At 71.0% G+C, this 113,330-nt stretch carries 105 protein-coding genes and 1 tRNA gene (2 of these 106 only partly in view); 37 read left to right on the top strand and 69 right to left on the bottom strand.

What is annotated here, in order from left to right; translation table 11 throughout:
- The 4 genes from ACZ607_RS24825 to ACZ607_RS24840 form a co-directional block, all read right to left on the bottom strand.
- Window positions 1-203 carry the 5' portion of a small secreted protein gene (locus ACZ607_RS24825; RefSeq protein WP_469737927.1) on the bottom strand. Its footprint begins 442 nt before the window's first position, so only the first 203 of its 645 coding nucleotides appear in the window; the start codon lies at window positions 201-203; the stop codon falls past the left edge of the window.
- Between the two features lie 282 nt (window positions 204-485).
- Window positions 486-2,930 carry a sodium-translocating pyrophosphatase gene (locus tag ACZ607_RS24830; protein ID WP_469737929.1) on the bottom strand — a complete coding sequence of 815 codons (2,445 nt, stop codon included), beginning with the start codon at window positions 2,928-2,930 and terminating at the stop codon, window positions 486-488.
- 537 nt (window positions 2,931-3,467) lie between these two features.
- On the bottom strand, window positions 3,468-3,917 hold the full coding sequence (locus ACZ607_RS24835; protein ID WP_469737931.1) for an ATP-binding protein: 450 nt from the start codon (window positions 3,915-3,917) through the stop codon (window positions 3,468-3,470).
- 207 nt (window positions 3,918-4,124) lie between these two features.
- Complete coding sequence (locus ACZ607_RS24840; protein ID WP_003967428.1) at window positions 4,125-4,478, bottom strand: STAS domain-containing protein; 354 nt, start codon at window positions 4,476-4,478, stop codon at window positions 4,125-4,127.
- Between the two features lie 79 nt (window positions 4,479-4,557).
- On the opposite strand from ACZ607_RS24840, the gene ACZ607_RS24845 reads away from it, so the two are divergent.
- On the top strand, window positions 4,558-7,038 hold the full coding sequence (locus ACZ607_RS24845) for a DEAD/DEAH box helicase (RefSeq protein WP_469737933.1): 2,481 nt from the start codon (window positions 4,558-4,560) through the stop codon (window positions 7,036-7,038).
- A gap of 41 nt (window positions 7,039-7,079) precedes the next feature.
- Here the strand turns inward: ACZ607_RS24845 and ACZ607_RS24850 are convergent, their stop codons facing one another.
- The 7 genes from ACZ607_RS24850 to ssd form a co-directional block, all read right to left on the bottom strand.
- On the bottom strand, window positions 7,080-7,535 hold the full coding sequence (locus tag ACZ607_RS24850) for an Rv3654c family TadE-like protein (RefSeq protein ID WP_469737935.1): 456 nt from the start codon (window positions 7,533-7,535) through the stop codon (window positions 7,080-7,082).
- 38 nt (window positions 7,536-7,573) lie between these two features.
- Entirely contained in the window at window positions 7,574-7,954 is a 381-nt protein-coding gene (locus ACZ607_RS24855) for a TadE family type IV pilus minor pilin (protein WP_469737937.1), read from the bottom strand.
- Window positions 7,941-8,177 carry a DUF4244 domain-containing protein gene (locus ACZ607_RS24860; protein WP_469737939.1) on the bottom strand — a complete coding sequence of 79 codons (237 nt, stop codon included), beginning with the start codon at window positions 8,175-8,177 and terminating at the stop codon, window positions 7,941-7,943. The genes ACZ607_RS24855 and ACZ607_RS24860 overlap by 14 nt, the downstream gene beginning before the upstream one ends.
- 218 nt (window positions 8,178-8,395) lie before the next feature.
- Window positions 8,396-9,208 (bottom strand): type II secretion system F family protein, encoded by an 813-nt coding sequence (locus ACZ607_RS24865; protein ID WP_469737941.1) that lies wholly within the window; start codon window positions 9,206-9,208, stop codon window positions 8,396-8,398.
- The gene (locus ACZ607_RS24870; RefSeq protein ID WP_469738538.1) at window positions 9,205-10,074 is read right to left on the bottom strand and encodes a type II secretion system F family protein; all 870 of its coding nucleotides are present in this window, start codon (window positions 10,072-10,074) and stop codon (window positions 9,205-9,207) included. Before ACZ607_RS24870 ends, ACZ607_RS24865 begins: the two co-directional genes overlap by 4 nt.
- A 23-nt stretch (window positions 10,075-10,097) precedes the next feature.
- Window positions 10,098-11,246 carry a TadA family conjugal transfer-associated ATPase gene (locus ACZ607_RS24875; protein WP_469737943.1) on the bottom strand — a complete coding sequence of 383 codons (1,149 nt, stop codon included), beginning with the start codon at window positions 11,244-11,246 and terminating at the stop codon, window positions 10,098-10,100.
- A complete protein-coding gene (gene ssd / locus ACZ607_RS24880) occupies window positions 11,243-12,379 on the bottom strand; it encodes a septum site-determining protein Ssd (RefSeq protein ID WP_469737945.1) in 1,137 nt (378 codons plus the stop codon). The genes ACZ607_RS24875 and ssd overlap by 4 nt, the downstream gene beginning before the upstream one ends.
- A 501-nt stretch (window positions 12,380-12,880) precedes the next feature.
- Here ssd and ACZ607_RS24885 point away from each other — a divergent pair.
- Window positions 12,881-13,720, top strand: coding sequence for an HAD family hydrolase (locus ACZ607_RS24885; protein WP_469737947.1), 840 nt, complete (start codon window positions 12,881-12,883; stop codon window positions 13,718-13,720).
- A 448-nt stretch (window positions 13,721-14,168) separates the two neighbouring features.
- Here the strand turns inward: ACZ607_RS24885 and ACZ607_RS24890 are convergent, their stop codons facing one another.
- The gene (locus tag ACZ607_RS24890) at window positions 14,169-14,993 is read right to left on the bottom strand and encodes a Fic family protein (protein ID WP_469737949.1); all 825 of its coding nucleotides are present in this window, start codon (window positions 14,991-14,993) and stop codon (window positions 14,169-14,171) included.
- Between the two features lie 102 nt (window positions 14,994-15,095).
- On the opposite strand from ACZ607_RS24890, the gene ACZ607_RS24895 reads away from it, so the two are divergent.
- Complete coding sequence (locus ACZ607_RS24895) at window positions 15,096-16,091, top strand: ATP-binding protein (RefSeq protein WP_469737951.1); 996 nt, start codon at window positions 15,096-15,098, stop codon at window positions 16,089-16,091.
- A gap of 29 nt (window positions 16,092-16,120) precedes the next feature.
- On the opposite strand, the gene ACZ607_RS24900 is transcribed toward ACZ607_RS24895, so the two are convergent.
- Window positions 16,121-17,455 carry a polysaccharide deacetylase family protein gene (locus ACZ607_RS24900; RefSeq protein WP_469737953.1) on the bottom strand — a complete coding sequence of 445 codons (1,335 nt, stop codon included), beginning with the start codon at window positions 17,453-17,455 and terminating at the stop codon, window positions 16,121-16,123.
- A gap of 299 nt (window positions 17,456-17,754) precedes the next feature.
- Between ACZ607_RS24900 and ACZ607_RS24905 the strand changes: the two genes are divergently transcribed.
- The 6 genes from ACZ607_RS24905 to ACZ607_RS24930 all read left to right on the top strand — a co-directional run bounded on the left by ACZ607_RS24905 (window position 17,755) and on the right by ACZ607_RS24930 (window position 26,059).
- Window positions 17,755-20,313 (top strand): SulP family inorganic anion transporter, encoded by a 2,559-nt coding sequence (locus ACZ607_RS24905; RefSeq protein WP_469737955.1) that lies wholly within the window; start codon window positions 17,755-17,757, stop codon window positions 20,311-20,313.
- A gap of 185 nt (window positions 20,314-20,498) precedes the next feature.
- The gene (gene acs, locus ACZ607_RS24910) at window positions 20,499-22,466 is read left to right on the top strand and encodes an acetate--CoA ligase (protein WP_469737957.1); all 1,968 of its coding nucleotides are present in this window, start codon (window positions 20,499-20,501) and stop codon (window positions 22,464-22,466) included.
- 342 nt (window positions 22,467-22,808) lie between these two features.
- Window positions 22,809-24,209: a Na+/H+ antiporter NhaA gene (nhaA, locus tag ACZ607_RS24915; protein ID WP_469737959.1), complete on the top strand. Its 1,401-nt coding sequence runs from the start codon at window positions 22,809-22,811 to the stop codon at window positions 24,207-24,209.
- Window positions 24,210-24,248: 39 nt separating this feature from the next.
- Window positions 24,249-24,776: a phage holin family protein gene (locus ACZ607_RS24920; RefSeq protein WP_469737961.1), complete on the top strand. Its 528-nt coding sequence runs from the start codon at window positions 24,249-24,251 to the stop codon at window positions 24,774-24,776.
- A complete protein-coding gene (locus ACZ607_RS24925) occupies window positions 24,773-25,750 on the top strand; it encodes an alpha/beta fold hydrolase (RefSeq protein ID WP_469737963.1) in 978 nt (325 codons plus the stop codon). Before ACZ607_RS24920 ends, ACZ607_RS24925 begins: the two co-directional genes overlap by 4 nt.
- 105 nt (window positions 25,751-25,855) lie before the next feature.
- Window positions 25,856-26,059: a hypothetical protein gene (locus ACZ607_RS24930; protein WP_469737964.1), complete on the top strand. Its 204-nt coding sequence runs from the start codon at window positions 25,856-25,858 to the stop codon at window positions 26,057-26,059.
- A 226-nt stretch (window positions 26,060-26,285) separates the two neighbouring features.
- On the opposite strand, the gene ACZ607_RS24935 is transcribed toward ACZ607_RS24930, so the two are convergent.
- The 3 genes from ACZ607_RS24935 to nth form a co-directional block, all read right to left on the bottom strand.
- Window positions 26,286-27,491 carry a MarP family serine protease gene (locus ACZ607_RS24935; RefSeq protein WP_469737966.1) on the bottom strand — a complete coding sequence of 402 codons (1,206 nt, stop codon included), beginning with the start codon at window positions 27,489-27,491 and terminating at the stop codon, window positions 26,286-26,288.
- 91 nt (window positions 27,492-27,582) lie between these two features.
- On the bottom strand, window positions 27,583-28,320 hold the full coding sequence (locus ACZ607_RS24940) for an NUDIX hydrolase (RefSeq protein WP_469737968.1): 738 nt from the start codon (window positions 28,318-28,320) through the stop codon (window positions 27,583-27,585).
- A 68-nt stretch (window positions 28,321-28,388) separates the two neighbouring features.
- Entirely contained in the window at window positions 28,389-29,183 is a 795-nt protein-coding gene (nth, locus tag ACZ607_RS24945; RefSeq protein WP_469738540.1) for an endonuclease III, read from the bottom strand.
- A gap of 298 nt (window positions 29,184-29,481) precedes the next feature.
- Here nth and ACZ607_RS24950 point away from each other — a divergent pair, with 298 nt between their 5' ends.
- Window positions 29,482-30,156 carry a Crp/Fnr family transcriptional regulator gene (locus tag ACZ607_RS24950; protein ID WP_031090867.1) on the top strand — a complete coding sequence of 225 codons (675 nt, stop codon included), beginning with the start codon at window positions 29,482-29,484 and terminating at the stop codon, window positions 30,154-30,156.
- 96 nt (window positions 30,157-30,252) lie between these two features.
- On the opposite strand, the gene ACZ607_RS24955 is transcribed toward ACZ607_RS24950, so the two are convergent.
- The 4 genes from ACZ607_RS24955 to ACZ607_RS24970 form a co-directional block, all read right to left on the bottom strand.
- Entirely contained in the window at window positions 30,253-31,083 is an 831-nt protein-coding gene (locus tag ACZ607_RS24955; RefSeq protein WP_469737970.1) for an MBL fold metallo-hydrolase, read from the bottom strand.
- Entirely contained in the window at window positions 31,080-32,006 is a 927-nt protein-coding gene (locus ACZ607_RS24960; RefSeq protein WP_469737972.1) for an NUDIX hydrolase, read from the bottom strand. The genes ACZ607_RS24955 and ACZ607_RS24960 overlap by 4 nt, the downstream gene beginning before the upstream one ends.
- 167 nt (window positions 32,007-32,173) lie before the next feature.
- Entirely contained in the window at window positions 32,174-32,644 is a 471-nt protein-coding gene (locus ACZ607_RS24965; protein WP_469737974.1) for a RidA family protein, read from the bottom strand.
- Window positions 32,644-32,802: a DUF4177 domain-containing protein gene (locus ACZ607_RS24970; protein ID WP_019992579.1), complete on the bottom strand. Its 159-nt coding sequence runs from the start codon at window positions 32,800-32,802 to the stop codon at window positions 32,644-32,646. The genes ACZ607_RS24965 and ACZ607_RS24970 overlap by 1 nt, the downstream gene beginning before the upstream one ends.
- A 71-nt stretch (window positions 32,803-32,873) precedes the next feature.
- On the opposite strand from ACZ607_RS24970, the gene bagA reads away from it, so the two are divergent.
- The gene (gene bagA / locus ACZ607_RS24975) at window positions 32,874-33,908 is read left to right on the top strand and encodes an ATPase BagA (protein WP_469737976.1); all 1,035 of its coding nucleotides are present in this window, start codon (window positions 32,874-32,876) and stop codon (window positions 33,906-33,908) included.
- Window positions 33,905-35,404 (top strand): ATPase BagB, encoded by a 1,500-nt coding sequence (gene bagB, locus ACZ607_RS24980; protein ID WP_469737977.1) that lies wholly within the window; start codon window positions 33,905-33,907, stop codon window positions 35,402-35,404. Before bagA ends, bagB begins: the two co-directional genes overlap by 4 nt.
- A gap of 48 nt (window positions 35,405-35,452) precedes the next feature.
- Here the strand turns inward: bagB and ACZ607_RS24985 are convergent, their stop codons facing one another.
- Window positions 35,453-35,830, bottom strand: coding sequence for a WhiB family transcriptional regulator (locus ACZ607_RS24985; protein WP_202076055.1), 378 nt, complete (start codon window positions 35,828-35,830; stop codon window positions 35,453-35,455).
- Between the two features lie 398 nt (window positions 35,831-36,228).
- Between ACZ607_RS24985 and ACZ607_RS24990 the strand changes: the two genes are divergently transcribed.
- On the top strand, window positions 36,229-38,469 hold the full coding sequence (locus tag ACZ607_RS24990) for a transglycosylase domain-containing protein (RefSeq protein ID WP_469737978.1): 2,241 nt from the start codon (window positions 36,229-36,231) through the stop codon (window positions 38,467-38,469).
- A gap of 243 nt (window positions 38,470-38,712) precedes the next feature.
- Here ACZ607_RS24990 and ACZ607_RS24995 read toward each other — a convergent pair whose 3' ends face one another.
- Window positions 38,713-39,177: a GatB/YqeY domain-containing protein gene (locus ACZ607_RS24995; RefSeq protein ID WP_469737979.1), complete on the bottom strand. Its 465-nt coding sequence runs from the start codon at window positions 39,175-39,177 to the stop codon at window positions 38,713-38,715.
- Window positions 39,178-39,256: 79 nt separating this feature from the next.
- On the opposite strand from ACZ607_RS24995, the gene ACZ607_RS25000 reads away from it, so the two are divergent.
- Together ACZ607_RS25000 and ACZ607_RS25005 are read left to right on the top strand one after the other, a co-directional pair.
- Window positions 39,257-40,195, top strand: coding sequence for a metallophosphoesterase (locus tag ACZ607_RS25000; protein ID WP_469737980.1), 939 nt, complete (start codon window positions 39,257-39,259; stop codon window positions 40,193-40,195).
- A 95-nt stretch (window positions 40,196-40,290) separates the two neighbouring features.
- Window positions 40,291-40,364: transfer RNA gene (locus tag ACZ607_RS25005), tRNA-Pro, on the top strand.
- A 151-nt stretch (window positions 40,365-40,515) separates the two neighbouring features.
- Here the strand turns inward: ACZ607_RS25005 and ACZ607_RS25010 are convergent.
- From ACZ607_RS25010 to ACZ607_RS25040, 7 genes are all read right to left on the bottom strand, one after another.
- A complete protein-coding gene (locus ACZ607_RS25010; protein ID WP_469737982.1) occupies window positions 40,516-41,430 on the bottom strand; it encodes a hypothetical protein in 915 nt (304 codons plus the stop codon).
- Window positions 41,431-41,556: 126 nt separating this feature from the next.
- Window positions 41,557-42,888 carry an MFS transporter gene (locus tag ACZ607_RS25015; RefSeq protein WP_469737984.1) on the bottom strand — a complete coding sequence of 444 codons (1,332 nt, stop codon included), beginning with the start codon at window positions 42,886-42,888 and terminating at the stop codon, window positions 41,557-41,559.
- Window positions 42,889-43,095: 207 nt separating this feature from the next.
- Window positions 43,096-44,046 (bottom strand): VOC family protein, encoded by a 951-nt coding sequence (locus ACZ607_RS25020; protein WP_469737986.1) that lies wholly within the window; start codon window positions 44,044-44,046, stop codon window positions 43,096-43,098.
- Complete coding sequence (locus ACZ607_RS25025) at window positions 44,027-45,157, bottom strand: 4-oxalomesaconate tautomerase (RefSeq protein WP_469737989.1); 1,131 nt, start codon at window positions 45,155-45,157, stop codon at window positions 44,027-44,029. The genes ACZ607_RS25020 and ACZ607_RS25025 overlap by 20 nt, the downstream gene beginning before the upstream one ends.
- On the bottom strand, window positions 45,154-45,861 hold the full coding sequence (locus ACZ607_RS25030) for a 4-carboxy-4-hydroxy-2-oxoadipate aldolase/oxaloacetate decarboxylase (protein WP_469737991.1): 708 nt from the start codon (window positions 45,859-45,861) through the stop codon (window positions 45,154-45,156). Before ACZ607_RS25030 ends, ACZ607_RS25025 begins: the two co-directional genes overlap by 4 nt.
- Before the next feature lie 121 nt (window positions 45,862-45,982).
- Window positions 45,983-46,633 (bottom strand): GntR family transcriptional regulator, encoded by a 651-nt coding sequence (locus ACZ607_RS25035; RefSeq protein ID WP_469737993.1) that lies wholly within the window; start codon window positions 46,631-46,633, stop codon window positions 45,983-45,985.
- Between the two features lie 181 nt (window positions 46,634-46,814).
- Window positions 46,815-47,375 carry an NAD(P)H-dependent oxidoreductase gene (locus tag ACZ607_RS25040; RefSeq protein WP_469737995.1) on the bottom strand — a complete coding sequence of 187 codons (561 nt, stop codon included), beginning with the start codon at window positions 47,373-47,375 and terminating at the stop codon, window positions 46,815-46,817.
- Window positions 47,376-47,492: 117 nt separating this feature from the next.
- Between ACZ607_RS25040 and ACZ607_RS25045 the strand changes: the two genes are divergently transcribed.
- Window positions 47,493-48,143, top strand: a complete 651-nt coding sequence (locus tag ACZ607_RS25045) for a TetR/AcrR family transcriptional regulator (protein ID WP_469737997.1) — start codon at window positions 47,493-47,495, stop codon at window positions 48,141-48,143.
- Between the two features lie 46 nt (window positions 48,144-48,189).
- Here the strand turns inward: ACZ607_RS25045 and ACZ607_RS25050 are convergent, their stop codons facing one another.
- Entirely contained in the window at window positions 48,190-49,392 is a 1,203-nt protein-coding gene (locus tag ACZ607_RS25050; protein WP_469737999.1) for a damage-control phosphatase ARMT1 family protein, read from the bottom strand.
- A gap of 176 nt (window positions 49,393-49,568) precedes the next feature.
- Here ACZ607_RS25050 and htpG point away from each other — a divergent pair, with 176 nt between their 5' ends.
- Both htpG and ACZ607_RS25060 read left to right on the top strand, forming a co-directional pair.
- Window positions 49,569-51,482, top strand: a complete 1,914-nt coding sequence (gene htpG / locus ACZ607_RS25055; protein ID WP_469738001.1) for a molecular chaperone HtpG — start codon at window positions 49,569-49,571, stop codon at window positions 51,480-51,482.
- A gap of 432 nt (window positions 51,483-51,914) precedes the next feature.
- Window positions 51,915-52,709 carry an SGNH/GDSL hydrolase family protein gene (locus ACZ607_RS25060; RefSeq protein WP_469738003.1) on the top strand — a complete coding sequence of 265 codons (795 nt, stop codon included), beginning with the start codon at window positions 51,915-51,917 and terminating at the stop codon, window positions 52,707-52,709.
- An 83-nt stretch (window positions 52,710-52,792) separates the two neighbouring features.
- On the opposite strand, the gene ACZ607_RS25065 is transcribed toward ACZ607_RS25060, so the two are convergent.
- A complete protein-coding gene (locus ACZ607_RS25065; protein ID WP_469738004.1) occupies window positions 52,793-53,629 on the bottom strand; it encodes a class I SAM-dependent methyltransferase in 837 nt (278 codons plus the stop codon).
- Between the two features lie 91 nt (window positions 53,630-53,720).
- Between ACZ607_RS25065 and ACZ607_RS25070 the strand changes: the two genes are divergently transcribed.
- The gene (locus ACZ607_RS25070) at window positions 53,721-55,580 is read left to right on the top strand and encodes a S9 family peptidase (protein WP_469738006.1); all 1,860 of its coding nucleotides are present in this window, start codon (window positions 53,721-53,723) and stop codon (window positions 55,578-55,580) included.
- Window positions 55,581-55,692: 112 nt separating this feature from the next.
- A complete protein-coding gene (locus ACZ607_RS25075; RefSeq protein ID WP_469738008.1) occupies window positions 55,693-56,475 on the top strand; it encodes an SURF1 family protein in 783 nt (260 codons plus the stop codon).
- 136 nt (window positions 56,476-56,611) lie between these two features.
- On the opposite strand, the gene ACZ607_RS25080 is transcribed toward ACZ607_RS25075, so the two are convergent.
- The 7 genes from ACZ607_RS25080 to ACZ607_RS25110 all read right to left on the bottom strand — a co-directional run bounded on the left by ACZ607_RS25080 (window position 56,612) and on the right by ACZ607_RS25110 (window position 63,196).
- Entirely contained in the window at window positions 56,612-57,967 is a 1,356-nt protein-coding gene (locus ACZ607_RS25080) for a hypothetical protein (RefSeq protein WP_469738010.1), read from the bottom strand.
- On the bottom strand, window positions 57,964-58,539 hold the full coding sequence (locus ACZ607_RS25085) for a SigE family RNA polymerase sigma factor (RefSeq protein ID WP_099173480.1): 576 nt from the start codon (window positions 58,537-58,539) through the stop codon (window positions 57,964-57,966). The genes ACZ607_RS25080 and ACZ607_RS25085 overlap by 4 nt, the downstream gene beginning before the upstream one ends.
- Before the next feature lie 359 nt (window positions 58,540-58,898).
- Window positions 58,899-59,963, bottom strand: a complete 1,065-nt coding sequence (locus ACZ607_RS25090) for an aspartate-semialdehyde dehydrogenase (protein WP_469738012.1) — start codon at window positions 59,961-59,963, stop codon at window positions 58,899-58,901.
- Window positions 59,960-61,231 carry an aspartate kinase gene (locus ACZ607_RS25095; RefSeq protein ID WP_469738013.1) on the bottom strand — a complete coding sequence of 424 codons (1,272 nt, stop codon included), beginning with the start codon at window positions 61,229-61,231 and terminating at the stop codon, window positions 59,960-59,962. The genes ACZ607_RS25090 and ACZ607_RS25095 overlap by 4 nt, the downstream gene beginning before the upstream one ends.
- A 217-nt stretch (window positions 61,232-61,448) precedes the next feature.
- Entirely contained in the window at window positions 61,449-62,108 is a 660-nt protein-coding gene (locus ACZ607_RS25100) for a DUF5063 domain-containing protein (protein WP_124277692.1), read from the bottom strand.
- 83 nt (window positions 62,109-62,191) lie between these two features.
- Window positions 62,192-62,791 (bottom strand): recombination mediator RecR, encoded by a 600-nt coding sequence (gene recR / locus ACZ607_RS25105; RefSeq protein WP_099173476.1) that lies wholly within the window; start codon window positions 62,789-62,791, stop codon window positions 62,192-62,194.
- A gap of 69 nt (window positions 62,792-62,860) precedes the next feature.
- On the bottom strand, window positions 62,861-63,196 hold the full coding sequence (locus ACZ607_RS25110) for a YbaB/EbfC family nucleoid-associated protein (protein ID WP_147984368.1): 336 nt from the start codon (window positions 63,194-63,196) through the stop codon (window positions 62,861-62,863).
- 359 nt (window positions 63,197-63,555) lie between these two features.
- Between ACZ607_RS25110 and ACZ607_RS25115 the strand changes: the two genes are divergently transcribed.
- On the top strand, window positions 63,556-64,341 hold the full coding sequence (locus ACZ607_RS25115; RefSeq protein WP_469738015.1) for an SLATT domain-containing protein: 786 nt from the start codon (window positions 63,556-63,558) through the stop codon (window positions 64,339-64,341).
- A 54-nt stretch (window positions 64,342-64,395) separates the two neighbouring features.
- Here the strand turns inward: ACZ607_RS25115 and ACZ607_RS25120 are convergent, their stop codons facing one another.
- From ACZ607_RS25120 to ACZ607_RS25130, 3 genes are all read right to left on the bottom strand, one after another.
- Window positions 64,396-65,046 (bottom strand): hypothetical protein, encoded by a 651-nt coding sequence (locus ACZ607_RS25120; RefSeq protein ID WP_469738017.1) that lies wholly within the window; start codon window positions 65,044-65,046, stop codon window positions 64,396-64,398.
- A gap of 101 nt (window positions 65,047-65,147) precedes the next feature.
- Window positions 65,148-65,861: a GntR family transcriptional regulator gene (locus tag ACZ607_RS25125; RefSeq protein WP_469738019.1), complete on the bottom strand. Its 714-nt coding sequence runs from the start codon at window positions 65,859-65,861 to the stop codon at window positions 65,148-65,150.
- A gap of 70 nt (window positions 65,862-65,931) precedes the next feature.
- On the bottom strand, window positions 65,932-67,305 hold the full coding sequence (locus ACZ607_RS25130) for an aminotransferase class III-fold pyridoxal phosphate-dependent enzyme (RefSeq protein WP_469738021.1): 1,374 nt from the start codon (window positions 67,303-67,305) through the stop codon (window positions 65,932-65,934).
- Window positions 67,306-67,487: 182 nt separating this feature from the next.
- Here ACZ607_RS25130 and ACZ607_RS25135 point away from each other — a divergent pair, with 182 nt between their 5' ends.
- The 3 genes from ACZ607_RS25135 to ACZ607_RS25145 all read left to right on the top strand — a co-directional run bounded on the left by ACZ607_RS25135 (window position 67,488) and on the right by ACZ607_RS25145 (window position 70,540).
- Window positions 67,488-68,099, top strand: coding sequence for a DJ-1/PfpI family protein (locus ACZ607_RS25135; RefSeq protein ID WP_469738023.1), 612 nt, complete (start codon window positions 67,488-67,490; stop codon window positions 68,097-68,099).
- On the top strand, window positions 68,096-68,662 hold the full coding sequence (locus tag ACZ607_RS25140; RefSeq protein ID WP_469738025.1) for a MarR family winged helix-turn-helix transcriptional regulator: 567 nt from the start codon (window positions 68,096-68,098) through the stop codon (window positions 68,660-68,662). The genes ACZ607_RS25135 and ACZ607_RS25140 overlap by 4 nt, the downstream gene beginning before the upstream one ends.
- A gap of 75 nt (window positions 68,663-68,737) precedes the next feature.
- On the top strand, window positions 68,738-70,540 hold the full coding sequence (locus ACZ607_RS25145; RefSeq protein ID WP_469738027.1) for a serine/threonine-protein kinase: 1,803 nt from the start codon (window positions 68,738-68,740) through the stop codon (window positions 70,538-70,540).
- Window positions 70,541-70,578: 38 nt separating this feature from the next.
- Here ACZ607_RS25145 and ACZ607_RS25150 read toward each other — a convergent pair whose 3' ends face one another.
- Window positions 70,579-72,114, bottom strand: a complete 1,536-nt coding sequence (locus tag ACZ607_RS25150; protein ID WP_469738543.1) for a helix-turn-helix domain-containing protein — start codon at window positions 72,112-72,114, stop codon at window positions 70,579-70,581.
- Between the two features lie 367 nt (window positions 72,115-72,481).
- Between ACZ607_RS25150 and dnaN the strand changes: the two genes are divergently transcribed.
- A complete protein-coding gene (gene dnaN / locus ACZ607_RS25155) occupies window positions 72,482-73,600 on the top strand; it encodes a DNA polymerase III subunit beta (protein ID WP_469738029.1) in 1,119 nt (372 codons plus the stop codon).
- 39 nt (window positions 73,601-73,639) lie between these two features.
- Here dnaN and ACZ607_RS25160 read toward each other — a convergent pair whose 3' ends face one another.
- Window positions 73,640-74,140: a hypothetical protein gene (locus tag ACZ607_RS25160; RefSeq protein WP_469738031.1), complete on the bottom strand. Its 501-nt coding sequence runs from the start codon at window positions 74,138-74,140 to the stop codon at window positions 73,640-73,642.
- Window positions 74,141-74,239: 99 nt separating this feature from the next.
- Window positions 74,240-75,127 carry a glycoside hydrolase family 19 protein gene (locus ACZ607_RS25165; RefSeq protein WP_469738033.1) on the bottom strand — a complete coding sequence of 296 codons (888 nt, stop codon included), beginning with the start codon at window positions 75,125-75,127 and terminating at the stop codon, window positions 74,240-74,242.
- Window positions 75,128-75,395: 268 nt separating this feature from the next.
- Here ACZ607_RS25165 and ACZ607_RS25170 point away from each other — a divergent pair, with 268 nt between their 5' ends.
- On the top strand, window positions 75,396-76,943 hold the full coding sequence (locus ACZ607_RS25170; protein ID WP_469738035.1) for a substrate-binding domain-containing protein: 1,548 nt from the start codon (window positions 75,396-75,398) through the stop codon (window positions 76,941-76,943).
- Between the two features lie 63 nt (window positions 76,944-77,006).
- The gene (locus tag ACZ607_RS25175; protein ID WP_469738037.1) at window positions 77,007-77,555 is read left to right on the top strand and encodes a hypothetical protein; all 549 of its coding nucleotides are present in this window, start codon (window positions 77,007-77,009) and stop codon (window positions 77,553-77,555) included.
- A 77-nt stretch (window positions 77,556-77,632) separates the two neighbouring features.
- On the opposite strand, the gene ACZ607_RS25180 is transcribed toward ACZ607_RS25175, so the two are convergent.
- Complete coding sequence (locus tag ACZ607_RS25180; RefSeq protein WP_107489917.1) at window positions 77,633-78,916, bottom strand: adenylosuccinate synthase; 1,284 nt, start codon at window positions 78,914-78,916, stop codon at window positions 77,633-77,635.
- A gap of 186 nt (window positions 78,917-79,102) precedes the next feature.
- Between ACZ607_RS25180 and ACZ607_RS25185 the strand changes: the two genes are divergently transcribed.
- Complete coding sequence (locus ACZ607_RS25185; RefSeq protein WP_469738039.1) at window positions 79,103-79,939, top strand: diacylglycerol kinase family protein; 837 nt, start codon at window positions 79,103-79,105, stop codon at window positions 79,937-79,939.
- An 18-nt stretch (window positions 79,940-79,957) separates the two neighbouring features.
- Here ACZ607_RS25185 and ACZ607_RS25190 read toward each other — a convergent pair whose 3' ends face one another.
- On the bottom strand, window positions 79,958-80,476 hold the full coding sequence (locus ACZ607_RS25190) for a GbsR/MarR family transcriptional regulator (RefSeq protein WP_469738545.1): 519 nt from the start codon (window positions 80,474-80,476) through the stop codon (window positions 79,958-79,960).
- 92 nt (window positions 80,477-80,568) lie between these two features.
- Here ACZ607_RS25190 and ACZ607_RS25195 point away from each other — a divergent pair, with 92 nt between their 5' ends.
- The 3 genes from ACZ607_RS25195 to ACZ607_RS25205 are packed head-to-tail and all read left to right on the top strand — an operon-like array spanning window position 80,569 to window position 83,586.
- Window positions 80,569-81,516, top strand: coding sequence for an ABC transporter ATP-binding protein (locus ACZ607_RS25195; protein ID WP_469738041.1), 948 nt, complete (start codon window positions 80,569-80,571; stop codon window positions 81,514-81,516).
- On the top strand, window positions 81,513-83,162 hold the full coding sequence (locus ACZ607_RS25200; RefSeq protein ID WP_469738043.1) for an ABC transporter permease: 1,650 nt from the start codon (window positions 81,513-81,515) through the stop codon (window positions 83,160-83,162). Before ACZ607_RS25195 ends, ACZ607_RS25200 begins: the two co-directional genes overlap by 4 nt.
- A 31-nt stretch (window positions 83,163-83,193) precedes the next feature.
- Window positions 83,194-83,586 (top strand): hypothetical protein, encoded by a 393-nt coding sequence (locus tag ACZ607_RS25205; RefSeq protein ID WP_469738045.1) that lies wholly within the window; start codon window positions 83,194-83,196, stop codon window positions 83,584-83,586.
- Here ACZ607_RS25205 and ACZ607_RS25210 read toward each other — a convergent pair.
- The 14 genes from ACZ607_RS25210 to ACZ607_RS25275 form a co-directional block, all read right to left on the bottom strand.
- Entirely contained in the window at window positions 83,569-84,774 is a 1,206-nt protein-coding gene (locus tag ACZ607_RS25210) for a cytochrome P450 (RefSeq protein WP_469738047.1), read from the bottom strand. The two genes, ACZ607_RS25205 and ACZ607_RS25210, sit on opposite strands and share 18 nt — an antisense overlap.
- Before the next feature lie 9 nt (window positions 84,775-84,783).
- The gene (locus ACZ607_RS25215; protein WP_469738049.1) at window positions 84,784-85,452 is read right to left on the bottom strand and encodes a response regulator; all 669 of its coding nucleotides are present in this window, start codon (window positions 85,450-85,452) and stop codon (window positions 84,784-84,786) included.
- Window positions 85,449-86,762: a sensor histidine kinase gene (locus tag ACZ607_RS25220; protein WP_469738050.1), complete on the bottom strand. Its 1,314-nt coding sequence runs from the start codon at window positions 86,760-86,762 to the stop codon at window positions 85,449-85,451. Before ACZ607_RS25220 ends, ACZ607_RS25215 begins: the two co-directional genes overlap by 4 nt.
- Window positions 86,763-86,835: 73 nt before the next feature.
- Window positions 86,836-87,711, bottom strand: a complete 876-nt coding sequence (locus ACZ607_RS25225) for an alpha/beta hydrolase (RefSeq protein WP_469738052.1) — start codon at window positions 87,709-87,711, stop codon at window positions 86,836-86,838.
- 146 nt (window positions 87,712-87,857) lie between these two features.
- Entirely contained in the window at window positions 87,858-89,054 is a 1,197-nt protein-coding gene (gene kynU, locus ACZ607_RS25230; RefSeq protein ID WP_469738053.1) for a kynureninase, read from the bottom strand.
- On the bottom strand, window positions 89,047-89,895 hold the full coding sequence (locus ACZ607_RS25235) for a tryptophan 2,3-dioxygenase family protein (RefSeq protein WP_099173451.1): 849 nt from the start codon (window positions 89,893-89,895) through the stop codon (window positions 89,047-89,049). Before ACZ607_RS25235 ends, kynU begins: the two co-directional genes overlap by 8 nt.
- A 159-nt stretch (window positions 89,896-90,054) precedes the next feature.
- On the bottom strand, window positions 90,055-90,468 hold the full coding sequence (locus ACZ607_RS25240; RefSeq protein ID WP_469738055.1) for a DUF3151 domain-containing protein: 414 nt from the start codon (window positions 90,466-90,468) through the stop codon (window positions 90,055-90,057).
- Window positions 90,469-90,471: 3 nt separating this feature from the next.
- Window positions 90,472-91,968, bottom strand: a complete 1,497-nt coding sequence (locus ACZ607_RS25245; protein WP_469738057.1) for a DHA2 family efflux MFS transporter permease subunit — start codon at window positions 91,966-91,968, stop codon at window positions 90,472-90,474.
- Between the two features lie 389 nt (window positions 91,969-92,357).
- Window positions 92,358-93,389, bottom strand: coding sequence for a class II fructose-bisphosphate aldolase (gene fbaA, locus ACZ607_RS25250; RefSeq protein ID WP_469738059.1), 1,032 nt, complete (start codon window positions 93,387-93,389; stop codon window positions 92,358-92,360).
- Between the two features lie 178 nt (window positions 93,390-93,567).
- Window positions 93,568-94,107, bottom strand: a complete 540-nt coding sequence (gene pyrE, locus ACZ607_RS25255) for an orotate phosphoribosyltransferase (protein ID WP_099173446.1) — start codon at window positions 94,105-94,107, stop codon at window positions 93,568-93,570.
- 30 nt (window positions 94,108-94,137) lie between these two features.
- Complete coding sequence (locus tag ACZ607_RS25260; protein WP_469738062.1) at window positions 94,138-94,932, bottom strand: aldose epimerase family protein; 795 nt, start codon at window positions 94,930-94,932, stop codon at window positions 94,138-94,140.
- A 30-nt stretch (window positions 94,933-94,962) separates the two neighbouring features.
- Window positions 94,963-95,817 carry an SRPBCC domain-containing protein gene (locus ACZ607_RS25265; RefSeq protein ID WP_469738064.1) on the bottom strand — a complete coding sequence of 285 codons (855 nt, stop codon included), beginning with the start codon at window positions 95,815-95,817 and terminating at the stop codon, window positions 94,963-94,965.
- A 92-nt stretch (window positions 95,818-95,909) separates the two neighbouring features.
- Window positions 95,910-97,511: a polyamine aminopropyltransferase gene (locus ACZ607_RS25270; RefSeq protein ID WP_469738066.1), complete on the bottom strand. Its 1,602-nt coding sequence runs from the start codon at window positions 97,509-97,511 to the stop codon at window positions 95,910-95,912.
- A gap of 119 nt (window positions 97,512-97,630) precedes the next feature.
- Window positions 97,631-98,152, bottom strand: coding sequence for a DUF2617 family protein (locus ACZ607_RS25275; RefSeq protein WP_469738068.1), 522 nt, complete (start codon window positions 98,150-98,152; stop codon window positions 97,631-97,633).
- A 752-nt stretch (window positions 98,153-98,904) separates the two neighbouring features.
- Between ACZ607_RS25275 and ACZ607_RS25280 the strand changes: the two genes are divergently transcribed.
- Window positions 98,905-100,086, top strand: coding sequence for a pyridoxal phosphate-dependent aminotransferase (locus tag ACZ607_RS25280; RefSeq protein WP_469738070.1), 1,182 nt, complete (start codon window positions 98,905-98,907; stop codon window positions 100,084-100,086).
- Window positions 100,087-100,179: 93 nt separating this feature from the next.
- Here ACZ607_RS25280 and ACZ607_RS25285 read toward each other — a convergent pair whose 3' ends face one another.
- The 3 genes from ACZ607_RS25285 to clpB form a co-directional block, all read right to left on the bottom strand.
- Window positions 100,180-100,737, bottom strand: a complete 558-nt coding sequence (locus ACZ607_RS25285) for a type III secretion system chaperone family protein (protein WP_469738072.1) — start codon at window positions 100,735-100,737, stop codon at window positions 100,180-100,182.
- Window positions 100,738-100,807: 70 nt separating this feature from the next.
- A complete protein-coding gene (locus ACZ607_RS25290; protein ID WP_469738074.1) occupies window positions 100,808-102,076 on the bottom strand; it encodes an MFS transporter in 1,269 nt (422 codons plus the stop codon).
- 346 nt (window positions 102,077-102,422) lie between these two features.
- Window positions 102,423-105,032, bottom strand: a complete 2,610-nt coding sequence (gene clpB / locus ACZ607_RS25295; RefSeq protein WP_469738076.1) for an ATP-dependent chaperone ClpB — start codon at window positions 105,030-105,032, stop codon at window positions 102,423-102,425.
- Window positions 105,033-105,185: 153 nt separating this feature from the next.
- Here clpB and ACZ607_RS25300 point away from each other — a divergent pair, with 153 nt between their 5' ends.
- Entirely contained in the window at window positions 105,186-105,587 is a 402-nt protein-coding gene (locus tag ACZ607_RS25300) for a pyridoxamine 5'-phosphate oxidase family protein (RefSeq protein ID WP_469738078.1), read from the top strand.
- 157 nt (window positions 105,588-105,744) lie between these two features.
- On the opposite strand, the gene ACZ607_RS25305 is transcribed toward ACZ607_RS25300, so the two are convergent.
- Window positions 105,745-106,065, bottom strand: a complete 321-nt coding sequence (locus ACZ607_RS25305) for a Rieske (2Fe-2S) protein (RefSeq protein ID WP_099173435.1) — start codon at window positions 106,063-106,065, stop codon at window positions 105,745-105,747.
- A complete protein-coding gene (locus tag ACZ607_RS25310) occupies window positions 106,062-106,463 on the bottom strand; it encodes a 5'-nucleotidase (RefSeq protein ID WP_469738081.1) in 402 nt (133 codons plus the stop codon). The genes ACZ607_RS25305 and ACZ607_RS25310 overlap by 4 nt, the downstream gene beginning before the upstream one ends.
- Window positions 106,464-106,591: 128 nt before the next feature.
- Here ACZ607_RS25310 and ACZ607_RS25315 point away from each other — a divergent pair, with 128 nt between their 5' ends.
- The 4 genes from ACZ607_RS25315 to ACZ607_RS25330 all read left to right on the top strand — a co-directional run bounded on the left by ACZ607_RS25315 (window position 106,592) and on the right by ACZ607_RS25330 (window position 110,253).
- Window positions 106,592-107,575 carry a helix-turn-helix transcriptional regulator gene (locus tag ACZ607_RS25315; protein ID WP_469738083.1) on the top strand — a complete coding sequence of 328 codons (984 nt, stop codon included), beginning with the start codon at window positions 106,592-106,594 and terminating at the stop codon, window positions 107,573-107,575.
- Between the two features lie 119 nt (window positions 107,576-107,694).
- Window positions 107,695-108,711: a helix-turn-helix transcriptional regulator gene (locus ACZ607_RS25320; RefSeq protein ID WP_469738085.1), complete on the top strand. Its 1,017-nt coding sequence runs from the start codon at window positions 107,695-107,697 to the stop codon at window positions 108,709-108,711.
- An 87-nt stretch (window positions 108,712-108,798) separates the two neighbouring features.
- Window positions 108,799-108,963, top strand: a complete 165-nt coding sequence (locus ACZ607_RS25325) for a hypothetical protein (RefSeq protein ID WP_469738087.1) — start codon at window positions 108,799-108,801, stop codon at window positions 108,961-108,963.
- Window positions 108,964-108,993: 30 nt separating this feature from the next.
- Window positions 108,994-110,253, top strand: a complete 1,260-nt coding sequence (locus tag ACZ607_RS25330) for a JmjC domain-containing protein (RefSeq protein WP_469738089.1) — start codon at window positions 108,994-108,996, stop codon at window positions 110,251-110,253.
- Window positions 110,254-110,342: 89 nt separating this feature from the next.
- Here ACZ607_RS25330 and ACZ607_RS25335 read toward each other — a convergent pair whose 3' ends face one another.
- The 4 genes from ACZ607_RS25335 to dnaK all read right to left on the bottom strand — a co-directional run.
- Window positions 110,343-110,789: a heat shock protein transcriptional repressor HspR gene (locus ACZ607_RS25335; protein ID WP_014155378.1), complete on the bottom strand. Its 447-nt coding sequence runs from the start codon at window positions 110,787-110,789 to the stop codon at window positions 110,343-110,345.
- A gap of 1 nt (window position 110,790) precedes the next feature.
- Complete coding sequence (dnaJ, locus tag ACZ607_RS25340; protein ID WP_469738091.1) at window positions 110,791-111,984, bottom strand: molecular chaperone DnaJ; 1,194 nt, start codon at window positions 111,982-111,984, stop codon at window positions 110,791-110,793.
- 93 nt (window positions 111,985-112,077) lie between these two features.
- Window positions 112,078-112,731, bottom strand: a complete 654-nt coding sequence (gene grpE, locus ACZ607_RS25345) for a nucleotide exchange factor GrpE (RefSeq protein ID WP_469738093.1) — start codon at window positions 112,729-112,731, stop codon at window positions 112,078-112,080.
- Window positions 112,728-113,330 carry the final stretch of a molecular chaperone DnaK gene (dnaK, locus tag ACZ607_RS25350; RefSeq protein ID WP_124277745.1) on the bottom strand. Its footprint extends 1,254 nt past the window's final position, so 603 of the gene's 1,857 nt are visible here — the last part of the coding sequence; its start codon lies off the right edge, out of view — the gene reads right to left on this strand; it ends in the stop codon at window positions 112,728-112,730. The genes grpE and dnaK overlap by 4 nt, the downstream gene beginning before the upstream one ends.

A 113,330-nucleotide genomic window follows, 5' to 3' on the forward strand; every position in this document is an offset into this window, starting at 1 on the left:
ACGTCGGCGGGCTTGCTGTTGTCGGCCGTCTGCTGCTGGATCGCGGCATTGGCGTTCGCGATCTTCTGCAGCTGCGGCTGGACCTGGTCGCAGACCTTCTTCGCCCAGTCGTTCACCTTGTTGTCGCTGTCGTCGCTGCAACCCGACAGCGTCAGTACGAGTACCGCACCGCCGGACAGTGCGGCTGCAAGCTTCTTGTTCACCGGATTGGGTCCCTTCCAAGGCTCTCGGCCCCGGAACTTACACGCCAAGTGGGCGACAATCTGGCGGCGGGCATCCGATATATATTCTTTTGCAGCCATTTGCACCAAGGGAAACAAGGGAGATACAACTCACCTGCCCGCCCGGACAGATGTTCAGGTACGCCCTGCCCGCGCTGCGGCACGGGGACGCACGACGGCGGACGACACGTCAGGCCGCGCCGACCGCCGACGTACTGAACGGGCGTCACATACGCACCCGCCCGGACCTCCTGTCCTCCCGGTTCACGAAACGGCCGCAGGCCCCGTGGACTTGGCGGGCCCGGCTCCGCCGCCGTCGCCGCCCGGGCCATCGCTGCCGCTGTCGCCCACGGCAATCCCCCGCCGTTTGGACACGTAGACCGCGCCGATGATGACGACGACGGCGATGACGGCGATCAGAGCCCGTACACCGGCGCTCGCGTCGTCCCCGTAACTGAACTGCACCACCGCGGGGGCGATGAGCAGTGCCACGAGATTCATCACCTTGAGAAGTGGGTTGATGGCGGGGCCCGCCGTGTCCTTGAAGGGGTCGCCCACCGTGTCGCCGATGACCGTCGCGGCGTGGGCCTCGCTGCCCTTGCCTCCGTGATGTCCGTCCTCGACGAGCTTCTTGGCGTTGTCCCACGCCCCACCGGAGTTGGCGAGGAAGACGGCCATCAGGGTGCCGGTGGCGATCGCGCCGGCGAGATACGAGCCGAGGGCACCGACGCCCAGGGTGAATCCCACCGCGATCGGCGCCAGGACCGCGAGAAGCCCGGGCGTGGCGAGCTCGCGCAGCGCGTCCTTGGTGCAGATGTCGACGACCCGGCCGTACTCGGGCTTCTCCGTGTAGTCCATGATCCCGGGGCGCTCGCGGAACTGCTGCCGCACCTCCAGGACCACGGCTCCCGCCGAACGGGAGACCGCGTTGATGGCGAGCCCGGAGAAGAGGAAGACGACCGCGGCCCCCAGGATCAGGCCGACCAGGTTGTTCGGCTGCGAGATGTCCAGGCTCAGCCCGAGCTCACCCGCCCGGGCTCCCACATCGTCGACCGCCGTGGCGATGGCGTCCCGGTACGAGCCGAAGAGCGCGGACGCGGCCAGGACCGCTGTGGCGATCGCGATGCCCTTGGTGATGGCCTTGGTGGTGTTGCCGACGGCGTCCAGGTCCGTGAGGACCTGCGCCCCCGCACCCGTGACGTCCCCGGACATCTCGGCGATCCCCTGGGCGTTGTCGGAGACCGGGCCGAAGGTGTCCATCGCCACGATGACACCCACGGTGGTCAGCAGACCGGTCCCGGCCAGGGCCACCGCGAAGAGCGCCAGCATGATCGACGTACCGCCGAGCAGGAACGCGCCGTAGACGCCCAGCCCGATCAGGAGCGCGGTGTAGACGGCCGACTCCAGGCCGATGGAGATGCCCGCGAGCACCACGGTGGCCGGGCCGGTCAGCGAGGACTTCCCGATGTCCCGGACGGGCCGCCGGCTGGTCTCGGTGAAGTAGCCGGTGAGCTGCTGGATCAGGGCGGCGAGCACGATCCCGACGGCCACCGCGACCAGGGCGAAGACGCGTGGGTCTCCACCGTGCGAGGTGATGGCGCCGTCGGTGACGCCGTCCAGCTCGGCGTACGACGAGGGCAGATGGACGAAGACGGCGACGGCCACGAGGACGAGCGAGATCACGGCGGAGACGAAGAATCCCCGGTTGATGGCGCTCATGCCGCTGCGGTCGGCGCGCCGGGGAGCGACGGCGAAGATCCCGATCATCGCGGTGACCACCCCGATGGCCGGGACGATCAGCGGAAAGGCGAGTCCCGCGTCGCCGAAGGCGGCCTTGCCGAGGATGAGCGCGGCCACGAGCGTCACCGCGTACGACTCGAAGAGGTCGGCTGCCATACCCGCGCAGTCACCGACGTTGTCGCCCACGTTGTCGGCGATGGTGGCGGCGTTACGCGGATCGTCCTCGGGGATGCCCTGCTCGACCTTGCCCACGAGGTCGGCACCCACGTCGGCGGCCTTGGTGAAGATGCCGCCCCCGACCCTCATGAACATGGCGATCAGCGCGGCACCGAGGCCGAACCCCTCCAGCACCTTGGGCGCGTCGGCGGCATAGACGAGTACGACGCAGGAGGCGCCGAGCAGGCCGAGGCCGACCGTGATCATTCCGACCACTCCGCCGGTACGAAAAGCGATCTTCATCGCTCGGTGCGAAACGGTGGTGAGATCCTTTTCCGGCTCGCCTTCCGCCGGAGTCGCCTCACGTGCGGCAGCGGCGACCCGCACATTGCTGCGGACCGCGAGCCGCATACCGATGTATCCGGTGGCCGCCGAGAAAAGCGCACCCACCAGGAAGAACAGTGAGCGCCCCACGCGCTGCGACCAGTTGTCGGCCGGAAGCAGCAGGAGCAGGAAGAACACGACGACGGCGAAGACGCCGACCGTGCGCAGCTGCCGGGTCAGATAGGCATTCGCGCCTTCCTGGACGGCCGCCGCGATCTCTTTCATGCGTTCGGTGCCCTCACCCGCCGCCAGCACCTGGCGTACGAGCAGCTGGGCCACGACCAGTGCCGCCAGGGCGACGACCGCGATGACGACGACGATCAGCCGGTTGCCATCGGTGAGAACTGCGGCTGCGAGTGAGGTGGAGCGGCCGGAAGGTACGGGAGTGTGCGTCAGTTCTGCCATTCGGGTGTCGAAGAACTCCGCCATACGTCCTCCTTGACGCTGAGCGCTCAAGACGTGGACGGATTGTAGGGAGCAAATCCTGATCAAAACAGTGGGTGGTCAATGAAATCGACTTTCGTCCACCCAATGACAAATGATCTCGCTCGGACTTGCACCCGAATGCAGTAATGGGGCAGAGGAATTACTCACGCGCTACACGCACACGGCGTACACCTGACACACATCCGGCTCGCTCTTCATTACGGAGATCATTGACCGGACCCAAAGAAAAAAGCCCTGCTCAGCAAGGCAAAAAAGTGATCACGCCGGTCACCCGACGCTCGCACGGGCACGAAAAAGGGCCGCCAGCGCGAGTGGGGCAGGGCCGCACAGGGCAGCCGGGGAGGCGGAGCCAGAGCCGCACGGGCGGCCAAGGGGAAGACTCAGGGCCGACTGGGCAGGCCGGAGGGCCAAGGCCGCACGAGGCGGGCAGGGGCGTAGGGGGCCGCAGGGGCCTGCTGGGCCTGCTGCAAGGCCGTACGAAACGGCGGGGCAGCGCCAGACCGCACGAGGCGGGATGGCTCAGGGAAGCACCACGGCGGGGGCCGTCGGCCAGGTCATGCGGATCACTCCGCCGTCCGCACCCGCGCGGACCTCCACGTCGTCGACCAGGCCGCTGATGACGGCGAGGCCCATCTCGTCCTCGCTGTCGGCGTCTGAATCCGCCTGGTCAGGGCCCCCGCCACCGGGAGCACCCGACACCGAGGCGTCGCTTCCCTGAGCGGCATGCCCGTCACCGACCTCGATGGAGAACTCCTTCTCCTCCTCGGTCAGCACGACAGTGATCGGGGCGGCGATGTCATGGCTCCGGTGCAGCCCGACGGCGCGGCTGCACGCCTCGCCGACTGCGAGTCTGACCTCGTCGAGCACCGCCTCGTCGACACCCGCCCGGCGCGCCACGGCGGCTGCAACGAGGCGGGCCGTCCTGACGTGTTCAGGCTGAGCGCTGAAGCGGAGTTCAACGGTTGGCATGCCATCCCCCTCGAACGTATGGGCGTGCATCTCAGGGGACCGGGCATCACGCCCGGTACCCCTGTCTCATTCTCCTCCGGGAACCGACAAAGCCGGCAGCCGACCACATGGCCGACCGCCTGCTCCTGGCGGCCCGTCTGCTGCCGCCCGCCGGTCTGTCACTGCGCGCAACGCCGGCCTTGGAGCTGCCGGCCCGCACCCGACGATTCAGTCGGTAGCCGCGACAGCCTCGTCGACCGTGGTGTGGATGGGAAACACCTTGGTCAGACCTGTGATCCGGAAGATCTTGAGAATGCGCTCCTGGTTGCACACCAGGCGCAGCGAGCCCTCATGGGCCCGGACACGCTTCAAGCCGCCCACGAGCACGCCGAGGCCGGTGGAGTCGAGGAAGTCGACGCCTTCCATGTCGACAACCAGGTGGTAGCTGCCGTCATTCACCAACTCGACCAACTGCTCGCGCAGCTTGGGCGCGGTATACACATCAATCTCGCCACCGACCTCGACGACCGTACGGTCGCCACCAGGCCCGGACACATTGCGAGTCGACAGGGACAGGTCCACGGATCCTCCAGCACCTTGCTATCGAGCGGTCGCCCCTCGGTCTCCCCGACGGAGGCCAGGGGACGGATCGCCAGCCGCGATGGCATTCAATCACTTACCAGCAGCCATGCACGACGCCTTGGGACCATTGTCCGTCACGCCAGTGACACACTCGGTGCCGATGGCCAAGAATCACCGCCCCAGTCGACCACCCGAGAACGCGGGCTCGCGCCCCTCTCCCACGGTGGTTCTCGACCGGCTCGCCGCAGCGGCGGGCCGGGCAGCGCGCATCACTCATACGGAGCACTTGCCCCCGCGTGCGGGAACCCATGCCCTCTGGCCGGATCGCATCCGGCCAGAAGTGATCTCGGCAATCGGCAGGGCCGGAATCGACCATCCGTGGACCCACCAGGCCACTGCCGCCGAGCACGCCCTGGACGGCGAGTCCGTGGTGATCGCCACCGGGACGGCGTCCGGCAAGTCGCTCGCCTACCTCGCTCCGGTGCTGAGTACCCTCCTCGACGGCTCCGATGCCCCGAACGGCCGTGGCACCACCGCCCTGTACCTCGCCCCCACCAAGGCCCTGGCCGCCGACCAGCGCCGCGCGGTGAAGGCGCTCGCGGCTCCCCTCGGCTCCGCGATCCGGCCGGCCGTCTACGACGGGGACACGCCGGTCGAAGAACGCGAATGGGTGCGTCAGTACGCCAATTACGTCCTGACCAACCCCGACATGCTGCACCGGGGCATCCTCCCGTCCCACCCCCGCTGGGCCTCCTTCCTCCGCTCCCTCCGCTTCGTCGTCATCGACGAGTGCCACACCTACCGGGGCGTCTTCGGCTCCCACGTCGCCCAGGTACTGCGCCGTCTCCGCCGCCTCTGCGCCCGCTACGGATCCGACCCGGTCTTCCTCCTCGCCTCAGCCACCGCGGCACAGCCCTCGGTCGCCGCGGGCCGTCTCACCGGCCTGCCGGTCAAGGAGGTCGCCGACGACGCCTCCCCCCGAGGAGAGATGGTCTTCGCCCTCTGGGAGCCGCCGCTGACCGAGCTGCACGGCGAGAAGGGGGCGCCCGTACGCCGTACCGCCACAGCCGAGACCGCCGACCTCCTGACCGACCTGACGCTGCAGGGCGTGCGTTCGGTCGCCTTCGTACGCTCCCGGCGTGGCGCCGAGCTCATCTCGCTCATCGCCAAGGAACGGCTCGCCGAGGTGGACCGCTCGCTGCCCGGGCGCGTCGCCGCCTACCGGGGCGGTTATCTGCCCGAGGAGCGCCGGGCCCTGGAACGGGCCCTGCACTCCGGAGACCTGCTCGGGCTGGCCGCCACGACCGCCCTGGAGCTCGGCATCGACGTCTCCGGTCTGGACGCCGTCGTCATCGCCGGCTACCCGGGCACCCGTGCCTCCCTCTGGCAGCAGGCGGGCCGCGCCGGGCGCTCGGGCCAGGGCGCCCTCGCCGTCCTGGTGGCCCGGGACGACCCGCTGGACACCTTCCTCGTCCACCACCCCGAGGCGTTGTTCCAGCAGCCGGTGGAGTCGACCGTCCTGGACCCGGACAACCCCTACGTCCTCGCTCCCCACCTGTGTGCCGCAGCCGCCGAGCTCCCCCTCACGGAGGCCGACATCCCGCTCTTCGGCCCCGCTGTACCCGAGCTCCTGCCACAGCTGGAGGCCGCGAAGCTGCTTCGCAGGCGGACAACCGGCTGGCACTGGACACGCCGTGAACGCGCCGCCGACCTCACCGACATCCGCGGCGGGGGCGGCCGTCCGGTCCAGATCGTCGAGGAAGGCACAGGCCGGGTGCTGGGGACCGTGGACGAGTCGGCTGCGCACACATCTGTCCATGAGGGAGCCGTCCACCTCCACCAGGGCCGGACCTATCTCGTCCGCACGCTGGACCTGGAGGATTCGGTGGCCCTGGTGGAGGAAGCCGTCCCTCCCTACTCGACCAACGCCCGTGACACGACCGCGATCGCCGTGCTCGAGACCGACACCGAGATCCCGTGGGGTGACGGGCGGCTCTGCTTCGGCTCCGTAGAGGTCACCAACCAGGTCGTGTCCTTCCTGCGCCGCAGGCTGATTACGGGCGAGGTCCTGGGCGAGACCAAACTCGACCTGCCACCCCGCACCCTGCGCACCCGTGCCGTGTGGTGGACGGTCACCGAGGACCAACTCGACGCCGCCCGGATCACCCCGGAGATCCTCGGCGGTGCCCTGCACGCCGCCGAACACGCCTCCATCGGCATACTGCCGCTCTTCGCCACCTGCGACCGCTGGGACATCGGCGGCGTCTCCGTTCCACTGCATCCCGACACGCTCCTTCCCACGGTGTTCGTCTACGACGGTCATCCGGGCGGCGCCGGATTCGCCGAACGCGCCTTCCACACGGCCCGTACATGGCTCACGGCGACGCGTCAGGCCATCGCGTCCTGCGAATGCGAGGCGGGCTGCCCGTCCTGCATCCAGTCCCCCAAGTGCGGCAACGGCAACGAGCCGCTGCACAAGCGGGGCGCCGTACGCCTCCTGACCGAACTGCTCAGGACGGCGCCACCGGACCCGCCACTGGACCCGCCCTCGGACTCGTAACCGCCCCCCTCAGACTCGTAGCCGAACCCGCCGTCGGACTCCTAGCCGGGCCTGCCGTCGGACTCGTGACCAGATCCACGGTCGGACCTGCCGTCGGACTCGTAACCAGATCCATGATCGGACCTGCCTGGGCCCAGCGTCGGATCCGTGGCCGTACCCACCGCCGGGCCTGTCGGGAGTGGAGGACCTTCCGGAGGCCCCGCTCTCGACCTGACCTCCGGTGCGTACGGTCCGAAGCGCACGCGGGCGGTCACGTCGGTGATCTCTCCCTGGACGCCGCACCGCACGATCTCCGCTCCCTGCGCCTCGGCAACTTCACCGGCCGCCGCGCAGGCCGCTTCCGCCCCTTTCAGCGCCTGGTCGGCCGCGGCGAGCGCCGCCAGGTCCGCCGCGCCGCCGGCCCTGTGCCGGGCGGCCACGGCCTGGCCGAGAGCGAGCACCATGGCGAACACCGCGCAGAGAGTCACCGTCGTGACGGCCACCCAGACCGTCGCCATCCCCCGGTCTCCGCCTCCGGGGCCGCGCCTCACCCCCCTCACGGCTCCGCCCCCACCGTGTCCTCCGCCAGCGCGACGGCCTCGGCGCTCAGCGTCAGACCCAGCGTGCCGGGCCCTGGAGTGGGCGCCTCGACCCGGACTCTCCACAGGGAACCGGCCCGCTCCACAGCGACCCGTGCCCGGCCTGGCGCGGCCTCCCGCGCCGCGGACCGCACCGAGTCCTCCGGCTCCGACCGGGCCGCGGCCCGCGCTCCGGCCCGTGCGGCGTCCACACAGCGGATCTGGTCCGAGGCGGCCACCAGTGCCCAGACAAGGGCGAGCACGAACACCACCAGCACCGGAAGAGCCATGGCGGCCTCCGCTGTGACCGCTCCCCGGTCGCCGTCCCGGCCCCTGCACAACCCCTCAGAATTTCGCATCGAGGGCGTCCTTGATCAGCGACTGCAACGCCGACAGCACCGCCCCGCTGGTGACCACCTTGTAGAGCACCGCCGCGAACGCGCAGGCCGCGATGGTCCCCACCGCGTACTCGGACGTCGTCATCCCCCGGTCGTGCCCACGGCCCCGCAGGCGCCTGCCGATCCCGGCCTCCCACGCACGACGCAGCACGCCCAGCGACCGCTCCATGACTTTCCTGCCCATCTCAACCCCCATGTTCAAAAACCACGTTGTTCGTTCGGAACTCGGAACCTGGAACTCGGCACTCGGCACTCGGCACTCGGCACTCGGCACTCGGCACCCGGCACCCGATACTTCGCTCGACGCTTCGTTCCAGCACGCCTCGACCCACCCGGGGGCCTGCCGGCAGCAGCGCCGGGAACCAGACGCCCCGGGCCCAGGAGCCGCAAAAGCCACCCCGTTCAGCCGCGGTGCAAGAGGCCGTTCGCCAGCCCGATCACGACCGGCGCTACGCCCACCGCCAGAAAGGCGGGCAGGAAGCAGAGCCCGACCGGCGCGGTGATCAGCACACCCGCCCGCTGCGCACGCGCCACAGCAGCGCTCGCCCGCTCGGCACGTATCTCGTCGGCCAGCCTGGAAACCGGCTCGGCCGCAGGCGCCCCCGTCGACCCGGCACGCTCCAGACAACGGGCCAGCGGCGCGGCCCCCGGCAACTCCCCGAACCGGCCCCACGCGTCAGCCGGTTCACCGCCGAGGAGGATCTCGGCCGCCGTACGGGCCAGCCGCTCACCGACCGGCCCGCCGATGGATTCGCCTACCGCCTCCGCCGCTTCCCGAGGCCCGGCACCCGCCGAGAGGCAGGAAGCCAAAAGATCAGCAGTGACCGGCAGTTGTTGAGCAATCAGAGCGGCTTCGGCACCCCGGTCGGCAGTGCCTCGCGCTTTGACGCGGCGCCGCCACCGCCGCACCCCGTACGCCGCCGCAAGACCGATCACGCTTCCGGCCGGGCCGCCGACGAGGATCCAGCCGGCCGCCCAGACGGCGAGGAATACCGCCCATCGCCGAGCAAGGTTCCATCCGGGCGCCCGCAGGCCGGTCGACCGCTGCCTCGTGTCACGCACACGTCCTTCGGTCAGCAGTCCCAACCGCCTGCGTATCGCCCGCTCATGCCGTCGGGCCGTGAGCGCCAGCGTGAGATACGCGGCTGCGCCCAGCAGCACCCCCACCGCCCCGGCAGCAGCCGGCGCGCCGCCCGCACCGGTCGACCCGCTCACACCGCTTCCCCCGCTCGCACGATCCGTGACGCCCAGAACAGCCCTGCGGCCTCCAGCAGGCCGCCTGCCACCAGGCAGACGAGTCCGCCCGGGCTGTGCAGCAGCACCCCCAGCGGGTCTGCTCCGAGCGCCGCCCCCAGCACCAGCCCCACCACCGGCAGCAACGCCAGGAGCACAACCGTCGACCACGCACCCGCCAGCTGGGCCCGCAACTCCTCCCGTCGCCGCCTCTCGCCCCGCAGGCCGCTCTCCAGTCGTGCCAGGCCGGCCGCCAGACCGGCTCCGCCGTCCACCGCGACCCGCCAGCAGGCGGCCATCCCCGCAAGCCCCTCGAGGCCGGGCCCCACCGCCGCCTCCCGCAACGCACCGGCCACATCGCCGCCGAACCGTGCGGCGGCCAGCACGGCGGACTCACCCCCGCCCAGGGCCTCGGCTCTCCGCGTGCCGTCCAGCACCCTGGTGTTCCGCGCGGCGGCGAGCAGCGCCTGTCCGGGCTCCCGCCCGGCCCGTAACTCGCCGATCACCGCCCCACAGAGCGCCGTCACAGCGTCGGCCGCCTGCTCCTGCTCACGTTGCCGGGCCCTGCGTCGCAGCCAGCGCCTCGCCAGGGGGACCGCCACAGCTCCCGCGAGCAACGGCAGCACCGATTCACCCAGCACGGCGAGAACAACTGCCACAGGGGCGCACAGCCATTCCTTCCGTCCGGCGAGGAGCGCACGTGCCCTGTCCCGGGCCGCCGGCGCCCACGGCTCGTCCGTCCGCCGATCCAGCAACAGCCGGGCCCGCCGTGCCCCCGGGTCGCCGGCCACGGCCAGAGCGCCCGCCACGCCCGCACAGCCGGCCATCGCCCACGTCAGTAGCCCCATCAGTACGCCGGGGCCCGTCGAAGTCACGACCCATCCCCGATCAGCGAGCCGAACCGCTCCCAGCCCCGATCCGGCTCGAACCCCTCGGCACCCCAGCGCAGCGCCGGAACGGTGACGACCAGGCCTGCGGGATCTCTTTCCAGCACATGCACATCGGCCAGACGGCGCCGCCCGTCCCTGTCCCGCACGAGATGGACGACCACGGACAGCGCCGCCGCCAGCTGACTGTGCAGGGCCGCCCTGTCGAGGCCCGCGGCGGTTCCCAGAGCTTCCAGGCGTGCGGGAACGTGCTCGGCCGCATTGGCGTGCACCGTGCCGCACCCGCCCTCGTGCCCGGTGTTGAGTGCGGCCAGAAGCTCCGTCACCTCGGCGCCTCGGACCTCTCCCACCACCAGCCGGTCAGGACGCATACGCAGCGCTTGGCGCACCAGGTCCCGCAGCGTCACCCGCCCAGCACCTTCCTGATTGGCGGGCCGTGACTCCAGCCGCACCACGTGCGGGTGGTCCGGTCGCAGTTCCGCCGAATCCTCAGCCAGCACGATGCGCTCCCGCTCGCCGACCGCCCCCAGCAGGCTCGACAGCAGCGTCGTCTTTCCCGCCCCCGTTCCTCCGCTGATCAGATACGACACCCTGGCCTCCACCAGAGCTCTCAGCAGCCGGTCGCCTCCGGGCGGGACCGTCCCCGCCGCCACGAGCTCCTCCAGCGTGAAGGCCCGGTGCCGCACCACACGGAGCGAGAGGCACGTCGAGCCGACCGACACCGGCGGCAGAACCGCGTGCATGCGCGTCCCGTCCGGGAGCCGCGCGTCCACCCACGGCCGCGCGTCGTCCAGTCGTCGCCCCGCTACCGCTGCGAGCCTCTGCGCCAGCCTCCGGACGGCCGCCGCGTCCTGGAAGACGACTCGGGTCAGTTCGAGTCCGCCGCCGCGGTCCACCCACACCCGGTCGGGGGCGGACACCAGCACGTCGGTCACCGCCGGGTCGGCCAGGAGCCGCTCCAGCACTCCTGTACCGACCAGCTCGCCCCGCAGTTCCTCGGCCGCTCCGAGCACTTCCGCGTCACCGAGCAGACGGCCCTGCTCCCTCAGCGCGGCGGCCACTCCCGCCGGAGTGGGCGCCGCGCCACTGCGGGCCAGTCGCTGGCGCACGGCATCGAGCAGCGCGTCGGTCATGACGCCCCTCCGCGAGGCCGGGACGGTACGGGCTCCAGTTGGCCCGGGGCATCCGCCAGATCCCAGAAGGCCGTACAGAAGCGGGCCAGCGCGCCGCGAGCATCCCCGCCCGGGGGCACACCGCTGTCCTGGGCCGCAGGAAGCCCGGGCTCCGTGGGGAGATCGCCGACGAGCGGCAGGCCCAGCGCCTGCGTCACCCATTGCTCGTCCAGGCCTGCGGTGTACGGCCCCCTGGCAACGACGCGCAGATCTTCGAGAACCATGCGGGCCGCGGCTGCCACACGCTGCGCTGCCGCGACCGCTCTCAGTTCCCCGGGTACGACCAGCAGGCCGACGTCGAGCTGCGCCAGCGCCTCGGTCACGCTTTCGTCGAACCGTCGCGGCAGGTCCACGACCACGACTCCACCGAGTCGACGCGCGGCGGCGAGCACCGACTGCATGGCCTGGGGAGGAACAATCACCTGGTCGCCACGGCCCCAGCTGAGCACGCGCAGGCCGTGCAGCGCCGGCAGGGACTCCTCCAGTGCCCCTCCGCCCAGCCTCCCCTTCGAACGGGCGAAATCCGGCCACCGCAGGCCCTCGGATCCCTCACCGCCGAGCAGCACGTCGATGCCACCACCCAGGGGGTCCCCGTCGATGAGCATGGTCCGTCGGCCCGACCTCGCAGCCGTCACAGCAAGCGCACAGGCCAGCGTGGACGCGCCGGACCCCCCTCGGCCGCCCATCACTCCCACGGTGAGCGCCGATCGGCCCACGCCCTCCACGGCGTTGGCGATCTGGTCGACCAACCAGCCTTCGGAATCGGGCAGTCTCAACACGTATTCGGCCCCGATCTCCACCGCACGGCGCCAGACGTCGGGGTCATCCTGGTCCCGGCCGACGAGCATGACGCCCGGCCTCCTGGGTGCCCCGCGACAGCCGCGCGCCGCATCGTCGCCCACCAGGACCATCGGGGCCCGCTTCCAACCGCCCCTCTCCCCCGGAGACCCGTGATGTACCTCAGGCACGGCGCCGGCCGCCGCACACAACCTGAGCAGATCGTCCAGCAGATCCGGATCCTCGGTGAGGATCAGCGGCCCTTCCCGCCGCGCGTCGGCGCTCGACGAGCCTTCACCCGCGAAAGATCCAGCCACGATCTCCGCCCCTCTCGCTGTCTCCTCCAGTGCGGTTTCGCAGCGATCTCGAACAACTTCCGAGATGCGCGATTCCGGAACCCGCGGACTTCGCGGGTGGGATCAACATGCGACAGCGCGAAAAAACATGTGGATCTTGCTCAAAAACTGTGGATAACTCAAGCGTTGTGAATATCTCGGTAGCTCGTACAGGGGACTTTCGCAGCGCAGCCCTTCCGCTACACACCGTGACGAGTCATGATCGAGTGAACCCGCGACGCAGGGAACCCATCGGTCGTCGCGAGACGGGGAGAGATCGGCGCCTCGGCCGCGAAATGCATCCGGACATGCGACGACCCCCGCCGGGGGGGAGAGCGGGGGTCGTCCCCACGGCCGACTCGGGGGGGGGAGGAGTCGGACCGGGTTAGCACGGTCGCGAACGATCCGTGACTTCCATGGTGTACCCGAGGCCCTTCTCAGGCAAACCCACCTACCGGACTTTACGCCGAATGGCGGGCCCCTATGCTCACCTTTGTGGAAAACTGCTTCTCGCCGCGCACAGCAGCCTTCTTTGACCTGGACAAGACGGTCATTGCGAAGTCATCGACACTGACCTTCAGCAAGTCCTTCTACCAAGGCGGGCTGATCAACCGCCGTGCCGTACTGCGCACCGCGTACACACAGTTCGTGTTCCTCGCCGGGGGCGCCGATCACGACCAGATGGAGCGGATGCGTGAATATCTCTCAGCGCTCTGCAAGGGGTGGAACGTCCAGCAGGTCAAGGATCTCGTCGCCGAGACCCTTCATGACCTGATCGACCCGATCATCTACGACGAAGCCGCAACCCTCATCGAGGAGCATCACACCGCCGGGCGTGATGTGGTCATCGTTTCGACCTCCGGCGCCGAAGTCGTCGAGCCCATCGGGGAGCTCCTCGGTGCCGACCGGGTCGTCGCGACCCGGATGGTCGTGGGTGACGACGGCTGCTTCACCGGCGAGATCGAGTACTACGCCTACGGCCCGACCAAGGCCGAGGCCGTCAGGGCTCTCGCCGACTCGGAGGGCTATGACCTGTCGCGCTGCTACGCGTACAGCGACTCCGCCACCGACGTGCCGATGCTGGAGGCCGTGGGGTATCCGCATGCCGTCAACCCGGATCGAGCACTGCGCCGCGAGGCCACCCTCAGGGAATGGCCGATTCTCGTCTTCGACCGGCCCGTCCGGCTCAAGCAGCGCCTGCCCAGGTTCTCGATGCCACCGCGACCGGCCCTCGTGGCGGCGGCCGCGTTGGGTGCGGCCGCCGTGACCGCCGGGCTCGTCTGGTACGCCAACCGTCGCCGCTCAGCGACGATCCCCGCCTGAAAGGCTCGACGACAGGCGCTCCCCCGGCCGTGCCCGCCTCCGGACGCACAACATTGTCCGACTCAGATACATTTGAACGTAAAAGTAAAGAAAACCGGTCAGGGCTTCCGCTGCTCCAGGCGCCGGAGTACAAAGGACTCAACGGCCCGCGAGACCAGGGACATCCGAGAGGGTCACCTTTCACGCAGATCAGGCCCCACGGACCGCGCACGGAAGTCGAGTACCCACGCGACGTCGACCCGTCGATTACGGGCCAGCCGCACCAGGTGACGGGCAAAGAACCCGACCTGATGGGCACATATATCGAGGACGCTTGGTAACTGGGCGGACGTGCCAGCGGCGGTACCGGAACCGGTACCGCCGCAACCCTTTTCAGCCGACCCGTAGCGGGCAGAACACCTCGGCGGCATCCGGTCGAGCCGTGCAGCCGCCCCCCGGACGGAGCCGGTCAGGCCGCGCCGCGCTGCAGCGCCTCACACACCGCGGTGGACTCCCTGACACCCAGCTCCACCGAGCGCCCGCAGTGGGCGATCCAGGCGGCCATGCCCTCAGGTTTGCCCGAGAGATACCCCTCGAAGGCGGCGACGTAGGCCGCGCGCCCCTGCTCCGCATGCCCGACCTCGGCAGGGCAGATCGACTTGGGATCGAGCCCGCTGCCGATCAGCACGATCCGCTCCGCCGTCCGGGCGACCAGGCCGTTGTGCGTACCGAAGGGGCGCAGCGCCAGCAATTCACCGTGCACCACGGAGGAGGTCACCAGCGCGGGCGCAGAGCCACCGGCGATGATCAGCTGGGACAGTCCTTCGAGGCGCCCGGACACCTCGTCCGCGCTCGGGAGGGGCGCCTCGATCAACGGCTCGGTGACCGGCTCGCCCGCCAGCCTGGGCCTGCCGACCGTGTCGTCCGGGGATGATCCGCCCGCGGCCACCAGGTGCAGACGAGCCAGGACGCGAAGCGGCGACTGCCGCCAGATGGAGAGCAGCTGCCCCGCTTCCGCCGTGAGCCTCAAGGCAGCACCGATGGTGCGGGACTCGTCCTCACTGCTGAAATCCGTGCGCCGGCGCACCTCCTCGAGATTCCAGTCGGCACCCGAGAGGGCCGCGGAACCACGAGCTCCACGCAGAGCCGCCTCCGCGGTGACCTCGTTGCTTCGGCGACGCATGACCCGGTGCCCGTAGACCCGGTCCACGGCCGTGCGTACGGAGTCCACCGCGTCGACGACGCCTGGCAGGTCACCCAGGGCGGCAAGCGGGTCCGAGGAAGTCGTACTCATAAGTAGGGAGGCTACGCGCCCGGGATGCGGATGCCGCCCCGGAGTGGCCTTCTTCACGAAGAACGACAACAGAACGCGATCGCACGGCTACCCTAGGTGAACATGAAGATCGCTTTCGTGGGGAAGGGCGGCAGCGGCAAGACCACGCTGTCCTCGCTCTTCATCCGCCACCTCGCTGCCAATGAAGCCCATGTCGTCGCAGTGGACGCCGACATCAACCAGCATCTCGGGGCCGCCCTCGGCCTGGACGAACAGGAGGCCGCGGCCCTGCCCGCCATGGGCGCTCAGCTGCCTCTGATCAAGGACTACCTCCGCGGGAGCAACCCCCGCATCGCGTCCGCCGCGACAATGATCAAGACGACACCGCCCGGGGAGGGGTCCCGGCTCCTCCGCGTCCGCGAGGACAACCCGGTCTACGACGCCTGCGCCCGCACGGTGCGTCTCGACGACGGGGACATCCGGCTGATGGCCACCGGCCCGTTCAACGAGTCGGATCTGGGCGTCGCCTGCTACCACTCCAAGGTCGGTGCGGTCGAGCTCTGCCTGAACCACCTGGTCGACGGGCCCGACGAGTACGTGGTAGTCGACATGACGGCCGGTTCGGATTCTTTCGCGTCAGGGTTGTTCACCCGTTTCGACATGACCTTCCTGGTCGCCGAGCCGACCCGGAAGGGCGTCTCGGTCTATCGCCAGTACAAGGAGTACGCCCGGGACTTCGGTGTCGCGCTGAAGGTGGTGGGCAACAAGATCCAGGGCGAGGACGACCTCGACTTCCTTCGCGCCGAGGTAGGCGACGACCTGCTGGTCGGCATCGGTCACTCCGACTGGGTCCGGACGATGGAAAAGGGACGGCCGGCCCCGTTCGAGCTCCTGGAAGCGGACAACCGGATGGCTCTGCAGGCGCTGCAGAACGCCGCGGAGGACTCGTACGACCTGAGGGACTGGGAGCGCTACACGCGGCAGATGGTGCACTTCCACCTGAAGAACGCCGAGAGTTGGGGCAACGAGAAGACGGGCGCCGACCTGGCTGCCCAGGTCGACCCCGCCTTCGTCCTGCGCGAGCACCTCGCGGAGACGGGCGCCGCCCAGCCGGCCTGAACCGGACGGAGCGGCGCCGGAAGGTGCCCCTACTCCGCTCCTCCGTCAGCTCCCGCGCCTCCCGACCGGTCCGCCGGCCTGGCGGGCACGGGGCTGGCGGCCGGCTTGCCCGGAGCGGCACCTGCGAGGAACGCGGTCCAGCCCGGCTTGGGCTCCTGACCCACCTTCAACGTCCCCAGCTTCGCCAGCGTCGCCGGGTCCTGCGCGTCCAGCCAGTCGGCGAGCTGACGGAAGGAGACGCACCGCACATCCTGCTTGGTGCACACCGTCTTGATCGTTTCCTCGACGGCGCGCATGTACGTCCCGCCGTTCCACGACTCGAAGTGGTTACCGATGATCATCGGGGCGCGGTTCCCGTTGTAGGCGCGGTCGAACGCCTGAAGAAGTCCGTCCCGCATCTGGTTGCCCCAGTACTCGTGCTTGTCCGGATCGCCCTGCGTGGTCGTACCGGACTGGTTGAACATGAAGTTGTAGTCCATCGAGAGCGTCTCGAAGGCGCGGCCCGGCACGGGGACGAGCTGCAGGGGCAGGTCCCAGAGCCCGTCCTTCTTCGCGGGCCAGACCTGGTTGCCGATGCCGCTGGAGTCATAGCGGAACCCCATGGTCCGGGCGGCCGCGACCATGTTCTTCTGCCCTTCGAGGCACGGAGTGCGGGCGCCGATCAGCTCCTTGTCGTAGTCGAAGGGCAACGGCGCCTCGCTCTTGAGGTCGGGGTCGTTGGTCTTCCAGCCCTTCACGAAGGACTTCGCCTGGCTGATCTCGCTCTTCCACTCCTCGACCGACCACGTGCCGACACCTCCGTCGGGCCCGCAGAAGTGCCCGTTGAAGTGGGTGCCGATCTCGTTGCCCTCCAGCCACGCGGCACGCAGCTCCGTCAGCGTGTCGCGGATTCCGTCCGTGTCGTTGAACCCGATGTCGGAACGGCCCGCCGAATGCTGCGGCGGGTCGTAGAGGTCCTTCTTCTTCTCCGGCAGGAGGTACACACCACTGAGGAAGTACGTCATCTTGGCGTCGTACTTCTTCGCGACCGCCCGGAAATGCGAGAAGAGCTTCTGGCTGTCCTCACCCGCACCGTCCCACGAGAACACCACGAACTGCGGGGGCTTCTGGCCGGGCTTGAGCTTCTTGGCCACGGGAAGTTTCGGCTGGGCTCCCGTAAAGGCGGTGGACCCGTCGCCGATGAGCTTGACCGCTCCCTTCGGCGCCGCGGCCGGAGAGTTCTCCTCGGCACCGGGGGCGGAGCGCTTCCCGGTGCCGGGCGTGGAGCCGGAGGCTCCCGTATCCGGACCCGAGCAGCCGGCCAGGCCTGCGACCAGCGCCGTGACCACGGCGCCCAGGGCGATCCTCTTCGTGGCGGCCATCATCCGTCCACCCTCTTCCTTGCGGGATTCGTGCGTTGAAGTGCCGACAGAGCGCGGTCAACCTCACACGCAGCTCCGCCGGAACCAGTACGACAAGCCGGATGAAAAGCTGCTTATTCACTGAGAAGGGTGATGTAGTGGGCTATTTGCTCGAAAGCATGGACACCTTTCTTTACTCTCCATTACTATTCATTTACGGAGAGTTGAGAAATCCCGCCGCTGTACCCCACCGCTGCACGCCGTGATCCACGGCCGCCGTCCTTCACATACCGCGACCGCGCTGCCCCGGAGGAGACGGGAACATGTCTGCCTGCGCCCCTACTCGTAACGACCACTCATCCCGTAGTTCGCGCCCTTCTCGGGCCTCGGGAATCAAGCGTCCACACAGCCCGCCACCACGGCCCGGCCGCGGCCCCTTCCGCGTCTCGGGTGCGGATCTGTCCGCATCGATCACTGTCTTCCTGATCGCCATTCCCATGTCGCTCGGCCTCGCCGTCGCCATGGACGCCCCCCTCGCCGCCGGCCTGGTGTCCGCCGCGATCGGCGGCATCGTCGCCGGCCTGCTGGGCGGCACTCCGCTCCAGGTCAGCGGCCCCTCCGCCGGGCTCACCGTGGTCACGGCGGAGTTGATCCAGATCTACGGCTGGCGCACCACCTGCGCGATCACCATCGGCGCGGGACTCCTGCAGATCCTGCTGGGTTCGGTAAGAGCGGCCCGCAGTGCCCTCGCTGTCAGCCCGGCCATCGTGCACGGCACACTCGCCGGTATCGGTGTGGCCATCGCTCTCGCCCAGTTGCACGTCGTGTTCGGCGAAGTACCACGGAGCTCCGCTCTCGACAACGCACTCGCCCTCCCGGCCCACTTGACGCACTTCGAGCCGGCCGGGCCCCTCATCGGAGTGCTGACGATCCTGCTTCTCATCGTGTGGCCGCGTATGCCCGGACGGATCGGAGCGTCGCTGGGCAGAATCCCCGCCGCCCTGGCCGCGGTGGTGATCGCGACCGCGGTGGCCGCCGCGGCGGCACCCGGGATCGCCCGGGTGGATCTGCCGTCATGGCGCTCGCACGCGCTGCCCGAGCTGCCGCACGGTCCGGTGATGACGCTGGCGACGGCGATGTTCACCGTCATGCTCGTGGCCAGTCTCGAATCCCTGCTGGCCGCCGTGTCCGTGGACAAGCTGGCCGCAGAGCAGGCCGCGGCCCCGCCCAAGGACGGGGCGCCCCCGCACGCCCCCGTCGAGCGGTCGGACCTTGACCGGGAGCTGCGGGCCCAGGGTGTCGCCAACGCCCTGTCAGGACTGGCCGGCGGCATGCCCGTTTCGGGCGGTGCGGTGCGCAGTTCCGCCAACGTCCGGGCCGGAGCGACGAGCCGCGCCTCCACCGTGCTGCACGGCGTCTGGGTGCTGCTGGCAGCCGTGCTGCTGGTCACGGCCCTGGAGTGGATCCCACTCGCCGCCCTCGGCTCCCTGGTGATGGTGGTCGGGATCCAGATGGTCAGCTTCGCCCACATCCGCAAGGTTCACCGGCACCGGGAATTCCTGGTGTACGGCGCCACGATCAGCGGCGTGGTCCTGGTCGGCGTGCTCGAGGGGGTGGCGATCGGCATCGTCGTGGCGGTGGCCGTCGCCCTGCACCGGCTGGCGCGCACGAGAATCACCGTGACCGAGCAGGACGGCCGTCATCTGGTGGCCGCTCGGGGACAGCTGACCTTCCTGGCCGTTCCGCGGCTCAGCAGGCTGCTCGGCAAGCTCCCGCACGGCGCCGACGTCGTGGTCGAGCTGGACGGCTTCTTCATGGATCACGCGGCGTACGAGACGATCCAGGACTGGTACACGGCCCAGACCGCGCTGGGGGCCCGGATCGAATTCACCGGGCGTTCCGGTGGCCGGATCGCCGAGCCCGCCTCGGCCGCGCACTCCTGTTGCCGTCCCTGGACACCCTGGCGCAACCATCACTGCCACGACGGCCCGCAGCACACCAAGGACGCCACGACACAGGCCAACGCCCTCAACGCTCACGACTCCCCCACCGATCCGGCCTCGCCTGCCTCCGCCGTCGTCTCCGAAGCTCCCGCTCCTGTGGGTTCGACGGGTTCCTCGGGGCACCGGCACGGAACCCACCGGCTCCTCAGCGGCCTCAGTTCGTTCCAGCGCACCACCGCCCCGCTGGTCCGCGAGGAACTGGCCCGGCTGGCCGCCGAAGGGCAGCGGCCTTCCCAGCTGTTCCTCACCTGTGCCGATTCCCGCCTGGTCACCAGCATGATCACCGCAAGCGGCCCGGGCGACCTCTTCACCGTGCGGAACGTGGGCAATCTGGTGCCACCGCCGGACGTCGAGGGAGCGACGGGCAATGACGACTCGGTGGCCGCCGCCATCGAGTACGCCGTGGATGTGCTGGAGGTCGAGTCCATCACCATCTGCGGCCACTCCGGATGCGGTGCGATGCAGGCCCTGTTGGGAGCAGCCACCCCTGAGGCGCCCCGGACGCCCTTGTGGCGCTGGCTGCGGCACGGTCTGCCGAGCCTGGAGCGCATGCGGTCACGTCACCATTCCTGGGCGCGGATCGCCGGCCGGCTGCCCGCCGATGCGGTGGAGCAGCTCTGTCTGACCAATGTGGTCCAGCAGTTGGAGCACCTGCGTGCGCACGAATCGGTGGCGCGCCGGCTGACCGAGGGCACCCTGCAGCTGCACGGCATGTATTTCCATGTCGGTGAGGCGCAGGCCTATCTGCTGACCGAGGGCGCCAGTTCCGGCACCGGGCCCGACGAGGTCTTCGTCCGGGTCGCCCCGGGCGCGGTATGGGGCGCGGAGCACGGCATCGATGCCCTGCACACGACGCCCGGCGCCGGCGTCAGCGCCTGAACCACTCACACATCCGGTCCGTGAGACCTTGTGGTCCCGCTTTCGTGTCGCACAGCGCTGCGCGCGGAAGCGGGGCAGGTGACTCCATACACCAAGCACAGGTCTAAACCAATTTCCGGCAGACACTTGTCACCTGGCCCGCAGCCTGATGAGCTGTCCCCCGGGACACAACGGACACCCTGGGAATGGGAGATGTCGTGAGCAACGAAAGCCTGGCCAATCTGCTCAAGGAGGAGCGGCGGTTCGCACCGCCTGCCGATCTGGCCGCGAACGCCAACGTGACAGCGGAGGCGTACGAGCAGGCCGAGGCGGACAGGCTGGGCTTCTGGGCCGAGCAGGCCCGCCGCCTGACCTGGGCCACGGAGCCGACCGAGACGCTCGACTGGAGCAACCCGCCCTTCGCGAAGTGGTTCGCGGACGGCAAGCTCAACGTCGCGTACAACTGTGTGGACCGTCATGTCGAGGAGGGCAACGGCGACCGCGTCGCCATCCATTTCGAGGGTGAGCCCGGAGACAGCCGCGCGATCACCTACGCGGAGCTGAAGGACGAGGTCTCCCGCGCAGCCAACGCGCTCACCGAACTCGGTGTCGGCAAGGGCGACCGGGTCGCCGTCTATCTGCCGATGATCCCGGAGGCCGCCGTAGCGATGCTGGCCTGCGCCCGCATCGGCGCCGCGCACTCGGTGGTCTTCGGCGGCTTCTCCGCCGACGCCATCGCGGCCCGGATCCAGGACGCCGACGCCAAGGTCGTCATCACCGCCGACGGCGGCTACCGCCGCGGCAAGCCCTCGGCGCTCAAGCCCGCGGTGGACGACGCCGTCGCCCGCATCGACAGCGTCGAGCACGTCCTCGTGGTCCGCCGTACGGGGCAGGACACCGCGTGGTCCGAGGGCCGCGACGTCTGGTGGCACGAGATCACCGCCCGGCAGTCGGCCGAGCACACTCCCGAGGCCTTCGACGCGGAGCAGCCGCTCTTCATCCTCTACACCTCGGGGACCACGGGTAAGCCGAAGGGCATCCTGCACACCTCCGGGGGTTACCTGACCCAGACGGCGTACACCCACCACGCGGTCTTCGACCTCAAGCCCGAGACCGACGTGTACTGGTGCACCGCCGACATCGGCTGGGTGACCGGGCACTCGTACATCGTCTACGGCCCGCTGGCCAACGGCGCGACCCAGGTCATGTACGAGGGCACCCCCGACACCCCGCACCAGGGGCGCTTCTGGGAGATCGTCCAGAAGTACGGGGTCACGATCCTCTACACGGCGCCGACGGCGATCCGTACGTTCATGAAGTGGGGAGACGACATCCCCGCCAAGTTCGACCTGTCGTCGCTGCGTGTCCTCGGGTCGGTCGGTGAGCCGATCAACCCCGAGGCCTGGATCTGGTACCGCAAGAACATCGGCGCCGACACCTGCCCGATCGTGGACACCTGGTGGCAGACCGAGACCGGCGCCATGATGATCTCGCCGCTTCCCGGAGTCACGGCGACGAAGCCCGGTTCCGCCCAGCGGGCGCTGCCCGGCATCGCCGCCACCGTCGTCGACGACGAGGCCAACGAGGTGCCCAACGGCGGGGGCGGCTATCTGGTCCTCACCGAGCCGTGGCCGTCGATGCTCCGCACCATCTGGGGCGACGACCAGCGCTTCATCGACACCTACTGGTCGCGTTTCGAGGGCAAGTACTTCGCGGGTGACGGTGCCAAGAAGGACGAGGACGGCGACGTCTGGCTGCTCGGCCGGGTCGACGACGTCATGCTCGTGTCCGGGCACAACATCTCGACCACCGAGGTCGAGTCGGCTCTCGTCTCGCACCCCGCCGTCGCGGAGGCCGCCGTCGTCGGCGCCAACGACGAGACGACCGGTCAGGCCATCGTCGCCTTCGTGATCCTGCGCGGCACGGCCACGGCCTCCGACGAGCTGGTCGCCGAGCTGCGCAACCACGTCGGCGCCACGCTCGGACCGATCGCGAAGCCCAAGCGCGTCCTGCCGGTGGCGGAGCTGCCGAAGACGCGGTCCGGCAAGATCATGCGGCGTCTGCTGCGCGATGTCGCAGAGAACCGCGAGCTGGGCGATGTCACCACGCTCACGGATTCCTCCGTCATGTCGCTCATCCAGACGCAGCTGCCCTCGGCTTCGTCCGAGGACTAGGCCAGGGTTCCGACAGGCGCCGGCAGAGGCCTGTGAGGGCCGGAGGAAGGGGCACCCGGGACACCCCCGGGTGCCCCTTTCCGTCGACCGAGGAGACGGCGGAGGAAAGGGCGGAAGAGGAGGCTGGGCGTACGGGCACGACTACCGGTGGGCGTCGCCGGGCGGCGGGTGGAACCCGATCCGTATACGTTGCCGATAGCCCAGGTAGAGTGGTGACTTCGAGCAACAACCGCATTCGAGCGACAACAGCACAGGAAAACTCCACAGGGGCGCCGGGAAGTCTGGTCGGCATGTGTATTCGCCATGCCACCACTGCCGTAACCCGACCCGGAGGTCTCCCTCGTGGCCCCGCCCCTCCCCCCTTCAGGCCGCCGCACGCTGCTCGGCCGGCTTTCACTCCCCGAGCGCAATTACGTCGCGGACGCCCTGCGCACCGAGACGGTCGGCGGCGTCATCCTGCTGGTCGCGGCCGTCGCCGCGCTGATCTGGGCCAACACCTTCGGTTCCGCCTATGGGTCCGTCAGCGGTTTCCACTTCGGCCCGGAGGCTCTGGGGCTCGATCTCTCCGTGGCCCATTGGGCGGCCGACGGACTGCTCGCCGTCTTCTTCTTCGTCGCCGGGGTCGAGCTCAAGCGTGAACTGGTCGCCGGAGAACTCCGTGACCCCCGGGCCGCCGCTCTTCCCGTCGCGGCCGCACTCTGCGGGATGGCCGTCCCCGCCGTCGTCTACGCCCTGACCGCCACGGCGGGCGGGGGGTCCCTCGCCGGGTGGGCCGTACCCACCGCCACCGACATCGCGTTCGCGCTCGCCGTCCTCGCGGTCATCGGCGCATCGCTGCCCTCGGCGCTGCGCGCCTTCCTGCTGACGCTCGCCGTCGTCGACGACCTCTTCGCCATCCTCATCATCGCGGTCTTCTTCACCGAGGACCTCGATTTCCTGGCGCTCGGAGGGGCCTTCGCCGGACTGGCCGTCTTCTACGTGCTGCTGCGCACCGGGGTGCGAGGCTGGTACATCTATCTGCCGCTCGCCCTGGTCGTCTGGGGCCTCATGTACAACAGCGGCGTCCACGCGACGATCGCCGGCGTCGCCATGGGACTCATGCTGCGCTGCTCACGGCGCGAGGGGGAGACGCAGTCTCCGGGCGAGCGCATCGAGCACATGGTGCGCCCTCTGTCGGCCGGCGTCGCGGTTCCGCTGTTCGCCCTCTTCTCGGCCGGTGTCACTCTCAAGGGCGATGCCCTGGCCGGCGTCTTCACCCGGCCCGAAACGCTCGGGGTGGTGCTCGGGCTCGTCGTCGGCAAGACCGTGGGCATCTTCGGTGGCACCTGGCTCGTCACCCGCTTCACGAAAGCCCAGCTCAACAAGGATCTCGCCTGGGCCGATGTCTTCGCCCTGGCCACGCTGGCAGGAATCGGCTTCACCGTTTCGCTGCTCATCGGGGAACTCGCCTTCACGGGCGACGAGGACATGATCAACGACGTCAAGGCAGCGGTACTCATCGGTTCGCTGATTGCCGCCGTACTCTCCGGTGTACTGCTGAAACTGCGGGTACGCAGATACAGGACGCTGTACGAGGCCGAGGAACTCGACGCGGACGGATCCGGGGTGCCCGACGTCTACGAGCAGGACGACCCGGAGTACCACCTGCGCATGGCCGCGATCCACGAGAAGAAGGCTGCCGAGCACCGACGCCTGGCCGAACGGGCGGGGGCAGCGAGCAGCAAGCCGGACAGTCCGGCATGATCTGACATCGGATGTACGGAAGAGGAGAGGGAGTCAGGGATGAGCGACCCCGGCAACTACGCGGGCAGCACCGACCGTAGTCTCGGACAGCTGTTCGCTTCGGCGACAGCTGAGATGTCCGCGCTGGTTCACGACGAGATCGCCCTGGCCAAGGCCGAGATGCGCCAGGACGTCAAGCGCGGCGCGATCGGCAGCGTGGCCTTCATCGTCACGGGCGTGCTGATCCTGTTCGCGATCCCCGTGCTGAGCTTCGCGGCGGCCTACGGGATCCACAACCTCGGGCTCGGTCTCGCCTGGTCGTTCCTGATCGTGGGCGGTGCGTTCATCCTGCTGGGGATCCTGCTCGCCCTCTTCGGACTGGCCAAGTTCAAGAAGGTCAAGCCGCCGGAGAAGTCCATCGCCTCCGCGAAGCAGACCGCGGCGGTCCTGCAGGGCGTCAAGCCCCACCCCCGCCCCGCCGACGCGCGTGCGATCGAACAGGCGCAGGGCAGCACGCTCGCGGACCGGGCCATCGAGAACCGGCCTGTCCAGGACAAGGCGGTCTCTGTGACACGCTCGTCCACATGACCGACCCCGATTTCGGCACATCCGGCCCGGTGCGGCCGCTGGGACCGGTTGCCGGTTCCGGCGGCCCCGTCCGGCTCGACGGCCCCTGGACCCACCGCGACGTGGCCGCCAACGGCGCGCGCTTCCACATCGCCGAGCTGGGCGACGGACCGCTGGTGCTGCTGCTGCACGGCTTCCCGCAGTTCTGGTGGACCTGGCGCCATCAGCTGACCGCCCTGGCCGACGCCGGGTACCGCGCGGTCGCGATGGACCTCCGCGGAGTCGGCGGCAGCGACCGTACGCCCCGGGGTTACGACCCCGCGAACCTGGCGCTCGACGTCACCGGCGTGATCCGCTCGCTCGGCGAGCCCGACGCGGCGCTCGTGGGGCATGACATGGGCGGCTACCTCGCCTGGACGGCCGCCGTGATGCGGCCGAAGCTCGTCCGGCGGCTCGTGGTGTCGTCGATGCCGCATCCGCGCCGCTGGCGTTCCTCGATGCTCTCGGACTTCGCCCAGTCACGCGCGGGCTCACACATCTGGGGCTTCCAGCGGCCGTGGGTTCCGGAGCGTCAGCTCGTCGCGGACGACGCGGCCCTGGTGGCACAGCTGATCCGTGACTGGTCCGGGCCGCGCACCCCCGACTTCCCCGACGACGAGGCCATGGACGTCTACCGGCGCGCCATGTGCATCCCGTCGACGGCCCACTGCTCGATCGAGCCGTACCGCTGGATGGTCCGCTCGCTGGCCCGGCCGGACGGCGTCCAGTTCAACCGGCGGATGAAGCGTCCGGTGCGCGTACCGACGCTGCACCTCCACGGTTCGCTCGACCCGGCGATCAGGACCCGTAGTTCCGCCGGCTCCGGCGAGTACGTCGAGGCGCCCTACCGGTGGCGACTTTTCGACGGTCTGGGGCACTTCCCCCACGAGGAGGATCCGGTCGGCTTCTCGACCGAACTCATCAACTGGCTCAAGGATCCCGAGCCGGACCGCTGACCGAAGCGCACAGGTGTCTGACGAACAGCCACTTGCCTGCCGCATAAGCCAATTGGCTGACTCGCCCACGATTACCGACCTTGGGTCACGGGCAGACGTCGGGGTATGGGCTGGACGCGCGACTTCAATGACGCAGCACGCAACCGCCGCTCGACCGCTCCTGCCGGTCCGAGCATTCATGAGGGGGGCGGCTCAGCGAGCCGGGTGCACGATGTGAGCGATTTCCATGATCTCCGGCTGGGTATTCCGCGCATTCTCCACCGCCGGGCCCGCTGGGTCTCGGCGCGCCTGCGCCATCCCCGCGGATGACCCGTCAACCGTCGGACGACACACCACACGCAGGTCCCCGGTCCGTCGAGGACCGGGGACCTTCACGTGGCCTGTGTGCGATGCACGGCATACGCGCGTCACGTGGCAATGCGGCGTCCGTACGGCGGGACAGGAACCGGCCACGGCGATGACCCGGAGGCCGCTTCCGCGGTGACCGGGATCCGGGTGGCCGGCCGGTTCCGGTGGTGGCCACCGGACGGAGCACTCAGAGCGCGCAGCCCTGGCTGTCGACCTCCTGGGCCGTGGACCTGCCGAGCTCGATGTCCTCGCGGATCTCGTCGGCCGTCAGCGCGTACCCCGTGTCCGGGTCGTCGAGCGACTTCGCGAACACCACCCCGTACACCTTCCCGTCCGGAGTGAGCAGCGGGCCGCCGGAGTTGCCCTGGCGGACGGTCGCGAACAGCGAGTACACATCGCGCCGTACGGTGCCCCGGTGGTAGATGTCCGGGCCGTTGGCGTCGATGCGGCCACGGATGCGCGCGGAGCGTACGTCGTAGGCGCCGTTCTCCGGGAAGCCCGCGACGATGGCGCTGTCACCGCTCCCGGCGTCCTTGTCGGTGTCGGTGAAGCGCAGCGGCTGCGCGTCGAGGTCCGGGACGTCCAGTACGGCGATGTCGCGCTGCCAGTCGTAGAGGACGACCTTGGCGTCGTACAGCTGGCCCTCGCCGCCGATCTGCACGGTCGGCTCGTCGACGCCGCCGACCACATGGGCGTTGGTCATGACGCGGCGGTCGGAGAAGACGAAGCCGGTCCCTTCGAGGACCTTGCCGCAACCCGGTGCCATCCCGACGACCTTGACGATGGACTTCTTGGCACGGGCGGCGACAGGGCTTCCGGCGAGCGCCGGGTCGGGGGCCTCGACCTCGGTGATGGGCTCGTTGGCGAACGGGCTGAAGACCTGCGGGAAGCCGTTCTGCGCGAGGACGGAGGAGAAGTCGGTGAACCAGGTGGAGGCCTGATCCGGCATCACCCGGGAGACGCCGAGCAGGACCGAGGAGCTGCGGACCTCCTTGCCCAGCGTCGGCAGTGACGTGCCCGCGAGCGCGGAGCCGATCAGCCAGGCCACCAGGAGCATGGCCACCACGTTGACCAGGGAGCCCCCCGTGGCATCCAGGGCGCGCGCCGGTGACCACGTGATGTACCGGCGGAGCCGGTTGCCCAGGTGGGTGGTGAACGCCTGTCCCACGGAGGCGCACACGATCACGATCACGACCGCGACGATGGCGGCGGTGGAGGAGACCTCCGACCCGTCGGTCGCCCGGTCCCAGATGAGGGGCAGCAGGTAGACGGCCACGAGGCCGCCGCCCAGGAAGCCGATCACGGACAGGATGCCGACGACGAAACCCTGGCGGTAGCCGATGACCGCGAACCACACGGCGCCGACGAGCAGCAGGATGTCCAGCACGTTCACCGTCTATAGCCTCGCAGATTCGTCACCTGGCCCGTCCGGTTCGACGGGGTCCGGGCCAGGCCCGGAACAGCGCAGCACGGGAGTCAGCCTGTCATGCGCGCCAGTCGAGCGGCACCTGCCTGGTCCTGTCCCAGGGGCGTTCCCATCCCGCGTAGTGCACAATCCTGTCGATCACACCGGCTGTGAATCCCCAGACGAGGGCGGATTCGACCAGAAATGCGGGGCCTTCGTGGCCGCTGGGGTGGACGGCCGTCGCACGGTTGGCGGGATCCGTGAGATCCGCCACGGCGGCGGTGAAGACCCGGGCGGTCTCGGCCGGATCGACGGCTCCGACCGGGCTGGGGGTCCGCCACCAGCCGAGGACGGGCGTGACGACGAAGCCGCTCACCGGGATGTAGAGCCGGGGCAGCACGCCGAAGAGCTGGACGCCGCTCGGGTCGAGCCCGGTCTCCTCCTCGGCCTCCCTCAGCGCGGCCCTGAGCGGTCCGGTGGTCGTGTGGTCGCCGTCCTCGGGGTCGAGGGAGCCGCCGGGGAAGGAGGGCTGGCCCGCGTGGGAGCGCAGGGAACCCGAACGCTCCATCAGGAGCAGCTCCGGGCCGCGCTCGCCCTCACCGAAGAGGATCAGGACGGCCGACTGGCGTCCCGCGCCGCTCTCCGGCGGCAGGAAGCGGCTGAGCTGCTGGGCCCGCACGGTCCGTGCGGCCCGCGCCACGGGCTCCAGCCAGGCGGGCAGGCCTTCGGTGGTGACGGTGAGCGCGCCCTCGTGGGGCGCGCCGGTCCCGGTGGTGGCCGCGTCGGTCGCGGCCCGTGTCCTCTGTGCGTGCGTCATGGGCACCCCCGTCGTTCCAACGCCTGTCGTCGGCGATTTCGTTCCGTGCGGATCCGCAGGGCTGCCGGTCACCCGGCTCCCAGCGGGGGTGCGGGGCTGCCCGGGTAGTCCGGGGGCGGGCTGAGGCGCTGCCCCGGATAGCCCCCCATCTCGTACTTCAGGAGCTTCTTCGCCTTCTCGGGGTCCGTCTCGCCCTCCCCGTAGGACGGGCAGAGAGGGGCGATCGGGCAGGCGCCGCAGGCGGGCTTGCGGGAGTGGCAGATGCGGCGGCCGTGGAAGACCACGCGGTGCGAGAGCATCGTCCACTCGCTCTTCGGGAAGATCGCGGCGACCTCGGCCTCGACCTTCTCCGGGTCCTCCTGCTCGGTCCACTTCCAGCGGCGCACCAGTCGGCCGAAATGGGTGTCCACGGTGATGCCGGGAACACCGAACGCGTTGCCGAGGACGACGTTGGCCGTCTTGCGCCCCACGCCGGGCAGCTTGACGAGGTCCTCCAGGCGGCCGGGGACCTCTCCGCCGAAGTCGTCCCTCAGCGCGGCCGACAGGCCCATGAGGGACCGCGCCTTGGCCCGGAAGAACCCGGTCGGCCGGATGATCTCCTCCAGCTTCTCGGGCACGGCGGCGGCCATGTCCTCGGGCGTCGGATAGGCGGCGAAGAGCGCCGGGGTGGTCTGGTTGACCCTCAGGTCGGTGGTCTGGGCGGAGAGGACCGTGGCCACCAGGAGCTCGAAGGGATTACGGAAATCCAGCTCGGGATGGGCGTACGGGTAGACCTCGGCGAGCTCGCGGTTGATACGGCGGGCACGGCGGACCATCGCGAGATGCGACTCGGGCTTCGCGGGCTTGCCCGCTGCCCCGGCCAGACGTTTCGCGGCTTTTTTCTTACTTCGTACGGACTGTTCGCCCACAGCGGAATTCCTGTCTCCCGACACCCCATCAGCCCCCTTGGCCTGCGCTCTCACCGGCGTTACGGACACCCGGCCAGCCTAGAGCCAGGGGCTGACATCCGCCCCGGTCACCGCGTATCCACGCTCGATCGGCCCCCTGCCGTAGGGTCCGGCACGCCCGTGCGTCAAACTGGTTTGTGATCGATCGCACTGTTTTACCGTCCGGCATCATGGAAACCACGCTTCCCTGAACAGGCCGACAAGGAGAGAACTCGTGGACGACGTTCTGCGGCGCGCCCCGCTTTTCGCGGCGCTCGATGACGAGCAGGCCGCGGAGCTCCGCGCCTCGATGAGTGAGGTGACCCTCGCACGCGGCGACGCGCTGTTCCACGAGGGCGACCCCGGGGACCGCCTGTACGTGGTCACCGAGGGCAAGGTGAAGCTCCACCGCACCTCTCCCGACGGGCGGGAGAACATGCTGGCCGTCCTCGGCCCCGGCGAGCTGATCGGGGAGCTGTCGCTGTTCGACCCGGGCCCGCGCACCGCCACCGCGAGCGCGCTGACCGAGGTCAAGCTCCTCGGCCTCGGCCACGGAGACCTCCAGCCCTGGCTGAACGCCCGTCCCGAGGTCGCCACCGCGCTGCTGAGGGCCGTCGCCCGCCGTCTGCGCAAGACCAACGACCAGATGTCCGACCTGGTCTTCTCCGATGTGCCGGGCCGCGTCGCCCGTGCGCTCCTCGACCTGTCGCGCCGCTTCGGCGTGCAGTCCGAGGAGGGCATCCACGTCGTCCACGACCTGACGCAGGAAGAGCTCGCCCAGCTGGTCGGCGCCTCCCGCGAGACGGTCAACAAGGCGCTCGCGGATTTCGCGGGCCGCGGCTGGCTGCGGCTCGAGGCACGCGCCGTGATCCTGCTGGACGTCGAGCGGCTGGCGAAGCGCTCCCGCTGACCCCCGCACCGTCCGAGCGGCCACGGCCGGCCCGGACGCACGCGAAAGGCCCCACCGTCCGGTGGGGCCTTTCGCGTGCGTCCGGGCCGGTCCGGGTCAGATCAGGCCGTGCCCGGTCAGGTACTCCAGCTGCGCCCGCACCGACAGCTCCGCCGCCGGCCAGAGCGAGCGGTCCACATCGGCGTACACGGCCGCCACGACCTCCGCCGGCGTGCGGTGCCCCGCCTCGACGGCCGTCTCCACCTGGGCCAGGCGGTTCGCCCGGTGGGCGAGATAGAACTCGACGGCGCCCTGGGCGTCCTCCAGCACCGGTCCGTGCCCCGGGAGCACCGTGTGCACCCCGTCGTCGACCGCCAGCGAGCGCAGCCGCCGCAGGGTGTCCAGGTAGTCCCCGAGCCGCCCGTCCGGGTGGGCGACGACCGTGGTGCCGCGCCCGAGGATCGTGTCGCCCGTCAGGACGGCCCGGTCGGCCGGCAGGTGGAAGGAGAGCGAGTCCGCGGTGTGCCCCGGGGTGGGGACGACCCGGAGTTCCAGCCCTCCCGTGGTGATCACGTCGCCGGCCGCGAGCCCCTCGTCGCCCAGGCGCAGCGCGACGTCCAGGGCGCGCACCTTCGTACGGGTGAGTTCGGCGAACCGGGCGGCGCCCTCCGCGTGATCGGGGTGTCCGTGCGTGAGGAGCGTGAGGCCGACGCGCCTGCCCGCCCGCTCCACGGTGTCGATGACGGCCCGCAGATGCGTGTCGTCGAGCGGCCCCGGGTCGATGACGACGGCCAGGTCGGAGTCCGGTTCCGCGACGATCCAGGTGTTCGTGCCGTCCAGGGTCATCGCCGAGGCGTTGGGGGCCAGGACGTTGACCGTACGGGTGGTGGCGGGCCCGGAGAGGACTCCGCCGCGGGGCTGGCCCGGCAATGCGGCCGCGTCGCTCATGAAGAGGTCCCGTCGGTGCCGTCGGCCGCCGCCGGGCGGTGTGCGTCGCCGCCCGCCGGGACGTGCTTGGTGAACTCCTCGTGGCCCGGCCAGCTCAACACCAGCTCGTCACCCTCCATACGGGCCTCTGCCAGCACGGGAGCCAGGTCCTGGAGGTCGGCCGCCTCCACCGCCTCCGCGGCCGTCCCGTACGGCCTCAGCGCCCGCAGGGTGGCCACGGTGGGCGGCATCATCAGCAGTTCGCCCTTGTCGTAGCCGTCGGCGGCGTCGCCGGGCCGGATCCACACCGTCCGGTCGGCCTCGGTGGAGGCGTTCCGGGTGCGCTGGCCCTCCGGGAGGGCGGCCACGAAGAACCAGGTGTCGTAGCGGCGCGGCTCGAAGGCCGGGGTGATCCAGCGCGCCCACGCGGCCAGCAGGTCGGAGCGCAGCACCAGGCCCCGGCGGTCCAGGAACCCGGCGAAGGACAGCTCCCGGGCGACGAGGGCCTCACGGTCGGCCTCCCAGTCGGCGCCCGTGGTGTCGCTCACGACGGTGTCGGCGGTCGGCCCGGCCAGCAGGACGCCCGCTTCCTCGTACGTCTCACGGACCGCTGCGCAGACGACGGCCTGGGCCTCCGCGGCCGTGCCGACGCCCAGCCGGGAGGCCCAGGTCTCCAGGGACGGTCCGGCCCAGCGGACGAGGTGGTCGTCGTCGCGCGGGTCGACCCCGCCACCCGGATAGGCGTACGCGCCCCCGGCAAAGGCCATGGAGGTCCGCCTGCGCAGCATGTGGACGGCGGGACCCGCGGCGCCCGGCCCCGACGCGTCGTCCCGGAGCAGCATCACCGTGGCCGCGCGCCTGGGGGGTACGGCCGTCAGCTCGCCGCTGGCGAGGGCCCTGATCCGGGCGGGCCATTCCGGTGGATACCACTGACCGTTCGACATGGCCGGAGGCTATCCGGAACCGCGCCGATGTTCGAGAGCCCCCGGGGCGCCGATGCATGCCCCATACATGAATCATCCTCCCGTGAAAGGGGCCGCACATGACTGATCCCGCCCGGTCGCGCGGACCGGACGGGATCGGACAGATACGGGATCGGGCGGGTGCGGGGTCAGGCGTCGACGAGCTCGACCTGGACCTCGACCTCGACCGGCGCGTCCAGCGGCAGCACCGCGACGCCCACGGCGCTGCGTGCGTGCACGCCCTTGTCGCCCAGGACCTCGCCCAGCAGCTCGCTCGCGCCGTTGATCACTCCCGGCTGGCCGGTGAAGTCGGTGGCCGAGGCGACGAAGCCGACGACCTTCACGACGCGTGCGATCCGGTCGAGGTCACCTGCGACCGACTTCACCGCCGCCAGGGCGTTCAGCGCGCAGGTCCTCGCCAGCTCCTTGGCCTCGTCCGCGGTCACCTCGGCGCCGACCTTGCCGGTCACCGCGAGCGTGCCGTCCACCATCGGGAGCTGGCCCGAGGTGTAGACGTACACCCCTGACCGCACGGCCGGCTGGTAGGAGGCCAGCGGCGGTACGACGTCCGGGAGCGCCAGGCCGAGCTCGGCGAGCCTCGCCTCGACGGCGCCCGCCACTACGGCTTCTCCCGCTTCAGGTAGGCCACGAGCTGCTCGGGGTTGTTCGGGCCGGGAACGACCTGGACCAGCTCCCAGCCGTCCTCGCCCCAGGTGTCCAGAATCTGCTTGGTCGCGTGCACGAGAAGGGGCACGGTCGCGTATTCCCACTTGGTCATGAGCCGACTGTAATGCCTGGCACATGCGGCCTCGTGCGTAGCCTGCCTGCCGACTGGTTAGGCTCGAAGACGTGAGCAGGTTCCAGGTCGTCAGCGGCAAGGGCGGGACCGGTAAGACCACGGTCGCCGCCGCACTCGCGCTCGCCCTCGCGACCGAGGGCAGGCGCACTCTCCTCGTCGAGGTCGAGGGCAGGCAGGGCATCGCCCAGCTCTTCGACTCCGAGCCACTCCCCTACGAGGAACGCAGGATCGCCGTGGCGCCCGGCGGCGGCGAGGTCCACGCGCTGGCGATCGACGCCGAGCGCGCCCTCCTGGACTACCTCCAGATGTTCTACAAACTGGGCAGCGCGGGCCGGGCCCTGAAGAAGCTCGGCGCGATCGACTTCGCCACCACCATCGCCCCGGGGGTCCGGGACGTCCTGCTGACCGGGAAGGCCTGCGAGGCCGTACGCCGCAAGGACAAGCAGGGCGGGTTCGTCTACGACTACGTGATCATGGACGCTCCCCCCACCGGCCGCATCACTCGCTTCCTCAACGTGAACGACGAGGTGGCCGGGCTGGCCAGGATCGGCCCCATACACAATCAGGCGCAGGCCGTGATGCGGGTCCTGAAGTCCCCCGAGACCGCGGTCCACCTGGTGACGCTCCTGGAGGAGATGCCGGTCCAGGAGACGGCGGACGGCATCGCCGAGCTGCGGGCGGCCGAACTGCCCGTGGGCCGGGTCGTCGTGAACATGGTGCGGCCCCATCTGCTGGACGAGGACGCGCTGCGTACGGCGTCGGGGGGCCGCCGCAAGGAGATCGCGAAGACGCTCACCCGGGCCGGCGTGACGGGCTCCGCCGGGCTGGTACGACCGCTCGTCGAGCAGGCCGCCGAGCATGCCCAGCGCGTCGGCCTGGAGCGTGAGCAGCGCACCGTGCTGGCCGGGCTGGGACTGCCCCTGGCCGAGCTCCCGCTGATGGGCGAGGGAGTGAGCCTGCCCGCGCTGCACGAGCTGGCGGAGGAGCTCCGCAAGCAGGGCGTCGGCGACGGGGCCACCGACGCGGCGGGGCAGACACCCCGGGGCGGGAAGCGGCGCGGCTCAGGACGAGGGGTGGGGTCATGACACCGGGCACGGACATCGCAGCGGACATCGCAGCGGACACCGCGGTGGACATCGCTCCGGGACTGGAGACCGACGCGCTCCTGGACGACCCGGACATCCGTATCGTCGTCTGCTGCGGCTCCGGCGGCGTGGGCAAGACCACGACCGCGGCGGCCCTCGGCGTACGGGCGGCCGAGCGCGGGCGCAAGGTCGTCGTCCTCACCATCGACCCGGCCCGCCGGCTCGCCCAGTCCATGGGCATCGACCAGCTGGACAACATCCCGCGCCGGGTCGAGGACATCCAGGGCGAGGGCGAACTGCACGCCATGATGCTCGACATGAAGCGCACCTTCGACGAGACGGTCGAGGCGCACACGGACGCCGAGCGGGCCCGCGCGATCCTGGAGAACCCCTTCTACCAGTCGCTGTCGGCCGGGTTCGCGGGCACGCAGGAATACATGGCCATGGAGAAACTCGGCCAGCTGAGGGCCCGCGACGAGTGGGACCTGATCGTCGTCGACACCCCTCCCTCCCGTTCCGCGCTGGACTTCCTGGACGCGCCGAAACGTCTCGGCTCCTTCCTGGACGGGAAGTTCATCCGGCTGCTGATCGCCCCGGCGAAGATCGGCGGGCGGGCCGGGATGAAGTTCCTCAACGTCGGGATGTCGATGATGACGGGGACGCTCGGCAAACTGCTCGGCGGGCAGTTCCTCCGTGACGTACAGACCTTCGTCGCGGCGATGGACACCATGTTCGGCGGATTCCGTACCCGGGCCGACGCGACGTACAAACTCCTCCAGGCGCCCGGTACGGCGTTCCTCGTGGTGGCCACGCCGGAGCGGGACGCGCTGCGCGAGGCCGCCTACTTCGTGGAACGGCTGGCCGCGGAGGAGATGCCGCTGGCCGGGCTCGTCCTCAACCGGGTGCACGGCAGCGAGGCCGCACGGCTCTCCTCGGAGCGGGCGCTGGCGGCCGCAGAAAATCTTGAGGACGCCGGCATTGTGGATCAGACGGCCGGGAAGGCTGGCCTTGGTGACCCGGCGGACCCGGTGTCACCCACCTCTCCCGAAGCCCCGGAGCCGCCGCTCTCCCCCGAGCGCGGCACCGAGCACGCCCCGCACGAGCCGTCACCGCAGGAGCCGCCCCAGCACGACCGGACGACGTACACCCCTGAGCCCCAGCCTTCCGGGGCGCGCGGCCGTGGCCGGAAGTCGACTGACCCGTCCGGACCATCCACAGGCACGGAAACGGAAGCAAGCCGTCCCGGCACGGACGCCGGGTCCGCCGACGTATCCATCGAGCAACTGACCGCGGGGCTGCTGCGGCTGCACGCCGAGCGGATGCAGGTCGTCGCGCGCGAGCAGCACACGCGGGACAGCTTCACCGCGCTCCACCCCGAGGTCCCGGTGGCCGAAGTGGCCGCGCTGCCGGGTGACGTGCACGACCTCTCAGGCCTCAGGGCCATCGGGGAACTGCTCGCGACCGGTTCCGGTTCCACGCCGGCCGGGGACGCGTAGGACCACCGGCGGGCGTCGCCGGGACGGTCCGCGCGGGCGCCCGCCCGCTCACCCCACCGCGGCGAACGTCTCGTGCAGCTCGTCGTCGTGCAGGCCGTCGTCGTGCAGCCCGTCATCCAGGCCCACCGCTGCGGGCAGCATGCCTGTGGACCGCTCGTACTCACTGCGCGCGGTCTCCAGCAGACGGCGCCAGGACGTGACGGTCGGACGTCGGCGCAGCAGTGCGCGGCGCTCCCGCTCCGTCATCCCACCCCACACGCCGAACTCGACGCGATTGTCCAGCGCGTCGGCCAGGCACTCGGTCCGCACCGGGCAACCGGTGCACACCGCCTTGGCCCTGTTCTGCGCTGCCCCTTGTACGAACAATTCATCCGGATCGGTAGTGCGGCAGGCTGCCTGCGCACTCCAGTCGGTTACCCAGCCCATGCCGGCGCCGTCCTCTCCCGAATCGAGGCTCCCCCACGGCGGCAGCGGCATATTCACCGCTGCCAGTTGAGGACGTTACGGAAGGTGGGCACAGCACAACACCCCCTTCGGGCCCAATCTTGAATGGCCCGAACGGACTATGCGTACGCGGCAGATCACCCAGGGGAGTGATGCAGGGACATGCGCGACCCTCCCGACCGAATCGGGACAGAAACCCCAAGTCACAACAGACATTCAGCGACATAAGAGGCGAATTCGGGAGCGCCTCGGCAGGTGGCCGAATTCTGTTGAGGGTCGTGCAAGGGGGTTGATACAAAATCGGACTGCTGTGACAGTTGAGAGCAGCTTAGGCCAAGGCCTATACGCGTGTCCGGCGAATGAGAACGTAGGCTGCCCCCATGCCAAAGAAGCGCTCAGGCGGGGGTCTGACGACGACCCAGCAGGCCGCCAAGTTCCTCGGTGTCGCCGCGCTCTCCGGAGCGGTACTGGCAGGCATCGCGCTGCCGGCCGCCGGCGCACTCGGGCTCGCCGCCAAGGGGACGGTCGAGGGATTCGACGAGATCCCTTCCAACCTCAAGACTCCGCCGCTGAGCCAGCGGATCACGATCCTGGACAACGAGGGCGGGCTCATCGCGACGGACTACTCGCGCGACCGCACCGTCGTCCCGCTCAAGGACATCTCCCCGTACATGCAGGACGCGATCATCGCGATCGAGGACTCGCGGTTCTACGAGCACGGGGCCGTCGACCTCAAGGGCATCCTGCGCGCGATGAACCGCAACGTGCAGGCCGGCGGTGCCGCGCAGGGCGCCTCGACGCTGACCCAGCAGTACGTGAAGAACGTCTTCGTGGAGGAGGCGGGCGACGACCCGGACAAGGTCGCCGAGGCCACCCAGCAGACGCTGGGCCGCAAGGTCCGTGAGCTGAAGTACGCGATCCAGGTCGAGGAAGAGCTCGGCAAGAAGAAGATCCTGGAGAACTACCTCAACATCACCTTCTTCGGGCAGCAGGCCTACGGCATCGAGACCGCCTCGCAGCGGTACTTCTCCAAGCACGCCAAGGACCTGAAGCTGGAGGAGGCGGCGATGCTGGCCGGCCTCGTCCAGTCACCGACCCGCTACGACCCGGTCAACGACGCGGAGGAGGCGACCAAGCGCCGTAACACCGTGCTGCAGCGCATGGCCGCCGTCGGTGACATCACGCAGGACGAGGCGGACAAGGCCATCGCCAGTCCCCTCGAGCTGAAGGTCAGCAAGCCGAACAGCGGTTGCATCACGGCCGTCAGCGGTGCCGGTTTCTTCTGCGACTACGTGCGCAAGACCGTCCTGACCGACCCGACCTTCGGGGCGACCCAGGAGGAGCGCGCCAAGCTCTGGAACCTCGGCGGGCTGACCATCAGGACCACGCTCTCGCCGCGCGCGCAGAAGGCCGCCGACGAGGCCGCGACCTCGAAGGTCTACAAGGACGACAAGGTCGCCGCCTCGGTGGTGCAGGTCGAGCCGGGCACCGGCAAGATCCTCTCGATGGGCCAGTCGCGGCCGTACGGCCTGGACCAGAAGAAGAACCAGACGGTCCTCAACCTCGCCGTCAGCAACAAGATGGGCGGCAGCACCTACGGCTTCCAGGTCGGCTCGACCTTCAAGCCGATCACCGCCGCCGCGGCCCTGGAGAAGGGCATCAGCCCCGCGGAGAGTTACGCCACCGACTGGAAGATCTCGCTGCCGCTGAACTCCTTCCGCACCTGTGCGGGGGCCCCGACGGGCAGCAGCAACTGGGACCTCCAGAACGAGTTGGAGTCCGAAAAGGGCAGCTGGGACATGACGAGCGCGCTCGGCAAGTCCATCAACACCTACTTCGCCAAGCTGGAGCAGAAGGCCGGTCTCTGCGAGACGGTCGAGATGGCGAAGAAGGTCGGTTACGAGCGCGGCGACGGCAAGGAGATCGAGGAGCACGCCTCGATCACCCTCGGCGGCGAGGTGAGCACCCCGCTCTCGATGGCGTCCGTGTACGCCACGTTCGCCAACCGGGGCACGTACTGCACCCCGGTCGCCATCGACTCGATCACCGGCCCGGACGGCAAGAAGATCGCCGTCCCGAAGAGCAAGTGCTCCCGCGCGATGGGCGAGTCGACGGCGGACACGATCAGCCAGATGCTCAAGGGCGTGGTCGAGGACGGCACCGGCACCCTGGCCGGCCTGACCGACCGCGACAACGCGGGCAAGACGGGTACGACGAACGACCGTCTCGACGCCTGGTTCGTCGGCTACACCCCGAACCTCTCCACCGCGGTCTGGGTCGGCGACGACATCGGCGAGAAGACCACCAAGATGTACGACATCACCATCGGTGGTCAGTACTACGACAAGGTCTGCGGTGGCTGTCTCCCCGGCCCCATCTGGAAGACCGCGATGACCGGCGCGCTGAACGCCTCGGAGACCCCGTCCTTCAACCCGATCTCGGTGCCGCGCGCCAAGGAGAAGGAGAAGGACAAGGAGAAGGACAAGGGCCGCGGCGAGGGTAACCGCGGGAACGACGACGACAACGACAAGCCGGGTGCGGACCCGATCGGCGGGATCACCCTGCCGCCCGGTTTCATCGGCGGGAACGAGGGCCGCGGGCGCGGCGGCAACGGTCCCTGACCGTCCGGGCCGCGTGACGGCGGCATGAGAAAGGAGGGGCGCCCCCGGCTCGGGGGCGCCCCTCCTTCGTACGCCTGCTTTCGCACTTCGCGCACCGGCCTCGGTGCACCGGCTTTCGTACCTCGGCCTTCGCGCGTCGGCCTTCGTGGGCCGACCTTCGCGCGCCGGCCTTCCTAGGTCGGCCCTGGCGCGTCCGCCTCGGTGTGCCGACTCGTGTGCGCCCGGCCTTCGTGGGTCTGCTCCTCAGCCCGCGAGCAGCTTCTTCACCGTCGCGGCGACACGGCCGCCGTCGGCGAGCCCCGCGACCTTGGGGTTGACGATCTTCATGACGGCGCCCATGGCCCGCGGCCCCTCGGCACCGGCACTCTTCGCCTCCTCGACGGCCTGCGCGACGATCACGTCCAGCTCGTCGTCGGAGAGCTGCTTGGGCAGGTACGCGTCGAGCAGCTCCCCCTCAGCCTTCTCGCGCTCGGCCTGCTCCGTCCGGCCGCCCTGCGCGAAGGCCTCGGCCGCCTCACGGCGCTTCTTCGCCTCCTTGGCGATCACCTTCTGCACCTCGTCGTCGGAGAGCTCGCGCGACGTCTTGCCGCTGACCTCTTCCTTGGTGATCGCGGTCAGGGTGAGCCGGAGGGTGGACGAGGTGAGCTCGTCACGCGCCTTCATGGCCGTGGTGAGGTCTTCCTTGAGCTTGGACTTGAGCGTGGTCATGCGGCGATTGTGACAGGTACGGGGCACCTGACGCCCGCCTGTTTTCGTCCCGCCGCACCGTTTCTGCGACGATGGGCCCATGCGCGCACGCTACGGAGTACCCCTGAAAGTCACGGCAGTCGGCGCAGCGGTCGGCGCCGCCGGTCTCGTGTACGCGGCCGGATTCGAGGCACGCTCGTTCCGCCTCCGCCGGGTCACGATTCCCGTACTCCCGCACGGAGCACGCCCGTTGCGCGTGCTCCAGGTCTCGGACGTCCACATGGTGAGCGGCCAGCGCAAGAAGCGCGCCTGGCTGCAGTCGCTGGCGGGGCTGCGGCCGGACTTCGTCGTGAACACCGGCGACAACCTCTCGGACCCGGAGGCGGTGCCGGAGCTGCTCGACGCGCTCGGGCCGCTGATGGAGTTCCCCGGGGTCTACGTCTTCGGCTCCAACGACTACTACGGCCCGAAGCTCCGCAACCCGGTCCGCTACCTCCTGGAGAAGACTCAGGGCAGGCACGGGCTCAACGGAAACGCACCGGCGGTCGGCGTGGTCCACAACCCGTGGGAGCCGATGCGGGACGCCTTCGACGAGGCCGGCTGGCTGAACCTCTCCAACACCCGGGGCCGCATCAAGGCCGACGGGCTGGAGATCGGCTTCACCGGCCTGGACGACCCCCACATCAAGCGGGACCGGTACGCCGAGGTCGCCGGCGGCCCGGAGACGGACGCGGACCTCTCGATCGGCGTCGTCCACGCCCCGTACCTGCGCTCCCTGGACGCCTTCACGGCGGACGGTTACTCCCTGATCCTGGCCGGTCACACCCACGGCGGCCAGCTCTGCATCCCCTTCTACGGCGCCCTCGTCACCAACTGCGACCTGGACACCGACCGGGTGAAGGGCCTCTCGGGCCATACGGTCGGTGAGCGGCGGTCCTACCTCCACGTCTCGGCGGGCTGCGGCACGAACCGCTACACCCCGGTCCGCTTCGCCTGCCCGCCCGAGGCGACCCTGCTGACGCTGACGCCCCGCGACTGAGACACCCGGCCCGCCCGCGCCAGGCAAAACCGGATTTCGCCTCCGGGCGCGGGTGGGCTAAAGTAATCGATGTCGCCGGGACAATCGGTGGACATCGGGGTGTAGCGCAGCTTGGCAGCGCGCTTCGTTCGGGACGAAGAGGTCGTGGGTTCAAATCCCGCCACCCCGACAGCTGAAACACCAGGTCAAGGGCCTGATCCACTGAGTGGATCAGGCCCTTCCTGTGTTTCCGGGGCCGGCTGCGGATCATGGTGAGCTCCGGCTCGCCGATCGGTCGATGCTCTCCGCCCCAAGGCCCGCGATTACGCACCAGGTCGATGTCAGGGATGACGGCCGGAAGCTCGGAGCTCAGCCGCGTGCTGGCGTAGTTGTTCGACGCGTATGAGGTCGCGCTCCAATGCGTCGAGCCACCTTCTGATATGCGTCTCGTCGGCGACGTGCTTCAGGCATGCCTGCAGTGCCGCTGCCAGGACCTTGAGCTTGTCCTCGTAGAACGACACGTAGTCCTCCATCCCTGTTGCGTTCGGATGGACGATCGCGTTGAAGAGGACCGTGACCTCGGCGCTGCCTTGCGGTGCCTCCTCGCGGACCCTGTCGGCGATCGACGAGAGGCGCTCTTCGATCACTTCGGGGCTCTCCCAGGACGGCGGCCCGTACGCCAGCACCGTGATGGGGTCGGACGTCACCCGCTTTCTCGCCCTCCCGCCCCTGCCGCCGTCCAGCGTCAGGCGCACCTGGTAGAAGTCCTTGCCCTGCTCAGCCTCCCCCGACACGAGAGACAGAACGAATCGGTCCACGTCGCCTGCGTCGACCTCCTGGTTGACCGTCTTGCTGTAGCTGCCTTCCGCCAGAGGGAAGTCGACGGCGTACGAGCCGCTGGGCCCCAGTCGTCGCTCCTGGGCCCTTATGCGCGCGTTGACCGGCGCCCCCGGCAGTCTGAGCACTGCCGGGGGATCGAGGGCAGGGACGTAGAGCAGCCCCTTCAGCTCCACGTGCACGCGTCGGACGAAGCCCTTCCGGTCACCGTCGTTGCGCACCGCGATGTCCAGGACGGGCCGGTCCGGAGCTATCTCGCCGAGCAGCTGCGCGTCGGCTCCCGGCTCTGCCAGGACCGCCTCTCCCTCGCCCACCGAGACGTCGACGAGGGTGACCTCCCCTCCCCGCTTCCTTCGCGCCCTGAGCGTCGCCCATGCGGCGATGACGGCGGTGAGGACGGTCGCGATCGCCCCGAGCATGCTTCCTCCCTGTGACGAGGGGGCGAGAGGCTTTCGCGCGCACGCCCGTACAGCCGACCGCTTGTTCCGCAGTCTCTGGCAGCGTACGGACAGCCACTGACAGCGGAGGTGCGGCGGCGTCGGGAGTCAGCCCGTCGCGGAGGCCGGTTGGGGCGGGTTGTTGTTCGTGGGGTGCTTCACCGAGGGCAGGCCGGTCAGGGCGATGAAGATCAGGGAGAAGACGCCCGCCGCCGCGAACACGGTGAAGCCCGTGGTGGTCGAGCCCGTGGCGAGGAGCTGGCCGCCGAGCCAGGGGCCGAAGACCGCGCCGAAGCGGCCCATCCCCGAGGTCCAGCCGACAGCGGTGGCGCGGTTGTCGTCGTCGGAGCGGGCGGCGACCGTGGCGTAGATCATGGCCTGGGCGCTGAAGAGGAAGAGGCCCGTCAGGAAGACCACGATGTAGGTGACGGCCAGTGGCATGTGGACGCTGAGCAGGTAGACGCCTACGGCGGTGGCGCCGAACCAGATGGCGCCGATGCGGGCGCCGCCGAACCGGTCGGTGAGCCTGCCGCCGACGATCATGCCGACGATGCCGCCGAGGTTGATGACGATGACGAAGCCGAGCGAGGAGCCGAGGTCGTATCCGGCGGCGCGCATCATCGAGGGCAGCCACTGGGAGACGCCGTAGACGAGCAGGAGTCCGCCGAAGGACGCCAGCCAGAAGAACAGGGTCTGCACCCACAGGCCGCCGCGGAACAGGGCGGCGACCGCGCTCCAGCGTTCGGTGCCGGCCGGGCGCCTCTGTGTGCCGGTGGGGGCGGGTATCTCGACGCCGTACCGTTCGGCCAGCGCCCGGGCCTCGTCCGTACGCCCCTTGGCCCGCAGGAACGTCAGGGACTCGGGTAGGTACCTGACGGCCAGCGGTACGCCGATGAGGAGCGGGATCACGCAGATCCAGAAGGACACGCGCCAGTCACCCGTCCACAGCGCCACGAAACCGGCCACGATGCCGCCGGCCTGGTGGGCGGTCATGAGGGAGCCGACTATCAGCGCACCGCGCCCGCGCGGGGCGTACTCGCTGACCAGGGTGATGGCGCTCGGCAGGAGGCCGCCGAGGCCGAGGCCCGCCAGGAAGCGGCCGAGACCGAAGACTCCGAGGGTGCCCGCCACGGCGCAGACGGCCGAGGCCAGCGAGAAGACGGCGGTGGAGACGACGATCGTCTTCTTGCGGCCCGCCCAGTCGCTGATGGTGCCGGAGGACAGCGCGCCGATCAGCATGCCGAAGGTGGCGTAGGAGCCGATGTCACCGGCCTTGCCCGGATCGATGCCGAGGGCCCCGGTCTCCAGCATGTGCGGCAGGACGGAGCCGTAGATGAACATGTCGAGGCCGTCGAAGAGGACGACCAGCCAGCACAGACCGACGACCAGCAGGGCGAGCCGGCTGCTGCGGGCCCCGGTGGCGGGGGTTGGGGAGGACATCGGGGTATTCCTCTCGTCCGGGACAGCTCTGTCCCTGAGGGAGCTTCGGCGGGGACGGGTCGGTGCGGCGCTATCGCGGCGGACCCGAAGGTGCCGATGACGTTAAGGACCCCGGGATTTAACGTCAACGCTTTTGTCAACAATCTTAGGAACAATATAGGGCGGGCGGCACACCGTGTGCGCCGCCCGCCCCCTCCCCTCGCCGGTTCAGTCCAGCGGCGGGGTGCCGTGCGTATGGAAGGACTCGATCGTCCGCAGACCCCACGCCTGCCCCTTGGCGCGCTCCGCCTCGGTCCAGGTGACCAGCGGCCAGTCGGGGGCCAGCACGAGGCGGGTGAGCGGGTTGCAGAGCTCGATACGGTTGCCGCCGGGCTCGTACACGTACAGGAAGAACGTCTGCTGGATGGCGTGCTTGTGCGGGCCCGTCTCGATGAACACGCCGCTGTCGATGGCGAGGTCGGCGGCCCGCAGGATGTCCTCGCGGGTGTCGGTGGCGAAGGCGATGTGGTGCAGGCGTCCGGTGGAGCCCGTCCAGTCCGAGGTGTAGACGACGTCGTACGACTTGTCGGTGAAGGTCAGCCACTTGGCGCCGATCCGGCCCGTGTCGAGCTGGATCTGCTCGGTGGGCCGGGCGCCGAGGAGGTGCTGGTGGAAGTCGGCGTTGGCGGCGACGTCGGCGGCGAGGAAGTTGATGTGGTCCAGGCGGCGCACCCCCACGCCCCGGTTGGGCTTGGCCTGCGGCTGGTTCTTCAGCGCGGGCCTGAGCTCCGGGGGCGCCTGGTAGTACTCGCTCTCCCAGTACAGGGCGATCTCGTGCCCGTCCGGGTCGGCGGTGAGGTAGAGCTTGCCGATGCCCGGCTCGTCCTCCACCCAGCGCCCCGCACGGCCTGCCGCTTCGAGCTCGCCGGCCCTGCGCAGCAGGGCCTCCTCGCTGGAGGTGCGCAGGGCGGTGCGGCGCAGGCCGGGCTTGGCGGCCGCGGTGAGCACCAGGCTGTGGTGCTCGTAGTCGTCGTAGGTGCGCAGGTGGACGGAGTCGCCGTCCTGCCCGTTGACGGTCAGGCCGAGGTAGTCGGTGAAGAACCGGACGCTGCCGTCCAGGTCCGGGGTGAGCAGTTCGACGTGGCCGACATGGGCGATGTCACCGAGAGGGGGAGTCATCTGCGGCTCCTTGCGGGGAGGGTTCGGACGGGAGGGCTGTCTGCTCGGGCCGTGGGAAGACGGTCCCGTCGAAGATCTTTCGCGCGGTACGCACCACCGCGGTGCGTACGGCGGCGGGGGCCCCGTCCGCGTCCGTCCCGACGACGGCCTCGATGTCGACGAAGCCCGTGGGGTGCTCGATCCGCAGCCGGTCGCCGTCCTGGGGCAGCCGGGCGATGCCGTCGCCGACGCCCCCGGGGACCCGCAGCCCGGCGGCGACGCCCGCGGCACCGAGGACGCCGATGGAGGTGTGACAGCGGTGCGGGATGAAGGTACGGGTCGTCACCGCGCCGTCCTGGGCGGGCGGGGCCAGCAGACTGAGCTTGGGCACGGTCGTGCCGCTGACGTCGCCGAGGCCCATGAGGGGGCCCGCTTCGAGGCGGATCCGCTCGACGCGGTCGCGCAGGGCGGCGTTCTCCTCCAGCTCGCGCGGGCTCTCGTAGCCGGTGACGTCCAGGGCACCGGCCGGGATGAGCACGGTGGGCATCCCGTTGTCGACGCAGGTCACCTCGGTGCCGGCGATGACGTCACGGGCCCGGCCGGTGGGCAGCAGCGGGCTGTCGCCCCGGGCGAACTCGATCACCACGGGCGCGGCGGCCCCCGGCACCCCGGATATCCTCGCCGGCCCCGTGTAGTCGACGCGCCCGCCGGGGGTGGGGAAGGACGCGGTCGCCAGGTCCCCGGTGTTGACCATCCGGACGCGTACGGACGTCTGCCCGTCCCCGGCGGCGACCAGGCCCCGTTCCACGGCGAAGGGGCCGACCCCGGCGAGCAGGTTGCCGCAGTTCTGGCGGTCGGAGACCTCCGGGCTGTCGACGCCGACCTGCAGGAAGAGGTAGTCCACATCGGCGTCCGGGTCGTCCGGCACGGAGACGACCGCGACCTTGCTGGTGAGCGGGTGCGCCCCGCCCAGGCCGTCGATCTGGCGGGGGTCGGGGCTTCCCATGATCCGCAGCAGCAGATCGTCCCGGGCGGCCGGGTCCCGGGGCAGGTCGTCCGCGAGGAAGTAGGCCCCCTTGGACGTACCGCCCCGCATCAGGAGGCAGCGGACCTCCACGGGCCCGCCGGTCACGCCCCGGCCCCCCGCGCGTGGTCCTCGTACGAGGTGTACCGCACGCCCAGGTCCGCGAGCTTCTCGCGCAGTCCGTAGCGGTCCAGCCCGAGTTGGCCGTCCAGGAAGGCCGCGCGCGCCTTGGCCTCCTTGGCCTCGCGTGCCTCGGACGCATCGGCGGTCTCCCGGGCGCGTTCGCGGGGCACGACGACCACTCCGTCGTCGTCGGCGATGACGACGTCGCCCGGGCGGATCACCTGGTCCCCGATGGCGACCGGCACATTGACGGACCCCCCGGTGGCCTTCACCGTCCCCTGCGCGGACACCGCCTTCGCCCAGGCGGCGAAGCCCATGTCCCGCAGTTCCTGGGTGTCGCGGATGCCCGCGTTGATCACGAGGCCGCGCACCCCGCGCCTGTGGAGCGCGGTGGCGAACAGCTCGCCGAACATGCCGTCGGTGGAGGGGGAGGTGGTGGTGACGACGAGGACGTCGCCCTCGCCGCACTGCTCCACCGCCGCGTGGATCATGAGGTTGTCGCCGGGCCAGCTGAGCACGGTGACCGCGCTGCCCGCGATCCGTACGCCCTGCTGGATCGGGCGCAGTCCCGGTCCGAGCAGGCCCGTACGGCCCATGGCCTCGCTCACGGTGGCCACGCCGTAGCCGGCGAGTGCCTCGATGTCCCGCGCGTCCGCCTTGGGCGGGCCGGTGACGATGACGCCGCTCATGCCGGCCGCTCCGCGGTCCGGGCCGTCTCGGTTGTCATGGCTGAACTCTCCTTGCTGGACGGGGCATCGGCCCACCAGCGCGGCGCGCCGTGCGCGCGGTGCGTCGACCGGACGCGGCGCGTCAACCGCGCAGTGCCTCGATCACGCTCGCCAGGTGGGAGCGGACGGCCGCCTCGGCCGCCTGCGGATCCCTGGCCCTGATCGCGTCGATCATGGCCAGGTGTTCACTCAGGGACTGCTGGGGGCGTCCGGGCCTCAGGGCGAGCTGGAACCTGTGGCGCACCAGTTGGCCGTTCAGCCGCTCCAGGAGCGAGACGGCCGTCCGTTGACCGGAGAACTCCCTGATCATGGCGTGGAGTTCATGGTTCAGGTCGGAGTAGAGCAGGGGCTCGCCGTCGGCGACGGCCTTGGTCATGGCGTCGCCGGCCTCCGTGAGCCGGTCCAGCTGCTCGTCGCTCGCCACGACGGCGGCCTTGGCCGCACAGAGTCCTTCCAGGGCCATGCGGCACTCGGTGATCGCGACGGCCTCGTCGACGCTCACCGACCGCACCCGTGATCCGCGGTTACGGATCCGCTCGACCAGTCCCTCCGACTCCAGCTCGATCAGCGCCGCTCTGACGCTGGCCCGTGTCACACCGAACTGCTCGGCGAGCTCGTTCTCCACCAGCCGCTGGGCCGGTGCCATCTCGCCGCGCAGAATCGCCTGCCGCAGTCGGGTCAGAGCCAGCTGCCTGGCCTGCTCCCCACTGGCCGGACCGGCTGCCTTCGGCATCGTTGCCCCCCTGAGTGAGTGCCTGTCGAACCTAAATCTAGGCCAACAGGATTGTCAACGATTCTGTTTGCCAGATTGCCGTAACTATGCGCGTTCCGGGTGCCAGGCCCCGGAAACGCGCGTGGGCCCGGCCCCTCTCTCCTGCGAGAAAGGGGCCGGGCCCACGGGAAAAGGCGCCAGGTCAGGCGGCCGCGGCCGCGGTGCCCTCGGCGACCTGGCGGAGCACCTCGGTCAGCGCGGTGACGACCTCGGCGTCGTCCGCCGGATGGAGCTCGGCGAAGCGGGTCACGGAACCGGGGATGGAGAGCTTGGCGTCCGCCAGGACCGCTCCACCCGCGAGGCCGGCCGCCTTGCGGGCCTCGTCCTGCGCCCAGACGCCGCCGAACTGGCCGAAGGCGGTGCCGACCACGGCGACCGGCTTGGCGGTCATGGCGCCGGCGCCGTACGGGCGGGACAGCCAGTCGATGGCGTTCTTCAGGACGGCCGGCATGGTGCCGTTGTACTCGGGCGAGAACAGCAGGAACGCGTCGGAGCTGCCGGCCGCCTCACGCAGCCGGGCCGCGGCGGCCGGGACGCTGCCCTCGACGTCGATGTCCTCGTTGTAGAACGGGACGTCGACGAGGCCCTCGTACAGCTCGACCGCGACGCCCTCGGGCGCGTGCTTGACCGCCGCCTCGGCGAGCTGGCGGTTGTGGGAGCCGGCGCGGAGGCTGCCGACGAGGGCGAGGATGCGTACAGACATGGGGGAAGCTCCCGGGAGACGGAGAGTGCGGAAGTAAGCGGACCGGAGTCCGTTTAAAGTTGTACCACCTAAACGGACCACGGTCCACTTACTCCCGTCCGGGGCTACCCTGAAGCCATGACCGCTCCCCTGCCTCCGCTTCCCGAGCCGCCCGACCCCGGCGACGCGCGGACGAATCTCGCGCTCGCCCCCACCGGCGGACCCGAGATGCTGCGGGCGGACGCGGCGCGCAACCGCGCGCTGCTGCTGGACGCCGCCTCACGCCTCCTGGTCCGCTGCGGGGCGGCGAACCTCACCATGGAATCGGTCGCGGCGGCCGCCGGGGTCGGCAAGGGCACGGTCTTCCGGCGCTTCAAGGACCGCACCGGCCTGCTCATCGCCCTCCTCGACCACCGCGAGTCACTGCTGCAGGCCGCCTTCCTCTCCGGGCCGCCCCCCATGGGCCCGGACGCCCCCGCGGCGGAGCGGCTGCACGCCTTCGGCCCGGCCCTCATGCGCCATGAACGCGACCACCACGAGCTGATCCTCGCGTCCCGCACCGATCCGCTGCGTACGTACGAGGTTCCCGCGCAGCGGCTGAGGCTCAGCCATGTGACCCTGCTGCTGCGCCAGGCGCGTGCGGCGGGCGAACCGGAGCTGCTCGCCCACACGCTGCTCGGGTCGATCGACGCCCCCCTCGTCCACCATCTGACGTGCGAACGCGGTCTGGGTATCGAGCGGCTGGAGGCGGGCTGGCACGACCTCCTCAGCCGGTACGGGGTGGAGTAGGGGCGGCGCCCGCGGACCACGGGCGCACCTGGGCCGGGCCGCGTGACTACGGGCGCACCTGGATCAGGGCGTGCGTGCCGCTGGTGCGCCAGGCCCGGCCGGACCCCTCAAGGCGGTCCAGGATCTCCTGGTCCAGGCCCACGACGACATCGGACTTGAGCGTGCGCAAGGCCGCGACGGCACCCGGGAAATACGCGGTGAGGCCGGCGAACGGCGTGGTCGCGGGCCACCGCCGGTCGCCCACCAGGCGCCGGTAGTTGAGGTCGCCCTTCAGGATCGTCAGCGCGGCGGCCCCGAACTCCTCCCGGAGGTCCGCGGGCATCCGTTCGTACGGATACGGCGCGGAGAAGAACGCGTGGGTACGTACGTCCAGCCGCCCCGCGCCCATCGCCTCCCAGATCCGCTCGCCGATCACGCCCGCCTCGCCGGGGGCCCCGCTCAGCCGGCGCAGGCAGTCGACGACGTCGGCCGTCATGGCGTCGGAGACGTAGTACGGGCACGGCTTCACATGGAGCACCACCCGCTCCGCGTGGCCGTGGCACAGCAGATGGTCGATGAGGACGAGGTCGGGGATCAGCTCACGGCCGGTGTTGTCCGCGACGACGGCCACCGTGGCCCGCGAGCCGACGGGCAGGAGCGACCACAGTGCGGCGCTGTCGTCCGCGACCGGACCGGGGTCGGCCTCGCCGGGGGTGGACTCCCCCGCCGGGCCGCGGAAGCCGAGATCGGCGCGGTTGCCCCAGAGCGATGCCTGGAGGAGAGCCGCCGCCCGCTCGGCGGCGGGAACACCCACGAGGTCGTCCAGGGAGCGGAGTTCCTCGTCGACGGTGGAGCCGCCGAGCTCCGCCCGCTTGAAGGAGGCGAAGGGGTCCACTCCCTGCCAGGGCCCCTCGCCGAAGTAGCCGACGGCCTCCAGGAGCCTCCGGTAGAAGTAGCTCTCGGCCCAGAGGAACGGGGCGTCGAACCATGGACGCCCGAAGTGCTCCGGCTCCCGCCCCAGCCAGAGCTCGCGGTCCGGGGTCCCGGGACGGAGCGGTTCGACGACGCCGTGGAGGATCTCGCGCAGCAGGGCGTCCAGGGCGCGGCGCTGCTCCGGGCCGTACGGGAAGGCTTCGCGCACCTGCTCGATCAGCGCCGGGTGGCGCTCGGCCATGACGCCCCGGGCGAAGCTGCCGGGCTCCCGGCACGTGATCACAGGAGGGAGGCCGAGGTCGCCCACGGTCCGGGAAGTCGCTCGCGTATCGCCCATGGGCCCCAGTCTGCCCGGCGGGACGCCGCTCGGGCGCCGCCCCTCACGCGTGTCCGGCGGCGTGCGCGGGCCCGGGGGCCAACGGCCGTGGGCGAACCGGCACATGGCCGGGCCGGTGCCTGGTTACGATATGGAGCGCCTCAGTTGACTTACCCCAGGAAAGGGACCCCGCACCCATGCCGGCCGAGACGTTCGAGTTTCAGGTAGAAGCGCGCCAGCTCCTGCAGATGATGATCCATTCGATTTACTCGAACAAGGATGTATTTCTGCGTGAGCTCATCTCCAATTCATCGGACGCGCTGGACAAGCTGCGACTGGAAACGCTCCGCGACGACACGATCGAGGCGGACCCCTCCGACCTCCATATCGCCATCGACGCCGATCAGGAGAAGCGCACGCTGACCGTGCGTGACAACGGCATCGGAATGTCGCACGACGAGGTCGTGCAGCTGATCGGGACGATCGCGAATTCCGGTACGGCGAAATTCCTCCAGGAACTGAAGGAAGCCAAGGACGCCACCGCGTCCGAGGAACTCATCGGCCAGTTCGGTGTCGGCTTCTATTCGAGTTTCATGGTCGCCGACGAGGTCACCCTGCTGACCCGGCGCGCGGGCGAGGACACGGGCACGCGCTGGCAGTCCAGCGGCGAGGGCACCTACACCGTCGAGTCGGTCGACGACGCGCCCCAGGGCACCTCGGTCACGCTGCGGCTCAAGCCCGAGGACGCCGAGGACAAGCTCTTCGACTACACGTCCCCCTGGAAGATCAGGGAAATCGTCAAGCGCTACTCGGACTTCATCACCTGGCCGATCCGCATGGCGGCGGCGGGGGGCGAGGAGGGCGCCGAACCGGAGACCGAGACGGTCAACTCGATGAAGGCCCTGTGGGCCCGGTCGAAGGACTCCGTGACCGATGAGGAGTACAGCGAGCTGTACAAGCACATCAGTCACGACTGGACCGAACCGCTCGAAACCATCCGCATGCAGGCGGAGGGCACCTTCGAATACCAGGCGCTGCTCTTCCTGCCGTCCCATGCGCCGCAGGACCTGTTCATGCAGGACCACAAGCGCGGAGTCCAACTCTATGTGAAGCGCGTATTCATCATGGACGACTGCGAAGCGCTCATGCCGACGTATCTCCGCTTCGTGAAGGGCGTGGTCGACGCCCAGGATCTTTCGCTCAACGTGTCGCGCGAGATCCTTCAGCAGGACCGGCAGATCGAGATGATGCGACGCCGCCTGGTCAAGAAGGTCCTCTCCACGGTGAAGGACATGAGGTCCGGCGCCCCCGAGAAGTACGCGACGTTCTGGAAGGAATTCGGCCGGGTCCTCAAGGAGGGCCTGTTCCAGGACTTCGAGAACCGGGACGCGATCCTGGAGATCTCCTCGTTCGCCTCGACCCAGGACGAGGAGGGCCTGACCACCCTGCGCTCGTACGTGGAGCGCATGAAGGAGGGCCAGGAGCAGATCTACTACATGACGGGCGAGTCGCGCGCCGCCATGGAGAGCTCGCCGCACATGGAGGCGTTCCGCGCCAAGGGCTTCGAGGTCCTGCTGCTGACCGACCCCGTCGACGAGGTCTGGGTCCAGTCCGTTCCCGAGTTCGACGGCAAGCCGCTCCAGTCCATCTCCAAGGGCGAGGTGGACCTGGACACGGACGAGGAGAAGAAGGAGGTCGAGGCCGAGCGTGAGAAGCAGCAGCAGGACTACGCCGGTCTGCTGGCCTGGATGACCGAGCAGCTCGGTGACACCGTGAAGGAGGTACGTCTCTCCTCGCGGCTCACGGTCTCGCCGGCCTGCATCGTCTCCGACACGCACGATGTCACCCCGGCGCTGGAGAACATGTACCGCGCCATGGGCCAGGAGGTGCCGCAGATCAAGCGCATCCTCGAACTCAACCCCTCGCACGCGCTGATCAGCGGGCTGAAGAAGGCACACGCCGAGCAGAGCGACGAGGAGGGCGCCCGCACCGAACTGGCCGAGACGGCCGAGCTGGTCCACGGGCTGGCGCTCCTCTCGGACGGGGGCGAGCTGAGTGACCCGTCGCGCTTCAGCAGGCTGATGGCGGACCGCCTGGAGCGCACCCTCTAGGCCCGCCCTCGACCCGACCCACCGCGGCCGCCAGGAATCTCCTGGCGGCCGCGTCCGCGTGTGGGGCCGCGGGTCGTTCGCGGGCGGGTTCACGGGTCGTCCGCGGGGCGGGCCGCGGGTCGTTCGTGAGCGGGGCCGGGGTGGTTGTGGAGGCGGGGCGACGGCGGGAAGCGGCTGCCGTTCGAACAGATGGCGCTGCCCTGAAGATGACCCGGAGGAGTCGCGCGAGGTGTCGGAGTGATCCACAACTTCACCCTTTCGAGGGCCTGTTGAAGGTTTATCTACGCGCGGAGCATCGTCTACCGAACGATCCTTCGGGCATATCAGACGACTTTCCCCGCGCCCATTACCGACGAGTACCGGGAGCTGCTACAAACGTGCACGCCCCACGAACTCCCCACTCGTCCCCCACATTTCGAAGGGCTGGCAGCCATGTCAGTACGAACCTTCCGGGCATCCCTCATCACCCTCGCGGTCGCAGCGGTGGCAGCACTCGGCCTCGCGCAACCCGCGTCCGCCGCCGGCGGCAACTACGTCGCCCTCGGCGACTCCTACTCCTCCGGAGTCGGCGCCGGGAGCTACACCTCGGAGAGCGGTGACTGCAAACGCAGCACCAACGCCTACCCGTACCTCTGGAAGAACGCGAACGCCCCGGCGACGTTCGCGTTCGTCGCCTGCTCGGGCGCGACGACGTCGTCCGTGTCCAGCGGCCAGCTGGGCGCGCTGAGCGCGTCGACCACGCTCGTCAGCCTCACGGCCGGCGGCAACGACGTCGGCTTCGCGGACGTCATGCAGACCTGCGTCCTGCAGAGCGAGGCCACCTGCGTCGCCCGGGTGAACACCGCGGTCTCCGAGATGCAGAACACGCTGCCCGGCCGGCTCGACTCCCTCTACTCGGGCATCCGTTCACGGGCGCCGCAGGCCCATGTGGTGGTCCTCGGCTACCCGCGCTTCTACCAGCTGTCGGGCAGTTGCATCGCCGGCCTCACCGAGACGGAGCGCGGGGCCATCAACAACGCCTCGGACGTGCTGAACGGGGTGCTCGCCAAGCGGGCGGCCGACGCGGGGTTCACGTACTCGAGCGTGGTGGACGAATTCACCGGGCACGAACTCTGCTCGGGTGACGCGTGGATCCACAGCGTGTCCATCCCGGTCACCAACTCGTACCACCCGAAGGCCATCGGCCAGTCGAACGGTTACCTCCCGGCCTTCAACTCCGCGGCGTAACGCGCGTAGAGCCTGGAGGGGCCCGCCCGGGCGCAGTTCACGCCGGGCGGGCCCTGCCGGAGGTCCGGCCTGGACGCGGCTCCTCAGCCGCCGGCCGGCCGGGACGCCTTGATCGAGTACATCATCGGGATGCGCGGGCGGTCGGCCGGGAAGCGGTAGGTGCCGTCCGCGTGCCGCACGAGAGCCGGGTAGCGGGCGAAGAGCGAGGCGTCGTGCTCGTGCAGGAACTCGATCCGCAGCCCGGCCGCCGCCAGCGCCGAGACGACCTCGCCCACGGGGTGCTGCCACTCCACGCTGCGGTTGTGGACGGTCGCGGCGTCGAAGTCGGCGTACGTGCCCGGTGTCTCGTCCACCCAGGCATCGCGGCTGAAGTAGTCGTACGTGATCGTCGAACCGGTCTCGTCGTCCAGGCAGTCGGTCAGGGGATGGAACTCCGCCAGGTGGAGGAACCCGCCCGGCGCGACCAGTGAGGCCGCGACCTCCGCCCAGCGGGGCACGTCCGGGAGCCAGTTCAGCGCGCCGGTCCCGGTGTAGACGATGTCGTACGTGGAGTCCGGGACGGCCTCCGCGGCGTCGTACACGTCGGCCGCGACGAAGGTCGCGCGCTCCTGTGAGAGATCCAGCGAGCGGGCCAGGCCGCGGGCGACCTCGACGGCGGGCTCGGAGAAGTCGAGGCCCACGACCTGGGCCGCGCCACGACGGGCCCACGAGAGGGTGTCGAGGCCGATGTGGCACTGGAGGTGCAGCAGGGTCCGGCCGGTCACGTCACCGACCTCGGCGACCTCGAAGCCGCGCAGGGTGTCCCGGCCCGCCAGGAAGGCGTCGAGGTCGTAGTAGTCACTGGCGGCGTGGATCGCGACGCGTTCGTCCCAGCGTGCTCGGTTGGCCTCGCGCCAGTCGTCGGGCGTCGGTGAGTACATGCCGGGAAAGTTACCCACAGGCTGGGGGTGCGTGCGAACAGTTATCCACAGGCCGCCCCGGCTCGGTGGCCACATCGGGTTGGATGGGGTCATGAGCGACGCACAGAACGACCAGTCCGTACAGGAGCGGGAGCAGGAGCCGCCGCAGTGGGAGCAGCGTTTCCGCGCCCCGCGGGTGTCCCTGCCCGACTGGGCGGAGGACGCTCCCGACCGGGCGCTCTTCGTCTCCAACGCCACCGGCACGTACGAGCTGTACGCGTGGGACCGGGCGACCGGGAAGCAGCGCCAGGTCACGGACCGGCCCAACGGGACGACCGACGGCGTGCTGACGCCGGACGGCGAGTCCGTCTGGTGGTTCGCCGACACCGACGGCGACGAGTTCGGCGTGTGGATGCGGCAGCCGTTCGACGGCGGCGCGGACGAGCCGGCCACGCCCGGTCTCGAACCTTCCTACCCGGCCGGGCTGGCGATCGGCCGGGACGGCACCGCTGTGGTCGGCCGCTCGACGGACGAGGAAGGGACGACGGTCCACCTGGTGCGCCCCGGGGACGAGCCGGTCGAGATCTACCGGCACCGGGAGTCCGCCGGGGTCGGTGACCTCTCCCACGACGGGACGCTGATCGCCCTGGAGCACACGGAGCACGGCGACGCCATGCACTCCGCGCTGCGGGTGGTGCGCGCCGACGGTTCGACGGTCGCGGAGCTGGACGACACCGAGGGCGGCACGAAGGAGCTCGGTCTGTCGGTGCTGGGCTTCGCCCCGGTGGCGGGTGACACCCGGCTGCTCGTGGGGCACCAGCGGCGCGGGCGGTGGGAGCCGATGATCTGGGACCCGGTGGCGGGCACCCAGACGGACCTGCCGGTCGACCTGCCCGGTGACGCGGGTGCGGAGTGGTATCCGGACGGGTCCGCGCTGCTGATCGAGCACGGCTTCGAGGCCCGCAGCGAGCTGTGGCGCTACGAGCCGGGGGCGGCGGGCCCGGTAAAGGTCGAGACCCCTCAGGGGACCGTGTCGGGCGCCACGGCACGCCCGGACGGCACGGTGGAGTACCTGTGGTCGTCGGCGGCGCAGCCGCCGGCCGTGCGGTCCACGACCGGCGCCGTCGTCCTCGACCCGCCGGGCGGGAAGGCCCCGGCCTCGGTGCCGGTGCGGGACGCCTGGGTGGAGGGCCCCGGGGGGCGCATCCACGCCCTGGTGCAGACTCCCGCCACCGGTGAAGGCCCGTTCCCCACGGTCTTCGAGATACACGGGGGACCCACCTGGCACGACAGCGACGCCTTCGCCTCGGGGCCCGCCGCCTGGGTCGACCACGGCTTCGCCGTCGTCCGCGTCAACTACCGCGGATCGACGGGATACGGGCGCGCCTGGACGGACGCGCTCAAGCACCGGGTCGGGCTGATCGAGCTTGAGGACGTCGCGGCCGTCCGGGAGTGGGCGGTCACGTCGGGGCTCGCGGACCCGGAGCGGCTGGTGCTGGCCGGCGGCTCGTGGGGCGGCTATCTGACCCTGCTCGGTCTCGGTACGCAGCCGGAGGCCTGGGCCCTCGGGCTGGCGGCGGTCCCGGTCGCCGACTACGTCACCGCCTACCACGACGAGATGGAGGCGCTGAAGGCGATGGACCGCACCCTGCTCGGCGGGACGCCGGAGGAGGTGCCCGGGCGCTTCGAGGCGTCGTCCCCGCTGACCTATGTGGACGCCGTGCGGGCCCCGGTCTACATCTCGGCCGGCGTCAACGACCCCCGCTGCCCGATCCGTCAGGTGGAGAACTACGTGGACCGCCTCGCGGCCCGTGGCGCGGTCCACGAGGTGTACCGCTACGACGCGGGACACGGCTCGCTCGTCGTGGAGGAGCGGATCAAGCAGGTGCGGCTGGAGCTGGACTTCACCCTGCGCCATCTCGGGCGGGGCCGGTCCGGGAGCGAGGGGGCGGAGAAGGGCGGGAAGGAGTAAGGGGCTGAGGCCGGGAGCGGCGGAGGTACGGACGGGGCCCGGCGGCATAAGTTCCGGATAAATGGTGCACCCCGCTCCGGGGGCCCGGAGCGGGAAACCGTACCGTGGAGGGGTGTACCGGTTCCTGCTGACCCCGCGATGGTGGGGGATCAACCTCTTCGTCGTGCTGGCCATCCCGTTCTGCGTGTTCATGGGCACGTGGCAGCTCGGTCGTTTCGAGGACCGTGTGCAGACGCACGAGGAGGCCGAGGAGCGTCCCGACCCCGGTTCCCGCTCGCCGGCGCCGCTCGACGAGCTGCTCCCCGTGAGCACGGAGACGTCCGGCCGCCCGGCCGTGGCGAAGGGGACGTACGCCGATCAGTTCCTGGTCCCCGGCCGCAAGCTGGACGACCGCGACGGCTTCTACGTGCTGGATCTGCTGCGCACGGACAGCGGTAAGGCCCTGCCGGTCGTGCGGGGCTGGCTCGCGGGCAGCCCGGGCGGCACCGAGGTTCCCGCCGCGCCGGCCGGCGAGGTCACCGTGACCGGAGATCTGCAGGCCTCCGAGAACAGCGGCACCAACGGCGTCGACCTGGGCGGCGGGCTCCCCGAGGGGCAGCTGGGCATGATCAGCGCGGCCTCCCTCGTGAACCTCGTCCCGTACGACGTCTACGACGCCTGGGTGACCCTGCCCGAGCCGGAGGCGGGTGGCACGGGCGGCGGCGACATGAAGCCTGTGCCCGCGGCAGCCGCGCAGGGCAGCGGGCTCGACCTGAAGGCCTTCCAGAACCTCGGCTACACCGGCGAGTGGTTCGTCTTCGCGGGCTTCGTGCTCTTCATGTGGTTCCGGCTGGTACGCCGCGAGGCGGAGGCGGCGCGCGACATCCAGCTGGGCCTGGCGGCCGACGCCGACTGAGCCTGGTATCCGCAGACCCCGGCGCCGGCAGACCCGCGACAGCGACGGCAGGGGCCCGCCGGAACCCGGGAGTTCCTGGCGGGCCCCTGCCCGTATGCGCGTACGTCCGGCCCCCGGCCGGGGTGTTCCGGGTCGGCTACGTGGCGTCCAGTACGCCCGTGCGGTAGATGGTGCCGGCGCAGGCGTTGGGGATCTTGGTCTCCGCCGTCGGCGCACCCGCCTCCGGGGTGTGGGTGACCGCGATGCTGCCGTCCGCCGGACCCTCGTCCGCGCTGCCGAACTGTGCTGCGGCGTCGGCGGATCCCACGTCGCTCCCCGTCGTACCCTCGCCGCCGCCCCCGCCGCCGTCCGTGGGCGTCGGGCTGGGCGAACCGCCGGTGGTCGGGCAGGTGTCCGACGGCACCCAGGCGAAGCGCACCTCGTACGTCATCGTCGGCTTCAGGAAGACGGTCCCCGGTTCCAGGGAGGGATCGGGGAGTCCGCCCGCCGGGTCGCCCGCGGTGTGCTGCACCACGGTGATCTTCAGCGGGTCCGCGGCGCCTGCCGCCTGGAAGCTGACCGTGCCGTTGCTGGTCACCGAGCAGGCGTCGCCGGACACATTGGCGATCCGGAAGGTGCCGTACACCGTGCCGTCGGCCCGGGCCGCGCCCGCGTCGGCGGAGGCGACCCCGAGCTGGTCGGGATCGCAGGTCCTGGTGGAGGCCACACCGACGCCCGGCGGATCGTCGAGGCCCGCGGCCCCGCTGCTCTCGGCGCCGGGGTCCGATCCCTCGGAGGGCTTCGTGGAGTTGCCGGTCTCGCCCTCGGCGCCCTCGCTCCGGCGGTCCTCGGGGCCGGCCGTCCTGCCGCCGGCGGCCTCGGCGCCCGCGTCCTCGCCGCTTCCGCCTTGGGCCTGCTCGCCGTGGCCGGCGATCGCGGGGCTGGCGGTGGCCGAGCCGTCCGAGTTCGCCACGTGGACGAACGCGGGGACCGCCGTACCGATCAGCAGGGCCGCGGCGGCCGCACCGACCACGCCCTGCCGCCGCCTGGCGCGCCGGGCGGGTACCGCGCGGTACAGATGGTCGAGGGTGCCCTCGGAGGGCTCCAGGTCCTGGACGGCGCCCTGCAACATGCGGCGCAGCGCGGTCTCGTCCATGCCCTCACCGCCGAAGCCGCCGGAGCCGGAACCGCCCGAGCCCCCGAAGCCACCCGAGCCCGCCGATCCGCCGAAGAGGTCGGTCAGCGTGCCGCCGCCGCCCGTACCGTCGGCCCCGGTGTCATGAGCGCCGGGCTCCGCTTCCGGTTTCGCTTCCAGTTCCGGTTCCGCTTCGGGGTCCGTCCCGGCAGCGGTGGTCCCTGAGGCGGCCTCCGCCCCGTCGACCTCGGCGGTGTCGGTGTGCTGCTTCCGCTCACCGTCCTGCTCCGGGTCGGTGTCGGGGGTGCCCTCCGGCCTGTGGTTCACAATTCCGTTTCCAGTCCGGTCATCGTCGTGCCTGTGCTCGGGCCTGCTCATGCCTGCGCCTCCATGACGACGCGCAGTGCCGCGATGCCCCGGGAGCCGTACGCCTTCACCGAACCGAGCGATATCCCCAGCGTCTCCGCGACCTGGGCCTCCGTCATGTCCGAGAAGTAACGCAGCACCAGCACCTCGCGCTGGCGGCGCTGCAGCCCCTTCATCGCTTTGATCAGCGCGTCCCGCTCCAACTGGTCGTACGCGCCCTCCTCCGCGCTCGCCATGTCGGGCATCGGCTTGGAGAGGAGCTTCAGCCCGAGGATGCGCCGACGCAGGGCGGACCGCGACAGGTTGACCACGGTCTGGCGGAGGTAGGCGAGCGTCTTCTCCGGGTCGCGCACCCGGTTCCGGGCCGAGTGCACCCGGATGAACGCCTCCTGCACCACGTCCTCGCAGGACGCGGTGTCGTCCAGCAGGAGCGCCGCCAGGCCCAGCAGCGAGCGGTAGTGAGCGCGGTAGGTCTCGGTGAGATGGTCGACGGTCGTTCCTGCCGCCACCGTCTCCTCAGCGCCCTCGCGCTGCGAAGGCAGCCTGGTGGACCGAGCCGCCGGCATGGGCGCGATCACCGGCATGCCGCCGGGCGCGCGGGGCCGCCGGAGCGGACGCACCGAAGCGCCTCGCAACGGGCCCACCACTGTGATGTCGAGAACCTCTGCCACGCCAGTTGGACACGCTTCCCCCCGTCAGGGTTGTACGCGTACGGCACCGCTTTCGATGCTGTGCGACATGCCCTCATTCGTACCTGCTCTTCCCCAAATGCCCCGAAAGCGCGTCCAGCCACGCAAGAAGTGACGACATAGACGCGTCGCATCCGTCTAGCGGTTGCGGAGGGCCAGGAGATCATCGTCGGATATGACAACGCCCCAGCTCAAGAGGTTCAGACCAGCAAGTTACCCACAGGGCGCACACAGATCCTACAAAACAGGTTCGATCAGGTACGAGGAAATTCCCCGGCCACCGACTCGGCGATCTGGGCCACATTGAGGGCGGCGCCTTTTCGGAGATTATCGCCGCAGATGAACATGGACACGGCATAAGGGTCGTCCATCGACTGCCGTACCCGGCCCACCCAGGTGGGGTCGGTGCCCACGACATCGGACGGCGTCGGGAAGTCACCGGCCGCCGGGCTGTCGAAGAGCACCACCCCGGGCGCGGTCGCCAGGACCTCGTGCGCCCGGGCCACGGACACCTCGTTCTCGAAGCGGGCGTGCACGGACATCGAGTGCGTCGCGACGACCGGGACGTACACGCAGGTCGCCGTCACCTTCAGGTCCGGCAGGCCCAGGACCTTCCGGCACTCCCCGCGGATCGCCAGTTCCTCGGACGACCAGCCGTCACCGGCGTCCGTCCCGGCCCACGGCACGACGTTCAGCGCCACGGGGGCGGCGAAGGGGCTCTTCTCCCCGTCGCCCAGCGCCCGGCGCACGTCTCCGGGGCGGGTGCCCAGCTCCGTGCCCGCCACCAGGGCGAGCTGCTCGCGGAGCACGGCGACACCGTCCCGGCCCTCGCCGCTCACCGCCTGGTAGGACGAGACGATCAGCTCCCGCAGCCCGAATTCGGCGTGCAGCGCCCCGACCGCGACGATCAGCGACAGTGTCGTGCAGCTCGGGGACGCGAGGATGCCGCGCGGCCTCAGACGCGCGGCATGGGGATTGATCTCGGGGACGACCAGGGGAACCTCGTCGTCCAGCCGGAAGGCCGCCGAGTCGTCCACGACCACGGCGCCCCGGGCGGCCGCCACCGGCCCCCACTGCGCGGACACCTCGTCCGGCACCAGGAACAGGGCGACGTCCACGCCGTCGAACGCGTCCTCGGAGAGCGCGAGGACCTCGGTCTCCTCCCCGCGTACGACCAGCTTGGTGCCGGCCGCACGCGGGGAGGCGATGAGTCTGACCTCGCCCCAGACGTCCTCGTGCTGCGAGAGGATCTGGAGCATGACGCCGCCGATCGCCCCGGTCGCGCCGACGACCGCGAGCGAAGGGCGGCGTCCGGTCATCGGCCGGTGCCCCCGTAGACGACAGCCTCGTCGGAGTCGCTGTCGAGGCCGAAGGCGGTGTGCACGGCGCGCACGGCCTCGTTGACGTCGTCGACACGGGTGACCACCGAGATACGGATCTCGGACGTCGAGATCAGCTCGATGTTCACGCCGACGTTGGACAGGGCCTCGAAGAAGCCCGCGGTCACGCCGGGGTTGGTCTTCATGCCCGCGCCGACGAGGGAGATCTTCGCGATCTGGTCGTCGTAACGCAGGGACTCGAACCCTATGCCGGCGCGGCTGCGCTCCAGGGCGTCGATGGCCTTGCGGCCCTCCGCCTTGGGCAGGGTGAACGTGATGTCCGTCAGCCCGGTCGAGGCCGCGGAGACGTTCTGCACCACCATGTCCATGTTGATCTCGGCGTCCGCGATGGCGCGGAAGATCGCGGCGGCCTCGCCCGGCTTGTCGGGAACACCGACGACCGTGACCTTTGCCTCGGAGACGTCGTGGGCGACTCCGGAGATGATGGCGTGCTCCACCTGCTGGTCCCCTTGCGGCTCGTTGCTGACCCAGGTGCCGCGCAGTCCGGAGAAGGACGAGCGGACGTGGATCGGGATGTTGTAACGGCGTGCGTACTCGACGCACCGGTGCAGCAGCACCTTGGAACCGGACGCCGCCAGCTCCAGCATGTCCTCGAAGGAGATCCAGTCGATCTTCCGGGCCTTCTTCACGACCCGCGGGTCGGCGGTGAAGACACCGTCCACATCCGTATAGATCTCACAGACCTCGGCGTCCAGCGCGGCGGCCAGCGCGACGGCGGTCGTGTCGGACCCACCACGACCGAGGGTCGTGATGTTCTTGCCCTCCTGGCTCACACCCTGGAACCCGGCGACGATGGCGATGTTGCCCTCGTCGATCGAGGTCCTGATGCGGCCGGGCGTGACGTCGATGATGCGCGCTTTGTTGTGGACCGAGTCGGTGATGACACCGGCCTGGCTGCCCGTGAACGACTGGGCCTCGTGGCCCAGGTTTTTGATCGCCATCGCCAGCAGGGCCATGGAGATCCGCTCTCCGGCGGTCAGCAGCATGTCGAACTCACGCCCGGCAGGCATCGGGGATACCTGCTCGGCGAGATCGATCAACTCGTCCGTCGTGTCGCCCATCGCGGACACCACGACAACCACCTGGTTGCCGTTCTTCTTGGCGTCGACGATTCGCTTGGCGACACGCTTGATGCCTTCGGCATCGGCTACGGAGGAGCCTCCGTACTTCTGCACGACAAGGCCCACGTGCGCTCCTCGCTCAATAATGGTGCGGTCGGCTCAGTTTAACGAGCAGTCCGGAATCGACCCGTCGGTACCGAATGGTGAGATGTCCCGCCCACCACCCGGAACGGCATCGTTCCGAACTGCTCGTACGTGGCTGCTGCCCGCTTCACCGAACCGCACGCCTCTTTGTGTCCCAGGACACAACAGGCACAGCGGTCGCACAAGCCGACGCGAGACCCTAGAGCACCGGCCGCAGACCCAGCGGTCCCGCGATCTCCTCGGCCATCACCCGCCCGGCCTCCTCGGCCAGGTCCCCGTCGCCCGGGTCCTGGTCCGTGTCCAGGCCGTCGAGCTCTTGGAGCGGCTGGTTCAGCCGGATGTGGGCGATCAGCGACTGGAGCGCGCGCAGGGCCGCAGAGGCGGTGGAGCCCCAGTTGGAGAAGTACGAGAACTGCCACCACCACATGGCCTCGGCCGTGCGGTCCGCCTCGTAGTGCGCGAGGCCGTGGCCGAGGTCCGTGACCAGGTCGGCCAGGTCGTCGGAGATCCGGTGGGGCACGGGCGCCTTGCGGGGCTCGTACGGGTCGAAGACCTCGGAGTAGACGTCGATGGGCTCCAGGAGCTCCGCGAAGCGCTCACGCAGCCCGTCGGCGTCCGGTTCGGCGCCCAGGTCCGGCTCGTAGCGCTCGTCCGGGAGGATGTCCTCGTACGCGCCCAGTCTGCCGCCGGCCAGCAGGAGCTGGGAGACCTGGAGGAGCAGGACCGGCACGGCCTCCTCGGGCTCCTCCGCCTTGGACACCTCGGTGACCGCGACGATGAACGTCTTGATCTGGTCCGCGATCTGGACGGCGAAATCGTCCGGGTCCTGCGTGACGGAGTTCAGCGTGGCGTCAGACATCGAGGGGACCTCCCGTGGGCACGGTCGCGAACGGTGGGTAGAACATAGCGCCGTCGCACATAAAGCCGCAGTCAGATGCCGGGTCACACATCGAGGAGCCGCCTCCCCTCGAAGGCGCGGCCCAGAGTCACCTCGTCGGCGTACTCCAGGTCGCCGCCCACGGGCAGCCCGCTGGCCAGCCGCGTGACCCGCAGGCCCATCGGCTTGACCATCCGGGCGAGGTACGTCGCCGTGGCCTCGCCCTCCAGGTTGGGGTCGGTCGCCAGGATCAGCTCGGTGATCGAGCCGTCCGCGAGCCGGGCCAGCAGCTCCCTGATGCGCAGATCGTCGGGGCCGACGCCCTCGATCGGGCTGATCGCGCCGCCGAGCACGTGGTAGCGGCCCCGGAACTCACGGGTCCGCTCGATCGCCACGACGTCCTTGGGCTCCTCCACGACGCAGATGACCGAGCGGTCACGGCGCGCGTCCCGGCAGATGCCGCACTGCTCCTGCTGGGCGACGTTGCCGCAGATCTCGCAGAAGCGGACCTTGTCCTTGACCTCGAGGAGGGCATGGGCCAGACGGCGTACGTCGGTGGGCTCGGCCTGCAGGATGTGGAAGGCGATCCGCTGCGCGCTCTTGGGACCGACGCCCGGCAGCCTGCCCAGCTCGTCGATCAGCTCTTGAACCACGCCTTCGTACAACGGAACGCCTTTCCTTTTTCCCGCTCGTGCCGTTCGTACCGTAGCCGGTGCGCCCGGGGAGCCACAGGGTCAGAACGGAAGACCCGGCATGCCGCCCAGGCCCTGGGCCAGGGGGCCCAGCTTCTCCTGCTGGAGCTGCTGCGCGTTCTCGTTGGCCGCCTGGACCGCCGCGACCACGAGGTCGGCGAGGGTCTCGGTGTCCTCCGGGTCCACCGCACCCGGGTCGATCACCAGGGCACGGAGCTCGCCGGACCCGGTGACGGTGGCCTTGACGAGCCCACCGCCCGCCTGTCCCTCGACCTCGGTCCTGGCCAGTTCCTCCTGGGCCGCGGCAAGATCCTGCTGCATCTTCTGGGCCTGCTGGAGCAACTGCTGCATGTTGGGCTGACCACCACCGGGGATCACGGTCACTCCTGGCATTTCGACGACGGATTGTTTCGGTACGCCGAGCCTACGTGTTCGCCGGACGCCGTGCCCCACTCACCGGGACCAACTCTTTCGAGTGAGTTCTGAAAACTGCCTGCCGGGCTCCTATACCTGACCAGAGGCCGTGCCCACCCGGGAATCCCGCGATTTCGACCCCGCGGCCCACCATTCGGCGGTAGGAAGAGCATGCGTATCCGTACCCATACGCAGAGCGAGGGTAACGCAGAGTTACCCGGGTGGGGCCCCGGTCATATGCCGGGAATCGCCCCCTCCGTGACCGAGAGCCGTGCCGATCCGCGTCGATACGCGCCGAACGCAGAGTGCAGAGGAGTCCCCCGGTGAGTCAGCCGGAGATGCAGCCCGAAGGGCCGCCCCGCAAGGAGTCCGGCGCGGGACCAGGTGCAGGCACCGGAATCGATCGCTCCGTTTCACGCTACGGTTCGAGCCCCCGGGACCTGGCCGGCCGCGCCTTCCCCCTCGGCGACTGGGGTGAACCCGCCGAGAGGCTCGACGAGCTCTACCGGTGGGTCGAGGCCGGCGCCCTGGAGACCGCCGAGTGGTATCTGCGCGACCGCGTCCGCAAGCGGCGCACCGCCAGGCTGCTCCGGCTCGGCACGGCGGCCGGGGTGGTGGCGGGCGCGGCCCTCCCGCTGCTCGATCTGACCGGGGAACTGCACGGCTCGGCCGGCTGGGGCTATCTGTCGCTGCTGCTGGGCGCCGCGTGCATGGCGTGCGACCGGTACTTCGGACTGACCTCCGGCTGGATAAGGAACCTCGCGACGGCACAGGCCGTGCAGCGGCGCCTCCAGGTGCTCCAGTTCGACTGGTCATCCGAGTGCGTCCGCGAGGTCCTCGGGCCGACGGAGGGCACGGCCAGCGAGGCCGCGGAGCGGTGCCTGGGGGTGCTGCGCCGGTTCTCCGAGGACATCACCGAGCTCGTCCGGATGGAGACGGCGGACTGGATGGTCGAGTTCCGGGCCGGACCCGCGCCCATGGGGATGCAGTCGCTGGTGACGGGCGGGCCCGGTGGCCGCCCCGAGCCGGGCACCTCGCACGGCCGGCTCACCATGCCGGTGGCCCGGCCGAACATGCCGCGCCAGCGGCCGCCGGAGCCGCCCCGGTGAAGGAGCGGCACGGCGGCCGGGAGCCCGCGCCCCGGCAGCCGCGGACACGGCGGCTCAACTGAAGATGATCATCGATCCCTGGGCGAGGCTGCGGGTCACCGCCGCGTGCAGGCCCAGCCAGACGTGCCGCTCCCGGGCGAACGGGCTCTCGTCGTACGGGGCCGGAGCGGCCGGCTCCTCCAGCGTGGTCGGGCCGGCGGGCGGAAGGGGGGCGGCCGGCGGGTTGGCCGGGTCGATGCCGATGGACGGGGCGACGAACTCCAGCTCCCGCAGCAGGCCGTGGGAGGAGCCCAGCGGGCCGCCGCCCTCCAGGAGTTGGTCGTCGGAGAGCGGATGGGGGAAGTCCACCGGGACGTACGCGCCGGCGTGGTCGTAGTGCCAGACCAGGTGCGACTCCTGCGCGCTCTGCTCGAACATCTCCAGCACCTGCTCGTAGTCCCCGCCCAGTTCGTCGACGGGCGTGACGGCGAGGCCGCTGAGCTGGAGCAGGTAGGCGCGGCGCAGGAAGTGCAGGGCGTCGTAGTCGAAGCCCGCGACGGGGGCGACGTCCCCGGTGAGTCCTGGCATGTAGGCGTAGACCGGCACGGGCGGCAGCCCCGCCTCGGTCAGCGCCTTGTCGTAGACGGCGATCTCTTCGGCGAACGGGTTGTCGGGGCTGTGGCACAGCACATCGACGAGGGGGACCAGCCACAGGTCACAGGCCACGAAGTCTCGCTCTCCAACGGGTTCGTGCGATGGTCGGGACAGCGTAATGCGGCCGGGACCCCGCGCACAGGGTGCGGGGCCCTGCCGACGCGTGAGCACGCTCAGGTGTGACCCGGGTGCGGGGGGTCGCCCTGGGCCAGCCGGTCCGCCCAGTTCAGCCCGTGCGCGTAGCAGTCGTCCAGCACCGCGCGTACGGCGGGGCCGTCGGCCGCCGTGATGGCTTCCACCAGCTCCCGGTGGCCGCTCCACAGCCAGTCGCGCACGTCGCCGTCGCCGCGCAGGTACGGGACGGCGAAGGCCCAGGCCTGCATCCGCAGCCGTTGCAGGAACTCGCTGATGTAGGCGTTGCCGATGACCGCGCCGAGCTCCCGCCAGAACCGCAGGTCGTAGCCGATGAGGATGTCGAGGTCACCGCCGCGCGCCGCCCGTGAGGCCTCCTCGCCCCGGCGGCGTACGGAGACGAGGGCGGCCCGGTGCGCGCCGATCACGGCGGGCGCCGAACCGGTCCCGTCGAAGATCCGCCGGAACACCCCGTCTATGACCAGGGCCCGCGCCTCGACCATCGCCCGGTAGTCCGTGACGGAGTACTCACGGACGCGGAAGCCGCGGTGCTGGTCGGATTCGAGCAGGCCCTGCGCGGAGAGGTCGAAGAGCGCTTCCCGCACGGGCGTCGCGGACACCCCGTACTGCTCGGCGATCTGTTTGACGGTGAACTCCACCCGGGGCCGCAGGCGCCCCGCGAGCACCTCGTCACGCAGTGCGTCGGCGATCTGCTGCCGCAGCGTGCTGCGGGTCACGCCTCCGCTCGCACCCATGACGCCCCCTCCCGTTCTCGGCTTGGGTCACCTTACGACCTGGTGGGGGGCGTCACGCCGGGTGCGCCGTCTACAGCGTGTGCTCGTCGGCGACGGACAGGGCCGCGTCCAGGGCGGCGAGGCCCTCCTTCGCCTCGGCCTCGGTGATGTTGCAGGCGGGGACGACATGGGTGCGGTTCATGTTGATGAAGGGCCACAGGCCGTTCTTCTTGCAGGCCGCGCCGAAGGCGGCCATCGGGGCGTTGGCCTCACCGGTCGCGTTGTACGGGACCAGGGGCTCGCGGGTCTCCCGGTCGCGGACCAGCTCCAGCGCCCAGAACGCGCCGAGCCCGCGCACCTCGCCGACGGACGGGTGCCGCTCGGCGAGCTCACGCAGACCGGGGCCGAGTACGTGCTCGCCGAGGTGTGCCGCGCTCTCGACGACCTTCTCGTCCTCCATCACGCCGATCGTGGCGACGGCGGCGGCGCAGGCCAGCGGGTGACCGGAGTAGGTGAGTCCGCCGGGGTAGGCGCGGGTCTCGAACGTGGCGGCGATCTCGGCGTTGATCGCGACGCCGCCGAGCGGCACATAGCCGGAGTTCACGCCCTTGGCGAAGGTCATCAGGTCGGGCGTGACGTCGAAGTGGTCGGCGGCGAACCACTTCCCGGTGCGCCCGAAGCCGGCCATGACCTCGTCGAGGACGAAGACGATGCCGTACCGGTCGCAGATCTCGCGGACCCCGGCGAGGTAGCCGGGCGGCGGCGTCATGATGCCGGCCGTGCCCGGGATGGTCTCCAGGACGATCGCGGCGATGGTCGAGGGGCCCTCGTACGCGAGGGTGTCCTCCAGGTGCTGGAGGGCGCGGGCGCACTCCTCGGCCTCCGTGCCCGCGTAGAACGGGGAGCGGTAGAGGAACGGCGCCCAGAAGCGGACGACACCCGCCGATCCGGAGTCGGACGCCCAGCGGCGCGGGTCGCCGGTGAGGTTGATCGCGGTGGAGGTGGCGCCGTGGTACGAGCGGTAGGCGGACAGCACCTTCGTACGCCCGGTGTGGACGCGGGCCATGCGGACGGCGTTCTCGACGGCCTCGGCGCCGCCGTTGGTGAAGAAGATCTTGTCCAGGTCGCCGGGGGTGCGCTCGGCGATCAGCCGGGCGGCCTCGGAGCGCGCCTCGACGGCGAAGGCGGGGGCGAACGTGGCGAGCCTGCCCGCCTGTTCCTGGATCGCGGCGACCACGGTGGGGTGCTGGTAGCCGATGTTGGTGAAGACGAGACCGCTGGTGAAGTCCAGATAGCGGTTGCCGTCGTAGTCCCAGAAGTACGCCCCCTCGGCGCCGGCGACGGCGAGCGGGTCGATCAGGCCCTGGGCGGACCAGGAGTGGAACACGTGCGCGCGGTCGGCGGCCTTCACGGCCGCGCCCGCTGCGGGGTCGGCGTACGGGGCGCGAGGGGCATCGGGGCTCATGCGGTGAGCGTATGCGGCGGCGCGGCCGTCCTCCATGGCCACTCTGTACGGCGTGGGCCGCCCGGCTCGGCAGGGTGTCGGGTCTCCGCCCGGCAACGGCGCATCCATTGACAGCATGTTGTCATCATGACAGACTGCTGTCATAAGGATCGGTACACGGGAATCCGCCACCGGAGGTCGTCATGACCGGCACGAGCGTCCACCTGGCCGTCTACGACACGTTCGCCGACTGGGAGCCGGGCTTCGCCACGTCCCAGCTCACCCAGCACGGCCGTACGGTGCGCACCGTCGGCCTCACCATCGCGCCCGTCACCACGATGGGCGGGATCCGCGTCCTGCCCGACCTGCCGCTCGACGCGCTGGACCCCGCCGGGAGCGAGCTGCTGATCCTCACCGGCGCCTCCCTCTGGGACACCGGGGACGCCCTCGCCCCCTTCGCGCGGGCGGCACGGGACTTCCTGGCGGCGGGTGTGCCGGTGGCGGCCATCTGCGGGGCGACCGCGGGGCTGGCCCGCGAGGGACTGCTCGACGACCGCCGCCACACGAGCGCCGTCTCCTTCTACCTCGCCGCCACGGGGTACGCGGGCGGCGCGCACTACGTGGAGGCCGACGCGGTGACGGACCCCGGCGGGGCCTCGCGCGGCGCTCTCGTCACGGCGGGCCCGACCGAGCCGGTCGCCTTCGCCCGCGAGATCTTCGGGCTGCTCGGGGTGTTCGAGCCGAAGAAGCTGGACGCCTGGTACCGGCTCTTCCACGACTCGGACGCGAGCGCCTACGAGGAGTTGAACGGATGAGCGGGACGACCGACGGGCCCGCCGGGACCGGACCGGACCCCGGCAACGACGGGAGCACGGGGAGCGGCGGGAGCGCGGGGGACGACGGGAGGGCGGGGAACCCCACTCTGCTCAGCCGCACCGCGCTCGGGGTGTTCCGGCTCAACGGCCGGTTCCTGGCCGTCGCCGAGGAGCTGGCCGGCCCGGCCGGGCTCACGGCGGCCCGGTGGCAGGTCCTCGGCGCGGTCCTGACCGAGCCGCTGCCCGTGTCGGGGATCGCCCGCGCGATGGGGATCACCCGGCAGAGCGTGCAGCGGATCGCGGATGTCCTGGTCGACCGGGGCCTCGCCGAGTACGTCGCGAATCCGGCCCACCGGCGCGCGAAGCTGCTCCGCCCCACCGCGGAGGGCCGGGCCGCCGTCAGGCGGATCGTCCCCGCCCACGCGGAGTTCGCGGCGCGGCTGGCCGGGGAGCTGGGCGAGGAGGAGTTCGCGCGGACCGTCGAGGTGCTGGAGCGGCTCTCGGCCGTCATGGACACATTGACGTCCCCGGCGGAGCCGCCGCGGGGGCCCTCAGGGGGCTGAGGAACACCCGCGAACAGGTGCGCGGCTATCCTCGACGCACGGTACGCCACGGCCGCACGGGGGAGGAGACGCACCATGGAGAAGCTGGGCTCCGGTGATCCGCAACGCATCGGCACCTACCGCCTGTTGGGGCGCCTCGGCTCGGGCGGGATGGGCCAGGTGTTCCTGGCGCGCTCGGAGCGCGGCCGCACCGTCGCCCTCAAGCTGGTCCGCCCCGAGCTCGCCGAACTACAGCATTTCCGCGACCGTTTCCGCGCGGAGGTGCAGGCGGCGCGGCAGGTCGGCGGCTCCTGGACCGCGCCGGTGCTGGACGCCGGGGTGGACGCGGCGGTGCCGTGGGTGGCCACCGGTTACGTCGCCGGCCCCTCGCTCCACCGCATCGTCTCGGGGCGTCCCGGCGCGCCGGCGCCCGACCCGGAGGCGTACGGTCCGCTCCCCGGACGCTCCGTCCGCATCCTGGGCGCCGGGCTCGCGGGAGCACTCCAGGACATCCACCGCGCCGGGCTGATCCACCGTGACCTGAAACCGTCCAACGTCCTGATGACGATCGACGGCCCCCGGGTCATCGACTTCGGCATCGCCCGGGCCCTGGACACCATGGCCGACGGCGGCCTCACCCGTACCGGCGCGATGATCGGCTCGCCCGGGTTCATGTCGCCGGAGCAGGTGCGGGGCGAGCGGGTGACGCCCGCGTGCGACGTGTTCTGCCTCGGCGCCGTCCTGGCGTACGCGTCCACCGGCCGGCTGCCGTTCGGCACGGCCGAGACCGGGGCCCATGCGCTGATGTACCGGATCGCACAGGAGGAGCCCGACCTCACGGGCGTACCCGTCGACCTGGTCGAGCTGATCCGGGAGTGTCTGGCGAAGGACCCGGCCGCGCGGCCCTCCACGGACGCCGTGCTGGAGCAGCTGGGCGATACGGACACGGCCGAGCCGTGGCTTCCGGGCGCGCTGATCGCCCAGCTGGGACGGCACGCCGTGGGGCTGCTGGACTCCGAGGACCCCGAGGAGGTCGGCCCGGCGGCAAGCGGTCCGGCGGCAGGCGCCCCGGTGGTGGGCGGTCCGGCGGCAGGCGGCCCGGCCGGGGGTCAGCAGGCGACTCCCGTGCCCCCCGTATCCCACCGGCCCACTCCTCCTCCCGCCCCGGCCCCACATCCCGCCCCCCGTACGGGCCCCACGCATCCCGGGCCCCCGGTGCAGCGGTCGGCCGCGCCGCCCCACACGTACGGCTATCCCCAACAGCCCGCCCCCGCCTACGGATACGGGACCGTTCCCCCGTACGGCCCGTCGGCGGGCCACCCCGCGCGGCCGCCCGGACGCCGTCGTGGGGTGGGCTCGTCCCTGGCGCTGATAGCCGTCGCCCTGCTCGTCGCGGTGGGGGCGGGCTGGGGCGTCTACGCCTTCATGCGGGGCGGGGACGGCGACCCCACGGCGAACCCGAGCGGGACGGTCTCCCCCTCGGGTGACGGTTCCTCGGGCGGAAAGAGCTCCGGCGGAGCCGGCGGCGAGGGCTCCGACGGCACCGTGCCTTCCGGGTTCCTGGGCACCTGGACGGGCACCATCGAGAGCGGAGGGGGAGCATCCACGCGTCGGCTGGCCGTCCGACAGGGCGAGGTGGGTGACACCGTGATGTCCCTCACCGCCGAAGGCCCGCTCGACACGGGCGGCTCCTACCGCTGTGTGTTCGAGGCCGACCTGGCGAGCGAGCCGTCCTCCGGCGGGCCCATCCGCATCGGGCCCTCCCGGGTCATCGAGGGCGAACCCACGGCGTCGTGCACCCCGGGGGAACCCACCGTCCTGACGCTGCTGCCCGACGGCACCCTGCGCCGCCAGATCACCTCGTCCGGCCAGAGCCTGACGTACACGAAGACGGACTGAGCGGAACGAGCGGGACACACGGGGCCGTGCGCACGCGGTCACGCCGCGATGTCCACCGCCCGGAACGCGAGCCACAGGTCGTAGCGCGCGCTGGGGGTCTGGAGCAGCGACCGGCACAACTGCGCTTCGAGCCGGGTGAGCCGCTTGCGCGCACCGGGTACGGAGATGCCCAGTTCGGCTGCGGCCGGGCCCAGTTGGGCCTCGCGGCGCAGCCACGTCCGCAGGGTCTCCTCCGCCGTCGGTCCGGCCCGGTCGACGAGACGCAGCTGCTGGACGGCCCAGTCCTGGAACCCGGGGGCACGTAGCACCGTGTCGAGGTCCAGGGGCGCGGCCGGGTCTCCCGGGCCGGTGCGCCGCAGGGCCGGGGTCGCCCTGATCCGCAGGGCCAGATCGACGGCCGCCTGGTCCGCCACCCGGTTCAGGTCCAGGCCGAGGAGTTCACCGACGAGCTTCAGGCGGGCGGCCAGCGTGTTGCGGTGGATCTTCAGGTGGTGGGTGGCGTGGGAGGAGAACGCCAGCCAGGACGCGACCGTCGCCGCCAGCTCCTGGCTCCCCGGGTCCTGCGAGCGGCGGGGCAGATGGGAGAGGAGGGGCGCGAGGAGGGCATCGGCCCACCGCGCCCCGGCTTCGCCGACGACCAGCGCCGCCTCGGGGGCGGAACCGAACACGGCGTGGCGCCCGGGCAGTCCACGGGCAACGGCCAGGGCGTGGAAGGCCTGTTGGTAGGCGGTCGCCGTGTCGGGCAGCCGCACCTCCTCGCTGACGCCCACGACACAGTCCGCCACGAGTCCGGCGACGGTGAGACCGAGCGTGCGTACGCTCTCCGGTTCTCCCGTGCCTCCCCCGCCCCCCGGTCTTCCCCTGTCCTCCGGTCCTCCCGATCCTCCCGGTCCGTCCGTGCGTTCCGCTTCCGGCTCCGTCTCCTCCTCCGCCGGCACGATCAGGATCAGATGACGGGCGTAGACCGGGCAGCGCACGATCCAGGTCCGGCCGCCGGAGATGTCCGTGCAGATCCGGGCCACCTCGTCCCGCTGTCCCCCCGAGCACTCGACGACGCAGACGCGTACGGGGTCGGGGAGCTTGGGCCGCAGAGCGCCCGCCACCTGGTGGGCGATGGAGAGCTGACCGGTCATCAGCAGGTGCAGGACGGCCTCGCGCCCCCGGGACTCCGCGAGGTCGACGCGCCTCCGTTTACGTTCGACGCTCTCGGACGCCCAGGACAGGGCGAGCGGCATCACCGCGTCGGCCATCAGCGTGGAGAGTCCGCCGGGGAGCGGCTTGGGGGCGACGAGAGCGAGGACCGGGCCGTGGTTCCCGGCCGTCCGGTCGAGGGGGAGCAGCAGCGCGGCGCACGCGTCGGTGTCGAGGGTGTAGGAGCCGGCGGCCCTGGCGGTCAGCTCCCGCGCCGCCCGGGCGGCGAGCCCGGCCGCCTCGTGCCCCGGCCACCGTACGTTTCCGGCCACGGCCTGGAGCACCGTGCCGTCCCCGTCCAGGATTCCCGCCCAGCCCTCGGCCCGCTGGGCCAGCCTGCGCAGCAGCTCCGGTGATCCCCCGGTCCGCGCCAGGCGGTACATCAGAAGTACGTCGTCGGCCCGTTCCCGCGCACGCACGTGTCCTCCGCTCCTCCCCGAAACCGGAGTGCAGAGTACCGGTCCGGCTGTGCGGTTTGATACCCGTCGTGGGCCACACAGTGCGATTTGAATCTCCCCGCGCGCCGTTCCGGCCACCTAAAGTCCCCAGCGTGTTCCGGGACGTCCGGGGGACGTCGGGGGACGTCAGGACGTGCCGGATCCGGGGGCCCGAGGACGTCGGGGGACGTCCGGACGGCACGGCGGCAGCGGCTCACGGGGGTGGTCGCTGTCGTCGGTCCGCGGCCGTTGTCAGTGGTGCCGCCTAGCGTGGTTCTCGACCGTGACGTACGCCGGACGAGAGGCCCCTGCCGTGGAATTCCGCATCGAGCGTGGCGCGTTGACCGATGCCGTCTCGCGGGCGGCCCGGGTGCTCCCCGCGCGCTCGCCCGTCCCCGTCCTCGGCGGGCTCCTCCTCGACGCCGACGCCGGCCGGCTCCGTGTGTCGGGCCTGGACTTCGAGGCGTCCTCGCGCGTCGAGACGGAGGCGCACACCGTCCGGCCGGGGAAGGTCCTGGTCATGGGGCGGCGGCTGCTCGACATCTGCAAGGTGCTGCCCGAGGGGCCCGTGGAATGCGCCCTGGAGGGTTCACGTTTCACGGTCGTGGGCGACGGCTCCCGCTTCGGCCTCTCGGTCCTCCCCCTCGACGACTACCCGGCGCTCCCGCCGCTGCCGGAGGTCCGAGGGGCGGTGGACGCGGCGGAGTTCGCCTCGGCGGTCGCCCAGGTGGCGGTGGCGGCGGGGCGCGACGACACCCTGCCGACGCTCACCGGGATCCGTCTCGCCCTCGACGGCACCACGATGACCCTGGCGGCCACGGACCGGTACCGCTTCGCGGTGCGCACCCTGCCGTTCAAGGCGACGGCACCCGAGGTGGCGGCCGATGTCGTGGTGTCGGCCCGCCGGCTGGCCGAGATCGCCCGGTCGCTCGGCGGATCGGGACAGGTCGACGTCGCCGTGGACGGGGGGTCCGCCGGATTCGAGCACGCCGGGACGCGGACGACGGTGCGCCTGCTGGACGGCCGGCTCCCGCGTCACGACAAGCTGTTCGCCTTGGCGGACCCCGCCGTCGTGGAGCTGGACCGGGCCCGTCTGGTGGAGGCCGTCAAGCGGGTCTCCGTCGTGGCGGACGGCGGCAGCCCGCTCCAGATGACGTTCTCCGCCGGGCCGGATGCCTCGGTGCTGCTGCAGGCGGGGTTCGAGGACGATGTGGCCGCGCAGCGGGTGCCCGCGGCCCCGGCCGGGGCGGTGGAGATGACCGTGGCGTTCAACCCCGCGTATCTGCTGGACGCGCTGTCCTCCTTCGAGGACGCGACGGTCCGGATGAAGCTGATGGGGCCGGGGCTGCGTGCCATGGTCACCGGAGGGGAGGAGGACGGGACGGCCACGCACCGGCATCTGCTGATGTCCGTGAAACCGCCGCTGCTCTGACCTCCTGGACGGTCCGGCTCTTCACGGCCCCGGTGCGGCTCAGCCCGCCGGGAGCGTCGCGGCTTCCCCGACGGCGGCCAGCAGCCAGATGGGGAACTCCGGATCGGCCTGCCCCACGGCGAGGCCGAGCCAGCGCGTGCCCCCGGGCACCCGCCAGACCTGCATGCTGCCCGCCAGCTGGCAGAGCTGCCCCATGGGCTCCGGGGCGACGTCCTCGCCCGTACCGTCGTCGTCGCCCTCCAGATAGGGCCAGAGGTCGACGGTCCCCGGCTCGCCCCACCGCTCGCTCAGCGCGGTCGCCAGCACGCTGAACTCCGTCTCGATCTCCTGCTCGGCGGGTTCGACGACCTCGGGCGACCGGTCGTCCCAGAAGTCCTGGCTCGCCCGCAGGATCAGCAGGTGGTGTCCGGGGCCGCTGCTGCGTACGCCGTTGTCCTCGCTCTCCTCCCCCGGTGGGAAGGGCAGGGCGAGGACGCTGTCGATCAGGGCGAGGCGTGCCTCGGTGGTCGCGGGAGGAGTGCCGGGGTTTTCCGTGTCCATGGCGCCTGATCCTGCCAACCCACCGCCCCGGGACACGAATCGGGGGCGCGTCCGGCCGCAGCCGTACGCGCCCCCTTCTCCCCCGGGGTGGGGCCGGGTTCAGCAGCTCAGGTTCGAGCCGGGTGTGGTTCCGAGGATCTGGACGAACGCCTGGTAGGTGTTGATGCGGCTCTGGACCTGCCCGGGGTTGCCGCCGTTGCACTCGATGCTGCCGTTGATCGAGCGGATCGTCTCGCCGAAGCCGGCGCCGTTGACGATGGCGTTGTGCGGGGTCATGGTGCCGGGGCCGCTCTGGGTGTTCCAGTACCAGAGGCCGGTCTTCCAGGCCACGGACGCGTTCTGCTCGACCTGCCAGGGGTTGCCGAGGAGGTCGATGCCGAGCGCGTCACCGGCGGCCTTGTAGTTGAAGTTCCAGCTGAGCTGGATCGGGCCGCGGCCGTAGTAGGCGGCCTGGCCGGCCGGGCAGCCGTAGGACTGGCTGGTGTCGCAGTAGTGCGGGTAGTTGGCGGTGTTCTGCTCCACGATGTGGACCAGGCCGCCGGTCTCGTGGCTGACGTTGGCGAGGAACGCCGCCGCCTCCTGCTTCTTGACCGTGTCACTGCCGGTGTTGGCGAACCCGGGGTAGGCGCTCAGGGCCGCCGTGAGACCGCTGTAGGTGTAGAACGAATTCCGGTTCGGGAACATCTGGTTGAACTGGGCCTCGCTCACCAGGAAGCCCGAGGGGTCCGGCACCCCCGGGTCCGTACCGCCGCCGCAGCTGCCCTGGTCGGCCCAGACGTCGGCCGCGCCGGGCCGCTCGTTCTGGGTCCACCACTTCGCGGTCCAGTTGTGCCCCTGGTACGAGGCCGAGCCGCCGCCCGTGTAGACCGAGGAGGCGTTCCAGGCCGGGGCGCACGCGGCGGCCGACGCGGTGGAGGCGGGGAGGAAGACGAACGTCGCGATGACCGCGCCCAGCGCGGCGATCAGGCTCATGACACGTTTGGCCACGTGAACTCTCCTTCGGGCGCGGCGCCCGCACCGGGCGAGCGCCGCCATGGGGGGTTGAGGCCACTCAAGCGCCGATGGTCTGGACCTGTCAAGGTCTAGACCAGAACTCACCCGTTCTTCGTCCGCTGCTCAACTCCCTTGCCGCGCAGGCATATTGAACGCGAGGCGAACTTCACCGGAAGGAATCCGGAGGCTCCCCCTCCCCACGCCCCCCGGCCGTACCGTGACGCCATCCGGCACACCGCACCCCCGAGGGAGCGCCAGGACCATGGAGTGGTTCAGCCCCGAGAACGTCATCGCCGTCCTCACCGCCGTCCTGGGCGTCCTGACGTCGGCGGGCGTGCTCTGGTACGAACGCCGCGTCCCACGCCGCAAGCGCATCGGCTACCGCGTGCAGATGGACACCCCGATCGGCAGCGAGGTCAGCGAGGGCCGGGCCAATGTGCGGCTGGGCCTCTTCAACGAGACCCCGGACATGGCCGACGCCACGCTGGTCCTGCTGCGCATCGAGAACGACGGATCGCAGTCGATCGGCGACGAGGACTACACCGGACGCGGTGAACTCAACGGACTCACGGCCGAGTTCACCGGACGCACGGTCCGCGGCATCGCCGTGACCCATTCGCCGGACGCCGACCATCTGATGGACCACTTCACCCCGGCCGCCGGGATGCGGCACCACGGCTCGTTCATCCGGCTGCCCCGCGTCCCGCTCAACCGCAACGAGCACTTCAAGCTCCTGGTCCTGCTCACCGGTTCGCACGTGGGCGGACCGATCAAGGTCACCGGGGGCATCCGGGACGGTGTGGTGGCGCGGAACAAGGCCGCCCGCCCCGACGAGAAGCCCCCGCTGTTCGGACCGGCCGCCAGGAGCGTCACCGTGGCGCTCACCGCCTGCGTCGTCGCGCTCGCGGGCATCATCGTCGTACGGGACGACTCCCCGCCGCCGATGGCCTGCGCCCGGGGCACCCTCACCGTCACCGGGTCCACGGCGTTCAAGCCCGTCCTGGAGGAGCTGAAGCGGGCGTACGAGGACGAGTGCGAGGGTGCGGAGATCGCCCTGGACATCCATGGCAGCAACGCCGGGGTGCGGAAGCTCGACGCGCTGGGCGGCAAGGCGGGGCCGGCCGGTTCGCCCGCCATGATCGCCTTCTCCGACGGCCCCAGGCCCGCCGCGCTCACCGAGCTGCACGAGAAGCGGGTCGCGATCTCGCTGTTCTCCCTCGTCGTCAACGACACGGTGCCGGTCACCGATCTCTCCCTCGACCGGATCGGACGGATCTACCGCGGCGACATCCGCAACTGGAACGAGATCGGGGGCGGCCCCGACCTGGAGATCAGGCTGGTCAGCCGGGACGCCAACTCCGGGACCCGTGAGGTGTTCCAGCGCCGCGTCCTGAACGGCAGCGAGCCCGCCACGTCCTCGCGCGACTGCACCACCAAGGACTACGCCGACGCCCCGGTCCTCCGCTGCGAACTCGACGGCACGGACCAGGTCCTGGCCGAGGTCGCCCGGCTGGACGGCGCGATCGGCTACACCGAGCTGCGCAACGGCGAGGTGCCCGAGGGGGCGCACCGGACCGCCATCGACGGCACCGTCCCCTCCGTCGACACGATCGGCACCACCAGCTACCCGTACCGGGAGATCGAGTACGCCTACACCTACGGGTCGCCGCCCGCCGACTCCCTGGTGGCCGGCTTCCTCAACTACGTGGACGACTACGGCGAGGAGATCATGCGGACCAGCGGTCACCTGCCCTGCGCCACCCCGAAGGGCATGCGGCTCTGCGGGGAGGACCCACCCGTACTCAGGTAGGGGGCGAGGACAGCACCCCGGTATCTGGCCGTGCGCCCGGGCCCGCTCCTAGCATCCGCGCCCATGAGCACCTCACACCCGCGCCACTCCCCGTCCGCACCCGCCCGCCGCGTCGCCCGCCGGGCCCGGGACGCGGTCACCCTGCTGCCCCTGGGGGCAGCCGCGTTCGCCGTGTCCGCCGTGGGACGCGGCCGGTCCGCGCGCTCCCTGCTGCGGGTGGAGGCGGGCCCGGGCGCGCCGCGCCCGGGGGCCGTACGCATGGCCGGGCACGCCCTGGCGACCGTGCTGCTGGGCGCGCTCTCCCTGGTCCTGGCCGGCGTGCTCCTGCTGGCCGTGGCCCGCGGGCTGTTCTACGGGCTCGTGGACCGGGGCCCCTACGACCACTCCTGGGGCGGCCCGGGCAGGGCGGGCGCCTGGCTCGCGCACTTCGCCGTCGCCGCCCCCTGCGCCGTGGCCGCGGTCGCCGCGCTGTACGGGATCACCGGTCTGCACGAGCGGCTGACGGCGCCGCTGCGCGGGGAGCGCAGGCCCCGCTGGGTGGTGCCGGCGGTGCTCGTCTGCTGCGCGGCCGGGGCGCTGTTCGTGGTCGCGTTCCTCCGGCAGCTGCCCTGACGCGCCCGCCCCGCCCGCAACGACGGAGCGGCCGGACCTTCCACGGGGGGAAGGTCCGGCCGCTCCGTCGTGATCTCCTACAGGAAGGAGTTGATCTCGATGGTCTCGGTCCGGCCGGGGCCGACACCGATCGCGGAGATCGGGGCGCCGGACATCTCCTCCAGCGCCTTCACGTACGCCTGCGCGTTCTTCGGCAGGTCGGAGAAGGTCTTGGCCTTCGTGATGTCCTCGGACCAGCCCGGCAGCATCTCGTAGACCGGCTTCGCGTGGTGGAAGTCGGTCTGGCTGTACGGGAGCTCCTCGACGCGCTTGCCGTCGATCTCGTACGCCACGCACACCGGGATCTGCTCCCAGCCGGTCAGCACGTCCAGCTTGGTGAGGAAGAAGTCGGTGAGGCCGTTGACCCGGGTCGCGTACCGCGCGATCGGGGCGTCGAACCAGCCGCAGCGGCGGTCACGGCCGGTGGTGACACCGCGCTCGCCACCGATCCTGCGCAGCGCCTCGCCGTCCTCGTCGAGAAGTTCGGTCGGGAAGGGTCCGGCGCCGACGCGGGTGGTGTAGGCCTTGAGGATGCCGATGACCCGGCTGATCTTCGTCGGGCCCACGCCGGAACCGGTGCAGGCGCCGCCCGCGGTCGGGTTCGACGAGGTGACGAAGGGGTACGTGCCGTGGTCGACGTCCAGCAGGGTGCCCTGGCCGCCCTCGAAGAGGACGACCTTGCCGTCGTCGATGGCGTTGTTCAGGATCAGCGTCGTGTCGGCGACGTACGGCTTGATCTGCTCCGCGTACTGGAGCATCTCCTCCACGATCTTGCCGGACTCGATCGCGCGCCGGTTGAAGACCTTCGCCAGGAGCTGGTTCTTCTGCTCCAGGGCCGCCTCGACCTTCTGCTCCAGGATCGACTCGTCGTAGAGGTCCTGGACGCGGATGCCGACCCGGTTGATCTTGTCGGCGTACGTCGGGCCGATGCCGCGCCCGGTCGTACCGATCTTGCGCTTCCCGAGGAAGCGTTCCGTCACCTTGTCGACGGTGACGTTGTACGGAGTGATCAAATGAGCGTTGCCGCTGATCAGGAGCTTGGACGTGTCGACGCCTCGCTCGTTCAGACCGCTCAGCTCGGAGAGCAGGACCGCCGGGTCGACGACGACACCGTTCCCGATGACCGGAGTACACCCCGGCGACAGGATTCCGGAGGGGAGGAGATGCAGTGCGTACTTCTGGTCGCCTACGACGACCGTGTGGCCGGCATTGTTGCCGCCCTGGTAACGCACCACATAGTCAACGGATCCACCGAGGAGGTCGGTGGCCTTCCCCTTGCCCTCGTCACCCCACTGAGCACCGAGCAGCACAAGTGCGGGCACAGGCGTACACCCCTTCCGGGCGGGGCATGTCCAAGGTCAGGGGGCGTACGTAAAGGTCGTACCTGCCGTACGACGATGTACGGCAATGCCTGAGCCGTCGAACCGGGTGCCCCGGAATAGACGAAGCCCCTGGCGCAATAGCGCAAGGGGCTCTTGCACCAAGATGCTACCCGAGGAAGGACCGAGGTGTCGGCTGCAGAGCCCCCCGGCGACGGCGACCACCAGCTACTCGTGCTCATCGACCCCCTTGCCCGCCGCTACGACGGCGAGTCCGTGCGCATCGCGAAGGATGTGCTGGGCGCCGGCGCGCAGGCCAAGATCTGCCTTCCGGACGGCCCCGACGAATTCGCCAGAGCCCTGCACCGGCGGGGCTCCAGGCGTCCGGTCGTCGTCGGCGACGACCACGCGCTGCTGCGGGCGGTGTCCCAGCTCCACCGGGAGCGGGAGCTGGCCGACAGCGCGCTCTCGCTGATCCCGGTCGGCGCGGCGCACACGCTGGAACTGGCCCACGCGCTCGGCGTGCCCAGGGGCGCGGTCGCGGCGGCCCGCACCGCGCTCGACGGGGCGGCGCGCAAGCTCGACCTGCTCGTCGACGACAGCGACGGGGTGGTCCTCGGCGAGCTGCGCATCCCGGCGGCCTGGCCCACGCCGGGCCAGCCCCCCACGGTGTGGGACACCTGCCGCACCCTGGTGGCGTCGCTGGTCCGCCCCGCCCCGCCCTCGCCCTCCGGCCCCTCCCGGGCCCACCGGCTGAGGGTCGAGGCGGACGGGGTCCTGCTGAACGACCTGGACCGGCCGCTGGAAGGCGTCTCGGTGACCGCGCAGGGCGACGGCGGGCTGGCCGACGTGGTCGTCCACACGTCGTCCGGCGGGACGCACGCGGCGGAGGCCAAGGCGGTCACGGTCTCCGGACCTGACTTCCGCTACCGCGCGGACATACAGGTCGCGGGTCCCGTGCGGACCCGCACCTGGACCGTGCACGCGGATGCCTGGGGGCTGGTGCTCCCGGCGGCCGGCGCCTGAGGCCCGGCCGCCGCGGGTTCACCCCGCGGAGGTGCGGCGCTGGTGCCACCGGTCCAGGACGCCGACCAGCTCCGCCTGCATGAACTCGAAGAACTCCGCCGTCTCGGCGAGGCGCGCGCCCGCCGGGGTGTCCTCGCCGAGGGAGCGTGCGCCGTCCTTCAGCGTGCGCTCCCAGCGGGTCAGCACCTGGTCCCGGTTGGCGAAGGTGGCGTACCAGATCTCGTCGTGCAGGCGGTAGCGGTCGCGGCGTGAGCCGGGGTCGCGTTCGCGGCCGACCATGCTGACCTGGGTGAGGTAGTTGATCGCCCCCGACACGGCGGCCGGGCTGATCCGCAGCTGCCGGCCGAGGTCCGCCGAGGTCATCGAGCCGTCGTCGTCCGCGAGGAGTGCCGCGAAGACGCGCGCGGCCATCCGCTGCATCCCCGCCTCCGTCATCTCGGCCGCGAAGCGCTCGACGAAGCGCGACACCGCCTCCTCGTCCCGCCCGGCGCCCGCGTCCTCGCCCGTCCTCCCGGATTCCCCGGTCCCGCTGGTCATGGCCTCCGACGCCTCCTCTGCTCCGATCACGGTCCAACTTTATACGCTTCCTTAACTTCACAATTTTGTGAAACTCGCGTACGTTCAGAAACATGACGAAGGCGATCACCGTGTCCGGACTGCACAAGTCGTTCGGACGGACACACGCACTGGACGGACTCGACCTCACCGTGGAAGCGGGCGAGGTCCATGGCTTCCTCGGGCCCAACGGCGCCGGGAAGTCCACCACCATCCGGGTCCTGCTGGGCCTGCTCCGGGCCGATTCGGGCGCGGCGCAGCTGCTCGGGAAGGACCCGTGGCACGACGCCGTGGAGCTGCACCGGCGCCTGGCCTACGTACCCGGCGACGTCGAACTGTGGCCGGGGCTCACCGGCGGCGAGGCCATCGACCTGCTCTCGCGGCTGCGCGGCGGGGCCGACAAGCGGCGCCGCGACGAGCTGACCGAGCGCTTCGGCCTCGACCCGACGAAGAAGGGCCGCGCCTACTCGAAGGGCAACCGGCAGAAGGTCGCCATCGTCGCCGCGCTGGCCTCCGACGCGGAGCTGCTGCTCCTGGACGAGCCGACCGCCGGGCTCGACCCCCTCATGGAGGTCGTCTTCCAGGACGTGATCCTGGAGGCGAAGGCCGCCGGCAGGACCGTGCTCCTCTCCAGCCACATCCTGGCCCAGGTGGAGAAGCTCGCCGACCGGGTCAGCATCATCCGGCTCGGCAGGACCGTGCAGTCCGGGTCGCTGAGCGAGCTGCGGCATCTGACGCGTACGACCGTCGAGGCCGAGACGGACCGGCCCGCCGCCGGGCTCGACCGGCTGCCCGGTGTGCACTCCGTGGAGGTCACCGCCGACGGCGACGGGGGCCGGGTGCGGTTCGCCGTCGACGGCGGCCACCTCGGCACCGCCGTGCGTGAGCTCGCCGGATTCGGCGTACGCAGCCTGATCAGCCATCCGCCGACCCTGGAGGAGCTGATGCTCCGCCACTACGGCGACGAGCTCGCCGCCAACGGCCACGGGGACGCGCTCGCCGGCCACGGGGACGCGCGATGAGCGCCGCGACCACCGCCACCAGGGCGCCCGCGCCCACCCGCGCCGTGTCCGACGCCGGGGTGCTGGCCGGCGCCCGCACCCTGTTCGTCTTCGGCCTGCGGCGGGACCGCGTGCGGCTCCCGGTATGGGTCCTCGCCCTGTTCCTCTGCACGCTCTCCACCGCAGCCAACTACCGCACGCTGTACGCCGGTCCGGAGGACCGCGCCTCCGTCGCCGCGACGATGGACAGCCCGGCCGGACTCGCCATGACCGGCCCCCGCCACTACCTCGACGCGTACGGCTTCGGGGCGATGACGGGCCACCAGATGCTCGGCTTCATGGCCGTGCTGGTCGCCCTCATGAGCATCCTGACCGTCACCCGGCACACCCGCGACGAGGAGGAGACCAACCGCGCCGAGCTGGTCCGCTCCACCGTCGTCGGACGGCACGCCCAGCTCGCCGCCGCCCTGTCGGTCGCGGTGCTCGCCAACCTCGTCCTCGCCCTGCTCCTGGCCGTCGGCCTCGGAGCGATCGGACTCGGCGCGGAAGGCTCGCTGCTCTACGGGGCCTCCAACGCCGCCGTGGGCATCGCCTTCGCCTGCGTCGCCGCGGTGACCGCGCAGTTCACCGCCCAGACCCGGGGCGCCTCCGGCACGGCCCTCGCCGTCGTCGGCCTCGCCTATGTGCTGCGGGCGGCGGGGGACGCGGCCGGCGACGACGCGCTCTCCTGGCTCTCCCCCATCGGCTGGGTCCAGCGGACGTACGTCTATGTGGACAACCGCTGGTGGCCCCTGCTGCTCTGCCTGGTGTTCGCCTCGCTCTGCGCCGGTGCGGGCTTCGTCCTGTCGACCAAGCGCGACGTGGGCGCGGGCCTCCGGGCCGCCAGGGCCGGCAGCCCGGTCGCCTCCGGCGCGCTGACCCGGCCGCTGGGCTTCGCGCTGCGGCTCCACCGCTCGATGCTGGCCGGTTTCGGGGCGGGCGTACTCCTGATGGGGGCGATGTACGGGTCGATCCTCGGCCAGGCCGACGACATGCTGAAGGACATCGACCCGATCCAGGACGCGCTCCGCAGGACCGGCGGGACGACGGCCGAGTCCTTCGCCTCCATGGTGATGGTGGTCCTCGCCGTCGTCGCCTCCGTGTACGTCGTGATGGCCGCCCTGCGCCCCCGGGCCGAGGAGAACGCGGGCCGCGCCGAACCCCTCCTGGCGACCGGGCTGTCCCGTGTCCGGTGGGCGGGCAGCCATCTCGCCGTCGCGCTGGCGGGCGGCACGCTCCTGCTGCTCCTCGCCGGGCTCGGCATCGGCGTCGCCGGGGCGGCCTCGGCCGGCGACTCCGGCCTGGTGCTGTCGCTGACGGGCGCGGCGCTGGCCTACGCACCGGCGCTGTGGGTCACCGCCGGGGTCGCCGCGGTCCTGTTCGGCCATCTGCCGCGGGCGGCCCAGGCCGCGTGGGTGGTCCCGGTGTACGCGTTCGTGGCCGGCTATCTGGGCCCGCTGCTCCAGTTCCCCGACTGGACGAAGAACGTCTCACCCTTCGGCCATGTGCCCCCACTGCCGTCCGCGGAGATGAACTGGACGCCGCCGGCCGTCCTCACCCTGGTCGCGGCGGGGCTGCTGTGGCTCGGCCTCGCGGGCTTCCGGCGCCGTGATCTGGACTGCAAGTAGGGGAACCGGGCACGGCCGGGACCACGTCCTGATGCGCATGGAACAGAAGGACACCCAGGAGAACCCGGCGAAGGCCGCGTGGGTCCCGGCCATCCTCTCGGCCGTCGTCGCCCTCGCCGTGTGGAGTTCGTCCCGGCGCACCGGCATCCACATGGGCGGCGGCTTCGAGGGGGAGGGCGAGGACATCTCCGTCCTGTGGACGGAGCTCCCCCTCGTCGTCCTCGTCGCGGGCGTGCTCCCGGTCGCCGTCTGGCTGCTGGCGGTCCGTGTCCTGCGAAGGCGCGTGGGCCGCGGCAGCCTGGTCACGATCGCCGCGACGGCGGCCGTGGCCGCCCTCCTCCTGTACGCGGGGGGACTGTACGTCTGGGGCGACCAGCCGGACCCCGCACACGTACGGTCCCTCGGCTCATACCTCCACCTGTAGCTCCCGCAGCCCCCGGATCACGTAACCCGGCTTCCACTCCGGCTCCGCCGCCAGCCGCATCCCGGGCGCCCGGCGCAGCAACTCGCCGAAGGAGGCCATGAGTTCGAGGCGGGCCAGCGGGGCTCCCAGGCAGTAGTGGATGCCCGCGCCGAACGAGATGTGGGGGTTGTCCCGCCGGGACAGGTCCAGCGTCTCCGCGTCGGCGAAGCGCTCGGGGTCGCGGTTGGCCGACGCGAAGAGCAGCGCGACCTGCGCCCCGCGCGGGATGACGGTGCCGTCGATCTCGATGTCGTCCAGGACCCACCGCGCGAACATGGGCACCGGGGTGTCGTAGCGCAGCAGTTCCTCCACCGCGGTGGGCAGCAGACCGTGGTCGGCCCGGAGGGTGGCCAGCTGCTCTGGGTGCCGGAAGAGCATCCACCAGCTGTTGGCGGTGGCGTTGACGGTCGCCTCGTGCCCCGCGTTGAGCAGCAGCACACAGGTGGAGACGATCTCCTGCTCCGTCAGCCGGTCCTCGTCGTCATGGGCGGCGATGAGCCCGGAGATCAGGTCCGTCCCCGGGTCCGCGCGCCGTGCGGTGATCAGCTCCCGCAGATAGGCGGAGAACTCGACGGACGCCTGGACGGCGGCCCGCGCGGTGTCCTCCGGCGGGTTCAGCTCGAACATCCCGCAGATCGCCGCCGACCACGGCCGCAGCAGCGCCCGGTCGGCCTCCGGGACACCGAGCATCTCCGCGATGACGGCCACCGGCAGCGGCTCGGCGACCGCCGTCAGCAGATCGCCGCCGCCCGCCTCGACGAAGTCGTCGACGAGCCCGGCGGCCAGCCGCTCCACGGTCGGGGCGAGCGCCTCGACCCGCCGGGGCGTGAACGCCTTGGCGACGAGCCGCCGGATCCGGGTGTGGTCGGGGGCCTCCAGGTCGAGGATCCCGTGCCCGTTGAGCGTGTGGAACGGCTCGTGGGCGGCGGGCGGCGCGCTGACACCGAACTCGTCGTGGCTGAAGCGGTGCAGGTAGGTCCGCCCCAGCCGCCGGTCGCGCAGCAGCCCGGACACATCGGAGTAGTGCGGGACGAGCCACTGCCGCGTCGGCTCGAACCAGTGCGCCCGGCCGGTGGCGCGCAGCGCGGCGTAGGCGGGATAGGGGTCGGCGACGAACGCCGGGGACCAGGGGTCGAAGGACACGTGCATGAGCAGACGCTACCCGGGCGTGACGAGCCTCGCCTCGTACGCGAACACGGCCGCCTGGGTCCGGTCCCGCAGCCCCAGCTTCACCAGGATGCGGCTGACGTGGGTCTTGATGGTCGACTCGGCGACCACCAGGTGCGAGGCGATCTCCAGGTTCGACAGTCCCTGGGCGATCAGCACGAGCACCTCCGTCTCCCGCTCGGTGAGGTCACCGATCCTGGACATGGCGGGCGGCCGCGGCGCCTCGGCGATCTTCGAGAACTCGGTGATCAGCCGCCGGGTCACCGTCGGCGCGAGCAGCGCCTCGCCGGACGCCACCACCCGTACGCCCTCGGCGAGCTGCCGTGCCGAGGCGTCCTTCAGCAGGAAGCCGGAGGCCCCGGCCCGCAGCGCCTGGTACACGTACTCGTCGAGATCGAACGTGGTCAGGACGAGGACCTTGGCGTCCGCGTCGGCGGCGACGATCTGCCGGGTGGCCTCGATGCCGTTGAGCTCCGGCATGCGGATGTCCATCAGGACCACGTCGGGCCGGAGCGCGGCGACCTGCGCGACGGCCTGCCGGCCGTCGACGGCCTCGCCGACGACCTCGATGCCCGGCATCGCGTTGAGCAGGACGGAGAAACCCTCGCGGACCATCATCTGGTCGTCGACGATCAGGACCCGGATGGGCGACTCGGTCACGCGCCCTCACCGTCCTCCGCCTCGGAGCGCTGCGCCGGTACGGGCAGGTACACGGCGACCTCGTACCCGCCGTCCTCCGTCGACCCGGCCGTCATCTCCCCGTTGAGCATCGCGACCCGCTCCCGCATCCCCGTGATCCCGTGCCCGGCACCCGGCGACGGCTTGACGAGCCCCCGCGCGGGGCCGTTCACGACGCGTACCCCGAGTCCGCCCAGCACATAGCCGAGCTCCACCCTGGCGGCCGCGCCCGGCGCGTGCCGGAGCGTGTTGCTCAGCGCCTCCTGGACGATCCGGTACGCCGACAGCTCGACCCCCTGCGGAAGCTCCCGCACCGCCCCGGTGACGGTCTTCTCCGTCTCCAGACCCGTCTCCCGGACGTTGTCCAGCAGCCGGTCGATCTCGGCGAGGGTGGGCTGCGGGGCGTCCGGCGCCTCGTAGTCCTCCGCCCGTACGACGCCGAGGACCCGGCGCAGCTCGGTGAGCGCGGCGACGGCGTTCTCGCGGATGGTGACGAACGCCTGCTCCAGCTCGGGCGGCGGATTCTCCACCCGGTACGGGGCGGCCTCGGCCTGGATGGCCACGACCGACATGTGGTGGGCGACCACGTCGTGCAGCTCACGGGCGATCGTGGTGCGCTCCTCCAGCAGCGTGCGCCGGTCGCGTTCCACGGCGGTGACGGTGCGCTGCACGGTCACCTCCCGCTGGGCGTCACGGCGCACCTGCACCAGGGCGACGAGGAGCAGGGCCAGCGCGGAGACGACGGCCATGGGCTGGGTGCTGGAGGAGTAGGGCGCGGCGAAGTTCCCCAGGATGCCCCCGGCGAGCAGCGTGATCAGCCACATCCAGGCGGCGGTACGCGGCCGGGTCCTCGCCGCGACCACGACCAGCACGCCCAGGTGGCAGGCGAAGGCGCTCGGCCCCCACGGCCAGTCGCTGCCCGTCACCGCCACCAGAGGGGTGAGCGCGATCGACACCCAGAACGCGAGGACGGGGCGGACCAGCGTCATCATCAGCGCCGCGGACGGCAGGAAGGCGGTGATGACGGTGGCTATCCCGAACGGGGAGTAGGTGTTCGCCGAGAAGACGCCCTCCATCAGCGAGATCAGCGCGACCGCGCCCACCACCGCGTGGGGGAACCAGACGACGCCCTTCCTGAAACTCTTCGGCAGGCGCCGGATCACCGGCCCGTCCGTGCCCAGCGGGCTCAGCGGGCGGTAGTCGAGCACGTTCTGGAACAGGTCCTGCCGCAGGCCTTCTATCGCCCCGGCGGCCACCCGGTGCTCCGGGCTTCGTGTCTTCGTCTCGGTCACGCTTACACGGTAGGCGCGGCCGTGCCCCCGGTCGTCAGCAGTGATACGGATCCTTCGCCGTCCGTCGCAAGTACTACCAGGCCAGCTGGGCGATCTCCTCGGCCACCACGGCGCAGGCGTCCGCCGACGGGTCGATCAGCGGGAAGTGCCCCACTCCGTCCAGCAGGGTCAGCCCCACCATCTCGCCGGCCTTCGCCGCGGCCTCCACGAACGCCTCCGTCACGGCCTGCGGGACGGTGATGTCGTCCGCGCCCTGCACGACGGCCGTCGCGATCCCGGTCGGCAGCAGCAGCGCCGGATCGACATGCGCGCTCCGCGCCTCGAAGTCGCCCTTCCCGCCCAGCAGCTGGTGCAGTGCGCCGGAGCAGACATCCAGCTCCACGGCGCTCGCGAAGTCACCGATCGGCGCCAGCGCGACCACCCCGCGCAGCGGCGGAGCGGCGGGCAGCCGCCACGGCGACCCCTCGGGGAGCACATGCCGCGCGGCCGCCCACAGGGCGAGCTGCCCGCCCGCCGAGTGCCCGGTGACCACGGTCTTGCGCAGATCGGCGCCCGGCAGCTCCCGGGCCGCGAGCTCCGGAAGCGCGTCCATCGCGGCCGCCACGTCGTCGAAGGTCTCGGGCCAGCGGCCCGCGACGGGGCCGGCCGCGCCCTGCTGCGGGATCTCCCCGCCGCGCCGGTACTCGACGCTGGCGACCGCGAAGCCGCGCCGCGCGAGGAAGTCCGCGAACGGCGACACGTGCTGCCGGTCGTACGGCGCCCGCCAGGCCCCGCCGTGCAGCAGGACCACGAGAGGCACACCGGTGCGGCCGTCCCTCGGCGCGAAGAAGTCGATCACCTGGTCGGGGTGGCTCCCGTAGGCCGCGGACCCGTCGGGGGCGACCACCGGGTGCTTGAGCGCCGACTCGGTCTCGGCGGCGTCACGCTCGCGCGCGGCAGAATCCGACATGCTGCTCCAACCGTCCTGGGCCCGTGCCCAACTGGACCGACCTGCGGGGACGGTACCAGGAAGGCGGACCGCCACCGCACGGGCCCGGAGTGTGGGCCCGCACGGCGGCGGAGGGGTCATGACGGGCCGTCACCCGACGGCCTTCCTCAGACCGCCAGCACCTCGGCGAGGATCCGCGCCGCCCGCTCAGCGTCGGCGAAGCCGACGTACAGCGGGGTGAAACCGAAGCGCAGGATGTCCGGGCGGCGCAGGTCGCCGACCACACCGCGCTCGATGAGCGCGCCCATCACCCGCTCCGTCGCGTCCGCGTTCTCGCAGCGCAGCGAGACCTGGCTGCCGCGTTCCGCGTGTGCGGCGGGGGTGACCGGGGTGACCCGGCCCTCGGGGACGTACGCGGCGACGCACTCCAGGAAGAAGTCCGTCAGCGCCAGGGACTTGGCGCGCACGGCGTCCACCGACACCCCGTCCCAGACGTCCAGCGACGCCTCCAGGGCCAGCATGGACAGGATGTCCGGGGTGCCGACCCTGCCCCGTACGGACCCTTCCGCGGGGGTGTATCCGGGGGTCATCGCGAACGGGTCGGCGTGCGAGGTCCAGCCGGGCAGGGGCGAGTCGAAGGCCTCCTGGTGGAGTCCGGCGACGTACAGGTAGGCCGGCGAACCGGGCCCGCCGTTGAGGTACTTGTACGTACAGCCGACGGCCAGGTCGACCCCGTGCTCGTCGAGGCCCACCGGCAGGGCGCCCGCACTGTGGCACAGGTCCCAGACGGCGAGGGCCCCCGCGCCGTGGACCGCGGCGGTGAGACCGGGCAGGCCGTGGAGCCTGCCCGAGCGGTAGTCCACGTGGTTCAGGAGGACGGCGGCCGTACGGGGGCCGAGGGCGGCCGGTACGTCGGCCGGTGCCACCGGGACGACACGGTGACCGGTCATCCGGGCCGCCGACGCGGCGATGTACCCGTCGGTGGGGAAGGTCGCCGCGTCGACCAGGATCTCGTCACGCCCGTCGCCCGCGAGACGGGTCGCGGCGACGACCGCCTTGAAGACGTTCACGCTGGTGGAGTCGCCCACCACGATCTGCCCGGCGGCCGCCCCGACCAGCGGGGCGATGCGGTCGCCGATCCGCTCGGGCGCGGTCCACCAGCCGCTCTCGTCCCAGGAGCGGATGCGCAGCGAGCCCCACTGACGGGCGATGACGTCCTGCATCCGGGCGGGCACGTGGCGGGGCAGCGCCCCCAGCGAGTTGCCGTCGAGGTAGACGGTGTCGTCGAGGGTGAACAGCTCGCGCAGGGCGGCCAGTCCGTCGGCGGTGTCGAGCGCCTCGGCGCGCTCCTTGAAGTCAGACATGGCTACGCGCCGTCCACAGCTCGGGGAACACGCTCTTGGTGGCCCGCTTCTCCAGCCAGGCGACCCCGGCGGACCCGCCGGTGCCGGTCTTCGAGCCCATCGCCCGGCGGGTCGCGGTCAGATGGTCGTTGCGCCAGCGCCACACCAGCTCGCCGACGTCGGTGAGCACCTCGCCCAGCCGTACGAGCTCGGCGTTCTGGTCGGCGTCGGCGTAGATCTCCGCCCAGACGGCCTCGACCGCGGGGGACGGCTCGTACTTCTGCGAGAGGTCCCGCTCCAGCACCGACTGCGGCACGGCGTACCCGCGCCGGGCGAGCAGGGCGAGCGTCTCGTCGTACAGTCCGGGCTCGTGGAGCGCCTTCTCCAGCTCGGCGTGGACGCGGGGCGCGCCCCGGTGGGGCACGAGCATGGAGGCGGACTTGTCGCCCAGCAGGAACTCCATCCGGCGGTACATCGCCGACTGGAAGCCGGATCCCTCGCCGAGGGATCCTCGGTAGGAGTTGAACTGGGCGGGGGTCAGGCCGGCGAGCGGCTTCCAGGAGGCGTTCAGCGCCTCCAGCTCCCGCAGCGACCGCTTCAGGGCGTCCCGGGCGACCGGTATGCGGTCCTCGCGCAGGGCGTGCGCCGCCGTCTCCCACTCATGGACGATGACCGTGAACCACAGCTCCATGACCTGGGTGGTGACCAGGAAGACCATCTCGCCGGGATCGTCCGAGCGCAGATGCTGGAGGTGGGTCAGGACGTCCGCCTGGACGTAGTCCTCGTACGGGGTCGTTCCCGCGAAGTCCAGGTGCGGGGTCTCCGCACCGGTGGCTTCGGGGTCGGGGTGGTTCGTCGACATTTCTGTCTCCTCGACACGAGCTTCCGGGTAGCGGTCCGCCCCTTCCTCCGAGGGTGGTGGAGCTCCGGTCCCCTGCTCGGCATCCTAACGGCCTTCCGGAGGACGCGCCGGGGCCCCGCGAGCGGCTGCCCGCGGGGCCCCGGTGGAGGAGTGCCCGCCTCAGCCCAGGATGTCGGCGGCGGTCTGCGAGGAGTCCCGCAGGAAGGACGAGCAGCGCTCGTACTCCTCCTGCTCGCCGATGGCCTGCGCGGCCCGGGCGAGGGCGTGCAGGGCGCGCAGGAAGCCGCGGTTCGGCTCGTGCTCGAACGGGACGGGGCCGTGGCCCTTCCAGCCCGCGCGGCGCAGGGCGTCGAGGCCGCGGTGGTAGCCGGTGCGCGCGTACGCGTACGACTCGACGACCCGGCCGCCCTCGAACGCCTCGTCGGCGAGCTGTGCCCAGGCCAGCGACGACGTGGGGTACTTCGCCGCGACATCGGCGGGCGCCGTGCCGCCGGCGAGCAGTTCGCGCGGCTCCGGGTCGTCGGGCAGGTGGGTCGGGGGAGGGCCCCCGAGCAGGTTCTCGTGGATGGACATGGCTCAAGTGTGCCTGGGCGGAGCTTCGGGCTCCAAGGGCGGGGCGGTGACGCCGCAGTGCATCGTGCACTCGGGCCGCGCCCGACGTCCGGCCTCCGGAACCTTCCGTACGGACCGGAAGGCGATCACCGAACCCACCACCAGCAGACCGGCGCACATCGGCATCGCCCGCCGGAACGTGGAGGCGAACTCACCCGCGTCGCGGTACGCCTCCGGGCCCATTCCGGCCAGCAGCGGGAGCGCCGCCACCGCGAGGAGCCCGGCGGCGCGGGCCGCCGCGTTGTTGATGCCGCTGGCGAGCCCCGCCCGGCCGGTGTCCACGGCCGCCAGGACCGAGGCGGTGAGAGGGGCCACGAGGGTGACCATGCCGAGGCCCAGCACCAGCACCGCGGGCAGGACGTCCAGCGGATACGAGGCCCCGGGGCCGACCCGCAGCATCAGGAGCATCCCGGCGGCGGCCAGCAGGGGGCCGACGGTGAGCGGGATCCGCGGTCCGATACGCCGTCCGAGGTCACCGGCGGAGGCGGAGAAGAGCAGCATCAGCACCGTCGTGGGCAGGAGCGCGGTGCCCGCGCCGAGCGCCGAGAACCCGGCGACCACCTGGAGCTGGATCGCGGACAGGAAGAAGAACCCGCCGAGGGCCGCGTACACACAGAACGTGACGATGTTGACGGCCGTGAACTGCCGTGACGCGAAGATCGACGGCGGCACCATGGGGTCCTCCCGGCGGCGCTCCAGCCGCACGAAGGCCGTGCCGAGGACCACACCGCCGAGCGCGGCGCCGATCACCATGACGGACGCGCCCTGCTCGGGCACCTCGATCAGCGCGTACGTGACCAGCGCGAGCGCCAGCGCGGCGAGGGCGGCGCCGAGGACGTCGAACCGGCCGTGGGCGTCCGGGTCCCGGGACTCCGGCACATGGCGCAGGGCCACGGGTACACAGATCGCGGCGAGCGGCAGATTGAGCAGGAACACCCACCGCCAGCCGGGTCCGTCCACCAGCCACCCGCCGAGGAACGGCCCGACCGCCGCCCCGACCCCGCCCAGCCCTGACCAGAGCCCCACGGCGCGGGCCCGGTCGTCGGGGTGGAAGCTCGCCTGGATGATCGCCAGCGAACCGGGGGTGAGCAGGGCACCTCCGGCCCCCTGCAGCGCCCGCGCGACGACCAGCACCCCCGCGTTCGGCGCGATCCCGCACAGCAGCGAGGCCAGGGCGAACCAGACCACCCCGACGACGAACACCCGCCGCCGCCCGAACCGGTCCCCGAGCGCACCCCCGAGCAGGATCAGCCCCGCGAGGGTGAGCATGTAGGCGTTGACGGTCCATTGCAGGGCGGCCAGATCGGTGCCGAGGTCCTCACCGATGCGGGGCAGGGCCACATTGATGACGGTGGAGTCGAGCAGAGCCATGCTGGACCCGAGCACGGTGGTCAGGACGACCCACCGCCCCACCGGCGAGGCCACCCGGATCCCGCCTTCGCCCCCGTCGACATCAGTCATACGAGCAGCATCACCGCTGAGCCACAAGGAGTCCATCGGGAACCCGCCGAACCCCCCGCCCCCACCACACTCCGGCCCACCCCTCAGCCCCTCCGGCGTTTGAGGAGCAGGGTCCGGGGCCGGGGCGAAGCCCCAATAATCCAGCCCCTCCGGCGTTTGAGGAGCAGGGTCCGGGGCCGGGGCGAAGCCCCAATAATCCAGCCCCTCCGGCGTTTGAGGAGCGGGGTCCGGGGCGGAGCCCCGGTTTCGGGAAGGGGCGGGTAGGGGACAAGCCCCGCGCAACGGCCCACCCCCACGGCGCCGCCCGCACCCCACGACCCGCCCCGAAACCACGAAGAGCCCGGCCCCCCGAAGGAGACCGGACCCACCGCAACCGCGAAAACCCGCGATTACTTCAGCTTCGTACCAGCCGACCGCAGATTCGCACAGGCCTCAGTCACACGCACAGCCATCCCCGCCTCAGCGGACTTGCCCCAGCTGCGCGGGTCGTAGACCTTCTTGTTGCCGACCTCGCCGTCGACCTTCAGCACACCGTCGTAGTTACGGAACATGTGGTCCACGATCGGCCGGGTGAACGCGTACTGCGTGTCCGTGTCGAGGTTCATCTTCACGACGCCGTTCTCCAGCGCGGTGGCGATCTCCTCCGCCGTGGAGCCCGACCCACCGTGGAAGACGAAGTCGAACGGCTGGCTGCCGGCCGGCTTGCCGTACTTGGTGGCGACACCCTGCTGGAGGTCCTTGAGGAGCTCCGGGCGCAGGACGACGTTGCCCGGCTTGTAGACGCCGTGGACGTTGCCGAAGGACGCCGCCAGCAGGTAGCGGCCCTTCTCGCCCAGGCCCAGCGCCTCGGCCGTACGCAGCGCGTCGTCGACGGTCGTGTACAGCTCGTCGTTGATCTCGTGCGTGACGCCGTCCTCCTCGCCACCGGTCGGGGTGATCTCGACCTCAAGGATGATCTTGGCGGCGGCGGCCTTGGCCAGCAGCTCCTCGCCGATGGCCAGGTTGTCGGCGAGGGTCTCGGCCGAGCCGTCCCACATGTGCGACTGGAACAGCGGGTTCAGACCCTTGGCGACGCGCTCCGCGGAGACGTCGAGCAGCGGACGTACGTAACCGTCCAGCTTGTCCTTGGGGCAGTGGTCGGTGTGCAGCGCGACCGTGATGTCGTACTTGGCGGCGACGATGTGCGCGAACTCGGCGAGGGCTACGGCGCCCGTCACCATGTCCTTGTTGTACTGGCCGCCCAGGAATTCGGCACCACCGGTGGAGATCTGGACGATGCCGTCGCTCTCCGCCTCCGCGAAGCCGCGCAGTGCAGCGTGCAGGGTCTGGGTCGACGTCACATTGATGGCCGGGTAGGCGAACTTGCCTGCCTTCGCCCGGTCGAGCATCTCGGCGTAGACCTCGGGGGTTGCGATGGGCATCTGTCCGCTCCTTGGGATGTGCGGGTGTGCAGTGCTTGGTCCCTGACCTGGGGGCGACGTCATCGTCGCCCTTATCTTCCCAGACTCTCGCTCCGGGTCCACGCTGCCCATCGAGAAGGCGCTGCCCGTTTCACGTGAAACGGGCAGCGCCTCGATGAAGCAGCAGGTCAGGCCAGGTTCAGCCCAGGTCGAGGTCTGCCACGGTGTAGGCGTGGACGTACGGCAGACCGGCCTCGGCGATCGCCGGAGCGGCACCGCGCTCCACGATCACGGCGACGGCCACGACCTCGCCGCCCGCCTCGCGCACCGCCTCGACCGCGGTCAGCGGCGAACCACCGGTCGTCGAGGTGTCCTCGACGACGAGGCAGCGCCGCCCCTTGACGTCGGTGCCCTCGATGCGGCGCTGCATCCCGTGGGCCTTCTGGGCCTTACGGACGACGAACGCGTCCAGGCTCTTCCCGCGCGCCGCCGAGGCGTGCAGCATCGACGTGGCCACCGGGTCGGCGCCCAGCGTCAGACCGCCGACGCAGTCGTAGTCCAGCTCGGCGGTGGCGTCCAGCATCACCTGACCGACCTGCGGCGCGGCCTTGCCGTCCAGCGTGATCCGGCGCAGGTCGATGTACCAGTCGGCTTCCAGACCCGAGGAGAGGGTCACCTTGCCGTGCACCACGGCCTTGTCCTTGATCTGCTGGAGCAGCTCAGCGCGTACGTCAGTCATGTCAATGAGGGTAAAGGCTGCCACCTGCGGTCAGAGCCGCGCCCAGCTCCAGGTCGAGGTGATCTCCAGGGGCTCGATCGGGGTGACCAGCCGGGGGGTCGTGTTGAGCCCGTTCGGCGGTCCGGACTGCGGCTCCACGCAGACCGCCTCGTCCTGCTCGTCGTAGATCACCACCCACTCGTCCCGGCTCCTGACCGTCAGCTCCAGCTGCTCGGGCCAGGTCAGCTTCACGTCGACACCGTCGGGCATCCCGAAGCAGTCGTCCCACGGGCCGGGCCGGGGGTCGATCCTCCGGCCGGTCGGGAGGTGGTTGTCGCCCCGCTCCTCCTGCCAGGCCGCGTCGAAGGCGATCCTCGCGTCCTGGCCGCCGAGGTTCCGGAGGAACCAGGGATGCCACCCGGCCTGCGCCGGGAACGAGTCCCCGTACGTCTCGATGCCGAGGCTGAGCGTCAGCGAGTCCTCGGTCAGCTCGAAGGACTGCGTCACCCGGCCCTGGTACGGCCATGGGTCGGCCAGGTCGTAGAAGAAGGCCGCCTCGGAATCGCTCTGCCGGGCCGGCGACCAGGAGGCGTCGCGGCCGGTGCCGTGGATGGCGTGCGGCGGGGAGTTCAGCGGCAGCTGGTGCGGCTCGCCGCCATTGCGGAAGAGGCCGTTCTCGGTGCGGCCGCACCACGGCACCATGGGGAAGCAGCCGTACCGCTCGCCCTGGCGCAGCAGTTCGGTGCCCCCGATCCGCAGGCTGCTGATCCGGCAGCCATGGACGGGGTCAACGGTCAATTCGACGTCGCCGGCGGTCAGCCTGGCGTTCTTCACAGCTCTGCTCACCCCCCGACACTACTGGCGCGGGGCGGCTCCCTACGGCCTCCGGCGCCGCAGGGCCCTGCCCACCACCACCGCCGAGGCGATCGCCAGGGCGGCTGCCGGCGCCGCCCAGCGCAGCGTGATGCCCGCGGCGCCCGCCTCGGGTGACGGCACGGGTGCGTAACGGCCGCGCGGCGGGGCGTGGTCGACCTCCTCCGTGCTGCGGCCGATCATGGTGCGGCGGGCGTGCGCGGCCTCGGCGGGCGGCTCGTCCGGCACGGTGAGCTCCAGCTCCGCGGACGGGTCGAGCGACGGCGGCGGCACGGGCGCGTCGAACACGGACTCCTTCTCCACGGACGGAGGCTCCCCGGCTCCCTCACCAGGCTTCCCGGACTCCGCACCAGCCTCCCCGGACTCCCCCTCAGGGGCCTCCGACGCGTCGGCCGCGTCCGCCGGCCCATCCCCGTCCCGCGCGGCCAGGGTCTCCGTCACCAGCTGCTGCGTGAAGCGGTCGAGCAACCGCTCCGCCGCCGCGAGCGCCGCGGTGGCGTCCAGATCCACGATCCGCCCGTCGCCGCTGACCGTGCCGGTGAACCCGATCGTGGTCCCGCCGTCCGTCTCCGTGAGGCCCACGGTCAGGGCCAGCTTCGCCGAGCCGGTGCCCCGGGCCTCCACGCCCTCCCCGGTCACGGAGAAGGAGTCGCCCCCGTCCGAGGGCCGCAGCGTCAGCGCCCCGCGGTACGTGATCGTGTGGCCGTCGGCCCGGAATTTCAGCCGGCCTGCCAGCGGCCCCGCCGACGCGTCGGCGTCCTGCTGGAGTCCTGGCACACAGCGCGCGACGCGGGCGGGATCACCCAGCGTCCGCCGCAGGGCCGGGACCGGAACCGGAACGAACACCTCATGCTCCATACCGACCGAGCCTACTCAGCCCCGGCCGTCCCGTCAGCGCTTCCACCCCGTACGCCCCGCACACCCCCGGACCGCACCGCCCCCCGCCGGGCTCACGGCTCCTCCCAGTACCGCGGGTGGACCAGGGTCGACGGCAGCGCCCCCGGCTGTCGTATCCGCTCGGCCGCGCGCCGGCCGGCCCGCAGCTCGTGCTCCCCCAGCGTCCGCAGGGCCGGCGCGCCCGGGTCCAGGCCCAGCCGGCCGACCTCCTGCCGGGCGGCCAGCACGAACCCCCAGTCCCGCGGCGCCTCCGCCCCGCCGGCCGCGGCCCGGTCCGGCCCCGCCGCGAATCCGGTGACGCGTCCGTCGACCCGGTACGGCCGGGTCGCGAGGCCGCCCGCCCGTACCGATGCCTCCACCGTCCAGAACGTCGCGGGTCTGCTGTTCTGCGGGCCCGCGTGCACCACCAGCCGGCCGCCCGGCGCCAGCGCCCTGGCGACCAGTCCGTAGAACTCGGCGGAGTAGAGCTTCGTGCTCGCCGTGATTCCGGGGTCGGGGAGGTCCGAGATCACCGCGTCGAAGCGCTCACGCACGGCCCGCAGCCACAGGAAGGCGTCCCCGGCGACCGCCGTCAGCCGAGGATCGTCGTACGCGTGCCCGTTCAGCCGGGAGAGCGCCGGGTCCGTACGGGCCAACCGGGTGACGGCCGGATCGAGCTCGACGACCACGACGGACGCGACGTCCGGGTAGCGCAGCACCTCACGGGCGGCCAGCCCGTCGCCACCGCCCAGGATCAGCACCCGCCGGTGGGCCCCCTTCATCACTGGGTGCACCAGCGCCTCGTGGTAGCGGTGCTCGTCCCGGGAGCTGACCCGGAGCCTGCCGTCCAGATACAGGTCCAGCCCGCCGCGCGCGGACCCCGTGAGGACGACCTCCTGCACATCGGTCTGCACCGCGACCCGCACCTCGTCCCCGTACACCGCGCGCCGCGCCGCCCGCTCGAAGTCGTCGACCAGGACGGAGGCCGTGGCCAGCAGGGCGATCACCAGGCAGTTGACCAGGATCAGCAGCCGGCGCGACCGTGGGCCCAGATCGCGCCGGAACACCCACAGCACCAGCGCCCCGCCCGCCACCGCGTTGACCGCGCCGGTGAACAGCGCCCCGGTCAGCTGGCCCATCATCGGCAGCAGCAGGAAAGGAAAGGCGAGCCCGCCGACCAGCGCGCCCACGTAGTCGGCGGCGAAGAGGTCCGCGACCGCCCCGCCCGCGTCCTGCCGGTCGACCCGCTGGATCAGCGTCATCAACAGCGGGATCTCCGCGCCGATCAGGATCCCGATGGTGAGCGAGAAGCCCACCAGCACCGGGCGGGACTCCCCGATCCAGGCGAAGGAGGCGTACAGGACGAGCGCCGACATCCCGCCGACGAGCGCGAGCGCCGCCTCGATCAGCCCGAATCCCACGGCGGCGCGGCCGCGTAAACGTTTCGCGAGCAGCGAGCCGATGCCCATCGCGAACACCATCACGGAGAGCACCACCGAGGCCTGCGTGACCGAGTCACCGATCAGGTACGAGGCCAGCGCGACCAGCTCCAGCTCGTACACCAGACCGCACGCGGCACAGACGAAGACCGCGGCCAGCACCAGGAACCGGCCCGTCCTCGGCCGCACGGGAATCCTCGCCGCGCCCCCTCGCAGCGGCATCTGCTGGTCGATCATGAAACGAACGCTACGTGACGGAAACGTCGCCGCTTGTCACCCACACGGGTGTAAGTGACGTGGGCCGGACGTGCGCCGGGTCCGCAGCCCCGCGCTCCCGGCGGGCCCGCGCACTCCCCTCACGACACCCCTGCCGGGACCCGCGCCCCCACCCGGGACCGGGTGACCACGAGCTGGCCCTCCTGCGGGTACGCGTGCCAGGTCCGCCAGCGCACCTGGCCCTCCGTCCGCTGCGCGAGCATCGCGGTGAAGGCGTAGGGGCTGCCGGGAAACGTCCCCGCCAGTCCGTGCGGATGGTCGGCCACCAGCGCGAGGAGTTCCTGCGCGCGCCCTGCGAACGAGCCCTCCGAGAGCGTCTCGACGCGCGCCGCGAACTCGTAGTCCCAGTCACCGAGGCTCTCGGCGACGCCCAGCGGCAGCGGCGTGCTGCTGCCCGGCAGACAGGCGACGGTCTCGGAGCACGTACGGCGCTCTTCCTCCAGCAGGACCTGGTGGGAGGCGCCGAGCAGTCTCAACTGCACCTTCGCGCCCGCTAGTCGGAGGTCGAGCACGGCGAGGGCCGGCAGCGGCTCCCGCCCCAGCGTCCATGCCAGATCGGCGGCTCGGGTATCGGAATAGGAGGTCTGGAGGGTCGTGAGCATGGATCGGCTCCGCAAAGCGCACAGGGACACATGGACAGGAGGCACCCCCGTGCGGCGCACGTGGGGGGAGGGGAGCCCGATCCGGCCCAACTGGGATGCGCCCAACTGGGTTCCGGGGGCTGAATATTCTCTACATCGATGCAATCACGAAGTACGTCGCGCTCACAGCGCTTTTACCCAACTTGCCGTGGTTTCCATCCCTCAGGGGGCAGGACGGTTCATCTGTTCCCGGTGCCCCCAACCAAAAGGTGTCCGGCGGGAGTTCACTCCCACCGGACACCTCGGCCTCACCCGCCCCACCCCCGTGCGGGACGGTCGGGCCCGTCTCAGCTGCTTCCGCCGCAGCCTCCTCCGCCACCACCGCCGCAGCTGCTGCCACCCCCGCAGGAGTGCCCGCCGCCACCGCAGGAGTGGCCACCGGAATGACCGCCGGAATGACCGCCGGAGTCACCACCGCTGTCGCCGGCCCACCAGCTGCCCCCGTCCGAGCCGCTCCCGCCGCCGCTGCGACCGCCACGCCGTCCGGCCCGGCCGGACGCCTTCCTGCGGCTGCGGGATCCCGGCATCAGGGCCGACGCTCCCACGCACAGCAGCACCAGGAACACGACGAAGATGAACATCCCCATCGACCTCACATCCTTACTGTCCCCCGAAGCGAGGTCCCCGCTTCTCGACTGACCGTTGGATTCCCAAGCCCCCACGGCACCAAAGCGGACTTGAGCAACTCCAGAGCTTCGGCACAGGATGGCGCCATGACACAGGGACGACCGCTGCTCAACCGCCGCCTCACCGAGTTCGGCACGACGATCTTCGCGGAGATGTCGGCGCTGGCCGTACGGACCGGATCGATCAACCTCGGCCAGGGCTTCCCCGACACCGACGGGCCCGAGGAGATCCGCGAGGCCGCGGTCCGTGCCCTGCGCGCCGGGCACGGCAACCAGTACCCACCGGGCCCCGGCGTCCCCGAACTGCGCTCCGCGGTCGCCGATCACCAGCTGCGGCGCTACGGGCTGGAGTACGACCCCGACTCCGAGGTCCTGGTCACCACGGGCGCCACGGAGGCCATCGCCGCCTCCCTGCTGGCCCTCGTGGAGCCCGGCGACGAGGTCATCGCCCTGGAGCCGTACTACGACTCGTACGCCGCCTGCATCGCCCTGGCGGGCGGGACCCGCGTCCCCGTCACGCTCCGGCCCCACGAGGGCGCCTACCGGCTCGACCTCGACGAACTGCGCGCGGCCGTCACGCCCCGCACCCGGCTGATCCTGCTCAACACCCCGCACAACCCGACCGGGACCGTCCTGACCCGCGAGGAGCTGGCGGCCGTCGCCGAGCTCGCCTGCGAGCGGGACCTCCTGGTGATCACCGACGAGGTCTACGAGCACCTCGTCTTCGAGGGCGAGCACATCCCCCTCGCGTCGTTCCCCGGCATGCGGGAGCGGACGGTCAGCATCAGCAGCGCGGGAAAGACGTTCTCGCTGACGGGCTGGAAGATCGGCTGGATCACCGCGAGCCCGGAGCTGGCCACCGCGGTCCGCTCCGCCAAGCAGTTCCTGACGTACGTGTCGGGCGGCCCGTTCCAGTACGCCGTCGCCGAGGCCCTGCGGCTGCCCGACAGCTACTTCGACGAACTGCGGGCCGACCTCCGGGCCAAGCGCGACCTGCTCGCCGGAGGTCTCGCCGAGGCCGGCTTCGAGGTCTACCGGCCGGCCGGCACGTACTTCGTCACCACCGACATCCGTCCACTGGGCGCCGGGGACGACGGCTTCGCCTTCTGCCGGGCGCTCCCGGAGCGCTGCGGGGTCGTCGCCGTGCCGAACGCGGTCTTCTACGACCACCGCGAGCAGGGCGCGCCCTTCGTACGCTTCGCGTTCTGCAAGCGCACCGACGTACTCACCGAGGCCGTCACCCGGCTCAAGGGCCTCCGGGCGTCCTGACCCGCCGCACACGACGACGGAGGCCCGGGAGGGCGCCGGCCGCACCGACCACGCCCCGTCCCGGGCCTCCGTCCTCGCTGTGTGCTGACCGGGTCAGGCCTCCGGGGACTGCTCCGTGCCCGCGTCGCCCTCGGCCGTCTTGGTGTCGGGCTCCAGGCCCAGACGCTCCACGAGCCACTTGTCGAACTCGATCGAGGCCCGCACCCAGCTGACCGTCGAGGAGACGAAGTGCTCCAGGCTGACGCCGGTGCCGATGAGCATCTGCGCCTCACCGACCAGCCGCACGGAGCCCGCGGCGCCCTCCTCGCCCTCGTGGGCGTGCGTGTAGACCTTGGGCCAGAGGGTGCGGCGGTTCCAGTCGTCGATCGCGTCGAGCAGAACGGGCCGCTGGTCCAGGGCGTGGGGGCGGTCGTAGAAGGTCCGGACCGAGAAGACCTGCTGCTCCTCCTCGCCGCGGAACATGAAGTACGTCCGGAAGTCTTCCCACGGCGCGGCGAGGTCGCCCTCGTCGTCGACGACGAACTTCAGCTCCATCTGCTCGAGAAGCTGCTTGACGAGGTCCTGGTCGGGGACCACGGGGCCCTCGGGACCTGACGCCTGCGGTTCGGGCTGGCCCCCGAAGTTGGGGATCGAGGACGGGTCGATAGACATCGCTGGGTACTCCTGTGGATCGCACGTGGTTTCCTGGCTCCGACCCTAGCCGCGATCGCGGCCGGTAGTCCTATGCGCTCAGGGGAATCGTCCCCGCGCTCGTTCCCCTGGCCCGCGACCAGGAAACCGCGACCAGGACGGCGCAGAGCGTGCCGAGGAGTCCCGCCCCTCCGATGGTCTGCGCCGAGGACCCGGACAGCTGGGCCGCCAGACCGCCCGACGCGACGCCGATCCCCTGCATGGCGGTCAGCCCCGACCTCGCCAGGCCCAGGGCCTGACCGCGCTGGTCGGCCGGGGTGAGCAGCACGAAGGTCGCCCCGGCGGTGATCTGGTACGCCGAGCAGATGCCCGACACGAGCAGCACCAGCAGGGCCACGCCCACCCCGGGTCCCGCCCAGTAGACGACCAGCGGGAGGTTGGCGCCCACCGCCAGCGGTCCGAGCAGCCGGCGGCGGCGCTCCACGTCGAAGGCGGCGCGCCCCAGGAAGGCGGCGCCCAGGACCATCCCGGCGGGGTGCGCGGCGAGCAGGAGACCGACCGAGGCGGCGCTGCCCCCGGCCTCCTCCGCGAAGGGCGCGGCCAGTCCCTCGGGCAGCACGATGAACCCCGCCAGCCAGCCGAGCGCGACCAGCGACCGCAGCCGGGGGTCCGCCCAGATGAGCGCGGCGGCCTTGCCGACCTGGGTGTGCATCCGCTTCGGCCGCGCGTCGGCTCCCTGGTCCACCGGGCGCGCCTTCACACCGAGCCTGATGAGGAGGGCGGAGATGAGGAACGTCACCGCGTTCAGTCCCAGCGAGACGTGGCTGCCCAGCCAGACGACGAGGACCCCGCCCGCGGCGAAGCCGACCAGCTGTCCCAACTGGTGGGTGATCAGCATGACCCGCTGGCCCCGCTCGTACAGGCGCTCCCCGAGGACCGCCGGCATCAGGGCGCCCTGCGACGCCCCGAAGGGCGCCTCGGCGAGCTGTGCCAGCACCAGGATCCCGGCGAGCAGCGGCAGGGGCGTGCCGGGCAGGGCCATGAGCCCGACGAGGACGGCGCGCACCAGGTCGCAGCTGATCATGACCGTGCGACGGGGGAAGCGGTCGGCGAGACCGGAGAGGAGGACGCCGGACAGCAGGGCGGGCAGGCTCGTCAGGGCGTAGGTCGCGGCGGTCCAGCCGGCCGACTCGGTGCGTTCGAACACCAGCAGCGACAGCGCGACCCGCGCCAGCTGGTCACCCAGCACCGACTGAGCAAAAGCCGCCCACAGCGTGCGAAATTCGCTCAGGCGAATGAGGCTGTCACTTTTGCGATCCTGCGGCTCCGCACTCTGCTCACCGGGTATCCGTTCCGTCATGCGCGTACCTTACCGGCTTCGGAATTCGTGACAGCCGTACCGGCCGCATTGGGAAAGGGCCCGGAGTGTCCTGATATTGCGCGGAACACGATCACGCGCACTGTCGTCCGGTCAGCTCCACCCAAGGGCACAGATATGTATCGGGGCGGTACAAAAAGTGAGGCCCGGGCCGTATCGCATCTGCCATTCGGCCATGGAATGCAAATTTTCGGCTCAATTTCGTGGGCGGTTCCGCCGATGATGTGTGCCGGATGCACACATCAATGCGGACGGAGCCGCGCACACGTGTGTCCCCGGCCCGGGACACGAGGTCCACGGGCCGGGGACACAGGTCGTTCGCCGCCGCCTACAGGGTCTTCGCCGCAGTCGTCGCGGTGCCCACGATCAGACCGTCGTCCGCCCGGTCGACCCGGACCGTGTCGCCGTCCTTGACCTCGCCCGCGAGGATCTCCTTCGCGAGCCGGTCGCCGATCGCGGTCTGGATGAGCCGGCGCAGCGGCCGGGCGCCGTACGCCGGGTCGTTGCCCTCCTCGGCCAGCCAGGCCAGGGCGTCCGGGGTGACATCGAGCTGGATCCTGCGGTCGGCCAGCCGGTCGGCGAGACGGGCCACCTGGAGCCCCGCGATGTGCGCCAGCTCGTCGCCGGACAGCGCGGAGAAGACGACCAGGTCGTCCAGCCGGTTGAGGAACTCCGGCTTGAACGAGGCCCGTACGACCTCCAGGACCCGCTCCTTCTTCGCCTCGGGCTCGATCAGGGGATCGACCAGGAACTGGCTGCCCAGGTTGGACGTGAGGATCAGGATGGTGTTGCGGAAGTCCACCGTCCGGCCCTGCCCGTCGGTGAGCCGGCCGTCGTCGAGCACCTGGAGCAGGATGTCGAAGACCTCGGGGTGGGCCTTCTCGACCTCGTCGAGCAGCACGACGCTGTACGGGCGCCTGCGGACCGCCTCGGTGAGCTGGCCGCCCTCCTCGTAGCCGACGTAGCCGGGAGGCGCCCCGACGAGCCGCGCGACGCTGTGCTTCTCGCTGTACTCGCTCATGTCGATGCGGATCATGGCCCGCTCGTCGTCGAACAGGAAGTCCGCGAGCGCCTTGGCGAGCTCCGTCTTGCCGACCCCGGTCGGGCCGAGGAAGAGGAACGAGCCGGTGGGCCGGTCCGGGTCGGCGATCCCCGCGCGGGTGCGGCGTACGGCGTCCGACACGGAGCGCACGGCCTCGCTCTGGCCGATCAGCCGCCTGCCCAGCTCGGACTCCATCCGCAGCAGCTTCTGGGTCTCGCCCTCCAGGAGGCGGCCGGCCGGGATGCCGGTCCAGGCGCCGACGACGTCGGCGATGTCGTCGGGACCGACCTCCTCCTTGACCATCGTGTCCTTGTCCTGGGCGGCCTCCTGCTCGGCCTCGTCCGCCTCGGCCAGCTCCCGCTCCAGGCCGGGGATCTCCCCGTACAGCAGCTTGGAGGCGGTGTCGAAGTCGCCGTCGCGCTGGGCGCGCTCGGCCTGGCCGCGCAGCTCGTCGAGGCGCTCCTTGAGCTCACCCACGCGGTTCAGGCCCTGCTTCTCCTTCTCCCAGCGGGCGGTGAGGCCGCGCAGCTCCTCCTCCTTGTCGGCGAGGTCGCGGCGGATCTTCTCCAGGCGCTGCTTGGAGCCGGCGTCGCTCTCGTTCCTGAGCGCCAGCTCCTCCATGTGCAGCCGGTCGACGGACCGCTGGAGCTCGTCGATCTCCAGGGGCGAGGAGTCGATCTCCATGCGGAGCCGGGAGGCCGCCTCGTCGACGAGGTCGATCGCCTTGTCGGGGAGGAACCTGGAGGTGATGTAGCGGTCGGAGAGCGTCGCGGCGGCCACCAGCGAGGAGTCCGCGATCTGGACCTTGTGGTGGGCCTCGTAGCGGCCCTTGAGGCCACGCAGGATCGCGATGGTGTCCTCGACGGACGGCTCGGCGACCAGGACCTGCTGGAAGCGGCGCTCCAGGGCGGGGTCCTTCTCGATGCGCTCGCGGTACTCGTCCAGGGTGGTGGCGCCGACCATGCGGAGCTCACCGCGGGCGAGCATCGGCTTGAGCATGTTGCCCGCGTCCATCGCCGAGTCGCCGCCGGCGCCCGCGCCGACGACGGTGTGCAGCTCGTCGATGAAGGTGATGATCTGGCCGTCGCTCTCCTTGATCTCGGAGAGGACGGTCTTCAGGCGCTCCTCGAACTCACCGCGGTACTTGGCGCCCGCGACCATCGCACCGAGGTCGAGGGAGACCAGCCGCTTGTTCCGCAGGGACTCGGGGACGTCGCCCTTGACGATGCGCTGGGCGAGGCCCTCGACGACGGCCGTCTTGCCGACACCGGGCTCACCGATCAGCACGGGGTTGTTCTTCGTACGGCGCGACAGCACCTGGACGACACGACGGATCTCCTGGTCACGGCCGATGACCGGGTCGAGCTTGCCCTCGCGGGCGGCAGCGGTGAAGTCGGTGCCGAACTTCTCCAGCGCCTTGTACTGGCCCTCGGGGTCGGGAGTGGTCACCCGGCGCCCTCCCCTGCTCTTCTCGAATGCGTCCAGCAGCTTCTTCGCACTGGCTCCCTGCCCGTCGAGGATCTCACCGGCGCGGCCGCCCTTCGCGGCGACGGCGATCAGCAGGTGCTCGGTGGAGAGGTAGTCGTCGCCGAGCTCCTTGGCCCGCTGGTCGGCGTCGGCGAGGACGGCGAGCAGGTCGCGGCTCGGCTGCGGCGGGGCGACGGTCGATCCGGTCACGCTGGGCAGCGAGCCCAGGAGCCGTTCGGTCTCCTCCCGCACCGCCACCTGGTCGGCCTCGACGGCCGCGAGCAGGTCGGTGATGTTCGCGTTGTCCTCACCCGCGAGCAGGGCGAGCAGCAGATGCCCGGGGGTCAGATCGGGGTGACCGTCCTTGACGGCCCTGCTGGTGGCCGCGTTGAGGGCGTCCCGGCTCTTGTTGGTCAGCTCGGCGTCCACGGGCGCTGTCTCCTCCTCGTGCTGGTACGTCACTGCGTGACTACGTCACGGAACTTTGACTCGAACAACGGGTACAAAGTTGAGTCTATTCCACTCAAGGCCGAAACGGAGCCTTCGGGGGCCGCTCGTACCCCCTGTCTCTAGGCTGACCCCATGCCCGACGTACGCAACCCCGGCACCGGCTACCTCGCCTTCTGGCGGGAGCGCCACGTGTGCACCCTGACCACGCTCCGCCCGGACGGCACCCCGCACGTGGTGCCCGTCGGCGTGACGTACGACCCGGAGACGCGGATCGCCCGCGTCATCACCGGCAGGAACACCAGAAAAGCCGCGCACGTCCTGGCGGCGGGGCCCGAGGGCGCGCGGGTCGCGGTCTGCCAGATGGAGGGACGCCGCTGGGCGACCCTGGAGGGCCGGGCGGTGGTGCGCACGGAGCCCGACGAGGTCGAGGACGCGGTACGCCGCTACACGGAGCGGTACGAACGCACCCCGCGGCACAACCCGGAGCGGATCGTCATCGAGATCGCCGTCGACAGGGCACTCGGAAACGCGTAGGGACGGCCCCTGGGGAGCCGGCTGCGTACGGGATCACAAAAGTGCCGGAATTCCGAAAAGAATTCCGGGCAGCACAACGGCGCCATCGTGTTCAGGTCACGATGGCGCCGCTGTGTGGGGGAAGTGCCGGAACGATCTGGAACGACGGGGGAATCGTTCAGGCACTGCGGGGGGTGGCGGAAATGGCTTCTTGTTCGAACAGCTCGTGGTCACGCTGATCGAGATTGACGAAAATCATGCCGTACCTCACGGCACAGCGAACCGGTTGCGGCGCTCCGCGAGGCCGGCGAAGACAGCGATAGGCGCGGATGTCGTCATCCGTTTCCATCACGACCAGAATCGGCTCTCCGAACAGGGTGACCATCAACGAATCGCCCTGGCGGGTAAGTGCCGTGAGCAGATCGATGAAATGCCACCCTGAGCGATAGGCCGTGGCCATCTCCCGCCGGAAGGTGCGGTCGTCCGGTGGGGTGGTCATGCTGCGATGCGGGCCGGAGCGGACCAGCCGATGTCACCCTGGCTGACGGCGGGCGCGATCCAGCCGATGTCACCCTGGGCGACTGCGGGAGAGATCCAACCGATGTCACCCGGAGCGGCCGCGGGCGCGACCCAGCCGATGTCACCCTGGGCAACCGCGGGAGAGACCCAACCGATGTCACCCCGGGCGACCGCAGGAGCGACCCAGCCGATGTCACCCTGGCTGACCGCGGGAGAGACCCAACCGATGTCCCCCGCCGCCTGCGTGCTCCAGCCGATGTCGCCCGGCGCAGCAGCGGCCTCGCTGCTCCAGCCGATGTCGCCCGCGCTCGCCAGCCCCAAACCCATGGCCGCGACGAACGAGGCGGCAAGCGCCGAGCGAAGCATTCGCTTGTTCATAGTCGGCTTCGTCCTCACTTGTGGATTCTTCTCCCCCGCACTGAAGACGATGTCTCACCTGGGCACTCGAACACCACCGAGTCGATGCATCATGTTCCTGCAAGTTCAGGAACCTGGGGGGTGGAGATATGGCCGCAAGTACCACAAAACCGACACATCCTCACGGGGTTGCCGAACTATGTGATGACGGAGCACGCCTTTACGCCATAGCGCTGCGCACCGGCCGCATAGCCCGCGCCGATGTGGCAGCGGCGCCGTGCCTGATCGAGTTCGCGCTCCTGCATCCCGATCCCGACGCGGCGGACTGGCTCCGTCCCGTCGCGCCGTCGGCGGCCCTGGCGCAACACCTTCATCCCATAGAACGGGAGATCCAGGAACGCCGCCGGCATTCCCTGGCGCTGGCCGAATGCTTCGAGCCGTTCATGGACATCAGCGCCCAGGGCCCTTCGACCAACCACGCGATCACCGTGCTGGAGGGCGTCAACCGGATCAACGCCTCCCTCGACCTGGCGACCGCGGAATGCCGCTCCGAAGTCCTCACCGTCCAGCCCGGGGGCGGGAGGCCCGAGGACATCCTCAGCAGGTCGCTGGAGCGCGGTCTGTCCGTCGTGGACCGCGGCATCCGGATCCGCACCCTCTACCAGCACACGGCGCGCCACAGCCAGAGCACGCTGGCCTACGCGGAGCGCATGGCCGGCGACCACGTGGAGATACGCACCCTCGAAGAGCTCATCGAGCGCCTGATCGTCTTCGATCGGACCGTCGCCTTCATTCCGGCCCAGGACGACCGCATGGTCGCTCTGGAGCTGCGCCACCCCGGCCTGGTCGAGTACCTGGCGAAGGTCTTCGAGCAGCTCTGGACCAGGGCCGCCCCCCTGCTCGAGGAGATCAAGTACGAGCCCACTCCCGACGGGATCAGCGGGGTGCAGCGCTCCATCGCCCAACTCCTCGTCGAAGGACACGTGGACGACTCCATCGCCCGCCGCCTCGGCATGAACGTCCGCACCTGCCGGGCGCACGTCGCCAAGCTGTCGGCCACCCTGGGAAGCACCAGCCGTGCCCAACTCGGTTATCTGATCGCGCGTTCAGGGATCCTGGACCAGGACTCCTGAACGTACGGGCTCCGAGGCCGGACGGGTTCCCCTCTCGCCCGGCAGGTCCACACTCCCCCGGCGGGCCGGGCTTCCGCCACCGTCATGTTCATGCAGTGCACGAAGTGAGGGGTCATCAAATGGCCGCCGATGAGGCGAAACCGGTGCATCCGCACGGGAACCGAGAGCTCTGCGCCCCGGGCATCAGCGTCTACAAGGAGGCGTTGCGCACCGGACGCGTCGCGCGCAGCGACCTCGCGGCCGCCCCGTGCCTGCTCGAAATGGCTCTCGTCCATCCCGACCCCGACGACCACGCGTGGCTCCGCCCGGTCCCGGCGTCCGCCGCGCTGGCCCACCTGCTGCAGCCCATCACCCGGGAGATAGACGAGCGGATACGGCTGACCACCGCGCTCGCCGGGACGCTGGCGCCCCTGACGACGATCACCAACGAGGACCCCAACCTCGCCATCACCGTGCTCGAAGGACGGCCGCTGATCATGTCGGCCCTCCGGGAGGCCTCCGTGCGCGCCACCGAGGAGGTCCTGACCGCGCAGCCGGGCGGCAACCGGCTGGAGCACCACATCCAGCAGGCCATCGGCAACGGCCGGGCGGCGATCGCCGGAGGCGCCAGCCTCAGACACCTCTACCAGCACCCCGTCCGCTACAGCCCGCGCGTCAGGGAGTACCTGGCCCGGATGCCGGTCGACCGGCTCCAGGTTCGCACCATCGAGCAGACCGTCGACCGGCTCATCATCTTCGACCGCACCGTGGCGTACGCCCAGGCCGCGCCCGGTGACGAGGTGGCGCTGGAGATCCGGCACCCGGCCCTGGTCCGCTATCTCACCCGGGTCTACGAAGTCCTCTGGGCGCAGGCGACGCCGTACAGCGAGCAGCTCCCGGCCACCGCCCCCGGAGCCCCTGTCACCGCCGTCCAGCAGAGCATCGCGCGCCTCCTCCTGGAGGGCCGAGTGGACGACGAGGTCGCCCGTGAACTGGGCATCAGCGTCCGCACGTGCCGCTCCCACATCTCCAAGCTCATGCAGACGGTCGACGCGCACAGCCGCACCCAGCTGGGGGCCCGCCTCGTGCGGTCCGGGATCGTGGGACCGGACGGCACGCCGCCCGCGGGGCCGCACGCCCACCGCCCGGTTTCCTGACCCTCATCCGCCAAAGGCCCCCGAACGGACGGGAATCGATGCCATCATGCAACGAGCTCGAATGACCGATCGAATGGAGTGAGACCAGTGAGCGACACACAGACCGCCCGCACCGACGACGATCTCCTCGTGTCGGTGGAGGTCATGAGCTGCGTGACGGACCGGGCCGGTGCCACCGACCCGCTGGCCGCGGCGGCCTCCGACATCGCGTGGGACGTCGCGCCGGGCACCGAGCCCCTTCCCGGGGTCTGACGGCCTCGCGGTCCGGCAGCGGGAGGCGCGGTGGACCACAGGCTGGTCGCCGGAATCGAAGTGGCACTGGGCTGGGACGGACCACAGCGTCTCGGTACCGGTTTCGCGCGGGGCGCACTGCGTGAACCGGGCCTGCCCGCGCGCCTGCTGACGCCCACCCGGCTCCTGGACCTGGTGATGCGCAGGAGCCTGGGCAATCCGCAGATCCGCTGCTTCCAGGACGGCAAGGAACTGCATCCCGGCGCGTACCTGAATCAGGACGCCGGCGGCGGTGCGGGCAGGGACGGCTCGGGCCTGGTGCACATGCGCCGTCTCGGAGGCCTGCTGCGCGAGGGTACGACGATGGTGCTGGACCGCGCCGACGTCTTCGACCCCACGCTCGAAGTGGCCTGCCGCGCCTTGCAGTGGTGGTCGGGTGAGCGCGTCACCGTCAACATCTACCTCACCACGAACGCCGCCGACGGCTTCGGCCTGCACTGGGACGATCACGACGTCCTCGTGGTCCAGCTCTCCGGGGAGAAGGACTGGGAGGTGCGGGGCCCGTCACGTGTCGCGCCGCTGCACCGCGACGCCGCCCGCGACGACACACCGGGCGAGGACGTCCTCTGGACCGGGACCGCGCGCCCCGGCGACGTCCTGCACATCCCACGCGGCTACTGGCACCGGGCCGGCCGTGACGGCCGCGGTTCCGGGCACAGCCTGCACATGACGTTCGGATTCAGCACGAGGACCGGAGCGTCCTGGCTGTCCTGGCTCGCCGACCGGTCCCGTGAGCACGAGCTGTTCCGCCGCGATCTCGACCTCACGCCCGGCTCGGAGCAGCACCGCAGGCTCGCCGAGGCGGCCGTGGAACTCGTGGGGTCCTCGCCTCCCGCCGACTTCCTGGCGGCGCGCGAGCACGCGGTCGCCCCGTCCCGGCACGTCCCCTTCCTGGAGACGTTCGGGCATCAGGGCTCCGTCGTCTGCGTCTGCGAGTTCCGCCCCCGGATCCGCGATCTGGGAGAGACGGTCGAGGTGCTCTCCTCGGGCCGGAAGCTCACGTTCAAGGCCAAGGCGCTGCCCGCCCTACGCCTCCTGCTGAGCGGCCGGCCGGTGCCGCTGGACCGGGCGGCCGACACGGTGGGGGACGAGGTGCATCCTCTGGCCGAGATCCTGATGCGCCACGAATGGTGCGCGCCGTTGACGCCCGGTCTGGCCTCGGGCTGCTCGGACCTCGTGTCCGAGGTGACCGACGTGGCCGACGTATCCGAGGTGGCAGATGCGGCAGATACGGGCGCCCATGGGGCCTGACGCACGAGAAGGCAGGATCCGCGCGGGATCCTGCCTTCCGTGTGCCGAAGCCTCACGAGGCCCGATGCGGGCCGGGCCCGGTCCTCGGCTCAGTCCTTCGGCCTCTTCGGACGCCAGACGACCAGCGCGCTGGTCTGCTGCACGTCCTGGTACGGCACGAGGTCACGCCGGTAGGAGGCGTGCACCTGGGCCTCGCGCTGCTGCATGGCCACGGCCGCGCCGTCCACCGCCGCCGAGAGCTCGGCGACGCGCTGCTGGAGCGCGGCCACCTGGTTCTCCAGCTCGATGATGCGCTTGATGCCCGCGAGGTTGATGCCCTCGTCCTGCGACAGCTGCTGCACCGTGCGGAGCAGCTCGATGTCACGGGCCGAGTAGCGCCGACCGCGCCCGGCCGTACGGTCGGGCGAGACCAGGCCGAGGCGGTCGTACTGGCGCAGCGTCTGCGGGTGCAGGCCCGAGAGCTGGGCCGCGATCGAGATCACGTAGACCGGTGATTCATCGGTCAGCTGGTACGGATTGCGTCGACGGCCGTCCATCTCAAGCTCCCTTCGCAGCCTGGAACAGCTCCGCCCGCGGGTCCTCCCCCGCGGTCGACTTCCGGTAGGCCTCCAGCGCGTCCTGGGCGTCCGTGCCGAGGTCCGTGGGCACCGACACCTCGACGGTGACCAGAAGGTCGCCCCGGGTGCCGTCCTTGCGTACGGCGCCCTTGCCCCGGGCCCGCATCGTACGTCCGTTGGGCGTACCGGCCGGGAGCTTCAGGGTGACCGGGGGCCCGCCGAGGGTGGGGACCTTCACCTCGCCGCCGAGTGCCGCCTCCGGGAAGGTGACGGGCACGGTGACCGTGAGGTTGTCGCCCTTGCGGCCGAAGACCGGGTGGGCGTCGACGTGGACGACGACGTAGAGGTCGCCGGCCGGGCCGCCGCGCTCGCCCGGACTGCCCTTGCCGCGCAGCCGGATCCGCTGGCCGTCCGACACCCCTGCCGGAATCCTGACCTGCATCGTGCGGGCCGACTTCGCCCGGCCGCTGCCCTTGCAGACGTCGCAGGGGTCCTGGGCGATGAGGCCCCGGCCCTTGCAGTCCACGCAGGGATCGGTGAGCGAGAAGCCGCCGCCGGTGCCGCGCGAGACCTGGCCGGTCCCGACGCAGGTCGGGCAGACCCTCGGGGTGCCGTTCTTGTCGCCGGTGCCCGAACACGCCTTGCAGGGCGCCTGGCTGGACATCCGCAGCGGGACCGTGGCCCCGTCCACCGCCTCGGTGAAGCTGAGCGTCACCTCGGACTCGATGTCCTGGCCGCGGCGCGGCTGGACCCGTGTGCCCGCGCCACCGCGGTTGAACAGGCCGCCGAAGACATCGCCCAGGCCGCCGCCACCGCCGCCGAACCCGCCGGCACCGGCACCCTGGCCGCCGCCGCCCGGGGCGCCCCCGAAGAGGTCGCCCAGGTCGAAGTTGAAGTTGCCGCCCGCGCCGCCGGGACCCGCCCGGAAGCCTCCGTTGCCGAAGAGGGCGCGCGCCTCGTCGTACTCCTTGCGCTTCTTGGGGTCACCGAGGACGTCGTTCGCCTCGGAGATCTCCTTGAAGCGCTCCTCGGCCTTGGCGTCACCCTTGTTGGCGTCCGGGTGGTACTCGCGGGCGAGCTTCCGGTACGCCTTCTTGACCTCGGCGTCGGTGGCGTCCTTGGGGACGCCGAGAACCTTGTAGTAGTCCTTCTCGACGAAGTCCTTCGTGCTCATCGACGTCCCTCCTTCCGGACGATCGGCCGTGCGGCCGGCCCTGTGGCCGGCCGCACGCCCCGTCGGTGTTCACCGCTGTGGTCGGACGGAATGTCAGACCTCTTCGGTGCCACCGCTCTCCTCGTCGTCTGCCTTCTCTTCCTTCGCCGCCGCGGGCGTGGCGCCCGGCTGCGGCTCGGCCACGGCCACCCGCGCGGGGCGGATGGTGCGCTCCCCGATGCGGTACCCAGGCTGCAGGATCGCCACGCAGGTCGTCTCGGTGACGTCCGGCGCGTACGAGTGCATCAGGGCCTCGTGGATCGTCGGGTCGAAGGGCTCGCCCTCCTTGCCGAACTGCTGGAGTCCCAGCTTCGCGACGACCGTCTCCAGGGACTCGGCCACCGACTTGAAGCCGCCGACGAGCTCGCCGTGCTCCCGTGCCCGGCCGACGTCGTCGAGGACGGGCAGGAGCTCGCTCAGCAGACCCGCTGCCGCGACCTCCTTGACCTGCACCCGGTCCCGCTCGACGCGGCGACGGTAGTTCTGGTACTCGGCCTGGAGCCGCTGGAGGTCGCCCGTACGCTCGTTGAGCGCGGTACGGACCTGGTCCAGCTGAGCCGTCAGGGCCGCTGTCTGCTGTACGTCCCCGGCCGGGGCCGCCGCCTCCTCCTCGGAGGAGGGAGCGGCTGCCTTCGGCTCGGCGTCGTCGGAGTTGGCGCCGGAGGGGACGTCAGGCTTCTCGTCGAAGCCCGGGGTCTCCTCGGTCACGCCGCACCGCCCTTCGTGTCCTTCTCGTCGTCCACGATCTCGGCGTCGACGACGTCGTCGTCGGCCTTGGCCTGACCGTCGCCCGGCGCCTCGTCGGCGCCCGGGGCCGCACCCTCGGCCTGGGTGTTGGCGTACATCGCCTGGCCCAGCTTCTGGGAGACGGCCGCGACCTTCTCGGTGGCCGTACGGATCTCGGCGGTGTCCTCGCCCTTGAGCTTCTCCTTCAGCTCGGTGAGCGCGGTCTCCACCTCCGTCTTCACGTCGCCGGGGACCTTGTCCTCGTTGTCCTTGAGGAACTTCTCCGTCTGGTAGACGAGCTGCTCGCCCTGGTTGCGCGACTCGGCGGCCTCACGACGACGGTGGTCCTCGTCGGCGTACTGCTCGGCCTCTTCACGCATCCGGTTGACCTCGTCCTTCGGCAGCGAGGAGCCACCGGTGACGGTCATCTTCTGCTCCTTGCCGGTGCCGAGGTCCTTGGCAGCGACGTGCATGATGCCGTTGGCGTCGATGTCGAAGGCGACCTCGATCTGCGGCACGCCACGCGGGGCCGGCGGCAGACCGGTGAGCTCGAACATCCCGAGCTTCTTGTTGTACGCCGC

This window comes from Streptomyces sp. NPDC104381 (assembly GCF_055583745.1).

Bases quoted from the DNA above. Each gene is read 5' to 3' on its own strand.
- ACZ607_RS24830 (WP_469737929.1), bottom strand. From the start codon at position 2,930: ATGGCGGAGTTCTTCGACACCCGAATGGCAGAACTGACGCACACTCCC.
- ACZ607_RS24835 (WP_469737931.1), bottom strand. From the start codon at position 3,917: ATGCCAACCGTTGAACTCCGCTTCAGCGCTCAGCCTGAACACGTCAGG.
- ACZ607_RS24845 (WP_469737933.1), top strand. From the start codon at position 4,558: ATGGCATTCAATCACTTACCAGCAGCCATGCACGACGCCTTGGGACCA.
- ACZ607_RS24850 (WP_469737935.1), bottom strand. From the start codon at position 7,535: ATGGCGACGGTCTGGGTGGCCGTCACGACGGTGACTCTCTGCGCGGTG.
- ACZ607_RS24855 (WP_469737937.1), bottom strand. From the start codon at position 7,954: ATGCGAAATTCTGAGGGGTTGTGCAGGGGCCGGGACGGCGACCGGGGA.
- ACZ607_RS24860 (WP_469737939.1), bottom strand. From the start codon at position 8,177: ATGGGCAGGAAAGTCATGGAGCGGTCGCTGGGCGTGCTGCGTCGTGCG.
- ACZ607_RS24870 (WP_469738538.1), bottom strand. From the start codon at position 10,074: ATGGGGCTACTGACGTGGGCGATGGCCGGCTGTGCGGGCGTGGCGGGC.
- ACZ607_RS24875 (WP_469737943.1), bottom strand. From the start codon at position 11,246: ATGACCGACGCGCTGCTCGATGCCGTGCGCCAGCGACTGGCCCGCAGT.
- ACZ607_RS24885 (WP_469737947.1), top strand. From the start codon at position 12,881: ATGCTCACCTTTGTGGAAAACTGCTTCTCGCCGCGCACAGCAGCCTTC.
- ACZ607_RS24890 (WP_469737949.1), bottom strand. From the start codon at position 14,993: ATGAGTACGACTTCCTCGGACCCGCTTGCCGCCCTGGGTGACCTGCCA.
- ACZ607_RS24895 (WP_469737951.1), top strand. From the start codon at position 15,096: ATGAAGATCGCTTTCGTGGGGAAGGGCGGCAGCGGCAAGACCACGCTG.
- ACZ607_RS24900 (WP_469737953.1), bottom strand. From the start codon at position 17,455: ATGATGGCCGCCACGAAGAGGATCGCCCTGGGCGCCGTGGTCACGGCG.
- ACZ607_RS24905 (WP_469737955.1), top strand. From the start codon at position 17,755: ATGTCTGCCTGCGCCCCTACTCGTAACGACCACTCATCCCGTAGTTCG.
- acs (WP_469737957.1), top strand. From the start codon at position 20,499: ATGGGAGATGTCGTGAGCAACGAAAGCCTGGCCAATCTGCTCAAGGAG.
- ACZ607_RS24920 (WP_469737961.1), top strand. From the start codon at position 24,249: ATGAGCGACCCCGGCAACTACGCGGGCAGCACCGACCGTAGTCTCGGA.
- ACZ607_RS24925 (WP_469737963.1), top strand. From the start codon at position 24,773: ATGACCGACCCCGATTTCGGCACATCCGGCCCGGTGCGGCCGCTGGGA.
- ACZ607_RS24930 (WP_469737964.1), top strand. From the start codon at position 25,856: ATGGGCTGGACGCGCGACTTCAATGACGCAGCACGCAACCGCCGCTCG.
- ACZ607_RS24940 (WP_469737968.1), bottom strand. From the start codon at position 28,320: ATGACGCACGCACAGAGGACACGGGCCGCGACCGACGCGGCCACCACC.
- ACZ607_RS24955 (WP_469737970.1), bottom strand. From the start codon at position 31,083: ATGAGCGACGCGGCCGCATTGCCGGGCCAGCCCCGCGGCGGAGTCCTC.
- ACZ607_RS24960 (WP_469737972.1), bottom strand. From the start codon at position 32,006: ATGTCGAACGGTCAGTGGTATCCACCGGAATGGCCCGCCCGGATCAGG.
- ACZ607_RS24970 (WP_019992579.1), bottom strand. From the start codon at position 32,802: ATGACCAAGTGGGAATACGCGACCGTGCCCCTTCTCGTGCACGCGACC.
- bagB (WP_469737977.1), top strand. From the start codon at position 33,905: ATGACACCGGGCACGGACATCGCAGCGGACATCGCAGCGGACACCGCG.
- ACZ607_RS24985 (WP_202076055.1), bottom strand. From the start codon at position 35,830: ATGGGCTGGGTAACCGACTGGAGTGCGCAGGCAGCCTGCCGCACTACC.
- ACZ607_RS24990 (WP_469737978.1), top strand. From the start codon at position 36,229: ATGCCAAAGAAGCGCTCAGGCGGGGGTCTGACGACGACCCAGCAGGCC.
- ACZ607_RS24995 (WP_469737979.1), bottom strand. From the start codon at position 39,177: ATGACCACGCTCAAGTCCAAGCTCAAGGAAGACCTCACCACGGCCATG.
- ACZ607_RS25000 (WP_469737980.1), top strand. From the start codon at position 39,257: ATGCGCGCACGCTACGGAGTACCCCTGAAAGTCACGGCAGTCGGCGCA.
- ACZ607_RS25010 (WP_469737982.1), bottom strand. From the start codon at position 41,430: ATGCTCGGGGCGATCGCGACCGTCCTCACCGCCGTCATCGCCGCATGG.
- ACZ607_RS25015 (WP_469737984.1), bottom strand. From the start codon at position 42,888: ATGTCCTCCCCAACCCCCGCCACCGGGGCCCGCAGCAGCCGGCTCGCC.
- ACZ607_RS25020 (WP_469737986.1), bottom strand. From the start codon at position 44,046: ATGACTCCCCCTCTCGGTGACATCGCCCATGTCGGCCACGTCGAACTG.
- ACZ607_RS25030 (WP_469737991.1), bottom strand. From the start codon at position 45,861: ATGAGCGGCGTCATCGTCACCGGCCCGCCCAAGGCGGACGCGCGGGAC.
- ACZ607_RS25035 (WP_469737993.1), bottom strand. From the start codon at position 46,633: ATGCCGAAGGCAGCCGGTCCGGCCAGTGGGGAGCAGGCCAGGCAGCTG.
- ACZ607_RS25040 (WP_469737995.1), bottom strand. From the start codon at position 47,375: ATGTCTGTACGCATCCTCGCCCTCGTCGGCAGCCTCCGCGCCGGCTCC.
- ACZ607_RS25045 (WP_469737997.1), top strand. From the start codon at position 47,493: ATGACCGCTCCCCTGCCTCCGCTTCCCGAGCCGCCCGACCCCGGCGAC.
- ACZ607_RS25050 (WP_469737999.1), bottom strand. From the start codon at position 49,392: ATGGGCGATACGCGAGCGACTTCCCGGACCGTGGGCGACCTCGGCCTC.
- htpG (WP_469738001.1), top strand. From the start codon at position 49,569: ATGCCGGCCGAGACGTTCGAGTTTCAGGTAGAAGCGCGCCAGCTCCTG.
- ACZ607_RS25060 (WP_469738003.1), top strand. From the start codon at position 51,915: ATGTCAGTACGAACCTTCCGGGCATCCCTCATCACCCTCGCGGTCGCA.
- ACZ607_RS25065 (WP_469738004.1), bottom strand. From the start codon at position 53,629: ATGTACTCACCGACGCCCGACGACTGGCGCGAGGCCAACCGAGCACGC.
- ACZ607_RS25070 (WP_469738006.1), top strand. From the start codon at position 53,721: ATGAGCGACGCACAGAACGACCAGTCCGTACAGGAGCGGGAGCAGGAG.
- ACZ607_RS25080 (WP_469738010.1), bottom strand. From the start codon at position 57,967: ATGAGCAGGCCCGAGCACAGGCACGACGATGACCGGACTGGAAACGGA.
- ACZ607_RS25085 (WP_099173480.1), bottom strand. From the start codon at position 58,539: ATGCCGGTGATCGCGCCCATGCCGGCGGCTCGGTCCACCAGGCTGCCT.
- ACZ607_RS25090 (WP_469738012.1), bottom strand. From the start codon at position 59,963: ATGACCGGACGCCGCCCTTCGCTCGCGGTCGTCGGCGCGACCGGGGCG.
- ACZ607_RS25100 (WP_124277692.1), bottom strand. From the start codon at position 62,108: ATGTCTGACGCCACGCTGAACTCCGTCACGCAGGACCCGGACGATTTC.
- ACZ607_RS25125 (WP_469738019.1), bottom strand. From the start codon at position 65,861: ATGGGTGCGAGCGGAGGCGTGACCCGCAGCACGCTGCGGCAGCAGATC.
- ACZ607_RS25130 (WP_469738021.1), bottom strand. From the start codon at position 67,305: ATGAGCCCCGATGCCCCTCGCGCCCCGTACGCCGACCCCGCAGCGGGC.
- ACZ607_RS25135 (WP_469738023.1), top strand. From the start codon at position 67,488: ATGACCGGCACGAGCGTCCACCTGGCCGTCTACGACACGTTCGCCGAC.
- ACZ607_RS25140 (WP_469738025.1), top strand. From the start codon at position 68,096: ATGAGCGGGACGACCGACGGGCCCGCCGGGACCGGACCGGACCCCGGC.
- ACZ607_RS25145 (WP_469738027.1), top strand. From the start codon at position 68,738: ATGGAGAAGCTGGGCTCCGGTGATCCGCAACGCATCGGCACCTACCGC.
- ACZ607_RS25150 (WP_469738543.1), bottom strand. From the start codon at position 72,114: ATGTACCGCCTGGCGCGGACCGGGGGATCACCGGAGCTGCTGCGCAGG.
- ACZ607_RS25160 (WP_469738031.1), bottom strand. From the start codon at position 74,140: ATGGACACGGAAAACCCCGGCACTCCTCCCGCGACCACCGAGGCACGC.
- ACZ607_RS25170 (WP_469738035.1), top strand. From the start codon at position 75,396: ATGGAGTGGTTCAGCCCCGAGAACGTCATCGCCGTCCTCACCGCCGTC.
- ACZ607_RS25175 (WP_469738037.1), top strand. From the start codon at position 77,007: ATGAGCACCTCACACCCGCGCCACTCCCCGTCCGCACCCGCCCGCCGC.
- ACZ607_RS25190 (WP_469738545.1), bottom strand. From the start codon at position 80,476: ATGACCAGCGGGACCGGGGAATCCGGGAGGACGGGCGAGGACGCGGGC.
- ACZ607_RS25195 (WP_469738041.1), top strand. From the start codon at position 80,569: ATGACGAAGGCGATCACCGTGTCCGGACTGCACAAGTCGTTCGGACGG.
- ACZ607_RS25200 (WP_469738043.1), top strand. From the start codon at position 81,513: ATGAGCGCCGCGACCACCGCCACCAGGGCGCCCGCGCCCACCCGCGCC.
- ACZ607_RS25205 (WP_469738045.1), top strand. From the start codon at position 83,194: ATGCGCATGGAACAGAAGGACACCCAGGAGAACCCGGCGAAGGCCGCG.
- ACZ607_RS25210 (WP_469738047.1), bottom strand. From the start codon at position 84,774: ATGCACGTGTCCTTCGACCCCTGGTCCCCGGCGTTCGTCGCCGACCCC.
- ACZ607_RS25225 (WP_469738052.1), bottom strand. From the start codon at position 87,711: ATGTCGGATTCTGCCGCGCGCGAGCGTGACGCCGCCGAGACCGAGTCG.
- kynU (WP_469738053.1), bottom strand. From the start codon at position 89,054: ATGTCTGACTTCAAGGAGCGCGCCGAGGCGCTCGACACCGCCGACGGA.
- ACZ607_RS25235 (WP_099173451.1), bottom strand. From the start codon at position 89,895: ATGTCGACGAACCACCCCGACCCCGAAGCCACCGGTGCGGAGACCCCG.
- ACZ607_RS25240 (WP_469738055.1), bottom strand. From the start codon at position 90,468: ATGTCCATCCACGAGAACCTGCTCGGGGGCCCTCCCCCGACCCACCTG.
- ACZ607_RS25245 (WP_469738057.1), bottom strand. From the start codon at position 91,968: ATGACTGATGTCGACGGGGGCGAAGGCGGGATCCGGGTGGCCTCGCCG.
- fbaA (WP_469738059.1), bottom strand. From the start codon at position 93,389: ATGCCCATCGCAACCCCCGAGGTCTACGCCGAGATGCTCGACCGGGCG.
- pyrE (WP_099173446.1), bottom strand. From the start codon at position 94,107: ATGACTGACGTACGCGCTGAGCTGCTCCAGCAGATCAAGGACAAGGCC.
- ACZ607_RS25265 (WP_469738064.1), bottom strand. From the start codon at position 95,817: ATGGAGCATGAGGTGTTCGTTCCGGTTCCGGTCCCGGCCCTGCGGCGG.
- ACZ607_RS25270 (WP_469738066.1), bottom strand. From the start codon at position 97,511: ATGATCGACCAGCAGATGCCGCTGCGAGGGGGCGCGGCGAGGATTCCC.
- ACZ607_RS25275 (WP_469738068.1), bottom strand. From the start codon at position 98,152: ATGCTCACGACCCTCCAGACCTCCTATTCCGATACCCGAGCCGCCGAT.
- ACZ607_RS25280 (WP_469738070.1), top strand. From the start codon at position 98,905: ATGACACAGGGACGACCGCTGCTCAACCGCCGCCTCACCGAGTTCGGC.
- ACZ607_RS25285 (WP_469738072.1), bottom strand. From the start codon at position 100,737: ATGTCTATCGACCCGTCCTCGATCCCCAACTTCGGGGGCCAGCCCGAA.
- ACZ607_RS25290 (WP_469738074.1), bottom strand. From the start codon at position 102,076: ATGACGGAACGGATACCCGGTGAGCAGAGTGCGGAGCCGCAGGATCGC.
- ACZ607_RS25300 (WP_469738078.1), top strand. From the start codon at position 105,186: ATGCCCGACGTACGCAACCCCGGCACCGGCTACCTCGCCTTCTGGCGG.
- ACZ607_RS25305 (WP_099173435.1), bottom strand. From the start codon at position 106,065: ATGACCACCCCACCGGACGACCGCACCTTCCGGCGGGAGATGGCCACG.
- ACZ607_RS25310 (WP_469738081.1), bottom strand. From the start codon at position 106,463: ATGAACAAGCGAATGCTTCGCTCGGCGCTTGCCGCCTCGTTCGTCGCG.
- ACZ607_RS25315 (WP_469738083.1), top strand. From the start codon at position 106,592: ATGGCCGCAAGTACCACAAAACCGACACATCCTCACGGGGTTGCCGAA.
- ACZ607_RS25320 (WP_469738085.1), top strand. From the start codon at position 107,695: ATGGCCGCCGATGAGGCGAAACCGGTGCATCCGCACGGGAACCGAGAG.
- ACZ607_RS25335 (WP_014155378.1), bottom strand. From the start codon at position 110,789: ATGGACGGCCGTCGACGCAATCCGTACCAGCTGACCGATGAATCACCG.
- dnaJ (WP_469738091.1), bottom strand. From the start codon at position 111,984: ATGAGCACGAAGGACTTCGTCGAGAAGGACTACTACAAGGTTCTCGGC.